General features: G+C 66.8%; 74 protein-coding genes. 36 read left to right on the top strand and 38 right to left on the bottom strand.

Features of this window, described 5'->3' with window-relative positions; translation table 11 throughout:
- Positions 1-1,758, top strand: a 1,758-nt coding sequence (locus TSO352_RS33075; protein WP_247871807.1) for an Ig-like domain-containing protein, incomplete at its 5' end; no start/stop codon positions are given.
- 28 nt (positions 1,759-1,786) lie between these two features.
- Here the strand turns inward: TSO352_RS33075 and TSO352_RS00650 are convergent.
- Positions 1,787-2,686, bottom strand: coding sequence for a hypothetical protein (locus TSO352_RS00650; RefSeq protein ID WP_109105478.1), 900 nt, complete (start codon positions 2,684-2,686; stop codon positions 1,787-1,789).
- 302 nt (positions 2,687-2,988) lie between these two features.
- Here TSO352_RS00650 and TSO352_RS00655 point away from each other — a divergent pair, with 302 nt between their 5' ends.
- Positions 2,989-5,244, top strand: a complete 2,256-nt coding sequence (locus tag TSO352_RS00655; RefSeq protein WP_109105479.1) for a type I secretion system permease/ATPase — start codon at positions 2,989-2,991, stop codon at positions 5,242-5,244.
- Between the two features lie 13 nt (positions 5,245-5,257).
- Positions 5,258-6,766, top strand: a complete 1,509-nt coding sequence (locus TSO352_RS00660; RefSeq protein WP_109105480.1) for an HlyD family type I secretion periplasmic adaptor subunit — start codon at positions 5,258-5,260, stop codon at positions 6,764-6,766.
- A gap of 25 nt (positions 6,767-6,791) precedes the next feature.
- Here TSO352_RS00660 and TSO352_RS00665 read toward each other — a convergent pair whose 3' ends face one another.
- Genes TSO352_RS00665 through TSO352_RS00675 form a run of 3 tightly spaced genes read right to left on the bottom strand, consistent with a single transcriptional unit; the run spans position 6,792 to position 9,115 of the window.
- Positions 6,792-7,718 carry a hypothetical protein gene (locus tag TSO352_RS00665; protein ID WP_109105481.1) on the bottom strand — a complete coding sequence of 309 codons (927 nt, stop codon included), beginning with the start codon at positions 7,716-7,718 and terminating at the stop codon, positions 6,792-6,794.
- The gene (locus TSO352_RS00670; protein WP_109105482.1) at positions 7,718-7,999 is read right to left on the bottom strand and encodes an acyl carrier protein; all 282 of its coding nucleotides are present in this window, start codon (positions 7,997-7,999) and stop codon (positions 7,718-7,720) included. Before TSO352_RS00670 ends, TSO352_RS00665 begins: the two co-directional genes overlap by 1 nt.
- A gap of 3 nt (positions 8,000-8,002) precedes the next feature.
- On the bottom strand, positions 8,003-9,115 hold the full coding sequence (locus TSO352_RS00675) for a hypothetical protein (RefSeq protein WP_199231446.1): 1,113 nt from the start codon (positions 9,113-9,115) through the stop codon (positions 8,003-8,005).
- Between the two features lie 361 nt (positions 9,116-9,476).
- Between TSO352_RS00675 and TSO352_RS00680 the strand changes: the two genes are divergently transcribed.
- Positions 9,477-10,490, top strand: a complete 1,014-nt coding sequence (locus tag TSO352_RS00680) for a YheC/YheD family protein (protein ID WP_247871808.1) — start codon at positions 9,477-9,479, stop codon at positions 10,488-10,490.
- Here TSO352_RS00680 and TSO352_RS00685 read toward each other — a convergent pair.
- From TSO352_RS00685 to TSO352_RS00695, 3 genes are all read right to left on the bottom strand, one after another.
- Positions 10,445-11,656 (bottom strand): glycosyltransferase, encoded by a 1,212-nt coding sequence (locus tag TSO352_RS00685; protein WP_247871809.1) that lies wholly within the window; start codon positions 11,654-11,656, stop codon positions 10,445-10,447. The genes TSO352_RS00680 and TSO352_RS00685 overlap by 46 nt on opposite strands.
- A gap of 97 nt (positions 11,657-11,753) precedes the next feature.
- Entirely contained in the window at positions 11,754-12,464 is a 711-nt protein-coding gene (locus TSO352_RS00690; RefSeq protein WP_247871810.1) for a hypothetical protein, read from the bottom strand.
- 151 nt (positions 12,465-12,615) lie between these two features.
- Positions 12,616-14,037 (bottom strand): carbohydrate-binding domain-containing protein, encoded by a 1,422-nt coding sequence (locus tag TSO352_RS00695; RefSeq protein WP_247871811.1) that lies wholly within the window; start codon positions 14,035-14,037, stop codon positions 12,616-12,618.
- Between the two features lie 173 nt (positions 14,038-14,210).
- On the opposite strand from TSO352_RS00695, the gene TSO352_RS00700 reads away from it, so the two are divergent.
- From TSO352_RS00700 to TSO352_RS00725, 6 genes are all read left to right on the top strand, one after another.
- Complete coding sequence (locus TSO352_RS00700) at positions 14,211-15,467, top strand: FAD-dependent oxidoreductase (RefSeq protein WP_247871812.1); 1,257 nt, start codon at positions 14,211-14,213, stop codon at positions 15,465-15,467.
- 4 nt (positions 15,468-15,471) lie between these two features.
- Positions 15,472-16,899 carry a glycosyltransferase family 2 protein gene (locus tag TSO352_RS34185; RefSeq protein ID WP_109105486.1) on the top strand — a complete coding sequence of 476 codons (1,428 nt, stop codon included), beginning with the start codon at positions 15,472-15,474 and terminating at the stop codon, positions 16,897-16,899.
- 68 nt (positions 16,900-16,967) lie between these two features.
- Complete coding sequence (locus TSO352_RS00710; protein ID WP_109105487.1) at positions 16,968-18,029, top strand: M23 family metallopeptidase; 1,062 nt, start codon at positions 16,968-16,970, stop codon at positions 18,027-18,029.
- A gap of 213 nt (positions 18,030-18,242) precedes the next feature.
- On the top strand, positions 18,243-21,098 hold the full coding sequence (locus tag TSO352_RS00715) for a right-handed parallel beta-helix repeat-containing protein (protein WP_109105488.1): 2,856 nt from the start codon (positions 18,243-18,245) through the stop codon (positions 21,096-21,098).
- A 113-nt stretch (positions 21,099-21,211) separates the two neighbouring features.
- The gene (locus TSO352_RS00720; RefSeq protein WP_247871813.1) at positions 21,212-22,288 is read left to right on the top strand and encodes a lysylphosphatidylglycerol synthase transmembrane domain-containing protein; all 1,077 of its coding nucleotides are present in this window, start codon (positions 21,212-21,214) and stop codon (positions 22,286-22,288) included.
- Positions 22,285-23,808 carry a bifunctional class I SAM-dependent methyltransferase/glycosyltransferase family 2 protein gene (locus TSO352_RS00725; protein ID WP_109105490.1) on the top strand — a complete coding sequence of 508 codons (1,524 nt, stop codon included), beginning with the start codon at positions 22,285-22,287 and terminating at the stop codon, positions 23,806-23,808. Before TSO352_RS00720 ends, TSO352_RS00725 begins: the two co-directional genes overlap by 4 nt.
- Positions 23,809-23,854: 46 nt before the next feature.
- On the opposite strand, the gene TSO352_RS00730 is transcribed toward TSO352_RS00725, so the two are convergent.
- From TSO352_RS00730 to TSO352_RS00765, 8 genes are all read right to left on the bottom strand, one after another.
- Complete coding sequence (locus tag TSO352_RS00730) at positions 23,855-24,391, bottom strand: RNA-guided endonuclease TnpB family protein (RefSeq protein WP_109105491.1); 537 nt, start codon at positions 24,389-24,391, stop codon at positions 23,855-23,857.
- A complete protein-coding gene (locus TSO352_RS00735) occupies positions 24,381-24,800 on the bottom strand; it encodes a hypothetical protein (RefSeq protein ID WP_109105492.1) in 420 nt (139 codons plus the stop codon). Before TSO352_RS00735 ends, TSO352_RS00730 begins: the two co-directional genes overlap by 11 nt.
- A 93-nt stretch (positions 24,801-24,893) precedes the next feature.
- On the bottom strand, positions 24,894-25,061 hold the full coding sequence (locus TSO352_RS00740; protein ID WP_109105493.1) for a helix-turn-helix domain-containing protein: 168 nt from the start codon (positions 25,059-25,061) through the stop codon (positions 24,894-24,896).
- A gap of 115 nt (positions 25,062-25,176) precedes the next feature.
- Entirely contained in the window at positions 25,177-25,419 is a 243-nt protein-coding gene (locus TSO352_RS00745) for a hypothetical protein (protein ID WP_109105494.1), read from the bottom strand.
- A 56-nt stretch (positions 25,420-25,475) separates the two neighbouring features.
- Positions 25,476-25,706: a hypothetical protein gene (locus TSO352_RS00750; protein WP_109105495.1), complete on the bottom strand. Its 231-nt coding sequence runs from the start codon at positions 25,704-25,706 to the stop codon at positions 25,476-25,478.
- Between the two features lie 261 nt (positions 25,707-25,967).
- On the bottom strand, positions 25,968-27,896 hold the full coding sequence (locus TSO352_RS00755) for an alkaline phosphatase PhoX (protein WP_109105496.1): 1,929 nt from the start codon (positions 27,894-27,896) through the stop codon (positions 25,968-25,970).
- Between the two features lie 159 nt (positions 27,897-28,055).
- Positions 28,056-28,352 carry a hypothetical protein gene (locus tag TSO352_RS00760; RefSeq protein ID WP_109105497.1) on the bottom strand — a complete coding sequence of 99 codons (297 nt, stop codon included), beginning with the start codon at positions 28,350-28,352 and terminating at the stop codon, positions 28,056-28,058.
- A complete protein-coding gene (locus TSO352_RS00765; RefSeq protein WP_109105498.1) occupies positions 28,349-28,975 on the bottom strand; it encodes an NUDIX hydrolase in 627 nt (208 codons plus the stop codon). Before TSO352_RS00765 ends, TSO352_RS00760 begins: the two co-directional genes overlap by 4 nt.
- Before the next feature lie 534 nt (positions 28,976-29,509).
- Between TSO352_RS00765 and TSO352_RS00770 the strand changes: the two genes are divergently transcribed.
- Complete coding sequence (locus TSO352_RS00770) at positions 29,510-31,978, top strand: glycosyltransferase (protein ID WP_247871814.1); 2,469 nt, start codon at positions 29,510-29,512, stop codon at positions 31,976-31,978.
- 161 nt (positions 31,979-32,139) lie between these two features.
- Entirely contained in the window at positions 32,140-33,036 is an 897-nt protein-coding gene (locus TSO352_RS00775; RefSeq protein ID WP_247871815.1) for a glycosyltransferase family 2 protein, read from the top strand.
- 135 nt (positions 33,037-33,171) lie between these two features.
- Here the strand turns inward: TSO352_RS00775 and TSO352_RS00780 are convergent, their stop codons facing one another.
- Positions 33,172-34,149 carry a hypothetical protein gene (locus TSO352_RS00780; RefSeq protein ID WP_109105499.1) on the bottom strand — a complete coding sequence of 326 codons (978 nt, stop codon included), beginning with the start codon at positions 34,147-34,149 and terminating at the stop codon, positions 33,172-33,174.
- Positions 34,150-34,318: 169 nt separating this feature from the next.
- On the opposite strand from TSO352_RS00780, the gene TSO352_RS00785 reads away from it, so the two are divergent.
- Both TSO352_RS00785 and TSO352_RS00790 read left to right on the top strand, forming a co-directional pair.
- Entirely contained in the window at positions 34,319-35,509 is a 1,191-nt protein-coding gene (locus tag TSO352_RS00785; RefSeq protein WP_109105500.1) for a sialidase family protein, read from the top strand.
- Between the two features lie 77 nt (positions 35,510-35,586).
- The gene (locus TSO352_RS00790) at positions 35,587-36,717 is read left to right on the top strand and encodes an SRPBCC family protein (RefSeq protein ID WP_109105501.1); all 1,131 of its coding nucleotides are present in this window, start codon (positions 35,587-35,589) and stop codon (positions 36,715-36,717) included.
- 61 nt (positions 36,718-36,778) lie between these two features.
- On the opposite strand, the gene TSO352_RS00795 is transcribed toward TSO352_RS00790, so the two are convergent.
- Positions 36,779-37,345, bottom strand: coding sequence for a GNAT family N-acetyltransferase (locus TSO352_RS00795; RefSeq protein WP_109105502.1), 567 nt, complete (start codon positions 37,343-37,345; stop codon positions 36,779-36,781).
- Positions 37,342-38,331, bottom strand: coding sequence for an RHO alpha subunit C-terminal catalytic domain-containing protein (locus TSO352_RS00800; RefSeq protein ID WP_109105503.1), 990 nt, complete (start codon positions 38,329-38,331; stop codon positions 37,342-37,344). Before TSO352_RS00800 ends, TSO352_RS00795 begins: the two co-directional genes overlap by 4 nt.
- Before the next feature lie 98 nt (positions 38,332-38,429).
- Here TSO352_RS00800 and TSO352_RS00805 point away from each other — a divergent pair, with 98 nt between their 5' ends.
- On the top strand, positions 38,430-39,635 hold the full coding sequence (locus TSO352_RS00805; protein WP_247871816.1) for a transposase: 1,206 nt from the start codon (positions 38,430-38,432) through the stop codon (positions 39,633-39,635).
- A 14-nt stretch (positions 39,636-39,649) separates the two neighbouring features.
- Here TSO352_RS00805 and TSO352_RS00810 read toward each other — a convergent pair whose 3' ends face one another.
- The gene (locus TSO352_RS00810; protein WP_109105505.1) at positions 39,650-40,288 is read right to left on the bottom strand and encodes a Rieske (2Fe-2S) protein; all 639 of its coding nucleotides are present in this window, start codon (positions 40,286-40,288) and stop codon (positions 39,650-39,652) included.
- A 38-nt stretch (positions 40,289-40,326) separates the two neighbouring features.
- Entirely contained in the window at positions 40,327-41,091 is a 765-nt protein-coding gene (locus TSO352_RS00815; RefSeq protein WP_109105506.1) for an SDR family oxidoreductase, read from the bottom strand.
- A gap of 189 nt (positions 41,092-41,280) precedes the next feature.
- Here TSO352_RS00815 and TSO352_RS00820 point away from each other — a divergent pair, with 189 nt between their 5' ends.
- On the top strand, positions 41,281-41,859 hold the full coding sequence (locus TSO352_RS00820) for an HAD family hydrolase (protein WP_109105507.1): 579 nt from the start codon (positions 41,281-41,283) through the stop codon (positions 41,857-41,859).
- Positions 41,860-41,953: 94 nt separating this feature from the next.
- Here TSO352_RS00820 and TSO352_RS00825 read toward each other — a convergent pair whose 3' ends face one another.
- Entirely contained in the window at positions 41,954-43,045 is a 1,092-nt protein-coding gene (locus TSO352_RS00825) for a class I SAM-dependent methyltransferase (protein ID WP_109105508.1), read from the bottom strand.
- 1,198 nt (positions 43,046-44,243) lie between these two features.
- On the opposite strand from TSO352_RS00825, the gene TSO352_RS00830 reads away from it, so the two are divergent.
- Positions 44,244-45,338, top strand: coding sequence for a ketoacyl-ACP synthase III (locus TSO352_RS00830; RefSeq protein ID WP_109105509.1), 1,095 nt, complete (start codon positions 44,244-44,246; stop codon positions 45,336-45,338).
- A gap of 10 nt (positions 45,339-45,348) precedes the next feature.
- On the opposite strand, the gene TSO352_RS00835 is transcribed toward TSO352_RS00830, so the two are convergent.
- The 3 genes from TSO352_RS00835 to TSO352_RS00845 all read right to left on the bottom strand — a co-directional run bounded on the left by TSO352_RS00835 (position 45,349) and on the right by TSO352_RS00845 (position 51,917).
- The gene (locus TSO352_RS00835; protein WP_146210677.1) at positions 45,349-47,460 is read right to left on the bottom strand and encodes a hypothetical protein; all 2,112 of its coding nucleotides are present in this window, start codon (positions 47,458-47,460) and stop codon (positions 45,349-45,351) included.
- Positions 47,461-47,496: 36 nt separating this feature from the next.
- Positions 47,497-49,989, bottom strand: coding sequence for a radical SAM protein (locus tag TSO352_RS00840; RefSeq protein ID WP_109105511.1), 2,493 nt, complete (start codon positions 49,987-49,989; stop codon positions 47,497-47,499).
- A 254-nt stretch (positions 49,990-50,243) separates the two neighbouring features.
- Entirely contained in the window at positions 50,244-51,917 is a 1,674-nt protein-coding gene (locus TSO352_RS00845) for a hypothetical protein (RefSeq protein ID WP_109105512.1), read from the bottom strand.
- 242 nt (positions 51,918-52,159) lie between these two features.
- Between TSO352_RS00845 and TSO352_RS00850 the strand changes: the two genes are divergently transcribed.
- The 6 genes from TSO352_RS00850 (at position 52,160) to TSO352_RS00875 (ending at position 60,660) form a co-directional block, all read left to right on the top strand.
- The gene (locus tag TSO352_RS00850) at positions 52,160-53,866 is read left to right on the top strand and encodes a carbamoyltransferase C-terminal domain-containing protein (protein ID WP_158284493.1); all 1,707 of its coding nucleotides are present in this window, start codon (positions 52,160-52,162) and stop codon (positions 53,864-53,866) included.
- A 9-nt stretch (positions 53,867-53,875) separates the two neighbouring features.
- Entirely contained in the window at positions 53,876-54,946 is a 1,071-nt protein-coding gene (locus TSO352_RS00855; RefSeq protein WP_109105514.1) for a GNAT family N-acetyltransferase, read from the top strand.
- Positions 54,943-56,505 (top strand): glycosyltransferase family 4 protein, encoded by a 1,563-nt coding sequence (locus TSO352_RS00860; protein WP_146210678.1) that lies wholly within the window; start codon positions 54,943-54,945, stop codon positions 56,503-56,505. Before TSO352_RS00855 ends, TSO352_RS00860 begins: the two co-directional genes overlap by 4 nt.
- Before the next feature lie 157 nt (positions 56,506-56,662).
- Complete coding sequence (locus TSO352_RS00865) at positions 56,663-58,723, top strand: radical SAM protein (RefSeq protein WP_109105516.1); 2,061 nt, start codon at positions 56,663-56,665, stop codon at positions 58,721-58,723.
- Positions 58,724-58,808: 85 nt separating this feature from the next.
- The gene (locus TSO352_RS00870) at positions 58,809-59,870 is read left to right on the top strand and encodes a radical SAM protein (RefSeq protein ID WP_158284494.1); all 1,062 of its coding nucleotides are present in this window, start codon (positions 58,809-58,811) and stop codon (positions 59,868-59,870) included.
- A gap of 46 nt (positions 59,871-59,916) precedes the next feature.
- Positions 59,917-60,660, top strand: coding sequence for a hypothetical protein (locus TSO352_RS00875; RefSeq protein ID WP_146210679.1), 744 nt, complete (start codon positions 59,917-59,919; stop codon positions 60,658-60,660).
- A 14-nt stretch (positions 60,661-60,674) separates the two neighbouring features.
- Here the strand turns inward: TSO352_RS00875 and TSO352_RS00880 are convergent, their stop codons facing one another.
- From TSO352_RS00880 to TSO352_RS00910, 7 genes are all read right to left on the bottom strand, one after another.
- On the bottom strand, positions 60,675-62,063 hold the full coding sequence (locus tag TSO352_RS00880) for a class I SAM-dependent methyltransferase (RefSeq protein WP_146210680.1): 1,389 nt from the start codon (positions 62,061-62,063) through the stop codon (positions 60,675-60,677).
- A gap of 272 nt (positions 62,064-62,335) precedes the next feature.
- Positions 62,336-63,517 carry a radical SAM protein gene (locus TSO352_RS00885; RefSeq protein WP_158284495.1) on the bottom strand — a complete coding sequence of 394 codons (1,182 nt, stop codon included), beginning with the start codon at positions 63,515-63,517 and terminating at the stop codon, positions 62,336-62,338.
- Positions 63,518-63,605: 88 nt separating this feature from the next.
- Entirely contained in the window at positions 63,606-64,922 is a 1,317-nt protein-coding gene (locus TSO352_RS00890) for a tetratricopeptide repeat protein (RefSeq protein WP_109105521.1), read from the bottom strand.
- Between the two features lie 216 nt (positions 64,923-65,138).
- On the bottom strand, positions 65,139-65,336 hold the full coding sequence (locus TSO352_RS00895) for a hypothetical protein (protein ID WP_109105522.1): 198 nt from the start codon (positions 65,334-65,336) through the stop codon (positions 65,139-65,141).
- Positions 65,333-66,682, bottom strand: a complete 1,350-nt coding sequence (locus TSO352_RS00900) for an SGNH/GDSL hydrolase family protein (protein ID WP_109105523.1) — start codon at positions 66,680-66,682, stop codon at positions 65,333-65,335. The genes TSO352_RS00895 and TSO352_RS00900 overlap by 4 nt, the downstream gene beginning before the upstream one ends.
- 17 nt (positions 66,683-66,699) lie before the next feature.
- Positions 66,700-68,466, bottom strand: coding sequence for a carbamoyltransferase N-terminal domain-containing protein (locus TSO352_RS00905; RefSeq protein WP_109105524.1), 1,767 nt, complete (start codon positions 68,464-68,466; stop codon positions 66,700-66,702).
- Positions 68,467-68,621: 155 nt separating this feature from the next.
- Positions 68,622-69,407 carry a class I SAM-dependent methyltransferase gene (locus TSO352_RS00910; protein WP_158284496.1) on the bottom strand — a complete coding sequence of 262 codons (786 nt, stop codon included), beginning with the start codon at positions 69,405-69,407 and terminating at the stop codon, positions 68,622-68,624.
- Between the two features lie 449 nt (positions 69,408-69,856).
- Between TSO352_RS00910 and TSO352_RS00915 the strand changes: the two genes are divergently transcribed.
- The 12 genes from TSO352_RS00915 to TSO352_RS00970 all read left to right on the top strand — a co-directional run bounded on the left by TSO352_RS00915 (position 69,857) and on the right by TSO352_RS00970 (position 82,205).
- Positions 69,857-70,900 (top strand): NAD-dependent epimerase/dehydratase family protein, encoded by a 1,044-nt coding sequence (locus TSO352_RS00915; protein WP_109105526.1) that lies wholly within the window; start codon positions 69,857-69,859, stop codon positions 70,898-70,900.
- 5 nt (positions 70,901-70,905) lie between these two features.
- Positions 70,906-71,907, top strand: a complete 1,002-nt coding sequence (locus TSO352_RS00920) for an SDR family oxidoreductase (protein WP_109105544.1) — start codon at positions 70,906-70,908, stop codon at positions 71,905-71,907.
- A 9-nt stretch (positions 71,908-71,916) separates the two neighbouring features.
- Positions 71,917-73,452, top strand: a complete 1,536-nt coding sequence (locus TSO352_RS00925; RefSeq protein WP_109105527.1) for a PfkB family carbohydrate kinase — start codon at positions 71,917-71,919, stop codon at positions 73,450-73,452.
- An 11-nt stretch (positions 73,453-73,463) separates the two neighbouring features.
- Entirely contained in the window at positions 73,464-74,087 is a 624-nt protein-coding gene (locus tag TSO352_RS00930; protein ID WP_109105528.1) for an SIS domain-containing protein, read from the top strand.
- Positions 74,027-75,085, top strand: coding sequence for an SDR family oxidoreductase (locus tag TSO352_RS00935; RefSeq protein ID WP_247871817.1), 1,059 nt, complete (start codon positions 74,027-74,029; stop codon positions 75,083-75,085). The genes TSO352_RS00930 and TSO352_RS00935 overlap by 61 nt, the downstream gene beginning before the upstream one ends.
- Positions 75,086-75,154: 69 nt before the next feature.
- Positions 75,155-76,081: a thiamine pyrophosphate-dependent dehydrogenase E1 component subunit alpha gene (locus TSO352_RS00940; RefSeq protein WP_199231447.1), complete on the top strand. Its 927-nt coding sequence runs from the start codon at positions 75,155-75,157 to the stop codon at positions 76,079-76,081.
- Positions 76,074-77,156 carry a transketolase C-terminal domain-containing protein gene (locus tag TSO352_RS00945; RefSeq protein ID WP_109105531.1) on the top strand — a complete coding sequence of 361 codons (1,083 nt, stop codon included), beginning with the start codon at positions 76,074-76,076 and terminating at the stop codon, positions 77,154-77,156. The genes TSO352_RS00940 and TSO352_RS00945 overlap by 8 nt, the downstream gene beginning before the upstream one ends.
- Positions 77,157-77,171: 15 nt before the next feature.
- The gene (locus TSO352_RS00950; protein ID WP_109105532.1) at positions 77,172-78,275 is read left to right on the top strand and encodes a DegT/DnrJ/EryC1/StrS family aminotransferase; all 1,104 of its coding nucleotides are present in this window, start codon (positions 77,172-77,174) and stop codon (positions 78,273-78,275) included.
- On the top strand, positions 78,262-79,395 hold the full coding sequence (locus tag TSO352_RS00955; protein WP_109105533.1) for a DegT/DnrJ/EryC1/StrS family aminotransferase: 1,134 nt from the start codon (positions 78,262-78,264) through the stop codon (positions 79,393-79,395). Before TSO352_RS00950 ends, TSO352_RS00955 begins: the two co-directional genes overlap by 14 nt.
- Before the next feature lie 4 nt (positions 79,396-79,399).
- Positions 79,400-80,479 carry a hypothetical protein gene (locus TSO352_RS00960; RefSeq protein ID WP_109105534.1) on the top strand — a complete coding sequence of 360 codons (1,080 nt, stop codon included), beginning with the start codon at positions 79,400-79,402 and terminating at the stop codon, positions 80,477-80,479.
- Positions 80,480-80,503: 24 nt separating this feature from the next.
- Positions 80,504-81,628, top strand: a complete 1,125-nt coding sequence (locus TSO352_RS00965) for a radical SAM protein (RefSeq protein WP_199231448.1) — start codon at positions 80,504-80,506, stop codon at positions 81,626-81,628.
- Positions 81,629-81,641: 13 nt separating this feature from the next.
- The gene (locus TSO352_RS00970) at positions 81,642-82,205 is read left to right on the top strand and encodes an NUDIX domain-containing protein (RefSeq protein WP_109105535.1); all 564 of its coding nucleotides are present in this window, start codon (positions 81,642-81,644) and stop codon (positions 82,203-82,205) included.
- On the opposite strand, the gene TSO352_RS00975 is transcribed toward TSO352_RS00970, so the two are convergent.
- The 7 genes from TSO352_RS00975 to TSO352_RS33740 form a co-directional block, all read right to left on the bottom strand.
- Positions 82,195-82,686, bottom strand: a complete 492-nt coding sequence (locus tag TSO352_RS00975) for an RT0821/Lpp0805 family surface protein (protein ID WP_109105536.1) — start codon at positions 82,684-82,686, stop codon at positions 82,195-82,197. The two genes, TSO352_RS00970 and TSO352_RS00975, sit on opposite strands and share 11 nt — an antisense overlap.
- Positions 82,687-82,757: 71 nt before the next feature.
- Complete coding sequence (locus TSO352_RS00980; RefSeq protein WP_109105537.1) at positions 82,758-83,423, bottom strand: hypothetical protein; 666 nt, start codon at positions 83,421-83,423, stop codon at positions 82,758-82,760.
- 43 nt (positions 83,424-83,466) lie between these two features.
- Complete coding sequence (locus TSO352_RS00985) at positions 83,467-84,234, bottom strand: 2OG-Fe(II) oxygenase (protein ID WP_109105538.1); 768 nt, start codon at positions 84,232-84,234, stop codon at positions 83,467-83,469.
- A gap of 24 nt (positions 84,235-84,258) precedes the next feature.
- Positions 84,259-84,867, bottom strand: coding sequence for a GNAT family N-acetyltransferase (locus TSO352_RS00990; protein ID WP_199231449.1), 609 nt, complete (start codon positions 84,865-84,867; stop codon positions 84,259-84,261).
- A gap of 82 nt (positions 84,868-84,949) precedes the next feature.
- Positions 84,950-85,273: a hypothetical protein gene (locus tag TSO352_RS00995; RefSeq protein ID WP_109105539.1), complete on the bottom strand. Its 324-nt coding sequence runs from the start codon at positions 85,271-85,273 to the stop codon at positions 84,950-84,952.
- Positions 85,273-85,995, bottom strand: coding sequence for a tail fiber protein (locus tag TSO352_RS01000; protein ID WP_247871818.1), 723 nt, complete (start codon positions 85,993-85,995; stop codon positions 85,273-85,275). Before TSO352_RS01000 ends, TSO352_RS00995 begins: the two co-directional genes overlap by 1 nt.
- 948 nt (positions 85,996-86,943) lie before the next feature.
- Entirely contained in the window at positions 86,944-87,513 is a 570-nt protein-coding gene (locus TSO352_RS33740) for a hypothetical protein (protein WP_247871819.1), read from the bottom strand.
- 912 nt (positions 87,514-88,425) lie between these two features.
- Between TSO352_RS33740 and TSO352_RS01010 the strand changes: the two genes are divergently transcribed.
- Positions 88,426-92,224 (top strand): autotransporter-associated beta strand repeat-containing protein (locus tag TSO352_RS01010; RefSeq protein WP_247871820.1); only part of this gene is annotated, 3,799 nt, incomplete at its 3' end.

Consider the following 92,224-nt stretch of genomic DNA (forward strand, 5'->3'; position numbering starts at 1 on the left):
GACGCGCTGAGCGTGACGGTGACCGGCCTGCCGGCCGGCGGCGTCATCCGGCTGGCCGACGGCAGCGCGGTGATCGCCGACCAGAGCCTGATGCTCGGCCAGCTCACCGGCCTGACCTTCACCCCGGCGGCCGGCACGGTCGGCGACGCCGGGGCCTTCGCCTACCGGGTCGAGGACGGCCATGGCGGCGCCGACACCCAGACCGTCGCCCTGCGGGTCGAGGCCGCGCCGGTCGTCTCGCCGCCCCCTCCCCCGCCGCCGCCGCCGGTCACCTCCCCGGATCCGGTCCCGGATCCGGCCCCCGACCCGGTCGTGGAGCCCGCCGGCAACAGCGCCCCGGTGGTTCAGGCCGACAAGACGGTGACGGCCCAGGACCGCGCCGCGGTGTCGCTCGGCATCGCGGCCCCGACCGATCCCGACGGCGACGCGCTGACGGTGACCGTCACCGGCCTGCCCGGCGGCGGCACCGTGCGGCTGGCCGACGGCACGGCGGTGGCGGTGAACCAGAGCCTGTCGGCCGGCGACCTGCCCGCCCTGACCTTCCTCGCCGCCGACGGCACCGTCGGCAGCGCCGGCGCCTTCGCCTACCGCGTCGCCGACGGCCATGGCGGCGTCGCCGCCCAGACCGTGGCGGTGCAGGTGGTGCCGTCGGCGGACCCGGCCTCCACCCCGACCCCGGCGGTTCCGACGGCGACCCCGGCCGCCGCCTTCGACGCGCTCGCCTACATCGCCTCCTACCCCGACCTGATGGCGGCCTTCGGCACCGACACCGGGGCGGCGACCCGGCATTACCAGGAGCACGGGCAGGCCGAAGGGCGGACGGTCAGCTTCAACGCGCTCGCCTACATCGCCTCCTATCCGGACCTGATCGCGGCCTTCGGCACCGACACCGACGCGGCGACCCGGCACTACATCGAGCATGGCCGGGCCGAGGGGCGGACGGTGACCTTCGACCCGCTGTCCTACACCGCCTCCTACCCCGATCTGGTGGCGGCCTTCGGCACCGACGCCGACGCGGCGGCGCGGCATTACATCCAGTCCGGCCGGGCCGAGGGGCGGAGCCCCAACTTCAACGGGCTCGCCTACCTCGCGTCCTATCCGGATCTGGCGGCGGCCTTCGGCACCGACGCCGCCGCCGGGACGCGCCACTACATCGAGCATGGCCAGGCGGAGGGGCGCAGCGTCAGCTTCGACGGCTACAACTATCTGGCGGCGAACCGCGACCTGGCTGTGGCCTTCGGCACCGACGCGAACGCCGCGGCCCGGCACTACATCCAGTTCGGCCAAGCGGAGGGCCGGCCGGCCCAGGGCTTCGACACGCTGCGCTACATCGCCAGCAACCCGGACCTGATCCAGTCCTTCGGCCCCGACGTCCAGGCGGCCGAGATCCACTATGTCCAGTTCGGCTACAACGAGGGCCGGTCGCTGACCGCCTTCGATCCCGCCGCCTATCTGGCCGCCCATCCCGAGATCGGGGCGGAGTTCGGCACCAGCGCCGCGGCGGTCGAGCTGGCCTACATCAAGCGCAGCACCTCGTCGGAAACGGTCGCCGCTGGTTTTGCCGCTGCGGGCTTTGCCGACGCCGGCGCGGCTCCGGTCGCGATCGCCATGATGGCGGCCGGGATGACCGGTTCGGCCGGGCTGGGCCTGGATGGCGGGCTTGGCGGCGGCGCCTACGACCCGGCCGGGGCCGGCATGGCGCTGGGGTCGCTCGCGACGGGCGACGGCGGCCTGCGGAAGGCGGAGCTGCCCGCCTGAGGGCGACGACCGGCCGGGGCGGCGGCCGTCAGCGGCCCTTGCCCTTGTCGGCAAGCGCCACGTCGATCAGCAGCCGGTGGCCGCGGTCCTTGTCGGGGGGCAGGGTGGAGACGCCGATCAGGCGGACGGCCCCGGACCCTGCCCCGGACCCGCTCTCGTCGGTGCCCAGCAGCAGGCGGCTGCCGGTGCCGTCCCGCTCGACGCTGTAGCCGAGCGTCGTCGGCGGCAGGCGTCCGGCGGCGGCGGCCTGCCACAGCGTGCCGGGCAGCGCCACCTCCAGCCGGCCGTCGGGCCGCCGCACCGGCGTCTCGAACCGCGGCGCCCGGTCGAGGTCGAGCACGACGCGCACCCCGGCCTCGCTGTTGGCGGTGCGGATCCGCTCGACCGTCGGCCGCTCTCCGGCCGCGGGCTTGGCCGGAAGGGTGGTGACGGCGCCGTTGGTGATGGGGCCATTGGTGATGGGGCCATTGGCGATAGGCTTGACCGCCGGCCGCACCGGGTCGGCCGCCGGTTGCGCGGGGGGCTCCACCAGGATGGGTTTTGGCGGCGGGGCTGGAACCGGGACCGGCGGTGGTGCCGCGGGAGGGGCCTCCGCCTTCACCAACTCCGCCTTCTTCACCGCCGGCGTTTCCCGGAAGCCGCCGAGGCGGCCCTCGGCGCGGCCGTGCTGGACGTAATGGGCGTAGCCGCTGGAGATCACCCCGTCGCGGACGGCGGCGGCGACGTCGGGGTTGGCGGCCAGATAGGCCCGCTCCCGCCAGCCCGAGGGCGGCGCCAGCGTCGTGTCGGCGTCGGGGGCGGCGCGCCGCAGGCCGGACAGCATCGACGGCATCGTCAGGTGCAGGCCGAGCGCGTCGACCGCCAGCGACAGCCACAGCGGCATCAGCAGCACGAGCAGGAGGCGCAGGAGCTGGGGGATCAGCGACAAGGGCGGGTCCGGCAAAGGGGGACGGGAACGGACGGCGCCGGCCCGCCGAAGGCATGCGGTCCCACCCGGTCCGGCGCTGTGTCGCATGCCTACTCCCAAGCGCGCCGTCCGGTCCAGGAAAAGCCACCGCCCCGCCTTTCCCCCTCTGGTCCTCACCCTATGCCTTACGCCCTCCGGTCACGCCCCGACGCTGTGGCGGAGTACCCCATCGTTCGGGTGGTCCCGGGCCGGACCGATGCGCACCTTCGGTTGGGTGCAGCCGTTCGGCGCCTCGCTGATACGTTTCGGAACCGGGAAGCCTCATGGAACAGACGCAAGACGGGTCGCCGCCCGATCCGGCGCGGGAACCCCCCGCCCAAGCCGAATCCCCGGCGGGGGGGCCCCCTTCCGGACCACGCCCCGGCCCCCCGCTCGACCCCGGCATCGCCGGGCTGGTGGCGGCGTTGCGGATCCTGGGCATTCCGGCCGACCATGACTCCATCCGCCACGCCTGCGGCGGCGAGCCGCCAGACCTGACCGGGCTGGTCCGCCAGGCCCACCGGCTGGGCGCCAAGGCCCGCGTGGTCAAGACCAAATGGGAAAGGCTGGAGCGCACCCCGCTGCCGGCGCTGGTCCCCGGCCCCGACGGCGGCTTTCTGGTGCTGGCCAAGGCCGGCGGCGACCGCGTGCTGGTGCACGACGCGGCATCCGGCCAGACCCGCGTCCTCGACCGCGCCGCCTTCGAGCCGCTGTGGAGCGGCCGGTTGCTCTGCCTCGGCCGCAAGGGCACGCTGGGCATGGGCCAGCCGCGCTTCGACGCCCGCTGGTTCGGGGCGGTCGCCTGGAAATACCGCGGCATCCTGGGCGAGGTGCTGGCCGCCTCGCTGTTCATCCAGCTCTTCGCGCTGGTGACGCCGCTGTTCTTCCAGGTGGTGGTCGACAAGGTGGTGGTGCACCGCAGCCTGGGCACGCTCGACGTGCTGATGGCCGGCATGCTGGCGGTCATCCTGTTCGAGGCGGTGCTGGGCGGCCTGCGCACCTACACCTTCGCCCACACCGCCAACCGGCTGGACGTGGAGCTGGGGGCCAAGCTGTACCAGCGGCTGCTGTCGCTCCCCATGGCCTATTTCGCCGCGCGCCGGGTCGGCGACAGCGTCGCCCGCGTGCGCGAGCTGGAGACGATCCGCAACTTCATGACCAGCTCCACCATCACGCTGGTGCTGGACTTGCTGTTCACCGTGGTCTTCCTGGGCGTGATGATGCTGTACAGCCCGATGCTGACCGCCATCGTCGCCGCCTCCTTCCCGGTCTACATCGCCATCAGCCTGGTCGCGACGCCGATCCTGCGCCGCCGGCTGGACGAGAAGTTCGCCCGCGGCGCCGAGAACCACAGCTTCCTGGTCGAGACGGTGTCGAGCATCGAGACGGTCAAGGCGATGGCGGTCGAGCCGCGGATGCAGCGCCGCTGGGAGGACCAGCTCTCCGGCTATGTCCGCGCCGGCTTCCGCGCCGGCAACCTCAACAACGTCGCCAGCCAGTCGGTGCAGTTCGTCTCCAAGCTCTCCACCATGCTGGTGCTGTGGCTGGGGGCGCGGCTGGTGATCGAGGGCGGGTTGACGGTGGGCGAGCTGGTCGCCTTCAACATGTTCGCCGGCCGCGTCGTCCAGCCGGTGCTGCGCATCGCCCAGCTCTGGCAGGATTTCCAGCAGGTGCGGCTGTCGATGCACCGCATCGGCGACATCCTGAACACCGCGCCCGAGCCACTGCAGAGCGCCGGCCGCGCCGCCATGCCGGCGATCAAGGGCGACGTCAGCTTCGACCACGTCACCTTCCGTTACCGCCACGACGGGCCGGAGACGCTGAGCGACGTGTCGCTGCACATCCCGGCCGGCCAGGTGGTCGGCATCGTCGGCACGTCCGGTTCGGGCAAGAGCACGCTGGCCAAGCTGCTCCAGCGCTTCCACGTGCCGGAGCGCGGGCGGGTGATGGTGGACGGCACCGACCTCTCCACCGCCGACGCGGTGTGGCTGCGCCGGCAGATCGGCGTGGTGCTGCAGGACAACGTGCTGTTCTCCGGCTCGATCCGCGAGAACATCGCGCTCAGCGACCCGACCATGGAGATGGCCCGCGTCGTCGCCGCGGCGAAGCTGGCCGGCGCCCACGACTTCGTCGTCGAGCTGCCCGACGGCTACGACACCGTGGTGGGGGAGCGCGGCGCCAGCCTGTCGGGCGGGCAGCGGCAGCGCATCGCCATCGCCCGCGCGCTGGTCACCAACCCGCGCATCCTGATCTTCGACGAGGCGACCAGCGCGCTCGACCATGAATCCGAACGGATCATCCAGGCCAACATGCGCCGCATCTGCGCCGGCCGCACCGTGCTGATCATCGCCCACCGGCTGTCCACCGTCGCCATCGCCGACCGCATCGTCACGGTGGAGCGCGGCCGCATCGTCGAGGACGGCGCGCCCGACGAGCTGCTGCGCCGCGGCGGCCGCTACGCCACGCTGTTTCGGGGCCAGATGGGGCATTTGCCCGGAGCCGAGCCGGGCACCGGCATGATCGAACGCGCGGCCGGTTGAGGGAGACGCCAGCATGACCAAAGCGACCGCCGCGGTGGTGACCGCTCCCACCCACAACCCGTCCGCCGCCCCCGCCCCGGCCAACGCCCCCGGCACGCCGCCGGGACCGGCACCGGGCCGCCGTCCCGCCCGTCCGCCGCGTCCGCCGAGCCACCGGCGCGACGAGATCGATTTCCTGCCCGACGCGCTGGAGATCATGGAGCGGCCGCCCTCGCCCACCGTGCGGACCTTCAGCGCGGTCATCATGCTGGCCTTCGCCACCGCCTGCGCCTGGGCGTGGTTCGGCCACATCGACGTGGTGGCGGTCGCCCAGGGCCGCGTCGTGCCGAGCGGCCGGACCAAGACCATCCAGCCGATGGAGGCCGGTGTCGTCCACGCCATCCGGGTCGAGGACGGCCAGCTGGTCAAGGCCGGCCAGACGCTGGTCGAGCTGGACCAGACCGGCTCCGTCGCCGACCGCGACCGCACCGCGTCCGACCTGTCGGCCGCCCGCGCCGAGGCGGCGCGGCTGCGCGCCGCCCTCGCCGTGGTCAACGACGGGACCGACCCCGACCGCGCCTTCGTCGCCCCCGCCGGGCTGGCGCCCGACCTGGAGCGGATGCAGCGGCAACTGCTGGCCAGCCAGATCGCCGAGCAGCGCGCCAAGCTGGCGGCGCTCGACCGCGAGCAGGCCCGGCGCGAGGCCGACCACGCCACCGTGGTGCAGACCATCACCAAGCTGAACGCCACCCTGCCGCTGATCCGCGAACGGGCCGAGGCGCTGTTCGACCTGTCGAAGCGCGGCACCTCGTCCCGCTTCCAGTATCTCCAGCTCCAGCAGGATCTGGTCGGGCAGGAGCAGGAATTGCTGGTCCAGAAGATCAAGCTGACCGAGGCCGACGCCTCCATCGCCGCCAACGCCGAGCAGCGCCGCCAGACCGAGGCGGAGTTCCGCCGCCAGCTCTACACCAGCCTCGCCGAGGCCGAGCGCAAGGCCGCCTCGCTGGAGCAGGACCTCGCCAAGGCGGAACAGCGCGTCGGGCTGCAACGGCTGACCGCGCCGGTCGACGGCTATGTCCAGCAGCTCGCCATCCACACCGTCGGCGGCGTGGTGACCGCCGCCCAGCCGCTGATGGTCATCGTGCCCGAGGACAGCCGGCTGGAGATCGAGGCCTTCATCCCCAACAAGGACATCGGCTTCGTCCAGGCCGGACAGGTGGCGGAGGTCAAGGTGGAGGCCTTCTCCTTCACCAAATACGGCCTGATCCCCGGCCGTGTCGTCTCGCTGTCGGGCGACGCCGTGCAGCCGCCGACGACCGACAAGGGCCAGGACAAGAGCGCCGCGAAGTCGCCCGAGCCCGGCTCGGTCTACGCCGCGCGCGTCGCGCTGGACCGCGACACGCTGGACGTCGACGGCAAGGAAACGCGGCTTCAGCCGGGCATGACGGTCACCGCCGAGATCAAGACCGGCCGCCGCCGCATCGCCGACTACCTGCTCTCCCCGCTGTCGCGCAGCGCCCAGGAGGCCATGCACGAGCGGTGAGAGCGGACGGCCGCGCCGGCGGCCGTCACCGGCGCAGGAAATCGCCGAGCATCGGCCGCAGGGCGCCGGTCCGCAGCAGGGTGGTGATGACCGCATGGTCGCCGACGCCGGGCAGGACGCGGTGGTCGATGCCGGGAAGGTCCGACAGCTCGGCGGCCGAGCGCAGGTCGGCCGCGTTGTCGCCGCCGCAGACGATCGTGGCGGGCGGCACCCGCGGCCGGCTGCGGTAGAGCCGGCGCAGGTCGACCTCCTCCTCGCCGACCGGCCGGCCGAGCGCCTGGGCGATCCGCGCCAGCGGCCGGGGCCGCCGGGCCTGCCAGATCATCGGGGAGAAGGCGAGGACGGCGCGGGCGTCGAGCTCCAGCCCATAGCGCAGCGCCCCATAGCCGCCGGTCGACTGGCCGAGGCAGTAGAGCCGCTGGGTGCCGAAGCCCTCGCACAGTCGGCGCAGCAGGTCCAGCGTGGCGTCCAGCCCGGTCCAGCGCCCGCCGATCCCGCCGACGTAGAAGCTGTCGGCCGGATCGAACAGGTAGATGACGTTGACGCCGAGCGGCTCCAGGATCCGCTGCATCAGATAGACCGACACCGACAGCCGCTTGGCCCGTCCGGTGAAGGCGATCAGGGTGGTCGGCGAATTGGCCGGCGCCATCCAGTAATTTCCGGCCTCGGCATCCCGGGCCAGCGTCGCCGGGATGGCGCCGGCGCCGGTCAGGTCGCAGTCCCACAGGGCGCGGCACAGGATGGCCAGCTGGTCGGCGCGCCCGGCGGCCTCCGGAACGCCGCGCAGGGCCTCCACATGCGGCAGGGTCCAGCGCACGACGCCGCTCTGGATCAGGATCTGGCAGGCTTGCAGGCGCTGTTCGGCGCCGGCCGCCGGGTCCGCCAGGGCGGCCAGCGACCAGGAGGGCGGTTGGTTGAGCGCGTGGATCCAGCCGGGGATGTCCGTCGCCATCACACCCGCGGCGGACGGGAGCCGGGACGCGTGCCCGCCACGTGATCGGCGATGGCGGCGACCGAGGTGGCGGTGTCCAGGAAGGTTTCCGGATGCAGGGCGATGCCGAACGCCTTTTCCAGCTCCAGCGCCATTTCGACCGCGTCGACGGAATCGAGGTCGTAGACGGCCAAGGCCTGTGCGGGGTCCATGCGGTCGGCGGCAAGCCCGCAGATCGTCGCCAGATAGGCCATCATCCAGCGTTGCAGGCCATCGCGGTCCAGGTCGGCGGTTGCGCTCATCGGTCACTCAATCGGCGGTCGTTGCGGACAAACGGACATCGGGGGAGGCGGGGGGGAGGCGGGAGCCGGTCCGAAACCCTGCTCCAGCGCGTCCAGGATCGCCCCGGACACGTCCTGCGCCCCGCCCCGCCAGGGAAAATGATACGGCGTCAGGCCGGGATTCCGGTTCATTTCCAGGATCCAGTGGTTGCCGTGCCGTGCCGGCGCCGCCGGATCCCGGATCATCACGTCGACGGCGGTCAGGTTCAGGCCGGGCACCGCGTTGCAGGCCGCCGCGAGCACGTCCAGGTAGGACGGGTGGAGGTCCGCCCGGCAATCGAGGCTGTCGGCGCCGGTCGCGCCGTTGGAGGTGCCGCGCAGGAAGACCCGTTCCGCCGCCGCCGGGACGTCGTCCAGGCCGCGGCCGGTCATCGCCAGGAAATCGCGAAGGTCGTCGTCGACCGCGATGTTGGAATGGCCGGGCACCGCCCGCCGGTCGCGCCGGGCGTTCTTGAGGTCGATCAGGCGGGCGATGGTGGCGCTGCCGTCGCCGACGACGCTGGCCGGCCGGCTCAGCTTGACCGCCACCACCCGCGGCCGCACGAAGAAGAAGCGGATCAGTTGCCCGGTCACGCTCTCTTCCACCAGGATCTTCTGGTGCCGGGCGGCGACCCGCCGGACCGCGCGCTCGTAGCGGGCGCGGTCGGCGATCGCCGGGAAGACCAGCTCCCCCTTGGTGCCCTGGTTGGGCTTGACGCAGACCGGCCCGGCAAAGCTCCCGAAGGCGTCGAGCGCCGCGGACAGGTCGTTGCGGCGGAAGACCCGCCCGGCCGGCGTGCCGAACCCCCGCGCGTCGAGAAAGCTCTTCGCCCGCTGCTTGTCGCGGATGATGAGGGTGGCCTCCTCGTTGATGTGCAGGCCAAGGCCGCGCCAGGGATCGCCCCCCTTCACCAGAAGCATGCCGGAGGCGAACAGATACGCCCGCCCGCCGACGGTGAGATCGAGCCAGCGGGAGGGAAAGGGATGGAAGCGGCTGTAGACCCCATGGACGTACCGGGTTGCGATCCCGCGGGCGCGGGCGGCGGTCCCCAGGCAGATCGCGTGATAATCGTCCGGTGAGTCGGTCTGGTCGTCCATGGTCCACCCGTCATCGAGGCGCCGGGGCCGCTCGCCTCGGCCTTGTCGGGCCCGCCGTTCCGGCAGCGCGGCTCCCCGCCGCCGGGTCGCGCCAAATGGCGCCGGGCCACACCCAAAGAAACAATTTCTTTCATCTCGTCACAATTGGCGAAATGCAACAGTATTTCATGGAATCGTTTTTTCTTCTCAAATGTCCGATAGCATAAGGATACAATCCGGTCAACGCGATGATCGCCATTGATAGAGGCACCGTCGGCCAGAAATGCTTCAGATCGGCTTCATATCTTACAACCGTCCGTCCACGGACCTGTTTCCTCCATCACGTATGCGTGCAATGCTTGCGGAGGCGGCCCTTCAGGGTGTGTCTCTGGTTTTTCTCGACGGCGCCTCCTGGGATCGGGAGCGCGGCCTGATCGCCGGGGAACGCTGGACCCCCGCCGGCTGGACCGCCGGCCGGTTCCCGCTGCCCGACCTGGTGGTGATCAAGACGGCGGCCGGCGACCAATGGGGCGCGTTGGACGGCTGGATCCGCCGGAACCGCCCGGTCATCGCCGATTCCGGCCTGGACAAGCTGGCCTTCCACGCGCTTCTGTCCGGCAGCCCGCTGATGCGCCACGCCATCCCGACCGTCGCCATCCCCGCCGACGCGGTCGACGCCACGCTGGCCGCCGTCTTCCGGGAGCACCGGAACGCCGTCGTGAAACCCGCCGACGGGCGCCGCGGCTTCGGCATCCAGTTCATACACAATGAACCGGGGGCCCCTGGCCTGGACGGGCCGCAGGATGGGGTGTGGCGGGTCCAGCACGGCCAGGGCCTGTTCCGCGGCGCGCTGGACGACGCCGTCGCCCATGTCCGGTCGCGGATCGCCGGGCGCCTGCGGTATCGCCGCTATCTGGTGCAGCGCTTCATCCGCTCGGTGGCGGGCGACGGCCGGCCGGCCGACATCCGGGTGCATGTCCAGCGCCGGGCCGATGGCGCCTGGGGCGTCACCCGCGCCTACGTCCGGCTGGCCGAGGCGGGAACCTTCCTGACCAACACCAGCCAGGGCGGCTATCAGGGGCCGCTCGACGGCTTTCTGCTGGGGCGGCGGGTGTCCGGGGCGGCGGACCTGCGGGACCGGATCCCCGCCCTGGCGCTGGAGGTCGCGCGGCTGGTCGACGCGACCAAGCCCCTGCCGCTGTCGGAGCTGGGAATCGATCTGGCGGTGGACGACGACGACCGGCTCTGGGTGATCGAGGCCAACGCGTTGCCGCAATCCAGCCTGCACGAACAGGCCCGCGCCGAGCACGCCATCGGCTACGCCATCGCGGTCGCCCGCGGGCAGGCGGGTCATGCGCGGCCGGTCGGCGATGGGGGGCAAGGGGGCGGGGCCTGAAGGGACGAGGCCTGGGGCGACAGGGACTGGTATGACAGGGGCTGGGGCGACAGCGCCCGATAGGTCCGGGCGGCGACCGCGGTCCAGTCGAACCGGGCGGCGTAGCGGCGGGCGGTTTCCGGATCGCCGCGCGGCCGGTCGAGCGCCCGCAGCATGGCGGCGGCAAGCGCCGCTTCGGACGACAGGTCGCCCGGCAGAATCCAGCCGTCGCAGTGGAATTCGGCCAGGCCCGCCCGGTTGCTGCTCAGCACCGGGGTGCCGCAGGCGAGCGCCTCGATGACCGGCAGGCCGAAGCCCTCGGCGGCGGACGGGCAGACCAGAAGCGCCGCGTCGCGGTAGAGCCGCCGCAAGGCCGCGTCGGACACCGCGATGTGGAAGCGGACACGGTCGCCAAGACCCAGCGCCCGGCAATGGGCCTGCGTCTGGTCGATCAGCGCGTCCGACGCCATGACGATCTCCAGCCCCGTCGCGGCGTGGCGGGTCGACGCGGCCAGACCCAGGAAGTGCCGGAACGCCGTCAGCGTGAAGCCCAGGTTCTTGCGCCGGTCCGCCGGGTTCGAGACCATCAGCATGAAGGGGCCGCCGGTGGCCGGGGCGCCCTCCTCGACCGGGGCGGCGGGGTCGAGAAAGACCGGATCCACCCCTTCGCCCGTGACGCACCGCACCAGCCCGGGGCGTGGCCGGGTGAGGCGGCGGAACTCCTCGGCGGTCGCGTGCGACGGAAAGAGCACGACGTCGGCCGCCTCCGCCAGATGGGTGAGCCGCCGCATGTACTCCGCCTTCGCCGGCTCCGGCCATGTCTCGAAATAGGCCGCCCGGTAGGTCAGCGGCACCAGATCGTGGATCATCGCCGCGTGCCGCAGCCGCCTGGGCGTGAAGAAGCTCTTGTAGAGGGCGAACGGGTTGGGATCGAAATAGACGGTCGCCCCCAACCGGATCAGATCCTGTTCCAGCCGGTCGGGCGTCCGGGTGCGGCTGGCGGACAGGGGGGCGCCCGGAAGCAGCGGCTGGAACAGATGGGCCTGCACGTCGTGCGCGACGGCGTCCGCCAGCCGCGCCGCATGCTCCAGCCGCCCCACCGTGGCCAGGAGCCGGACGCCCTGTTCGGCGTGGATCCGCGCCAGACCGCGCGTCATGTTCCGGACGTAGCGGCCGATCCCGGTCATGGCCTCCGGGCCATGGAAGGTGGTTCCCTCGATGGCGACGACCGTCACCGGTCCGGAGGGGAGCGAGGGAAGGCCCGCGGCGGAGGCCGTCGGCCGGTCACGCCGCATAGCCGAACCGCTCCATATAGGGCGCCAGCCGCGTGGCGACGGCCGTCTGGCGGTCCCGGTCGAGGAGCCGCGCGTGTTTGCCGACCTGGCGGTCGCCGATATGGCCGGGATGCCATTGCGTCAGCGGATCGGCGGTTTCGCCGGGCGGCAGCCCCTTGGGAAAGCGGTCCAGCCGTTCGGCTTCGGCGATGGCGGCCCGCACCGCGTCGGGCTGCAGCCTGCCGAACAGCGCCTCGACCTGCTCGTCGCCGGGCTGAAGGCCCAGATGGCCGGCGATCCGGCGGACGGTCGCGGCCTGGTCCATGAACCCGTTCTCGTAACGCAGCAGCAGGCTGTCCGGCCGCAGGGCCGCGCCGACGATCCCCGCAGCCCCGTGCGCCGCATAGGCCAAGGCGTGGCCGAAGTCGTAGCCGAAGCGCTGCATCAGCGACACCACGGCGTCGCGCGGATCGCGGACGGTGACGATGCAGCGCGTCTCGGGATGACGGGCCAGGAACGCCGCCGGATCGCCCCAGCCGTGCGTCTTGAGCACCAGCACCGTCCCGGCCGGCGGCAGCGGCAAGCGGGTGTCCGCATCCAGGCTCGCGGCGAAGGCGACATGACAGGGCATCGTCAGGCGGACAAGGTCGACGGCCGCGTTGAAGGCCCAGGTCGAGGCGCTGCTGAACATGCCGCAGACGAGAACAACGGGAAACGTCATCTCCAATCCGGATCTCACACCCTGTTCAGCTCCTGAGACGGGCGGCCGCGGCGGTTCCTGCGGCTGCGGCCGCCATTCTCATGCACATCGGAGTGTGGATCAACGCCCGGCTCGTCGCGCGCCGGCGGATTGGACCGGGCCGCGGCCGCGGTTACGCCGCCAGCCCGTGCGCCGCATCGTGGGCGTGGTCGAACCAGGCGTGCAGGGCGTGGGCGTCGCCGTTCTCGACCGTCGTCGTCAGCTCCGGCGACCATGCGGTCGACGGGTCGGCGACGGCCGCGGTGCTGGCGGTGACGGCGTGGTTCCACACGCTGGTGTCGGCCTCCGCCACCTGCGCCTGGCCGGAGAACAGGCTCTTGTCGGCGGCGACCACCAGCGTGCCGTTCCACCACATCCCGCTCTGGCCCTTGACCACGTCGTGCCCGTCGAGCGCGCCCTTGTCGTAGGTGACGGCCGCGTCGGTCGCGGCGTAGCCGTGGCCGTTGACGGTGACGGTGTTGACCATCAGGTTGCGGTCCTGGCCGCCGGCGAAGCCGTCGTTGTCGTACTGGATCTGCACCGCGTGGGCGGTGCCGGCGGTCACCGTGGTGGCGAAGGCGTAGCTCTTGGCCGCGGTGCCGACGGTGGCGCCGCCGACCGCGTGGCCGTCGACCAGCAGCGTGAAGTGGGCGTTGATGCCGGCCGCCGCGGTGCCCTTGGCGTTGACCTGGATGTCGGCGGCGACGGTGGCCGGGGCGCCCGTCCCCGGTGCCGGCGCGCCGTAGATCTGGCCGATCTTGGTCAGCAGCGCCTGGGTGTTCAAATCGGTGTAGCCGGTGCCGGCGATCGGCGTGCCGGTCTGGTGCGCCAGCGACAGGAACTCGTCCTGGGTCAGGGCGCTGCCGCGCAGCGCGGTCGCCTCCTGCTGGGCGAGCGCCACCGCGGCGGTCACCGTCGGCGTCGAGAAGGAGGAGCCGTTGACCGTCACCGCCCGTCCCGACAGGTCGGTCAGCGCGATGTCGGTGCCGTCGGCGCACAGGTCGGTGATGCCCGGGTTGCGCTGGGCCCAGCCCGGCAGCGCCCCGTCGCCGGTGGAGGCGGTGACGCAGATCGTGTTGTGGTCGGCGGCGAAATAGGACACGTCGGTCGCCGTGCCGTTCTGGCCGGCGTTGCCGGCGGCGGCCGAGACCAGCACGCGCTGGGCGGCGAGGCTCGCCAGCTCGTCGGACAGGATGGTGGTCGTCTCCGCCCCGGCCGACCCGCCGGCCAGCGACAGGTTGACGCCGACGACGTGGTAGTCGGCGGCGTGGGCGACGACCCATTGCAGCGCCTGCTCGATCGCGGTGCCCGACGCGGTGGTGGTGCCGTCCGGCATCACCTTCAGCGCGATGATCCCGACGTCCGGCGCCTGCGACAGGATGCGGGAGGTCACCAGGGCGCCGTGGGTGTCGGCGTTGGGGTTGCGGGCGTCGCCGTCGTTGTTGGCGAAGTCGTGCTGGTAGACCACGCGCGCGGCGTTCTCCCAGGTCGCCGACCAGCCGCTGTCGATGACGACGACCGTCTCGCCGGCCCCGGTGTAAGTGCTGTTCGCCATGCTGTCCGTCCCCAGTCCCGCTTCGATGCCACGATGTGCGGGATGGAGTATGGGTGAAGGGGGTGTGGCCTTCGGATGATAAGGAAAGGGCGGATGATGGGCGGTGCATTGCCTTTGCCCCGGCAAGGGGCGATATGGCGTCTTCCCGTTTCCCGACGAGCCGTCCTCACGGAATGATCGCGCCCACACCGAAGCCTTCCCGACCCCGGATCGCGGTGCTTGGCGCCGGCTTCCAAGGCGTGTGCGTCGCTTTGGAACTGGCCCGTCGCGGTTGCCATGTGGATCTCTACGACGCCGCCGACCGGCCGATCACCCGGGCCGGGCTGGTCAATGAAGGGAAGATCCACCTCGGCTTCGTCTATGCCAACGACGACAGCCGGCGCACCGCCGACCGCATGATCGAAGGCGCCCTGGCGTTCGGCGACCTGATCACCCGGTGGTGCGGCGCGGACGCGCTGGACGATGCCCTGTCCAGCCCCTTTCTCTACGGTGTCCATCGCGACACCATGGTGGATGCGGCCGGGGTGGAGCGCCATTTCGCCCATGTGGCCGACCGTGTCCGCGGCCGCCGGTATCTCGGCGGCATCCTCGACGCGCCGTACCGGCGCCTGGGCGCACGGGAAACGGCGGCGGCGTTCGAGGGCGGAGCGGTCACCGACGCCTTCCGGACCGGCGAGCGCTCGGTCCATGTCGGCCGGTTGGCGGAGCGTCTGCGCGCGGCGCTGGAGGCCGAACCCCGGATCGCCGTCCTGCCGGGAAGCCGGATCCTGGCGGCCGAGGCGGATGGCCGTGGGGTCGCGCTGTCGATCCGGGCATCGGGGAATGGAGCGGAGGATGGAGCGGGGCCTGTGCGCCGGGAACGCTACCCGCAGGTGGTCAATTGCCTGTGGGAGGATCGCCGGCGGATCGACCGCAGCGTTGGCCTGCCGGCGGAAGCTCCCTGCCTGTACCGCTTCAAGATCGGCGTGACGCTCGACCTCGCCCGGCCGCTGCCGGATCTGCCCTCGGCCACCCTGATGCTCGGCCGTTTCGGCGACAGCGTCAGCTTCGGTGGCACCAGCCTGTTCCTGTCCTGGTATCCCGCCTGCATGATCGGCCGCTCGCGGGATCTGGCGCCGCCGGACTGGGAGGCGGCGCTGGACGACGCCACCCGCGAGCGCGTGGCCGCCGCCACGCTGGATGCGCTGGGCGGGCTGCTGCCGGCGTTGCGGGCCCTCGACCCGCGGGACATCCGCCACCGGCGGGTGGCCGGCGGGGTGATCGTGGCGCAGGGCGACACCGACATCGACGATCCGGACAGTGGGCTGCACCGCCGCTTCGAGATCGGCGTCCGGTCCCAGGGCGGCTACCACACGGTCGAGACCGGCAAATACACCACGGCGCCGCTGTTCGCGGTCCAGGCGGCCGACCGCGTGACGGGCGGGGGCTGAGCGTATGGCGCCGCGCATCACCGTGTGCGTGCCGGTCTATCAGGGCGCCCGTTTCGTGGCGGACACCCTGGCGGCGATCCGAGGCCAGACCATCGCCGACATCCGGGTGCTGGTGGCGATCGACCGCGGGACCGACGGCTCCGTCGACGCCTGCCGCCCCTTCCTGGCCGACCCGCGCTTCACCATCCTCGTCCACCGCGACCGGCAGGGCTGGGTCGGCAACGCCAATGCCCTGATGGCGCGGGTCGAAACCGAGTTCTTCTGCCTCCTGCCGCACGACGACCTGATCGCGCCGGACTATCTGGAAGCGCTGCTGGGCTGCCTGGACCGCCATCCGGCGGCGGTCGCCGCCTATTGCGACCTGGAAGGCTTCGAGGATGCCTCCTATTCCCTGCAGCAGCCCGAACTGCGCGGCGGGCGGTTCGAACGGCTGCGCAACGGCTTGGCCTTTCATTTCGATGCGATCCCCTACCGCGGCCTGATCCGCCGCTCCGCCTTGGGTGGCGGCCTGCCGCTGTCGGGAAACCGGTGCGGTGACTTCGCGGCCGACACGGTGTGGATGCTCCGGCTGGCCGGTCTGGGCGAACTGCGGCGGGTGCCGCGCCCGCTGTACCGCAAGCGGGTGCACCGGCTGGCCGAAACGCAGCGCTGGTACGGTTGGGACGACGCGGTGGCGCTGGACGCCTGGGTCGAGCATTGCGCCCAGTGCTGGGGTCTGGTCGATGAGGCGGGCTTCGCACCGGACGAGCGCGCCGCCCTGTGGTTCACCGTCCTCGCCCGCCTGCTCCAGCGGACGGCGCCGCTCTGGACCCGTCTGGACGGCGGCACCCGGCCGGCTGTGTCGATGGTGGCGCCGGTGGCGGCGGAGCGCAGGACCCGGGTCGCCGCGCTGATGGCGCGGCTGGCGGCTCTTGGGATGGGCGCGCCGCCGGAGCAGGACTTGGCGGCGGTCGCGCTGTCGCCGCGGCTGGCCCCGGTCCTGGGCGCCATTCTCACCCGCGAGGCCGGCGACCTGCCGGACGACGCGCCGCCCGGCCGTCGCGTCGCCGCGCTCCGGCGGGCCATCGCCGCCGCCCCCGACCGGGGCGAGCCTTACCGCCGCCTCAGCAACGTCGCGCTCGGCCTGGACTGCGGCCTTGCGCCGGTGATGGTGCTGCTCCGCGGCATACGGGCCGAACCTCTCGCCGGTCAGCGGCCGTCCCTGCCGCCCCTGGCCCTGTCGCTCGCGCAACTGCGGGAGCGGAACGGCGCGGGCGGTCGCGCCCAGGCGGTGCTGCGCCAGGCCCTGGCGGTCGAGCCGGGTTCGGCGCCGCTGATGCGGGCGCTCGCCCGGTTTGCCGCCGGGGGCCCCGCCGCCCGCCTGCTGGCCTGGGCGGTGGCGCTGGAGGCTGCGCCTGCCCGTTATGCGACGACGCATAAAGGGGATGCATAACGGGTAGTTTGCCATTCTTTGCGTTCATCGGTTGGGCAAGGGGGAGCAACAGCGTGCGACGGTTCCGGATGGCGGTGTCTTTCCTGTTTCGCTGGGGGGCGGCGGCGCTGCCCGCCCTGTCCGTGCCGGCCGTTGCCCCGCCGGCGCCCGCCCGGGCCGAGGCGCCGGCCGGCGCGCCGGTATTGGAGGTGCCGGTGCGCTGCCGGATCGGGGCGGAGTGCTTCGTCCAGAACTACGTCGACGCGGATCCGGGGCCGGGGGCGCAGGATTTCGCCTGCGGCCGGCTGACCTACGACGGGCACAAGGGGACCGACTTCCGGCTGACCAACCTGGAGGCGATGCGGCGCGGCGTGGCGGTGGTGGCCGCGGCCCCCGGCACCGTGACGCGCGTGCGCGACGGGATGGAGGACGTCAGCATCCGCCAGAGCGGCGGCGCCCCGGCCGGGCGCGAGGCCGGCAACGCGGTGGTGGTCGACCATGGCCAGGGCTGGGAAACCCAGTACAGCCACCTGAGGCGCGGCAGCGTCGCGGTCAAGCCGGGCGACCGGGTCGAGGCGGGCACGCCGCTGGCCGAGATCGGCCTGTCCGGCAACACCGAGTTCCCGCACGTCGATTTCGGCATCCGCCACGACGGCCGCACCATCGACCCCTACCGCGGTACGGAAGCCGGCAGCGGCCCGGCGCCGGCCTGCGCCACCGACGGGGGGAGCGCGCCCGTCCCGCCGGGCACGCTGTGGAGCCCGCAGGCCCGCCAGACCCTGGCCTACCGGCCGAGCGCCCTGCTCGGCGCCGGGCTGGCGCCCGGGACGCCCAAGGCGGAGGTCGCGCGCGACGGCGGTTACGACCGCGACCGTCTGCCGGCGGCGACGCCGACGCTCGGCGTCTGGGCGGAGCTGATGGGCGGGCGGCAGGGCGACCGCGTGACGTTGGAGGTGACCGGCCCCGACGGGCGCCGCCTGACCCGCAGCGAAGGGGCGGTGCCGCGCCCGCTGGTCGCGGTGTTTTTCGGCACCGAGGTGAAGAAGCCCGACCCCGGTCCCTGGGCCCCCGGCCCGTACCGGGTGACGGTGACGCTGCGCCACGGCGACGACACGGTGGTGCGGGAGGAGCGGCGGGTCGAGCTGCGCTGATCCGGTCGTCGATTGTGTCCGCCCAGTTGCTCTGGCGGGGTGCGAAGACAACGCCCGGGACGCCGCAAGTGACAAATGCCTCGGTTCAAGCGGTTGTCACCAAAAGGCCACGGAGGAGCCTGCGACAAAGGGTACCTCCGAAAGGATTCGGCTACCTCTTTATTAAGTAATTCCGCCGTGTGATCGGCCTTGTATGGGCAAGGCGATCCGGCAATGACAGACAGCGCACAACAGGCGTTCTACGTCGCGACCAACGGCAACGATGGCTGGTCGGGGCGTCTGGCCGCACCCAACGCCGACGGCACCGACGGCCCCTTCGCCACGCTGGAGCGCGCGCAGGGCGCGATGCGGGCGACCGGGGTGCGCGACACCTATGTCCGCGGCGGCACCTACAGCCTGTCGCGGACGGTCACCCTGACCGGGGCGGACAACGGCGTCCGCATCATGGCCTATCCGGGCGAGACGCCGGTCTTCAGCGGCGGCGAGCGGGTCGGCGGCTTCACCGCCATCGGCGGTGGGCTCTACGCCGCGGCGACCGCGGCGACCGGGCTCGACGTCAGCGTCGGCGGCGTCCGCCAGAAGGTGGCGCAGAGCGGCGACTGGACCGCCGGCGACGCCAAATCCGGCTGGTCGATCCTGGAGGCGGCGGCCGGCGGTGCCAGCAAGACCAGCCTGCGTTACGGCGCCGGCGACGGGGCGATGGCGGCGGTGCTGGCCGCCGGCATCCAGCCCGGCACCATGATCCAGGCCTTCGACACCGAACGGCTGTCGGATAATATCGTCGGGGTGGCCGGGGTCGATGCCGCCAGCCGGACCATCGGCTTCACCCAGGCGGTGAAGTACGCCCTGCGCAGCGGCGGCACCTACCGGCTGCTGAACGACGACGCCTTCATCCGCGACGCCGGCGAGTTCGCCTGGAGCGCCGAGACCGGCCGGCTGGTGGTCAAGCCGCAGGACCCGGCGACGCTGCTGGGCCAGGGCGCCGTGGTGGCGCGGCTGGGCACGCTGCTGGCGCTGAACGGGGCGAGCGGCGTCACCCTGCAGGGGCTGACCTTCGCCGACACAACCTGGGACGGCTCGGCCCTGACGCTGACCAACGCGTCGGGCAACGCCATCGCCGGCAACCGCTTCGTCGATGTCGGCACCGCGGTGACGCTGACCGGGTCGTCCGGCAACACCATCGAGGCCAACCGGCTGGAGCATCTGGGCGCCAGCGGCATCAAGCTCACCTACGGCAGCAACGGCAACCGGGTCGACGCCAACAGCATCACCGACATCGGCGAGGTGCTGAAGGACGTCGCCGGCATCCAGCTCTACGGCGCCAACGACACCCTGATTTCGGGCAACGACATCCGCAACAGCCCGCGCTACGGCGTCTCGATCAAGAACTGGGACGGCGCCACCGTCAACACCGGCACGGTGGTGGAGTACAACCGCATCTACAACACGATGACGGAAACCGCCGACGGCGGCGCCATCGAGATGCTGGGCCGCTCCAACCTCGACACCCGGACGGTCATCCGCGGCAACGACATCCGCACCGTCGGCGGGGTGGCGACCGACGGGTCGGGCTGGCTCGACCGCTACAAGAGCTTCGGCGTCTACCTGGACGACATGGCCAACGGCGTCACCGTCCAGGACAACTTCATCCAGAACACCGGCTGGGCCAGCGTCTTCATTCATGGCGGCGATTCCAACAGCGTCACCAACAACTTTGCCACCCTGTCCAACCCGCGCGAACGCTTCATCCGGCTGGAGTGGGTACCCAGCGCCGGCAGCATCGGGCTGCTGAGCAACAACAGCGTCACCGGCAACGTCGTCGCCTCCACCACCGGGGTGGATTACTGGGAGTTCTGGACCCCCGGCTCCTACACCGTCAGCGGCAACCTGCTGCAGGGCACCCGCGGGCTGAACGGCGGCGACACCGCCGGAGCCGGGCTGTTCGTCAACCCGTCGGCCGGCGACTACCGGCTGGGCTCCGCCACGGCGGCGGCGCTGGGCATCCACGACCTGGACTGGGCGCGGATGGGCGTCGCCACCCTGACGGTGCCGGGGGTGCCGACGCCGACCTCGGGCACGGGCTCCACCCCGGCCACCACGCCGACCATCGCCCCGACCCTCGCCGCCTCCAGCACGTCGGGCGTGCCGGCCGGCTTCGCGCCGCTGGCCTACATCGCCTCCTACGGCGACCTGTCGGCCGCCTTCGGCGCCAACGCCGCGGCCGGGACGGCGCACTACCTGTCCAGCGGCCGGGCGGAGGGGCGGACGGTGAGCTTCGATCCGCTGGCCTACATCGCGTCCTATGGCGACCTGTCGGCGGCCTTCGGCGCCAACGGCGACGCCGGTGCCGCCCACTACATCACCTCCGGCCGGGCGGAGGGGCGTTCGGTGAGCTTCAACCCGCTGGCCTACACCGCGTCCTACGGCGACCTCGCCGCCGCCTTCGGCACCGACCGCACCCAGGCCGAGCGGCACTACATCACCAGCGGCCGGGCGGAGGGGCGCAGCGTGACCTTCGACCCCCTGGCCTACATCGCCTCCTACGGCGACCTGTCGGCGGCCTTCGGCACCAACGGCGACGCCGGCGCCGCCCACTACATCGCCAGCGGCCGGGCGGAGGGCCGCAGCGTGACCTTCGACCCGCTGGCCTACGCCGCCTCCTACGGCGACCTCGCCGCCGCCTTCGGCACCGACCGCGCCGGCGCGGAGCGGCACTACATCGCCAGCGGCCGGGCGGAGGGGCGGACGGTGACCTTCAACCCGCTGGCCTATCTGGCGGCCAACCGCGACCTCGCCGCCGCCTTCGGCACCGACACCACGAGCGCCGAGCTGCATTACCTGACCTTCGGCCGGCGGGAGGGGCGGTCGACCAGCTTCGACGCGGCGGCTTATCTGGCGGCCAACCCGGACGTGGCGGCCGCCACCGGCGGCGACCTGTCGGCGGCGATGCGGCACTACGCCAGCTTCGGCCGGCTGGAGGGGCGGGCGCTGAGCGTCGCCGGTGCCACCGCCCGTGCGGCGGCGCTGCTGCCCGCCGACGGCACGCTGGCCGCCGCCGGTCTGGCCTGAAGGCTATAGCCGGCGCGTGCATGCCCTGACCGGATGACAAGCCGGGCGCAAGCCGCTACAACGGCGCGTTCGGCGCCGCGGTTCCGCGGTCGCCCGGCTTTCATGCGGGGATGATGTCTCAGGCCCTTCTCGACGCCGCCTTCGCCCGGCCCGGCCCCGGCAAGAGTGATCCGGGCAAGGGCGATCCGGGCAAGACGGCTGGCCGGCGATGGCCGGTGCTGGTCAAGCTGGCGGTGACGGTGGTCATCCTGGGCGCGCTCGCCGCCGGGGCCGACTGGGCCGGCATAGCCGCGCGCCTGTCCGCCGCCGACCCCTGGCTGTTCGCCGCCGGCTTCGCCGCCAAGGCGCTGACCCTGCCGTTGGCCTCCCAGCGGTGGCGGGCGGTCGGCCGCGCCGCCGGCTTCACCCTGTCGCGCTGGACCGCCTTCCGCCTGCAGATGGCCAGCAGCTTCCTCGGCCAGATCCTGCCGGGCTCGGTCGGGGCCGACCTGCTGCGCGGCTGGTTCACCTGGCGGCTCGGCCACGCCGCCGGGCCGGTGATGCTGGCGCTGCTGGTCGACCGGCTGATGGCGCTGCTGGGGGTGGTGCTGATCGGGCTGATCGGCCTGCCGCATCTGGCCGCCGTGGCGCCGCCGGCGGTCGCCGCCACCGTGCTGGGCGGCGCCGTGGTGCTGGGCGTCGCCATGGTCCTGCTGCTGCTGGCCGGCCGCATCCCGCGCGAGCGGCTGCCGATCCCCAAGCGCCTGCGCGACGGCGCGCTCGGCCGCGCCGCCTGGGGCGCGGTGGCGCAGCTGCGCGCCATGACCGGCAACCGCGCCGCCTGGGCGGCGCTGGGCCACAGCGTCGGCGTCCATCTCGCCACCATCACCGCGACCATCCTGTTCGCCCGCTCGGTCGGCCTGCCGCTCGGCTGGCTGGATGGGCTGGCCATCGTGCCGGCCGCCATCGTCGCCGCCGCCCTGCCCGTCTCGCTCGGTGGCTGGGGCGTGCGCGAGGGGGCGATGGTCGCCGGTTTCGCGCTGCTCGGCTTCGACGCCGACGCGGCCCTTCTGGTCTCGCTGCTGATCGGGCTGTCGATCGCCACCCTGTCGCTGCCCGGCGGCCTGTTCTGGCTGCTGCTGCGCAGCGAGACCGCCTCCCCGCCGGAGACCTCCCGGCCCGACGCCTTCCCGACGGATCCGTCCCGATGACCGACCAGACCTTGTCGCCCGCCGTTCCGCCCGCCACGGCGCCCGTCCCGCCGGCGCCCGCCGAAGCCGCCCCGCCGCCGCTCTCGGCGCGCCAGCAGCGCATCCGCGGCCTGTTCGACGCGATGGCCCCGTTGCGCGACCGCTGGGCGGAGCGCAACCGCGCCTTCCACGAGGCCGACCGCGCCTATCTGCGCTTCCTGATCCCGGAAGGGGCGACGGTGCTGGAGATCGGCTGCGGCGTCGGCGACACGCTGGCGGATCTGAAGCCGGCGCGCGGCGTCGGCATCGACCTCAGCCCGGCGACCATCGCCGTGGCCAGGGCCCGCCATCCGGAGCTGGAGCTGATCACCGCCAATGCCGAGGATCCGGCGACGCTGGACGGCGTCGAGGGGCCGTTCAGCCACATCCTGCTGTCGGGCACCATCGGCTTCCTGGATGACATCGAGGAGACGCTGCGCCTGCTGCGCCGCGTCGCCGACTCCAGGACGCGCATCGTCGTCAGCTATCACTCGCGCGGCTGGGAGCCGGTCCTGTGGGCGGCGGAAAAGCTGGGCATGCGCATGCCGCAGGGGCCGCAGAACTGGCTGTCGACCAGCGACATCGTCAACCTGCTGGAGCTGGCGGGCTGGGAGCCGGTGCGCCGCGAGTGGCGCCAGCTGATTCCGAAGCGGCTGCTGGGGCTGGGGCCGCTGATCAACCGCACCATCGCGCCGCTGCCCGGCATCCGCCGGCTGTGCGTGCGCAACTACGTCGTCGCCCGGCCGCAGCCGGAGGGCGGCGTGGTGACGGTGGACGGGGCGCCGCCGTCGGTCACCATCCTGATCCCCTGCCGCAACGAGCGCGGCAACATCGAGAACGCCATCCGCCGCCTGCCTCGCTTCGCCCCCGACATCGAGGTGATCTACGTCGAGGGCAACAGCCAGGACAACACCTACGAGGAATGCCTGCGCGTCCGCGACGCCTATCCCGACTGGGACATCAAGGTGATGAAGCAGCCCGGCAAGGGCAAGGGCGACGCGGTGCGCGCCGGCTTCAACGCGGCGCGCGGCGACATCCTGATCATCCTGGACGCCGACCTGACGGTGCCGCCGGAAACCATGGGCAAGTTCTATCAGGCGATGGCGTCGGGCAAGGGCGAGTTCGTCAACGGCACCCGGCTGGTCTACCCGATGGCGCCGGAGGCGATGCGCTTCCTGAACTTCCTGGCCAACCGGGCCTTCGCGCGCATCTTCTCGTTCCTGCTGAACACCCGCTTCACCGACACGCTGTGCGGCACCAAGGTGCTGTGGCGCCGGGATTACCAGGAGATCGTCGCCAACCGCCATTACTTCGGCGACTTCGACCCCTTCGGCGATTTCGACCTGATCTTCGGCGCGGCGAAGCTGAACCTGAAGATCGTCGAGGTGCCGGTGCGCTACGCCGACCGCAGCTATGGCGAGACCCAGATCTCCCGCTTCACCCACGGCTGGCTTTTGGCCCGCATGGTGGTCTTCGCCTGGAAGAAGCTGAAGGGTTTTTAAAATCCTCCCCATGGCTGAGAGCCATGAGGATGTCCGAGGGCGGCTTTCAGGCCGCCCTCTTCGGTTCGCGCGTCACCGGCCGCCCAGCGGCGGCCCTCGGCGCCGGCTGTTTTCCAGCCTTCAGGATGGTGATGGCCGCGTTGTGATCGGCGTTCATCGTGTGACCACAGCGGACGCATCGGAAAACCGCTTGGCTCTCGCGGCTTGCCTGGTCGATGGCTCCACAACAGGAGCAGGTCTGTGAGGTGCAGCGGGGATCAACCATGACCAGAGTTCCGCCTGCGGCGGCCAGCTTGTCGCCAAGGACGATCTCGAACTGGTGCCAGCCGGCGCTCAGGATCGCGCGGTTGAGCCCGGCCTTGGCCCGGACGTTGCGACCAGGGCACGCGGCTGTGCCTTTGGCACTGGCGGTCATGGCTTTGGTGTTGAGGGCCTCCAGCGCGACAAAGCCGAAGCGGGTCGCGATCGCGCGTGACCGCTCGTGGTTCCAGTGCCGGCGGAGGCGGGCACTCTTGGCCTTGGTCCGGGCGAGAAGCCGCTTGGCCGCTGCCCGGCGGTTGGAGCCCTTCTGCTTAAAGGGCAAGGGCTTTGGCTTGCTGTCGGGCCCGGCGTTCCAGGACGTTCAGGCGCTCCTTGGGCCGGTCGTGGAAGGTGCCGTCGGACAGCGCCAGCGTGCGCGTCACACCGCGGTCGATGCCGACGGCGGGCTTGTCACTCGGCTGGACCGGCTGCTCGATCTCGGTGGTGAAGACGACGTGCCAGCCAAGGGCATCGCGCACCACCGTCACCACCTTGATGGTCCCTGGGATCCCACGCGTCAGCCGGAACCTGACCTCGCCGACCTTCGGGATCAGCACGACCGCCCATTTGGCGTTGAGCTTGCGCCAGCGGGAGCGGGCGAAGGGGAAGCGGACGGCCTCCCGCTCGCCGCGTTTGCGGGGCTGGGGATACCCGGCACGGCCGGCGAAGAAATTCGAGAAGGCGCGCTCCACATCGCGAAGCGCGTACTGCAGGCAATCGACCGGTGCGGCGGCGATCCAGTCGACCGCGGCCCGCAGAGCCGTCAGCTCGCGGTTTTGCGAGGCCTAGGACAGCGGCCGGCCGGTGGTTGCCTTGAAGGGCCGCCACCAGTCACGCCGCTGTTCCAGCGCAAGATTGTACACGAAGCGGCAAACTCCGGCGAAGCGGGCGACCTGTGCCCGCTGGGCGTCATCGGCGTAGAGCCGGAATTTGTAGCCGCGTGACACGATCATGCCGTCAGCTTAAGGCCACCGCAAAGGAACGCAACGGGAACGACGGTATAATCCTTTGAGCGGTCACTCCTCTCCATCGCTCAAGCAAGAGGGGCGCGCGCCCGGACGCCGCCGTTCAGACGCCGATGGCTTCCGCCGGGATCACGGCGAAGGCCTGGTAGCCGTCGCGCTGCTCGGTCAGGCTGACCAGCAGGTCGGACAGGCTGTCGCGGGCGAAGGCGTCGGTGGTCTCCGTCATCTTGCGGCGCACCACGGCGATGAACTCCTCCAGCACCTCCAGATGCAGGGCGGCGGCGGCGAGGACGTCGGACGCGACGGGGGCGTTGGCGTTGGCGGGGGCGGCGGCGGGCGTGGTCATGATGACGGTTCCTTCGGGGGACGCTGGCGGGCGGTCAGGGGGCGGGCGGTCAGGTGTCAGGCGGCGAGCGCGGGGGTGGACAGCGGGTGGGCGGTGGCGGCCAGCACGGCGCGGTAGGTCTCGCGCTGCTCGGTCAGGCCGGCCAGCAGGTCGTTCAGGCTGTCGCGGGCGAAATCGCTGGTGGTGGCGGCCAACTTCGCCTGGGTGATGGCGATGAACTCGTCCACCACATCCAGGTGCAGGGCGGAGGAAGCAAAGATCTCGGCGGAGAAATCACTCTTCGTCATGGTGGTGACCCCTGTTCTGGCCTGTATCGGCGGTGAGGGCTGGTGCCCGTTCTCGATGACCTTATTGAGACATCCGCCCAGTTAACGAGGTGTTAAGATCACCGATTGGTCCTAGGTCGATTGGAGATTACCACTTCCAAGAAAAACCCAATGGCATGACTTGTCGGAAGTGTTAATCCTTTTGATGGGACTGCAAGGTGGGCATGAAAAAACGCGGCCGGTTGCCCGGCCGCGTCCTTTTCGCCAGCGTTGCCGACAGGCTCAGACCGCCTGGGGCAGGCCGTGGATGTAGCCGACGCCGCCGCTGCGGCGGTTGCGGTAGGCGTCGTCGATCAGGGTGGCGAGGCTGGCCTTGACCTTGTCGTGCAGGCCCTTCTCCCAGTCGCCGGGGTGCTGGAAGTTGCTCATGATGTAGGAGAAGCCGTTGACGTCGTCGACCGCCTGCAGGCCGGTCGATTCCGCGCCCGCCGGGCAGGACAGGATGCGGGCGAGCTGCTTGGTGTCGGCGTTGTAGGCCCACAGGAAGTTGTTGACGTGGGCGCCGCTGTCCTCGCCGATGAACAGGGTGCGCAGCTTCTCGGAGAACTTCAGGTTGTCCGGGTTGGCGATCCGGTCGGCGTCGGCGGTGTTGCCGATCGCGTCGGGGGTGGCGAGGTCACGGCCGACCAGGGCCGGGACGGCGCTGAAATGCACCGGCACCCAGTCGCTGGCGATCGCCGCACCGGCGGCGTCGCTCTGGCCGCCGGTCATCGGCAGCTGGTAGACGGCGCCGGCGTTGATGGCGTCGACCTTGATGCCGCTCTTGCCGTCGCTCATCGACTTGTACATGTAGGACACCGCCATGTAGGCGGTCTTGTCCTTGGCGTTGACGGTGACGCCCTCCAGCTTGGTCAGGGCCAGGGTGGCGCCGACGGTGGGGGCGTAGCGGTGGGTCTCCAGGAAGGCGGCGGCCTTCTCCATGCCCGGCTTGAACTTCACCCACTGGGTCTTGCCGCTGAAGGGGATGGCGGTGAAGGACGGGTCCTTCGGATCCTCTTTCTTCACCTCGACGATGTCGGCGGCCTTCAGCGTGTCGGCGAGCGCCTTGATCTCGTCGCTGGTGGCGTGGCCCAGCTTGACCCAGGTGAGCGCGAAGGCGCCGCCCTTGTCGATGTCCTTGCCGGCCTCCTGCGTCATCTTCGCGGCGTAGAGGGTGCCGGCGGACAGGTCCTTCGGGTGATCGGCGATGAACATGAACAGGCCGCCGTTGGTGGCGTCGTCGCCCATCAGCACGGTGCGCTGGTCGGGCATCACCTGCACCAGCTCGTGCGAGATGCGGCCCAGGCAATAGTGCTTCTTGATGCTGCCGGTGCCGTCGGGGTTGACCGTCACTTCCGGCAGGTGGCCGTAGTGATAGGGGTTGGCCTTGGTCGCGTCGCCGAACAGGTTCTTGCTGTAGGCGCGGAACTGGTCGTCGATGGCGGTCGCGTCCGGCTCGTACTCCTCGCTCGACAGGTGGGTGTTCCAGGGCGACAGGCTGGCGCCGCAGGTGATCCACAGGCCGTGCACCGGGCTGGTGTCGACGTTGTGGTACTGCACCAGCTTGAGCGCGCCGGTCTCCTTGTTCTGGTCCAGCGTCAGGACGGCGATCGGCGACGGCAGCTTGCCGTACATCGAGGCGTCCTTGGAATCGCGGGTGGTGTATTCGAACTGGACCACGGCGAACAGGGTGTTGCCGGTGACGCCGGCCACCGTGGCGCCGGGGATCGGGGCCAGCAGGTTGCAGCCGTCCGGGCAGTCGGAGAAGAACGGCGCCGGCGTCGCCAGCGAGGCGTCGAGGATCGGCTTGCCGTTGATGTCGACATAGCCGCCGGCCAGGATCGTGCCGCCCTTGCCGTCCGGAACCATATCGCCGGTGATGAACAGCGGCTGGTAGCCGAGCGCGAAGCTCTGCTTGGAGCCGTCGGCCCAGGTCACGACCATGCTGGACTCGACCGTGGTCTTGGCCTGCGCCGCGGCGGTGGTGGGGGCGGCCATGCCGACGAACTCGACGGCGACCGGCGCGCCCTTGGCGGCGGCGGCCTCGGCGCCCGAGGCGAACAGCAGCTCGCCGGCGCCGATGCCGGCGACCGGCAGCAGCGGCAGGCCGGCAAGGGCGCGGAGCACGGAGCGGCGCGATGTTTCAGACAGGTGGACGGATGCGTTGGTCATGACTGGTCTCTCCCGAACCCTGCTCAGGGCAAGCGGCTGGCGTGCCGCGCGCTTGGAACGCGCGGCTTCGTTTTGGCGAGCGGGCGGGAGGCTAGCGCGGTGATGTTACAGTTTGACGGTCGCTCCCCATTCGTTTGGGAGGTCGGCCGTTCAAGACGGTCAGCGCGCGCTGAGCATGCAGGTGCGGTCGGCCGGCATCGGCAGGACCACCGGCTTGCCGTCGGGCCCGGTGCCGCGGACCTCGCGCCCGCCGCCCGGCTTGCCCCCCGGTTTCTCCCCTGGCTTCTCGACGATCTCCGGGTCGCTCAGCTGGCCGGTCACCGCCCATTGCCGGGTCGCGGGGTCCTGGCAGCGCAGCTCGTAGCGGCCCTTCATCGGCTCGGCGGCGGCCCCGGAGGCCAGGGGGCCGGCGAGCAGGGGAGCGGCCAGGGCGAGGATCAGCGTGCGGCGGGTCATGGCGTGGTATCCTCTGGTGGAAGCTTGGCCGGCTGAGGATTCGAGAGCGCGCGGGCGATGTCGCCCTGCCAGACCATGCTGACCAGCGCGATCTGGGTCAGCAGGTGCATCTCGCCGCGGCCGATGGCGGCCAGCAGCTCCGCACGGGTCAGGAACAGGATCTCGGTGTCCTCCAGGTCGTCGGACACCGGGGCGGACACGAGGTCGGCGACGCGACGGCAGCCGGTGGCGTGGAACATGTGCGACCACGCCCCGCCCTGGTTGGCGTTGACCATGTAGGCGCCGAGGTCGGTCCAGCGCTCCGCCTCCATCCCGGTCTCCTCCAGCAGCTCGCGCTTCGCGGCGTCCAGCGGCTCTTCGCCGGGCGACAGGTGGCCGCCGGGAAAGACCAGCCCGACCTTGCGCGGGCCGTGGCGGTACTGGCGGTAGGTGACGATGCGGCCGTCCGCGGTCTCGGCGAAGATGCAGGCGAAGGACGGTTGATCGAACTGGTAGTAATCGTCGATCCGCCGCCCGTCGGGCAGCTCCACCGTCTCCACCCGCACCTTCAGGAACGGATCGGCGTCGAGCAGGTCGCGGCTGTCGACCACGCTCCAGGGGCGGTGGGGATGGTGATCGGGCATGCGTGTCCTTGTCGTGCTGGGCGGGCGCCGGCAGGCCGCTTGGCGGGAGCCAGCGGCAGGTTGTAATTCATCGCCGTCGTCGCCAACAAATGGTCAAAGGAGGCAAGGGTCGGTCAAGCCGTCACGCGCCCGCCGCTTTGATCCGTTCGGGCAGGGTGGTCTTGGCTGTGCGAATGGTGACGTGCGGCCTGCGATTCCTCCGTCTCTCCACGCCACGGTCATGATCCGGGTGGGGTTCGTCACGTTGGCTGAGACAGCGACCGAAGACAGACCCCCTGTCGAGGCACCATGCGGGGAAGCCGTCGTTTCAAGGCGTGTCTGAAACGATCGAACAAATCGATGATTGAAGTTTCGCTGAAGCATCGCCAACACAACAGGAAGGACTCCCACCATTCCGGACCTTTCGCACACAAGGCCAAGCTTGATGCCGGGCTGATGCGAAATGAAACAAATTGTGTCTTCATTCCACGGTCCCGATATTCCGATTGAGCCGTCCCGGCAAAGTGCCTATCGATTCGGGACCGCGATATCCGTATGCCGTCCCGAGCTTCCGCCGGGACCTTCTTCCGCCACGCCGCCCAACCGATCGTCCCATCCATCGCCATGCCCACGGGTCCGATTCCGCGCCTGATCCACCAGACCTGGAAGAACGACGAGGTTCCGCCGGAATTCCGTCCCCTGCAGCGGAGCTGGATCGAGCGGAATCCGGGCTTCGCCTACCGGTTCTGGACCGACGACGACATCGCCCGCTTCATCGCGAGCGAGCATCCGGCGCTGCTGCCGGTCTTCCAGGGCTACGCCGATCCCATCGCGCGGATCGATCTGGCGCGCTACCTGATCCTGCGGCGTTTCGGCGGGGTGTACGCCGACCTCGACTGCGAATGCCTGCGCCCGCTCGACGGGCTTCTCGATGGGCATGGCTTCGTCGTCGGGGTGGAGCCGGAGGCGCATGGCGCCCTGGAGAAGGCGGTGCAGCGCGGCCTGTCCCGCATCCTCTGCCCGTCCTTCCTCGCCTCGGTCCCCGGCCATCCCTTCTGGGACCATCTGCTCGCCCGGCTGGTCGAGGCCCGGCATTGCCCGGACGTGCTGGACGCCACCGGGCCGTTCCTGCTGACCCGCGCCCACGCCAGCTATGCGGCCGGGCAGGAGGCGGGGGCGGCGGTGACCGTGGTGGCGCCGGAGCTGCTCTACCCGGTCACCAAGGACGATTGCTGGAGCGGGCGGCTGTTCGACCTCGCCTTCTGGGAACAGGCGACGCGCCAGGCCTACGCCGTCCACTACTGGGAGGGCACCTGGTTCCGCACCGACAGCGATCGCGGCCTCCGCCTGCCGCGGCAGATCACGGGGACGGTGACCGACGCCCGGCCGCAAGGGACCGAGGCCGGGGCCGAGGCGGCCCCATCAGCCGCTGCGGGCGGTCCGCCGCTGATTTCCTGCCTGATGGTCACCAAGCTGCGGAGCGGGCTGGTGGAGCTGGCCATCGACAGCTTCGTCCGCCAGACCTACGCCAACCGGGAACTGGTCATCGTCTGCGACGCGCCGGTGCCGGGCGAAGACGCCGGGGGGGACGCGCTCGACCGCGTCGCCCGGGCGGTGGCCGGCCGGACGAACATCCGGCTGATCCGGGTGGAGGGGCCGGGCCGGACGCTGGGCGAACTGCGCAACATCGCCGTCGACCACGCCGCCGGCCGCTATGTCTGCCAGTGGGACGACGACGACCTCTACGATCCATGCCGGCTGGAATACCAGCATCTGATGCTGTCCCGCGCCGGCGCCCAGGCCTGCCTGCTGGGGCGCTGGATGATCTGGTGGCCGGCGGAGGACCCGGACGCGGAGCGGCTGGCCGTGTCGTGCGAGCGGGACTGGGAAGGCTCGCTGCTGTGCGAGCGGGCGGTGATGCCGCGCTATCCCCATCTGCGCCGTGGCGAGGACACGCCGGTGATCGAGCAGCTCCGCCGCAGCGTCCGGGTGGTCCGCATGGATCTGCCGCGGCTCTACACCTACGTCGCCCATGGCGCCAACACCTTCGGCGCCGGCCACTTCGACGCCCATTGGCCGCTCGCCACCGCCCGTTTCAGCGGCGAGCGCTGCCGCGCCGTGCTGGAGGAGATGGCGAAGCGCCTGCCGGTGGAGGCCTACCGCCACGCCCTCGCCGCCCCTCTTCCCGCCGCCCCGTCTTCTCCCGCCTCCGCCTCCGCCTCCGCGGCCCCGGTGGCGATGGGGACCGTGCCCAAGGTGCTGGTGCTGACCCCGGTGAAGGACGCCCGGCCGCACCTGCCCCGCTATCTGGAGCTGCTCGCCCGGCTCGACCACGACCCCGCCCGGCTGTCGCTGGGCTTCCTGGACAGCGACAGCCGGGACGGCACCCACGACTGGCTGGCCGCCCGCCTGCCGGAGCTGCGGGACCGCTACCGCCGGGTGACGCTGCTGCGGCACGACTACGGCTTCCTCCCCGACGGCCCGCGCTGGGCGCCGGCGATCCAGCGGCGGCGGCGCGAGATCCTGGCGCGGTCGCGCAACCGGCTGCTGGCCGGCACGCTGGAGGACGAGGCGTGGGTGCTGTGGCTCGACGCCGACTTGGTCGATTACCCGCCGGACCTGCTGACGCGGCTGCTGGCCGCCGGGCGCGACATCGTCGTCCCCCATTGCGTCCTGCCGGACGGGCGGACCTTCGACCTCAACAGCTTCCGCCTGGATCCGGACGGCGAGGAGGACCCCCGCCACCGCGTCGACGGCATCTTCCAGCCGCCCCGTGGCGTCGGGCGGCGCTACCTCGACGACTTCCCGGTCACAGGCGGGCCGGACCAGGACATCGTGCCGGTCGACGGGGTCGGCGGGGCGGCCCTGCTGGTGCGCGCCGACCTGCACCGCGAGGGGCTGTGCTTCCCGCCCTTCAGCCACCGCGGCTACATCGAAACCGAAGGGCTGGCGATGATGGCCCGGGACATGGGCGTGACGTCCTGGGCCCTGCCGGGGCTGCGCATCGTCCATGCCGACCGATAGGGGCGGCCTGTTGATGGCCGAGCGGCGCGCTCCCCTGTTGATGGGGGATCGGGGTCGCGCCCGGCCCGCTCCTTCGTCCTGCCCGCAACGGGAAACGCGCCATGTCCGTCACCATGCCCCCGCCCCCGTCCGTGTCCGCCGCGCCGCCTGATCCCCGGCCCGTGGCGAGCGTCGTCGTCTGCACCCACCGGCGTCCGGAGCTGCTCGACGCCTGCCTGGGCAGTCTGGTGGGTCAGCGCGCGTCCGGCGGCGCCCATGAGATCCTGGTGGTCGACAATTCCCCCGGGATGGAGGCGCGCCCGGTGGTCGAACGGTGGCAGCCGGCGTTCGCGATGCGGGGCGTGCCGTTGCGCTACAGGCTGGAGGAGCGGTCCGGTGTCGCCTTTGCCCGCAACCGCGGCGTGGCCGAGGCGGCGGGGGCACTGATCGCCTTCATCGACGACGACGAGCGGGCCTGCGAGAACTGGCTGGAGCGGTTGCTGGAGCCCTTCGAGCGCCTGGGCGATGCCGTCGATCTGGTCGCCGGCGAGGTCGAGCCGGATTTCGGCGACCAGCCCCGGCCCGACTGGCTGGGCGACGACCTGCTGCATTTCTTCTCCTGCCGCTGGGGTTGGGACAGCGCCTCCCGTTTCCTGCAGGATCACGAGTGGTTCGGCGAGGGCAATTGCGCCTTTCGCAAGCGGCTGCTGGCCGATCGCGGCTTTCCGACCGACTTCGGCCGCAAGGGCGATGGCCTGATGTCGAACGAGGGGGTGGTCTTCCTCGAGCTGCGTGCGGCGGGGGCGGCGACCTATTATGTCCCCGAAGCCATGGTGTTCCACCGGATCCACCCCGACCGGTTGAGCCGGCGCTGGCTGATGCGGCGGATGTTTTACCAGGGCGCCTCCGACCGCCTTGCCCAACGGCGCCACGGGATCGCGGAGCAGCGCTGGGACTTCAACGTCAACCTCGCCAAGCTGGCCGACCTGGACGTCGAGAGCCTGGAGGGGGAGAGCCTGCGGGCGGTGATCCGGCTGTATTTCCAGTTCGGCTACGCGGCGGCGCCCGGCATGTACTGAGACCGGGTCCGGGATGTCTTGCCTCCTGACCCCGGTATTCGGTCGCGACGGCGGCCGCGGCCCGACAGGGCCGAAGCCTGCGTGGCGTATGAACGCAGCGGTCAGGAAATCCTGACCGCTTATGACCCCCCGCCGTCAGGGCGCGACGTAGATCTGGTTGACGAAGGGATCGAGGCCCGGCGGCAGTTGGGGGGCGTCGCGGTCCAGCGGCGGGGTCCGCGGGCCGTGCGGGGTGCGGTTGACGTTGTACTGGGCCGACAGCAGCAGGCGCCGGCCGCGCCGCGGCAGGGCGCCCTTGTGGACGCCGTAGGTGTCGCCGAGGAACCAGCTGCCCGCCGGGCCGGTCATCGCCACGGTGCCCGAAGTGCCGAAGGCCGCCTCGACCGCCTCGTCGGTCAGGGCGCGGCCGGTGGACAGCGCCCGGCTGCGGTGGCTGCCCTTGACGTACATGTGGGGGCCGCCGTCGGCGTCGACGTCGGTCAGGTAGAAGAAGATCTTGAAGCCGCGCAGGCTGTCCAGGTCGCGGTGGTGGCGCTGGGTGCCGCGGGGCCCCTGCCGCCCGCCGAAGCTCTCGCCGCCGTAGGACCACCAGCAGCCGATGTTGTCGAGGATCGGCTTGCAGCCGAGATACAGCTCCGCCGTTTCCAGCACCCGCGGGTCGTTGAAGAGACCCATCGCGTGCGGCGCCCGCAGGATCTGGTCGATGCCGTGGTAGCCCATGTTGGACTCCAGGCTGGGCGGGCTGTCGGGGCGGAACCAGCCCAGATGCGGGCGGAACGGGTCGTGGCAGGGCGTCTGCTCGAAATAGGCCCGCAGGTCGGCGACGATGGCCGGGTCGATCGGCGGCAGCAGCGGCGTGACGCCGTCCCGCTCCAGCGTCCGGCACCAGTCCCGCGCCACCAGCGACGGGTGGAAACCCGGCGTGCGCGGCCGCCGCCCGGCGATCAGCCCGGCCAGCCGGTCGCGCGTCGCCGGGTCGGTGACGATGGGCAGGATGTCGTAGATGGCGTAGCGCCGGTCGGCCCGCGCCTTGCGCAGATAGGCCCGCGGCGAGGCGATGCGCGTCCGCAGCTTGTCGAGGAAGTCGTCGAACGGACGGGGCAGGGCTGGCATGGAGGGCGGCACCGCGCGGCAGGTTGAGACGATGATGACGGGAACTCTTCCCGATTGCACCGGCCTTTTCAAGGCGCGTCCCCTCCGCCGCCCGGCTATGCTGCTGAGGCACGACGTCGCGGGTTATAGAAGCCGACGGTCTTTTCCAAGAGGGGGCACAAGGACACCGATGGCCATCGACGGACGAGAGCACCGCGTGCTGTACCGCGACCCGCGCTTCTACGCCTCCTTCCCCTCGCTGACGGTGCCGGCGGCCGGAAGGGATGCGGACGGGGCGGCGGTGCTGGTCGCCTTCCGGCGGGCGCGCGACCATCGCTGGCTGCGCGGGGCGGCCTACCAGGAGAGCGCGGCCGGCTTCAACCATGTCGACCATCTCGATTCCCGCTCGCAGACCATGCTGCTGCGGCTCGGCCCCGACGCCGAGCCCCTGGGGGAGGTGCAGGGGGGGGGGCCGGGAGAGCCGGTGATGCTGCCGCCCGACCCCCAGGCGGCCGACCAGGACGCCAGCCTGCTGACCTTGCGCGACGGGCGCATCCTGCTGGCCGGCTTCCGCTGGTACCCGGTGCCGGCGGTCGAGGGCGAGGCGCTGCGCGCCCAGGGGATCGGGCTGACCGGCAGCCCGCTGAAGACCGGCGACCTCTACCTGTTCTGGGGCGGCTACAGCCGGCACAGCGACGACGGCGGCCGGAGCTGGACAGCGCACCGCGACCTGCCCGCCCTGCCCGGCCACCCCGACATCCTGCCCGGCCAGCGGCCCTTCCACGGCGGCGCCGTGCGCGGCCGCGCGGTGGAGACGCCGGACGGCACCATCCTGCAGACCGGCTACACCCACCACCCCACCACCGGCACCTACGCCAGCCACCTGTTCGCCTCCGCCGACCGCGGGGAGAGCTGGGTCCACCGGGCGATCATCGCGCTGGATGCGGAGGCCAAGGCCGGCTTCTGCGAGACGGCGCTGCATCTGGACGCCGACGGCGTGCTGCACGCCTTCCACCGCACCACCGGGCTGGGCGACCATCTGGCGACCTCGCGCTCGACCGACCTGGGCCACAGCTGGGAGCCGTGGCGGCGCCACGCGGTGGTCGGCCATCCCTACGACGCCTGCCCGTTGCCCGACGGCCGGCTGCTGCTGGCCGGCGGCTACCGCCACGCCCCCTACGGCATCCGCGCCCGCGTCTACGACCCGCGCACCCAGGACCCCGGCGACGCGCCGGAGATCGTGCTGCGCGACGACGGCCCGGCGCCCGACCTGGGATACCCCTGGGCGGCGGTGCTGCCGGATGGGCGGGCGATGGTCGCCTACTACATCTGCGACCCGGCCGGCCGGCGCGGCATCGAGGCGACGCTGTTCCGGCCGTGACGGCGGGGTGATGCGGGGGCCCTGCGACCCGCTGTGCCCTGGACCGGCCGGCCGGGCGCGGGCTACCCTCTGCCACCATGGAACAGCCCGTCTTCACGCCCGCCAAAGCCGTCCCCGGCATCCCCCCCGCCGCCTACCACGACCTGGAGATTTTCCGGGCGGAGGAGGAGCGGGTCTTCCGCCACGCCTGGGTCTTCGCCGGCTTCACCGACGACCTCGCCCGGCCCAACGACTATCTGACCCGGCGGATCGGCGGGCTGGACGTGCTGGTGCAGAATTTCGACGGCGAACTGCGGGGCTTCCGCAACGTCTGCACCCACCGTTTCGCGATGATCCACCGGGCGCCGCGCGGCAACGGGCTGCTGCGCTGCGGCTATCACGGCTGGACCTTCGACCGCGACGGCGTGCCCTACGGCATCCCCGGCAACGAGGCGAATTTCGGGCTGGACGCCGCCGGCCGCTGCGGCCGCGGCCTGACTCCGGTGGCGGTCGGCGTCTGCGGCCGCTTCGTCTTCCTGCGCATCGCGGCGGAGGGGCCGGATCTCGACGCGTGGCTGGGCCCCTACGCCGACACCCTGCGCCATGCCTCGGCGATCTTCGTCCGCCCCTTTGACGAGCGGTCGATGGAGTGGGCGGCCAACTGGAAGATGGGGGTGGAGAGCGTGCTGGAGGTCTACCACGCCGACCTCACCCACCCGACCACCTTTCGCAAGCTGGTGAAGGGCGACTGGCGCTGCGGCTATGGCGGCGCCCACTCCCACGGCGTCACCGGTGTCTCGGACAAGAGCGCGCGCTGGTGGGACGGCGTGTCGGAGCGGCTGGGCTTCCGCCCCAGCCCGACCTTGCGCGAGTACGACCACCTGCACCTCTTCCCCAACCTGGAGATCGGCTTCACCCGCGGCGCGGTGATGAGCGTCCAGACCTACGACCCGCTCGGCCCCGACCGCTGCGCGCTGACCCTGCGCCTGTTCCTGGCCGACCCTGATGGCGCCCCCGGCGGCGATGCCGGCAAGGGCGGCCCCGCCGCCCGCCGCCTGGTCGAGGATGGCGCCCGCGACCTCAACATCGCCCTGCTGCGCGAGGACCAGGAGGCGTCGGAACTGGCCTTCCGCGGCTGCCGCCAGACCGCCCGCCCCGCCCTGCTCGGCCTGAACGAGGAACGCATCCAGCAGTTCCACGCGGTGTGGCGCGGGATGATGGGCGGCTGAAACGGGGCGGCGCGGCGGCACCGAACGCATCAGGTCCGAGAGCCGATCCCGTCCAGGACGATCAACCGTGCCACTCCCGCCCGTCCATGTCCTGGTACACCCCGAAACGGCCGCGCACCGCCAGCCAGTCCTCGGCCAGCATCTCGAAGATGTGGAGGTCGATCTCCCGGCCGTCCTTCACCACCTGGCGCGTCAGCACGCCGACCGGGCGGTAGCCGATCAGCGGCTGGCCTTTCAGCAGGCGGGGGCTGTTGGTGCCCAGGATGTGGTTCACCACCTTGCGCAGCCCCAGCGTGAAGAAGACGTGGTTCAGCATGTAGGCGAAGTTCAGCGGCGCCGCGCCGATGCGCCCCGCCCGTTCGCCCATCAGCACGCCGATGGTGGCGATCCTCCAGGCCGGCTCGGTGATGGTGATCGAGACGTGGCCGGCCGGCACCCCGTCGACGCACAGGATGCGGTGGACGTAGTCGTCGCGCTCTTTGCTGCGGCGCAGCCACGCCTTCTGCCGCTCCACGTCGTCGGGCACCCGGGTCAGCATCTGGTCGGCGATGTCGGGCCGGGTGCGCCAGTCGAGCAGCAGCCGGGCGTGCTCCTCCGTCGGCTCGATGAAGCTCAGGGCGCCGCTCATGCCGGTTCTCCCAACTGGCGCAGCATCGCCTGGTGGAAGTCGAGGATGCGCTGTTCGCGCCGGCCGTAGACGCCGTTCACCCCCGGAACGTCGGCGATGCCGGGACGGCCCTGCTGCACCGCCTCGCAGACCGGGCGGTCCTCGTCGATCACCGTGCCGGCCGAGGCGATCAGGTAGGCGGCGGTGGAGCGGTGGAAGGCCCGCTCGCGCGGTGTCTCCAGCCGGGTGGTCGGCAGGAACAGCTGCCACCGCAGCACCGCGGCGTCCGGCGCCACCGGGTCGACCCGGTGCGGGATCACCGTCGCCCCGTAGAAGGTCGCCAGATAGAAATTCGGGAAGATGAAGGTGTGGCGGTAGAACGGCTCTTCGGCGAAGCGGCGCATGCGCAGCTTGGCGTCGAGCTTCGCCCACCAGCCGGCGGTGCCGTCGGCGAGCCGCCAGCGGGAATCGCTGTTGGCGCCGTGGCGCTCGGTCACCAGATGGCTCCGCCAGTCGGGGTGGACCGCCGGGTGGATGGTGTCGGGATGGACGGTGGAGCCGTGGAAATCGTCCATCGTGTTCTCGACCAGTGCCTTCCAGTTGGCCTGGAACGCGATGCCGACCGGCGGCTCCGGGTTGATGCCGTTGGCCGACATGACGGCCAGCCGCTCGGCGTAGGGCGCCAGATGCTCGGCCAGCGTTGGGCCATTGTCTTGAGCCACGCGGGCGAAGACCAGCGCGCCGCAGCGGTCGACCTGCAGGGGGCGCACCCGGTCGCCGTCGCGGCACACCCCCTCCATCACGGTGCCGCTGCGCCGGACCTCGAAACGCAGCCCGGCCATCTCGGCCGACAGCGCGTCGCCGGCGTCGAACACCCCGATGTAGAGCCAGCAGCGGCCGAAGACCCGCTCGCGCTCCTGCACGAACGCCGCGTCGCTCCAGAAATGCTCGTGCGGCAGGACGGCGCCGGTGTCGGGGAAGACGGCGTGGGCTTGGGGGGCGGTCATCCAAATCTCCGCGAGAAAGCCCTGCCTTTGGATATAGGGCGGGAGAGCGGTTCCACGCCAGCAGAACGAAAATTGAACATTGCCACAAGTCCCTCTACATGAAAGGAATGTTGAAACCCGTCGAGGCCGCCTATCGGTTCCGTATCTACCCGACGCCGGAGCAGGAAAACCTGCTGAACCGAACGTTCGGATGCGTGCGCGTGGTCTACAACCGTGCCCGTGCTCTGCGGGAGGCGGCGTGGACGGAGCGCAAGGAGCGGTGCGGCTTCACCCAGACGAACGCCATGTTGACGGCGTTGAAGAAGCAACCCGAGTTCGTGTGGCTGAACGACGTGTCGAGCGTTCCGCTTCAGCAGGCGCTTCGCCACCTTGACGTGGCCTATCGCAACTTCTTCCAGCGGCGGGCGCGCTATCCGAAATTCCGTCGCAAGGACGGGCCGCAGTCGGCGGAGTTCACCAAATCCGGCTTCAACCACCGAGATGGCCGGTTGACGCTGGCTAAAATGGCCGAGCCGCTGGACGTGGTGTGGTCGCGTGATCTCCCCAGCGAGCCGACCACGGTGACGGTGACGCGCGAGGCGGATGGGCGCTGGTACGTCTCCTGCCGCGTCATCGCCACTGTCGAGACGCTGTCCGGCGGCGACGTCGTCGGCATCGACCTCGGGCTGAAGGACTTCGCCGTTCTCAGCACGGGCGAGACGATCGCCAACCCGCGCCACCTCGCCAAGCGCCAGAAACGGCTTGCCCGGCTTCAACGCCGGCTGGCGAAGAAGGTGAAGGGGTCGAAGAACCGGGAAAAGGCTAAGCTGAAGGCAGCCCGCGCCCATGCCTCCGTGCGTCATGCGCGGAACGACTTCCTGCATCAACTCAGCACTCGACTGATCCGTGAAAACCAAACGATCTGCGTCGAGACCCTGTCGGTGACAGGCATGCTGCGGGCAAAGCTCCACAGCCGGTCCATTGCCGATGCAGGCTGGAGTGAGTTCGGCTGCATGCTCGCCTGCAAGGCGGCGTGGTACGGGCGGAAGCTGGTCAAGATCGATCGCTTTTACCCTTCCACCAAAACTTGCAGCGAGTGCGGTGCCACAGGGCATGCGTTGACGCTGGCGGATCGTGAATGGACGTGTCCAAATTGCGGGGCCTTCCATGATCGTGACATCAACGCAGCGCGCAACATACTGGCCGCCGGACTGGCGGTGTCTGCCTGCGGAGCGGGTGTCAGTCTTGGGGTGCCTCGGCATTCTGAGCCGTCCGCTGTGAAACAGGAACCTGTACTGCGAAGTTCAGGAATCCCCCGGCTTTAGCCGTGGGGAGGAGGTCAAGCCGGCAGCTCCGCGTCGGCCGTGGCGGGCAGGAAGATGGCGGTGCGGGTGAAGCGCTCCCCCGCGCCGGGCGGCGCCGCGCTGTGCAGCCGCAGGGCGTGCCCCGGGCGCCAGGCGACGTCCAGGTTGGCGACGGTGAGGCGCTCCCACCCTTCCGTGTCTGGATCGGCCTCCACCGCCCCGCCCCGCCGCGGGAAGGCGGCCGACAGGGCGGCCAGCCGGGCGAAGGCGTCCGACCCCAGTTCCTCCTCCAGCGACGGCCCGTCGGCCGCTACCCGGACGAAGACCAGCCGACCGCAGCGCGCCAGCGAGGCCGGGTGCAGCGCCAGCCGCTTCCGCCCCTCGGCGTCGAGCTGGAAGTCGGTCGGGTTGAAGGGCAGCCCGACCGGCACGCCGTCGGCGTCGAAGCTCCAGCCATGGTAGGGGCAGCGCAACGGGCCGCAGCCCGACGCCTCGCCATGGATGACGGCGAAGCGGTGGGTGCAGACGTTGCGGAAGGCGACCACCCGCCCCTTGAGGTTCTGCGCCACCAGCGGCACCGCCCCCACCCGCGTGGTGACGAAGGCGTTGGCGGTGGCGAGCTCGTCCTCGGCGCAGAGGTGGAACCAGCGGTGTTCGGGGCTGTCGGCGGGCATCGGGGCTCTCAGGGGGGCTCTTCTCAAGAGGGCGGCTCTCAGGCGGTGCGGCCGCCGTCCACGGTGACGATCGACCCGGTCATCCAGCGGCTGGTGTCGGCGAGCAGGTAGGCGATCATGTGGGCGATGTCGTCGGGATGGCCGAAGCCCAGCGGCTGCAGCGTGCGCAGATGCTCGTACTGCTCGGCGGTCAGCTTCTGCTTGCCGCGCTCGATCAGCTCGGTCTCGACGATGGAGGGGACGACGCAGTTGACGCGGATGCCGTCGCTCAGCAGCTCCACCGCCAGCCCCTTGGTGGCGGCGATGATGCCGCCCTTGCTGGCGGCGTAGACGACGTTGCCGGGCGAGGCCGCGGTGGCGGCGGTGGAGGAGATCAGCGCCATCGCCGCCCGCTCGGCGTGGCAGCCCTTCTGCCGCAGCCCGCGGGCGAGCGCGAGCGCGCTGCCCAGGTTGGCCCGCATCACGTCGTCGAAGAAGCCGGAGGAGAAGATGCGGATCGGCCGCAGCGTCTGGATGCCGGCGCAATGGGCGACGCCGTCCAGCGGCCCGGCGTCGGCGCACAGCCCCTTCATCCAGCCCGGCACCATCTCCAGGTCCGACAGGTCGAAGGGGGCGACCGCGTGCCCGTCGCCCGCCAGCCGCTCGGCGGTCTCGGCCAGCCGTCCGGTGTCGCGGCCGTTCAGGATCACCCGCGCGCCCAGCCGCGACAGCATCACCGCCGTCGCCCGGCCGATCCCGGCCGACGCACCGGTCACCAGCATCAGGCGGCCGGACAGATCCATGGGGTTGTAGACGGCGGTCATGGCGAGGCGGAACCCGGTGTCGTGGCGTGATGCCCGACCATAGCACAGTCCGCCGCGGCGCCAGCGGGCCGGCGCTGCGGCGTTTTCGATCGGAGGCCGTCCCGTCCCCGGCTGGCGGCCTTCCGGCCGATGCCCTATGGTGGCGCCGCTGTCTTTTTCCCCTCCTCAACGACCCGCGAACGCCTGGCCATGCCCTCCCCCGCTCCCGCCGCCCCGGCCGCCATCAAGAGCCGTCGCCCGGCCGCCTTTCTCGACCGCGACGGGGTGCTGAACATCGACCGTGGCTATGTCGGACGGCCGGCCGATTTCGTCTGGGTGGAGGGGGCGATCGACGCTGTCCGGCTGCTGAACGACCGCGGCTACCACGTCTTCCTCATCACCAACCAGTCGGGCGTCGCCCGCGGCTATTACGGCGAGGAGGAGGTGCGGGCGCTGCACCGCTGGATGGCGGAGGAACTGGCCCGTCACGGCGCCCGGCTCGACGACATCCGCTACTGCCCCTTCCACCCCGATGGCACGGTCGCCGCCTACCGCCGGCTGTCGGACTGGCGCAAGCCGGCGCCGGGCATGCTGCTGGACCTGATGGCGCACTGGCCGGTCGAGCCGGCCGGCAGCTTCGTCATCGGCGACAACCCGACCGACCTGGAGGCCGCCGCCGCCGCCGGGCTGCCCGGCCACCTCTTCGAAGGCGGCAACCTGCTGGAGCGGGTCCGCGGCATCCTGGCCGCGGCGGACGGGAATGGCGCAAGCCCCCCGCCCCTGTCATGACCGCCGGCGGCTGAGCGGGTCCGTTCCCATCCCCGCCGTCAACCCTGGCCCTGGCGAGCCACCGCCGGACGGCGCGATGTCCGATGGGGCGACGTCACGTTTCGAACGGACCGAGCATCTGGTGGATGAAGACTGTTTCCCCCAACCGGTATCCATGATCCATCAGCACCGACACCGCGTCGATGTAGGAGGGGCCGCGGGTGTAGTCGTAGGCGATGACGACCTGATCGTGGCCGACGGCCTCCTCCGGCGTTGCCTTTAGGGAAGCTTTCCCCAATCCGAGCCGCCGTGCCATCGTCCGCCCGCGCCAATCGCGGCCGACCACCGCGACCGTCGCGCCGGGCCGGATACCGCCCAGTCGACAGGTCGCGGCCCCTTTGACCGCCTTCAGGGACAACGACGTCGGGTAGAGTTCAGCCAGCCCCAAACCGGCGGACGCCATCGCTTCGATGTAGTCCCCATAGGATCGGGAGATGTCGTAATTGGGAACGCTGAAATATTCGCGGCACTGATCGAAAACTCCGCGGAACGATTTCTGGAAACTGAATGGGAAATGCCGATGATACCAGTGTCGCGGCGCTCCGAAAGGCAGACCGTAGGCGGCCTTCTGCAACAGGGTCTGGCCCAGTGCGGCCGCCGATGTCAGGGCCGGACGTCCCACGGTGTGACGACGCAGATCCTGCGATAGCCGCAGGCGGTCGCCGTTGAAGAAGGCGTTGATCATCACCACCCCTTCGGGGCGAAGGAAATGGGCGATGGCCTCGAAGGATCGCCGCAACGATTCATCCAGATGGGGCATGACGCCCAAGCAGAGGATGGTGTCGAACGACTCCGCCTGGAGCCTTTCCCGCAGACCTTCGAGCGGACTCCGCACCAATGTCGCGCGCCCCGGCGGCAAGGCTTCGGCGATGCGGTCAATCGCCGATGTCGGCTCGACGACGACGTATTCCGTCGCGCGTGCCAACATGCCGTGCTCCTCGAGCAGGAGCGTCACCCGCCCCCGCCCGGCCCCGATTTCGAGAACCTTGCGTCCGGTGAAAAGGGTGGGATCATCGAGGCCCAGCCCGCGAAGATAGGCGTGTCCGGAATATACGGAGGTCCGCCCTGGGGACAGGAAGGTTTCGCTCTTGAAGAAGCGCTCGTAAAAGCCGACGCCATCCGCCGCGCGAGACATCATCGCTCCCATATGCTGGAGATCGGAGAATCGGGCGCGCCGCCTTTGAATGGAGCCGGTCGGCGAAGCCCTTGCGGGCGCCCGTGCCGTCCCCGTCAATCGGGTCCGGTGTCATAGGTCATATACTATCCCGTGCTCGATGTCCCCCTGATGGCTCCAGTGAACCAGATGCCGCGCCCAGCCGGGACGAACAGCGGATACGGCAGAACGACATTGGTCACATTGCCGTTGACGAGGTGAATGCGCTGGGCCGCTTGGTGGTGTCCAGGGGGATGACGGGGCGCCGGTATCGGCGTACAGCGCACTGGCGCCACCTGTATTTATATACAGGTACGGGGTCTTGCCCGAATCCCCGCCGTGTTCGATGCTGGCGCGACGATCTGATATGTCGTGGAACTGGAATACTGGTTTACCGAAAACAGGCGTCCTATCGTGACCATTGCCTTATTCTCCTCATCCAGTCGAAGGCGTGCACCGCACCAACACGTTTACATGTCGAACGGATGCATCCTTTTTCAATATTCACTCTATGAAGAATGGCCTTAAAGAATGACTAATTCCACGTTCTGACATCGCTATGGTGGTGTCGTCATGCACCCGAACAACAGGACTGCCAGTCGCTCGTCGATTCTATGGGTTCGGATGAACACCGACGATTTCTGGAGAGCATTACATTCATTTTGAAGCGTAGCGGATTGCCCGAAGCATCGACGACAACACGGACCCTGGTGGTCATTCCGCCGCGCGATCACCCGAGTTTCAGGCCCCCATTCCTGGACCGCAGGGAAAAGCGAACGACCGCGCTGCTCCAGTTACCGAAGACGCCAGCCAGATCGCACCATGGCATTCCCCGTTCTGGCCCGCCAGAACAGAACACGACTCCCCGAAAAGGCGATTGTCCGTGCCGGTCCGCCCGGGATCGCTGCGCTTGTCCGGCAAATGCGGCTCCATCCGATCCCATTGATGAGCTTTCAGGATCCTACGAAAGCCGCTCATTCATGCCTGCTTCCAGAAAAGGTAGGGTGAAGCAGACTTTCGGATTCCTGGAATCCTGAATGCCAACGCTCTCCAACACCTGTCGCGCTCTCCTCTATTGTCTGAAATCAAGGATCTGGAAACCAATCCGGCGCCACTCTGCGCTATGGTGCTGGCCACCGGTTTCCAAAAAGGCCCCCACCGGGCCGCGAACATGCGAAGGACAGGACAAGCCATGAAAGCCATCATCGACGGCATCCGGATCGCCGGTCTGCGCGCGGTGGTGCCGCCCCAGCGCCATTCCTTCGTCGAGGACCCCGGCATCTTCACCGTGGAGGAGACGAAGAAGCTGGCCGCCACCATCGGTGTCCAGGAGCGTCGCGTGCTGCCGCCGCCCTATTGCGCGTCCGACCTTTGCGTCGCCGCGGCGGAAGGGCTGATGAAGCAGCTGGACTGGGACCCGGCGACGGTGGAGGTGCTGGTCTTCGTCTCGCAGGACGCCGATTACGTGCTGCCGGCCACCGCCTGCATCATGCAGCACCGGCTGGGGTTGCCGACCAGCGCGGCGGCCTTCGACGTGCCGCTGGGCTGCTCGGGCTATGTCTACGGCCTGTGGATCGCGGCGAAGCTGCTGGGCGGGTCGACGGCCAGACGGGCGCTGGTGCTGTGCGGCGACAACGCCACCCGCCACCTGCACCCGGAGGACCGAGCCACCCTGCCGCTGTTCGGCGACGCCGGCTCCGCCACCGCGCTGGAGGTCGATGCGGCGGCGCCGTCCATCCCGTTGGTGATCGGCACCGACGGCGCCGGCGCCCCGCACATCTTCGTCAAGGCCGGCGGCAAGCGGCATTGCCTGATCCCGCCGGTCGGCACCGCCGGCCGGATCGCCGACGAGGAGGCCGCTGCTCAGTTGGAGCGCGATTCCCGCCTGACGCTGAACGGGGCGGAGGTGTTCTCCTTCACGCTGCGCGCCGTGCCGCCGCTGCTGCGCGAGGCGATGGAGCACGCCGGCACCGACGTCGACGGTATCGACCGCTTCGTCCTGCACCAGGCCAACGCCTTCATGCTGGAGCATCTGCGCAAGCGCATCAAGGCGCCGACGGAGAAGTTCGTCATCGACATGCAGGGCTTCGGCAACACCAGCTCCGCCTCCATTCCACTGGCGATCTGCCACAGCCTGGGCGCCCAACTGGCGGCCGGGCCGGTGAAGACGCTGATGGCCGGGTTCGGCGTCGGCTGGTCCTGGGGGGCGATGGTGGCCGAGCTGGGGCCGATGCCGGAGCCGCAGGTGGTGGATTTGCCGGAGGGCTGGCCGGTGCTGGCGGTGTGATGTCCGGCGGTCAGGGGTGTCTCTTGTTGCCGTTCCTCTCCGTTGGTGCGGCGAGTCCGGCGATATCATCCAGTACGGTCCGATTATGCTCGATCATCGCGCTCCGCAGACGCTTGGCACCGGCCACCAGCGCTGTGTGATCGGCGGTGGTTATGATGTCGGCAAGCCGGTTTCGATCCGCATGCGAGACGACGAGGCCCGCGCCGTAGCGTCGGACCAGATCGGCCATGCTTTCCCAGCCCTCATCCAGGATCTGTGGTAAGCCGGCGAAGACATAGCCGGTGAAACGCTGACCGACGATGATGCGGGCGTCCGGATTGTCCTCCTGCGTGGCATCGCGGTAAAGCCAGCCATAATCGAATTGACCGGTCAGTTCGATCAACGCCTCATAGGCGACGCAGCGATGATAGCGCAGAGCGGGGCTGGAAAAGCGTTCCATATAGCCACGGAACAGATGGTCCATCGCGCTCCCCTCATGAAGATAGTTGTAGAGCGCAATCTCGAAGCGGCCGGTCGCCGCGAGCGCTTCCAGCAGGGGAAGGAAGTTGTAGTCGCAGAGGCTGACGTCCAAAAGCTCCGGCCTCGGCAGAATGCCGGCATAGAGTATGCGGATGGGACGTCCCGGCGAAGGGGGGAGCCGTGATGGTGGCTGGGGTGCTTGGCCGGCATAGAAGATGCGGTATGGCGCGGTGAACCGCTCAAGAAACGGCTGCCAGGACGGACCGGCACGCTTGGAAACGATCAGGTCGCTGTGATGCATGCTGTGCTGTTCGGCTGCTCTGCATGCGGCGATCGCTTCCGGCGACCGCTCCATCCAGCCGAAAAGCATCTGGTCGCTCAGCAGGCTGGCGAAATCGTACAACTCATGGATCAGGCGGGCTTGCGGAGCCATGCGGCGGATGACGTAGCCCAGCAGGTTGCTTCCGACGTGGGTCCGCAGATAGATGGTCGCCGGGCGGACATGTCGGATCACGGCGTCCAGCAAGCCATAGGAATGCCGAAGGTCGACGGTGCGGTAGGTCCGGCTGGCGACGAAGGGGTCGGTGGGGTCGAAATGCAGCTTGGCTGTTTGGCCGGGGGGAAGCGCTTCGGCCAGTTCGGCGTCCGAAACGATGCCCCATTTCGCCGATCCGATGACCAGATTGCGGACCCCGCCATCCAGTGCGGCAAGCGCGGTGTCGATGGACGGGGCGAGCACCTGGGCGAGATAGGCGGGGCTGGAATAGACCTGGAATAGCCGATCCAATGGCACGCCGTGGCGCAGCAATGCCTCGACCATGTCCATTTCCCAGACCGGATGGGCAACGACGACATGGTCCACATCGGCCTGCAGCGCTGAGCGGGGGGGCTGCAGCGGGTGGCGGCAGAACGTTCCCGTGCCGGAAGCGTTGCGGTCGAGCACGGCCAGGATCGTGATGTCGACCCGGCTGGCGAGGACATCGAGCAAGCGCGCCGTGTGGGTGCCGGCTCCATAGATCATGATCCGGCCGGCCGGAAGATGGTCCTGCACGAAGCGCAGGGCTGCCTGTTCGTCGCGTGGCGCCCATTGAGCGGTCACGGTTTGATGGACATGGGCGTCCAGGCCGATCAGATCCTCGCCGGCTTCCGATGCTCCCTGCGCCCCGCTTTCGTATTTCAGACGGGTGACTGTCGGGCGTGGCGGCGTGCGCCGGATCCCGCCATTCCCGTCCCTGTAGACGATGCCCATGACGCCTGCTGGGCTCTGGTTCTGGACCAAGGCGTCGCAGACCTCGACAATGGCCTCCTCACCCACGCCGACGATCTTGATGTCCGCCCCGTCAGGGTCCGGAGCGCCTGTCCGGACGTCGTCGGAGCAAGCGATGCCAACGATGTCGGGCCTGACCTGCCGAGCCGCCCGGAAGACTGTCCGGGTGAGAAACGGCGGCAGCCGGGCGGCGATGGCGCAGACGTCGGGCATCGTGGCGCGGACCGTCCGCGCCACCATCTCCGAAGCGTCGGCCTCATGCCCAAGGTCGAGACAGAAAACCCGGTGCCCGGCCCCCTTCAGGGCGCAGGCCAGAAGCCCGATGTTCGAGTGGGTTGCGTGGAACGGCCCTCCTGAACCCTCCCCGACTTCTGCTGTTACGATCAGGACCCGCATCGCCGTCTGGGCTTCGTCATGTCTCCTTGTCACGGGTCAGGCTGAAAGCCTTTCCTTGGCCTTGCTGGTGTAGGCGGCGAAATCGGGATTGGAATAGACGGAGAACAGCTTTTCTGTCGCCATTCCATGGCTGAGCAGGACTTCGATCATGTCCATTTCCCAAAGCGGGTGAGCCACGACGATCCAATCCGCCTCGCCGGTCACGGCCCAATTGGGCGGACGCAGGGCGCAGCCCCGGAATTCGCCGGTGAGGGAGGCGTTCCGGTCGAGCACCGTGGTTACGGAGACGTCGGGCCTCTGCTGTGCCAAGGCATCCATCAACCGCGCCGTGTGCGTTCCCGCGCCATACACCATGATGCGGCCGGCGGGAAGGCTGGTGCAGACGAAGTCGATGGCGGAGGCCTCGTCGTGCTGTGCGGCCTTGGGATGGGACAGATGCCCGCCGGGATAACGGTGAACCGTATAGTCGCCGTTCTCATGCCTTTTCTGCAGAGCCTTCACCTCCAGCGCGGCGATGTCCGGGAACTCGGTCTCTCCCTTGCGCTTGCCGCCACACCCGCTGACCTCGTTCTCCAGACGGCGTGGCGGCGGAGTTTCTGAGTAGGAGGTGCAATAGGTGGCGTATTCCTTCTCGGTCCAACCCTCGGCTTCCAGCGCGGCAAGCTTGCGCGCGGCTTCGGCATTTTCCGGGTCGAGCAGAAGCGCTTGCCGATAGTGCAGCAGGGCCAGACCGATCGACCGTTCCTGAACCATCAGGTCGGCGAAGAGCACATGGCATTGCGGTTCGTAGGGGTTCTCCTGAACGGCCGCTCCGTAATGGCGGACCGCCATCGGGCGGTCGCCGGCCGCAGCGTAATGGCGCCCCAGCTCGGTCTGGGCCGGCCAGTACCAGGAGCCGCGCGTGATGATCTGCTGCAGGGCCGCCACGGCCGCCTTCTGGTCCCCGGCATCAATGAGGGATTTCGCCTGGGCGAAGAGCCCGTCGAGTTCGGCGAGCACGTAATGATCTTCGAACTTGACGCGATTTGCGTTCTCGATGTCGAAACGGCTCAGGCAACCGCGGCAGGTCAGGCGCAAGGAATTCTTGAACTCGGACGCGTTGAGCAGGACGCCCCGATAATCGTTGTGATGCTGGCATCGCGGGCAGTCCCAAGCAATGCGATGCAACTCCTTGCGAATCGGATCGGGTTCCGGTTCCTTCTCGAAGATGGTGGCCTTGACAAGGTTGAGGAGCGAGGATTGCGCGGTCCATATCTTCGTCGACAGGATGCTGAGATCCTCGTCGTTCATCTTCGAGATGTTCAGATCGACGAACTGGCTCTCAATATATCCAACGCGGTTGGTGATCAGGCCGTCGCGCACCGCTTCGATGTAATCGGGGCTTCCAGGATAGACCTGGAGGCGGTTGATGTTGACCATGTAATGCCGATTGTTTGCCCACCAATCGAGAGATTCATTGGCGGTTTCCAGCGTTTCGTTGGTGTCGCCAAAAATAAGGTTCCCCTGGATTCCGATCTTCTTATTGTAGGTGGACTCCATCACCAGGGAAATTCGCTCCTTTTTCGACTTCTTCTTCATGCTTATGAGGATGTCTTGGCTCATGCTCTCGATGCCGTAGCTGATATACGTGCAGCCGGCATCCTTCATCGCATCGAGAATATAATTGTCTGCGACATTCACATGGAGCTGGACCATCCATTGCAGCTTGTAGGGCTTGATCCGTTCACAGAATTCCAGAAGTCGTTGACGCTTGAGCGAGAACAGCTCGTCGATCACCGCGACCATGTTGATGCGGTATCGGGCCACCAGATGATCAAGTTCCGCGAAGAAGTCGTCGAGGGGACGCTCCCGGTAAACCTTGCCGGTGGGGTGGAAGCAAAAGGTGCAGCGGTAAGGGCAGGAACGGCTGGTGATCATGTCCACGGAGCGTGGACGGTCCATGGTGTGGAAGAAGTAATTGTCCGTGGGGCGTTGAAGGTCGATGATCTCGCCGAAGCCGAAGCCTTCGTAATCCGGCCAAGCCACGCTTCCCAGATCCATGATTGCCGGGCGCGGGATGGTGCGGCGGGCGGTGCCTTGCGCGTCCTTATAGACGATTCCCATGACGCCGGACAGATCCCGTCCGGTTTCCAGGGCGTCGCACAGATCAACGATGGTCTCCTCGCCTTCGCCGATGACGCCGGCATCGATGTCCATCACCATCGGGCCGGCTTCGGGGTCGCTGCTCAGGCAACCGCCGCCGGCGATGTTGATGATGGTGGGCTTCGCGCGGCGGGCGGCGGCAAAGATGTCCCGGACCTTTGGCAGGAAAGGCGACAGGCCGCCGGTGGCGCAGACGTCGGGGTTGATGGCGCGGACCGTCTGCTCGACCAGCATCACCGGATCCTCACGGAACTGGTTGCAATTCAAGCAATGAACCTCATGACCCGCCCGCTTCAAGGCCGAGGAAATGTAGCCGAGGCCGAGAGGGAATTGATAGAAGTCTCCGGGAGACTCCGTGAACTTCGGCGCAACGATTAGTACCCTCATGGTCTTGAAGCCTCCTAGCGTTGACGCCCATCGCACCTTCGACGATGTTCGCGTCCCACCTCTTCCGCCAACAGATATAACATTCTTACAATGATTCGGTTGTTGCCTGCTGCAGGACCACACCAAAATCTTTGCAAAAGCGACTCGAATGATCGGAATTTTTTAACACGTGCTCTATCTCATGTCCAGAACCAGCGCCAAGCTTTGCGATGCGTACTCGGGACATCGTGAGTGAACCGCATAAGACCTATCAATTATAGGGTCATTTCTCTTGAAGGATTGTTGCCCGCTTTGTCGACAAGCTGGCAAAGCAACTCTTTGGTCATCTCATTGTGTCGCCACATATGTTCGCGCAGCCGCACGGTTCCACGCAGCAGAGCTTGGTAGTCGCACTCCCGGATGGCGCGCAGCACCTTGTCGGGATCGGCGTCCTCCACCACCAAGCCGGCCCCGTACTCCGCGACCAGATCGGCGATGAAATGCCATTCGGCATCGACGATCGTTGGCAACCCTCCATAGACATAGGCGCTGAAGCGGTTGCAGATCACCACCTGCTGATCGGCCAAATCCTGCTCGCGCGGAGGAAGGCAGAGCCAGCCGAAGTGGTATTTCTGCATCCGGTGGATCAAATTGTCGAATGGAATGCGCCGATGGTAGGTCATCGGCGGGCTGGGATAGCGCTCCATATAGTTGCGGAAGGTGGGATCATTTATCTCGTAGGCATGGCTTGAATTGAAAATATCGATGGTGACATTTGACTTCTGGGTTATTTCTTCCATGAGAGGAAGGAAATTGTAATCCGACCGCATATAAATATGGAAATGAGGCGGGACTTGAGCCCCGGCATAGAGGATGTGGACCGGGCCATCTCCAGGGCTTTCGCGCGTCGATTCATCCCAATCCACGCTTCCTTTGGACCCGATCCCCGGATAAACGAACAGATAGGGGGAGTAGAAGCTCTCGCATGCCCTGTTCCATTCGCGTCCGGCGCGCTTGGAGACGATCATCTGAGAATACCGGCAGCTGAAGTAATTGGACAGCCGCATCAACTCGATCAGCCTGTCGCTGGCGTTGATTCCCAGTTTGATCCAGTCTTCCGGAATCAGCGGGAAGAAGTCATAAATCTCGTGGATCAGCTGTGTGTCCGGGACGGCGCGACGAATCGGAAAATAGAAGAGCTCGAATTCCTGGGCGGTGCTCAGATAGACGGTCTTGGGGCGCAACGCCTTTACGATGCGGGCGGCCAAGGCCGCGCATCCCTGAGCGTCGATGGTCCAGAACGGACTGATGGCGACCGTCGATTTGGCCGGGCCAATGTGGATGACCAACGTGGTTTCAGGAGGAAACAATTCAACCAGCACCGAGTCCGGGACGACCTCGTGAATGCCTGAACGCACGATGACGTGATCAAATCGCCGGCCATCGAGACGCCTTTCGATTCTGGAGAACTGTTCAGCGACGGCCGTGGCTATGAAACCGGGATCGGAGTAGATCGTATGGATTTTGGCGGCCGGCACGCCCAACTGCCGCAACCGGTCGACCATCGTGGCTTCGATCCGCTGGTAGGAAATCAGGACATAGTCGAAATCCAGCTCCACGATCCGCTCAGGCGCGAGAACCTCATAGCCGTGGAACGTCTTCAGCCGGTCGGCGTCGCGATCGAGGAAGCCCAGGACTTCCAGGTCATCGCGGTGGGTCAGGATGTCGACGATGTTTTCCGAGTGCAGCCCGGCGCCGTAGACGTAGATGCGGCCGGGCGGCAGGTGGTTTCGGATAAACTGCCGGGCGATGCCTATGTCGCGCGGACCGCCAAAATACTCCTCCACCTCATCGGCCAGTTCCAGTGTCTGGCGCGCGTGGTCGGAGCTGAGCAACGGCCTGACCACGCTCCAGAAGTCATCCGGGAAAGACAAGGTGTCAAGCTCCATCTTGAGTTGATCCGACAGGCAAGCAACGTCCGCAACAGGGGGATCCTGGCGGCGAAAGGCTAAGCAATTCCTAATGCCAAGTCTCCGTTCCGGCGCCGGCCCGCTCCTTCGGGCCGGGGGCGTGCCGGCGTCGCCGCGTGAATTAAGAATCCTTGAACACTTGCGCGCGAAGGTCGGATAACGTTTCGCCACGGCCCTTCCCCGGCACGGCGCCTGGACTGGGACGGCACGAGGAGAAAGCGTTGATCGTCATTGGCATTCACAACACCGGAATATTGAGTTCGGCCGCGTTGGTGGTCGATGGAAAGCTCGCTTTCGGGTGTGCCGAGGAGCGCCTCGATCGACGCAAGCACTCCAAGTATTTTCCTCATCAGGCGATCGGGAAGGCATTGGACTGGCAGGGATTGACGCTGGCTGATGTCGATGTCTTCGCCATAGGCTGGAATCCGGCGATCAACGTGGCGGGGCGCTATCGTGCCGGCTTCTCCGAATGGCCTGCCTATCCGGGGGAACGGTTTTCCGCCAACCCCAATCATCTGCTGCCGCGGTTGGGTGGGGCGCCCCATGTCGCCACCGATCAGATCTTCCATCGCGAAGATGGCAAACCGGTTCAACTGACATACGTCTCCCATCATCTGGCCCACATGACGGGCGCCTATTGCCTTTCGGGGTTCGAGGAATCGGCGCTGTTCTCGTGCGACGGCTATGGTGAGCGGGACACGACCGTATGGGCCGTGGGACGCGGCACCGACATCCGCATCCTCAAGAGGATCGAATTTCCTCATTCGGTGGGCGGCTTCTATTCGGCGATCACGGAGTTCCTCGGATTCCGGCCGGACCTGGACGAATGGAAGGTGATGGGGGCGGCGGCCTATGGCGACCCGGAGCCTTACCGCACGGCGATGGAAAGCATGATCCGGTTGGTCCCGGATGGAGGATTCCACCTCGATCTGGACTATTTCGATCACTTCAACTTTGACACGCCCGGATATCTGACACCGGCGGCGCACCGGCTTCTGGGGCGGCCCCGGCACAGCGGCGAGGCGATGGAACAGCGCCATTTCGACATCGCCGCCGCCGCCCAGGCCCGGCTGGAGGAGGTTCTGCGCTGGGCGTTGGACTGGTTGCGCAAGGAGACCGGCTGTCCCCGGCTTTGCCTGTCCGGCGGCGTCGCCATGAATTCCCTGTTCAATGGCCGCCTGTCGCTGGACGGACCGTTCGACGACGTTTTCGTGCCCTTTTCACCGGATGACAGCGGGAACAGCATCGGAGCGGCGTTGTGGGCCGCCCAACGCGCGGGCGACCCGGTTCGCAACCAGACGCTCACGCCGTTTCTTGGCGGTTCCTACGATGATGAGGCGATCGCCGGTGCCATCGAGCGCTGCGGCTTGGCGGCGACCCGGATCGACGACCCTGCCGCGACCGCCGCGGATCTGCTGGCGGCCGGAAAAATCGTCGGATGGTTTCAGGGCCGAATGGAGTTCGGGCAGCGCGCACTGGGCGGGCGATCGATCCTGGCCTCCCCGCGCGACCCGGACATGAAGGACAGGCTCAATTCCGCCGTGAAATTCCGCGAAGGGTTTCGCCCGTTCGCGCCGGCGGTACGGGCGGAGGATGTTGGCCGGTTCTTCGAGGCGCCGGCCGGAGCCCGTGTTCCCTTCATGGAAAAGGTGCTGCCGATCAGGGCCGAGCGGCGGCAGGACATTCCGGCTGTTGTCCATGCCGATGGAAGCGGGCGTGTGCAGACGGTCGAACGGAGCGTCCAACCCCTTTTCCATGACCTGATTTCGGCTTTCGGTGCATTGACCGGGGTTCCGGTCCTCGTCAACACCTCATTCAACCTGAATGGGGAACCGATCGTCGAATCGCCGGCCGATGCCATCCGAACCTATGCGACGTCGGGAATGGATGCGCTCATGCTCGGCCGTCATCTGTTGTCGAAGCGCTAGGGGACGGCGATGGAGCGGGTGAGCATCCATACGCTGGACGATACGGCCGCGTGGTCGGCCGGCCTTGAACGGATACCCAACAAGGATTTGACGCATTACCCCCGGTTCAGCCGCATCTACCAGGAAAAAGGGGACGGTTTGGCCGAGTGTTTCCAGTATCAGGCGAATGACCTGATCGTGCTCTATCCATACATCCGGCGGCCTCTGGCCGAGTTGTCCTTTCTCGGGGAGTCCTGGGCCGGCCGCTATGATCTGGTGACGCCCTACTGTTATGGCGGCTATGTCCATAATGCCGGGGATGAGCGTGCGCCCGGCCTGATCCGGGATTTCCGTGCCGCCTTCTCCAGCCATTGCCGCGAAACCGGCGTGGTGTCCGAATTCATCCGTTTCCATCCCATGCTGCAGAACCACCGGCATGGGGAGGGGTGCTTCGACCGGCTGTATCTGCACCAGAACAATGTTCTGATGGACCTCCGCGTTGACGAGGCGGAGCGGGTGCAGGGTTACCGGGAAAGCTACATCCACTGCATTCGCAAGGCCTCGGCGGCTGGACTGCGCCTGGAACTCGACCGTGAGCACAATCTGGTCGATGTCTTTGCGGAACTCTACCGCCGCACGATGGAGCGGCATAACCAGACCGGCTATCTGAACCTGCCGCACTCTTATTTCCTCAGGCTTTTCGAAAACCTGCGGGATGATATTCTTCTGTTTGTCGTGCGCGATGGCGATGACATTGCCGCGGCATCGATTTTCCTCCGCCACGGCGATGTGCTCGATTATTTCCTGAGCGCGTCGGATCTGCGGTCGCTGGGCAAGCATCCCAACCATTTCATGATCCACGAAGTGGCGTCCTGGGCTCATGACCAGGGATACCGGCACCTGCATCTGGGTGGCGGCCGGGCCTCGCTGGTGTTTTTCAAACAGGGTTTTTCCAAAGGGACCTGTCCCTATCACATCGTCCACCATGTGCATGACCAGGAAGCCTACCGGCGTGCCACGGAAGCCCGTAGAACCGCGCTTCCTCCGGTTGCGGAGGGCGGAACGGGCTTTTTCCCAACCTATCGAGAGGGGCTTGCATGACCGGATTGTGGACGGATCGCCCGGGAGCCTGGACGGTCGAGGTCGATGAAGCCTATCGGACGATGTTCGGGTTGCCTCGTCCGACGGTGGGGCCGGCTGGTGCTGAGGTTTCCGTGAATGCGCCGGCGCTGGTGACGGTTGCCGACGATCTTGCCCAGCTTCTTTCTCCCGACGATGCGCAAGCCCTGCGCCGGCGGGTCGAGGATCTGGTCGCCGGCCCGTGGGATGCCGAAGCCGTATCGCGCGAACTGGAGAGCTTCCGCAGGATCGCCGAGGAGCGGGGACTGCTGGAAAGCTTTTTCCGGATGGATCCCCGATCCCCACGACGGGATTTCGGCGACTTCATCGATGCGGCGAACAACCGCGCGGATGGGGCACGCACGGTCGTCTTCATGGCGACCACGCCCTATTTCGTCATCTCGCGGGAATCGCTGTATCTGCGGCGGAACGGCTTCCGCACCTATCTGATCTGCGCCGCCCACCTGCCGCCGGCGATCAAGGCGTTCTTCGAAGACGTCTTCGACGGGGTGGCCGACGGCTGCAACAGCGGCCGCATCATGCGCGGGCTCGTGCGCCAATTGCGGCCCACCCTCTTCCATGTGCAATGCTGGATGCTCAGCTATGCCCTGGGCGGCCTAGTCCTCCGCAATCGAGGGCAGACGCCGGTCGTTTGCGAATTCTATGACGTGACTTCGATCTATGGCAGCCGTGAGGTCCTCGCCGAATTGTGGGGAGAGGCGCGCATCGATCTGGATCTGGCCATGGAGGCCCTGATCCTGGACGAAGCCGATGGCCTCGTGCACCGCTTCCCCCCGCGAGAAGTGAAGGCGTGGGGCGGACGGCGGGGCGATTTGCCGCTCAACATCGAAATGCACAGCTATGTCTGCCCGGAGTATGTCCGCTACCGCGACGACAAGCCGTCAAAGCGCGACGGGGTGATCCGGCTGGTCTATGCGGGAGGGCTGGTGCCCCAGACGGCCGACCATCCGCGGACGATTTATGCTGAAGCCAACCAGCCCCAGACCTTCAGGATGCTGCTGGAGCAGGGATTCGCGCTGGAAGTCCGGCACAGCCCCTACCGCCCGATCGCCGAGGGCGACCCGACCTATCAGACCTTTGTCGAGTTGGAGAGGGAGTACGCCTCCTATCGTCTGCACGACGGCGTTTTGCCCGATCGTTTGCCGGGCGTCATCGCGGGCTATGATTTTGGCCTGATCCTGTGCGACATGGACCTTTCCATCCTGCGTCTGAACCCCGGCCAGATGCGCGGGGGATTCGGTACCAAGTTCTTCACCTATCTCGAGGCCGGCCTGCCCGTCATCGTCAATGCCGAGTACGATGAAATGGCACGCCTGGTCAACGAATGGGGGGTCGGGCTTTCGATCCCATCGTCGGAAATCCCCAATCTCGCAGAGCGTCTGAAAAGCTTCGATTATGACAGCGCTGTTGCCAATATCCGGCGCCTCAATCGCGAATTCGGGATGGACACGCAGATCCATCGGCTGATCGGACTCTATGAGCAGGCGGTTGCAAAACATGGCGCCAAGGCTTCCGGCTGATTTCCGACACGGACGCGGGGCCGGTCCGGCGTCCGGACTGCGGGGGAAGTTTTCGGGTGTCCGCAACGCTTTTCCCGCTGCCTGGAAACAGGTGTTTGTTGCCGCAGCACGCCATGCCATTGTGCGTAACCAGGACGATAAGCAGGGTTGGTGAGATATGTCGATCAAGATAAGTTTTGCCGATCTGACGCACACAGGACAGGTGATTGCAGCCAACACCTTTCCTTACGGCATTTCCTTGGTCGCCGCCTATGCCAAGCAGAAATTTGGCGATGAGATCGATGTCGAGATCTTCAAATACCCGGACGATTTTTCTGGATATTTGAAGAGGGGAGTGCCGCAAATCGCGTGCTTCTCCAACTATCTCTGGAACACGCGGTTGTCCTATGGCTATGCGGAGCGCATCAAGAAGAAAAACCCCGAAGCCGTGATCGTCTTTGGCGGGCCGACCTATCCTGGCGACGAATCAGAGCAGCGCCGTTGGTTGGAAGCCCACCCTGCCGTGGATTTTTACGTCTGGCTGGAAGGGGAAAGGGCGTTCTCCCTGTTGCTGGAGCGGTTGATCGCTGCCGACTTCAATGTCGCGGCGATAAAGGAGGCGCGGGAGCCCATCGGCAGCGTCCATTATATCGCAGGCGACACCGTGGTCCGTGGCGAGGCGCTTGAGCGGATCAGTGAGCTTGACGAAATTCCGTCTCCTTATCTTCTGGGCCTGCTTGAAAAATTTTTCGATCCCGTGCTTATTCCAATGATCGAAATGGCTCGCGGCTGTCCATTTCAATGCACTTTTTGCGAAATAGGTCGCACTTACTTCAACAAGGTGCGCAGACATAGCTTTGAGAGACTTCATGAGGAGCTGTATTATATAGCCGATCGGGCGAAGACTCCCGATCTTTTGTTCAGTGACTCCAATTTTGGAATGTATCGGGAAGATCTGGATATTTGCCGAATACTGGCTGACCTTCGGCAGGAGAGAAAGTGGCCGAAGTATGTCGCCAACTCTTCCGGCAAGAACCAGAAGGAACGGGTTCTGGAGGCCGCGCGCATCCTGGATGGTGCCATGGTTCTGACCGTGTCCATTCAGACAGCCGATGAAAAGATTCTGGAGAACGTCAAGAGAAAGAACATCTCGCTCGATCAGATCGTCGCCGTCGGCAAGAGTGCCGAGGAAACTGGCGCCAACAGCTATTGCGAGATCATCCTCGGTTTGCCGGGAGATAGCCGGGAAGCGCATTTCCGCAGCGTCGCCAGCATGGTCGATGCCAACATCAACGACGTGATGATGTATCAGGCGATGATGTTGCCGGGATCCGAGATCTCCGATGCCGCCTATCGCGAACGCTTCGGCCTGGTCGGCCGCTTCCGGGTTCTGCCGCGCTGCTTCGGCTTTTATGACATGCTCGGCGAGCAGGTGGGCGTCGTCGAGATGGAGGAGATCTGCGTTTCGCAAAACAGCCTGTCCTATGAAGACTATCTTGTCTGCCGGGCGCTCGACCTGTCCGTTGAACTCTTCCACAATGGCGGTGTCTTCAGGGAACTGTGCAACTTCCTCAATCTGCATGGCGTTCCGACATCGCAGTTCCTTGTGCAGACGCATGCCGCCGCCTTTGCCCCCGACAGCGGTCTGGCGGCGATCTATGACGGATACATGCGCGAGAACGATGAGAAGCTCTGGAAGAGGCAGGAGGAGTTGGAGCGCTTCGTCGCCCAGCCCGATATCATCGCCCGCTACATTTCTGGGGAACTGGGCAGCAGCGAACTTTACAAATACAAAGCCATCGCATTCTTCCAATATCAGGAAGACCTACATCGCATCGCCTTCGCCACCGGGCGCCGGCTTCTGGAGGATGCCGGCGCTCTGAGCGATCTGGCCGAGAATTACCTTGCCCAGCTCAAGCGTTTCAGCCTGCTGCGCAAGGACGCCCTCCTGGACGGTGCCCTCGATAGCATTGAAACTTTCGACTTCGACTTCGTTGCCTTGATGGGGAGGCGGTTTGAAGCCAACCCCGCGGACCACACCGGCCGGCGGTATCGGATCCGCATCCGCCACACCGACGAACAGCGGCAACTGATCGAAGCCTATATTCGCCAATATGGCACCAGCACCAACGGATTGGGCCGCTTCCTGCTGCGCACGCACGTCAACAAGCTGTATCGTGGGCCTTCTTATCTGAAAGCGGATGTCGACGCAGGGGCGGCGGTCACGGCCGACACATGACGCTGTCTCCTTCGGCGCTGAACAACAGGACGACCCCTTCGGCTGGCGGCAGCTTTTCCCTGCCGATATGCAATGGATACGAACAATGACTGACGAAGAAATGTCCGAAGGCCTCTTGGGCGAGATAAAGCCCTCGACCTTGCCGTTGCATATGGATATCGACTTGAGCAGCAAGTGCAATCTTCGCTGCTCGTTCTGCCATCTCAGCTACTTCGACGTCCCAAGCAGCTCCCAAATCTCCTATGATTATTTTATGGAGAAAATCGACCCCATATTGAAGAACTTGAAATCCGTCACGCTGTTCAGCAAATACGAACCTCTTACGTGCAGAGACTTCGTCAAGATATTCAACAGAATATCCGAATACAATATCGAGACTTATTTCTCGACCAATGCCATTCTCTTCACCGAGGAGTCGATAGAGGCCATCGTCGGTAAGCTGCGGTGGCTGACCGTTTCCGTCACCGGCTTCAACCGCGAAGACTATGCACGCCATATGGGGGCGGACCGCCTGGACAAGGTGACGGCCAATCTGCGCGCCATCAACGAGTTGAAGCGCCAACGCGGTGTCCGCTACCCGATGCTGCGCATCTCCACCGTCGGCATGCTGGACACCCTGGAGGATCTTCCCCGTGCCGTCGATTTCGCCAAGGAGCATCAGGCGGAAGAGGGCGTGCAGGTGACCGCACTGATCGCCTATGGCGAGGAGATGGTCGACCGGATGCCTTTGAAAGACCGGGAGCGCTTCGCTCGCCTGACGAAGGAAGCCCTGCGCTATGCCCGTGAACAGGGCGTACGCATGGCCCTGCAGAGCGGCGGCATGGAGGAGAACCAGGCGGCCACGCGCGACCTCGGACACCGGCCCTGCTTCCTGCCGTGGCGCCGTCTGTCGGTCCAGCCGGATGGCGCGGTCTATCCATGTCCCGTGTCGTACAAGCCGGTCGGGAATCTTGCCGAGTCCTCTCTTGAGGAAATTTGGAACGGCTCCGCACTGGAGGCCTTTCGTGCCGGCGTCAACGATCCGGCACGGATGAACCCGGAATGCCGTGGATGCACCCATTGCCGCCATAAATCGATCATTCGCGAAGACGCCAACGACTATTCCAAGGCCGATGTCTTTTTTGCCGGCATGGTTCGCAAAAGCTGACGCCAGACCGCAGAACGACCTCTGATACAGCCTCGAAAGAAGACAGATGCCTCTTGGCCCCTACGCTTGCGATCTGCTTGCCCGCCTGACAAAGGATCATCGATTGGGAGGGCGAATCGGCTTTCTCGGGCGGCTGTGGCCAAGCGAAGTCACCTTCAGCCAGGTAAAGCGGCTGCTATCAAAACACGGCTCGTTCCCGAATGTCGCCGTCGCGGACTATGCCGATGACAGGATCATCAACGACAAGCGCCTGACTGCCCTGCTGGGCTTCTCCGAGTGTCTGGCCATCGATTTCGACAGATCCGAAGAAGCAGAGATCGAACAGGATCTCAACGTTACGCCACCCTCATCGCACGTCGGATACTTTGATGTTCTGTACAACAACGGAACGATGGAGCATATTTTCCATGTTCCGAATTTTCTGGAAAATGCCTTTCACTATATTAAAAACGATGGAATCGTTATTCATTCATCTCCGATGAACAATGTTCCGGAGCATGGATTCTACCAATTTTCGCCAACTTTCTTTTTTGATTATTACCAGGCGAACGACTTTGAAATATTGGAGTGCTCGGTGGTCGAGCATGATTTCAGCGGTGACCAGCACCGCCACCGGCATTGGAGCTTCAACAGCTACGAACACCAGCCCGATCCGCTTTACGCCAAGCTGGGTGCGCCTGGGAACAGCCATGACGTCATCTTTGTCGCCCGCCGGCGTGGCACATCGACATCCAATGTCGTTCCGACGCAATTCCGCTATCGTCGGAACGCCCTCGGTAGCGAGGGCTGATCCGGCTGGACCGGTCACGCTCCAGGTGCCCTCAATTCTCGGACCGTCGCTCCGCCGTCGATCAAGCGGTATCCGCCCGGTGCCTCGGGATCGATCTCGATCTCCATCAGCGCGAAGGCCTTGATCGGACGCCATGCGCCGTCGAACTCGCCCATCAGCCGTTCGATGCCGGAACGGCGGGTCGGAATGTAAAGACGCGCACCGTTCAACGGCGCATGGTGGACGACCAATCCGATGGCGGTTGGAACATCTCGGAAGGATGCGATGACCACATGCCGCACCTCCCCCTGCCGCAGCGCTTCCGCCAGCATCGGCATCGGACAATAGCTGAGGCCATCCAGGGTGAAGGCAGGTTCCATCGGATAGTGCTTGAGGTCGATGTGCCGGCTCATGGCCTTGGGCGGCCGGCCGCGCCACAGATCGCGGATCAGGTCGCGGGCCCCGATCATGGCCACGTCCGGACGGTCGATCATGTCGAGCGTCGTTTGAGTGATTCCATCAAAACCGTTGAGCAGCATTTGCAAGCGTCCCTCCTGGAGCGCCCGCATGCTTTCAAAGGAAACCGATGAGTCCGCCGCCGCTTGGCGCTTGAAGATGAAGTAACGCCAGCTTCTGCTGTCTGAATAAACGTCAGAAATGACCAGATCCTGCTCCAGAGCAAAGCCGTGACGGGCACAGATGTGACTCAGGCTGAGGGGATTGAAATAATTCCACATCACGTCGCCGCGGAAGATGTCTTCAATCCGGTGATGATGCTCATCGTTGGCGTAATCGTGACATTCCATGAAGTGGCTGCCGATGCGGATCACCAGCAACCCGTCTTCCCGCAACAGTTCGCGTGCACGCGCCAATGCCGCGTTGGGGTCCGGGATGCAATAGAAGCTGTCGTGAAATACGATCCCGTCCAGACGGGGGACCGCCGTGAAGGTTTCGATGACGCCATAATGGATGCGGTCGGCCCGGAACCGCTGTTGGCCGACGGCGACGACCCGGGCGTCGGGCTCGACGGTGTGGAACTGAAAGTCATCGTAGGCCGTCGGGCATCCCGCCGACCCCACATCCAGCCACTGCGGATGGCTCATCGGGGAGGCGATCCGATGCAGGACTTCGTGCAGCCTCTGGTAATGGTGCACCTGGTAATCGATGTGGATGTTCACCGTCTCCGACCAGTCGGCCATTGCGGCGACCCGGTCATAATATGCGCCACCAAAGCGGTTGATCTCGCTCTGGTCGAAGATTTCGACAGGGAACCGCATGATGTTCCCGCAAGTCTGGCAGGAAACAAGGTTGCGGTTTGGCACATAGGTGAATCGTTCGGGAAAATCCTGATCGCGGAACAACTGCGATATGATTCGGTAATTGCTTTGCAGGCAGATGGGGCAGGAGGTGGCGAGACGGGGCATGGATTTACCTTTTAACGATTAAAATCAGAAGATTTTCCCAAGACGAAAGGCAATCAATCACCCTCTAGAGTTCATCATATCTTTGCATAATCACTTGATGAACTCCAAGTTCTGATTTTCTCGCATGGTTCACTCTCCAAGCGATTCTGCCTGAAGCGATCACACTCCAGGACTGGATCAAAAAGTCATATTCTCCGGCTCCTGCCATGCCACTTTGCAGTTCGCCAGGATTGTCTCGTGATTGAGATGGTCCTGGCGACGCGACGCTGAACTCAAACAAAGTTCGGATGGGTTTTTTCCTCTTGAGGATGGAATGCCGTCCACAAGGTCTTGTTCAGGGGATCGAGTTTGCAACCCGACGGACAGGCATGAAGGTCGATCCGCTTCAGACAATCCTTGCGTCTTTCCGACGTCCAGATCTCTTGGAAAGAATTTTCATATATATTTCCCATCGTGAAATTGCGGCCTTTTAGATTCCCGCACATTTCAACGTTTCCATCCTCATCAAGATAAGGAGAAAGCGGAGTCGCCATGCATTTTTTGTAAAAACGCCCATCGTTCGTTTCGTAATCCAGAACTTCGATAAATTGAGTATACTTTGCATACACTTTGAATTTTTCGGTGGAGCATGCCTGCGCCTCCTTCATGAAAGGAAAGGCTGCCCTTGGATCCAGTTCGTTTTCCGGATGTGCCGGATTGAGGGCGTTCTTGTACGCCGGCTTGATCGTCATGTAATCGACCCCGAGATCACGGAAGAATGCCGCGGCACGGGGCAGGTCGCGATAGTTCCAGTGGTTGGTGACGAATTGGACGCCAATGATCGGGTAGGTCGCAGTTCCACGCAAAGCGATCAGATGGCGCAAGTTGGCGATCACGCGCTCGAAGTCGTCGGCGCCATGGGTCAGGCGATGATGTTCCGGACAATCGGCGTCGATCGAACCGCGGACAAAGAAGCAGTGCTTGGCCAGGGCTTCGATCACATCAGGACGGTCGGCGCTGAAATTCGTGAAGATGCCGACATCCAGTCCGAATCCTTTCAGGGCCGTCAGGAATTCCACGAAGCGCTTGTGCAGCGTCGGTTCGCCGTCGCCGACGATGGTCACGGCCTTCAGCCCGATGGCTGCGGCTTCTCCGACCGCTTCGATCAGCCGCCAGTCGGCGTTGATGGCGCGCCGCCCGGCATCCGCCTGCTCACCGCCGGAACGCTCGCTGGCCCGTCCCGCCTGATTCCAATTGATGTAGCACCACGGGCATTTGTGATTGCAGTAATTGGTCAGGCCGATGGTCATGTGAACAGGTCGGGTGTCGCCATCCCGCCACAATTCAAAGACGCGATCCGCATGATGAAAGATTTTGCGCGGGTCCTGGAAGTCTTCCAGGTTGGGGTGAAGCAAATGCTTCTCCCCTTTTTCATCGACCGGTTGCATGTCCATCGGCAAGCCCGTTTCGGTCATTGGCTTAACGCTTTCCATATGTCGGGAGCCTGCATTATCGGCGGCATTCGTCAATGATTGGTCAATTCCAGCCGCAGGGCGCGCGGCATCAAGAAACTCCCAACTCCCGATAGGCCGCAAGCGCGTCTTCCGCCACCCAAGGACACAGCCGCGCTTCATACAGAACCCAGCGGCCGCGCAACTCGACGGCACGCCGGAAATGCGTGGCGGCCTCTTCGGCGCGGCCGGTCCGGCGCAGCATCCATCCCAGGCACAGCCTTGCCCATGCGGAGTCGGGGTTCGCCGCCACTGCGGACCGCAGCGCCGTTTCCGCCTCCTCCCGGCGACCGAGGCCGAACAGCGAATGCCCTTTGCATCCCAATGCCATCGGATCGTTGGGAGTGGCCGCCAGCAGGGGCGCCAAGGCGGACAGGGCCAGATGGGTGTCGCCCTTGCCGATCATGATCATGATGTGCTGTTCGACGGGGTAGCGCTCCTTCGGCACCCTGTTCCGCAACTCGGCATTGACCGCTTCCGCCTCTTCGTGGCGGCCGGAAGCGACCAGCGCCACCCCCAGGTGAAAATGCGACATCGGGTTGGAACCGTCGAGATGAACGCCGTGACGGGCGTGGCTCACCGCATTCTGCAACCGACCGTCCCGCAACGAGAGTTGCGAAAGCATGTCGTAGGGAGGCGAAAAGGCCGGATCGACGGCGATGGCGTTCGCCATCGACGGGGCGGGATTGGAATCGGCCTGCTGGTTGAGCTGCTGCCCCAGCGCGTAATGCGCCCTTGCGAGCAACGGGTTGCCCTCAAGGGCCCGCCGCAAGGCCCCAACCGCCCGGTCGCTTCGCCCGAGACGAAGCAGCGCGTCGCTGAGGGTGACCAGCGTCTCGTCCGTCGGGTTCAACTGGCTGGCTTCCTCAAGGAACGGCAGCGCCTTCTCGTCGGATCCTTGTCCGGCGACCATCACCCCGTGCCACCGCAGCGCATCGCTCAGGTCGCGCTGGACCGTTTCCACGTTCCATCCGTTGCGGATGGCTTCGCGGAACCGTTCGGCAGCGGCGAGATAGTCCCTCTCCTCAACCAGTCTCTTGCCTTCGAGGTGCAGGGCCTCGACCTGATAGTGCGGATTGGCGGCGATCGCTTCCCGATGAACCGCCTCGGCTTCGGCGGCCCGACCGGCATCGCGCAGAATCCCGACCCAATTCCAGTAAGCCAGTGCATGGCCGGGGATTATCGCAATGGCGGCCCGGAACCGTTCGATCGCCGAGGCGCCATCCCCATTCCTCCGCAACGCCACTCCCATCGCCAGATGATAATGGGAGAAGGTGTCTTCCTTAATTCGCCGCCGCCACGCGTCGATGTCGATCGTCGCAGGCACTGTGCATGCAGAGGCAAGATTGTTTGACCGATCGACCGCCATTTGTTTTTCCCAGCCCCTGCGCCGCGGTTGTCAACGACGCAAGGTGCATGATGATCGAGGGAAGGGTCAAGCACCACCCCCGTTCCGGCGCGACGCCGGAACATCGCGCCCGACGAAGTTCGCGCAATGGCCGGCGAACCCTGAGCTTCGGGCCCTGAGTTCAGGGTTTTCCGTACGATTCCCGGTTCGAGCGGAGTCGCTTGAACCGATCTCACGCTAGCGCAACGTATAGACGAAGGGGGAACCCGGCTTGCCCGCCTCTCCCTGGAGGCGCATGCGGACCGCCAGCCGCCATAGAAAGGGATACCCCACGGCGAGGAACAGGAACGTCAATGGCAGGCGCTCCGACCACGCCTGCCGGATCAAACGACGCAGGTGGGCGCGCTCCCGGGCGGAGCAATCGTCGCTGTTCATCGGTTCCTCTCCAAACTGTCCGCTTCCAACATTGGAATGATGCGGGTCGCCATATGTTCGGCGAAGAAATCGGCAACGCGGCCATTGCCTTCCGGAGTCAGGTGGCAGGTGTCCCAGAACAGCCAGTCCTCGGCCCCGAAACGGCGGAACAAGGCGTGGTGGTCAACCATCGCCTCACGATCCGACGCCGTCGCTTCGCGCGACAGGATGTCGAGCATCCGGCGGCAGTTCTCGTGGATGCTTTCCAGGCGATGGTCGGCATGCCGATCGAGATAATTCTTTTCGAACTCCGGCGACGGCGCCGCTTTGCTGGAGACGACGGGCTGGACCCCCCAGACAAAATGCGCGCCCATTCCTTCGGCCATCCGCCGGAACTGGCGGGCGCGCGCGACATAGGCACGCAGCACGGTCATCGGCTGGTTCAGCGCCCGCCAGGGACCGTTCGTCTCCGGCGGGAAAACCCGGGCGCGACCATGGGACTGGTGGAGGATCTGCGCCCAGAGCTCCTGGGTTTCCTGATAGACGATGTCATGGGGACCGACGAGGGAGGGGTCGCACAACTGCCCGTCGAACAGATCGTTGACACCGTCGAAGCTTATCACCACGTCGGGATTCAGGCGGTGGGCGTGCAGGATGTGCGTGAACATCTGGTGCAGAACGACATGGCCCGGCCCGGCGAAGTTCAGCACCGTGAAGCGCAGCGGCGATCCCATGCTCCGGCTGCGTGCGTTCAGCCGCTCCTCCAGAAGCGCCGTCCAGACCTGATGCGGCAGACATTCCCATCCCCAGGCTGCGGAGCCGCCGTAACAGGCGACCACCTTATGGGTGCGCTCGCGTTTTTCGAGGGCAGGCAGATCCGCGGCGATCCGGCGTCCGAAGCCATCGACCGCTCCCCACGATGAATCGCGGTAGAGATACCCCCAGGGGAAATGGATGAACGCCCAGGCATGTTCGTTGTCCCGCGGCCCCAGTCTGGTGAAGACGTGCGCGTTCGTCCCCGGATCCTCCTCCTCCGTGAGGGCGCGGCCATGGGGGCGAATGGCTCCCGTGCGGTCGACCGTGTGGACGGTGGTTTCGGAAGCGATGTGATAGCGCTCCACCGGATATCCCGGATCGAGACGGATAAAGAACAGTTCGGTGAAAGCCGCCGGGCTTTCACGGGTCAGCTGGCTTACGCGCGCGCAGGCGCCCAACACAGGTTGATACGCGTCCGTCAGTTCCGCAGCGCACAGGAACTCGACGTTCTCGAAACGCTCGCCCAAACATGTCCGCACCGCTTCCAAAGGCTGGAGAAGCCAGCGGGGGTCGAAACGGTGGTCGGGCGGCAGGATGACGGCGACGGACATGCAGGCTTCCTCGGCGATCAGAGGGTGAAGCTTTTATGGACGATGCTTCGCCCCATCACGAGCGCGTCGATCCCGCTGAAGGTGAAGGTCTTCAGGGCATCCGCGGGCGTCTCGACCACAGGTTCGCCACGCAGATTGAACGACGTGTTGAGCAGGACCGGCACTCCTGTCCGTTTCCCAAACGCTTGCAGCAAAGCGAAGAAAAGCGGGTTGCTCTGCGCGCTGACGACCTGCACCCGGGCGGTGCCGTCGGCGTGCGACACCGCCGGAATCGCCGTGCGCTGCTCGGCGCGAACCGGATGAACGGCAAGCATGAAATATTCCGGCGCGACCTCCCCGCCGACAGGTGGCATGTCGAAGAAGCGCAGGGCGTCATCCACCGGCGTCGCCGGCGCGAACGGCCGGAAAGGCTCACGAAACTTGATTCGCTCGTTGACGGCGCGCTGCATGTCGGGCCGGGTGGGGTCGGCCAGAATGCTGCGGCATCCCAGCGCCCGCGGCCCCCATTCCGAGCGCCCCTGGAACCAGCCCAGTACCAAGCCGTCGGCCAGAAGCCGGGCGGTGCGGTCAATCAGGGCGTCGTCATCGTCGAAACATTCGACCTGTTCGAAGCCGCTGTCGCGGATCGCAGCCGCGATCTCATCCGGCGTGTAGGCCGGGCCGAGGAAGGCGGAGGTCAGCGGCCGCCGTCCCTTCCCGCCGGAAGCGGAATGGTAATACGACAGCGCGGCGCCGACCGCTCCCCCCGCATCGCCTGCCGCCGGCTGCACGTAAAGCGGCAGGCCCAGCTCGCGGATGATCCGCCCATTGGCAAGGGAATTGAGCGCCACGCCGCCGGCCATGCAGACATTGCGGATGCCGGTGCGTTCGACCGCCCGGCTCACCATGTGCAGGATGACCGTTTCAGTGCATTTCTGCACGCTCGCGGCCAGATTGGCGTAGCGGCGGCAACTCTCAATGGCGGCGGCGTCCAGCCCCTCGCCCTCCGTTGTCGCAAACGGACTTTCCGGGGGACGTGCCGGACCGAGCCATGCGGGAAGCGCCGGAGTGTATGGAAGGTCGTTCGGGGCGGTGAATTCGAAGAAGCGCTGGTCGAGCAGGAAGGTTCCATCGTCCTTCAGCGAAAACAGACTCAGCAGCTCGTCATGACGATCGGGCTGGCCGAAGCCGGCCATGCCCATGACCTTGTATTCCCCCTCGTTCACTTCGAACCCGAGATAGGCGGTGAAGGCGCTGTAGAACAGGCCGAGGGAATGCGGCATCCGGATCGTCGACAGCGTCCGGAGTTCCGAGCCGCGTCCGACGCCGATCGTTGCGGTTTCGTATTCCCCCACCCCGTCGAGCGTGATGACCGTCGCCTCGTCGAAGGGCGAACAGTAGAAAGCCGACGCCGCGTGCGACTCATGGTGGCGGACGCAGACGACCCGCTCCAGAGGCAGGCTCAGGCATTCGGCGATCCGCCGGCGCGGTTCGAACTTGTCGTCCCGCAGCCATGCCGCGACGGTATCCTTCAGGTATGCGAAGCCGGACTTTCCCCGGCGCAGGGATGAACGCAGGATCCGGTCGAACTTCAACAGCGGCTGTTCATAATAGACGACCGTGTCGAGATCGCCGGGGCGCAATCCAGCCTGCTTCAGGCAATAGGCGATGGCCTGTTCCGGCAGGGCCTTGTCATGCTTGCGGCGGCTGAACCTTTCCTCCTGCGCCGCGGCGACGATTGTCCCATTCACCAGAAGAGCCGCAGCGGCATCATGGTAATCGAAGGATAGGCCGAGCACATTCATTCATGGCCACGCTTTTTACGGCGACGTCATGTCGCTTGGAGGTAGGGCGACTGCGATACTAGAGCGGAAAGAAGCGTCCCGGAACTGATTTTGCTGACGCTTCGCGTCTGCGAAGCCTCGGCGGGACGGCGTTCAACTCCGCGTCGCATCGCGCATCAGGAGGCACCCTGCTTCCATCCGGTATCGGCCAGACGCAGGTTCCGCCGGCCGAACGGCGCTTCCGGCTCTCCCGGCTGGACCAGGACGCCCGGCATGTCCTGCGGCCATGTGCGGCAGCCCACGACCAGATACGTGCCGACGATGTGGCGCAGCGTGATGCCGCCGGATCGCGCCAGTTCGTTCAGATAAGGATAGACGCCACGCCGTTCCGGCGGTTCTGCCACATAGTCCGGGAACGTGTAGAAGTCGTGCCAGGTGAAGATCGCGCCGGGGGCCGCCAGTTCCAGGGCGGTCACCGTGTCCGTCCTGACGCCGCCATAGCTGTGATCGCCATCGACGTGAATGTAATCGTAACGACCGCGCAGGGCTGCGATTTCATCCGGAACCTCATCCGGAACCCGGCGGAAGATCTGCCGAACCTTGCCCGCGTGGGGAGAGGAGCGGTAGAAGGCGCCGATCGTCTCGTCGCCACGCAGGCATTTGCGGGTGTAGTCCGTCCACTGCACGATGTCGACGGTATGGACTTCGGCGTCCGCCGGGCTGTTCGCCGCCAGTGCGAAGGTGGTCTGTCCCTGCGCGGTACCGAACTCCAGCAGGTGGCGGGGCGCAGTGAAACGGACGATTCCCGCCAGAACGGCCTGTTCGTAGGGCAGGAACAGGGGCATTTCCGGTGCCCCGAACGAGAACAGCTGGCTGCTGATCTCGATCGGCAGGTTGCGTTCGATCCCTGGGAAGAGAGATGCAAGGGTGGCACTGGGAATGGCATTGGGCAAAGGTGCCATCGGCGATGATCTCCGGTTCGATGAACGGGGCCGTGCCTTGGACAGCCGATCCTGCATGATGCGGCCGACAGTAAAGCTTGTCCCCCACGCCGTGCAACAGGAAGCCCCCGGACCGCCGCAGCTCCGCAAGCCGCGGCCGGGCTTTGCCCGGCGGATCGGCGGGGCCGGCTGGGGGATATTTCCGCCATCGCTGGCAACGATGCCGCCACTGCTACAATTAAGTTTTTGTTTACCCATTCCGCACTAGCTTTGGCAAAGCTATTGTCAAGCAATTTCAAGCGAAAGAACGATCATTGGTCCGGAGAGCGTGTTTTGCCTCTTTGGCTTTGAAATTCTCTGAATCAATATTATAAATTTCCATGAAATAATAAGGCGACGATGATGGTGGTGGGTGCCGAATCAATCAACGGTCGAGAAGGCCGATCCCCGTCCACAAAGGGTGCTGGGCAATGAACGTATTGATCATCGGCGGGACCGTCTTCCTGGGACGCCACCTGACCGATGCCATGGTCCGGCGCGGGCACACGGTCACCCATTTCAACCGCGGCCAGAGCGCTCCCGATGCCTTTCCCGGGATCGAGCGTCTGCAAGGCCATCGTGAAAGGGATCTGGGCCTGTTGGCGGGCCGGCGGTGGGACGCCGTGATCGATACCTGCGCCTATTATCCGCGGCAGACGGCGGCCAGTGCCGCCGCGCTGCGCAACAGCGCGGGATGCTATGTCCTAATTTCCACCATCAACCAGTACAGCGCCTTTCCGGTCCGCGGCATCACCGAAGACGATCCTTCGGAACCGGAACCGGCCGACGAGCCCCGCCTCGACGCCGTCACCTACGGGCCGCTCAAGGCTGGGACCGAGCGGACGGTGCGCGACGTCTTCGGCGACCGGGCACTGGTGGTCAGGCCCGGCTATCTGGTCGGCCCATACGACCGGAGCGTCCGTTTCGCCTACTGGACCCGGCGCCTTGCCGCCGGCGGGCGGGTCCTGGTGCCGGGACGGCCGGAGGCGGCATGGCAGGTGCTGGACGTGCGGGATCTGGCGGATTGGATCGGTCTGATGCTGGAAACCGGACGGGCCGGAACCTTCAACGCCGTCGGTCCCGCCGGAGACTCTTCCGCGGGATCCCTTTTGACGGAGATGGCGGGCGCCCTGGCCGGCGACCCCCACCTCGACTGGGTCGATGCGGAGTATCTGAAAGGCCATCCAAACGGCCGCCGGTGGCTTGATCTGGCCGACTGGTCGTGCCTGCCGGAAAAGTTTCGGTGGCTTTACGCCGCCTCCAACCGGAAAGCGGTCGAAGCCGGCCTGACTTTCCGCCCGGTCGGGGAGACGGCGCGCGACATGGCGGCTTGGCTTTCTCAGAAAATGCCCTTAGACGGAAGCGACAGGCTCGACCCGGAAGGCGAGCGCGGAATTCTGGAAGACTGGGACCGCGCGCGGGCGGGAGTGCAAGGCGGGATCGATGCGGCTGCGGGGCGGGAGGGGAGCGCGTGACGGATTTGGCGTTTGACGGCAAGCTTGCGGTCGTGACGGGTGCCGCCGGTTTCATCGGCAGCCACCTGACCGACCGGCTGATCGCCGGGGGCTGCACGGTTGTCGGCTTGGACAACCTGTCCAACGGCCGCAGAGCCAATCTGGAGGCGGCGGAGCGAAGCGGACGCTTTACGTTCCATGAGGTCGACGTCGCCGACATCGACACGATATCCCCGCTTTTCGCCGGTGCCGATTGGGTTTTCCATCTGGCGGCCCTGGCCGACATCGTCCCATCCATCGAACGCCCGCTGCACTACCATCACAGCAATGTGAACGGCACGGTCAGCGTGTTGGAGGCGGCCCGACGGGCTGGCGTCAAGCGGCTGGTCTACGCCGCGTCATCCTCCTGCTATGGGCTGGCCACCCAGTTCCCCACCCCCGAGACGGCGCCGATCGCGCCGGCTTATCCCTATGCGCTGACCAAATGGATCGGCGAGTGCAGCGTGCTGCATTGGGGCAAGGTGTACGGGCTGCCGGTGGTTTCACTCCGCCTTTTCAATGTTTATGGGCCGCGGGCACGGACCAGCGGAACCTATGGCGCCGTCTTCGGCGTGTTTCTGGCGCAGAAGCTGGCCGGCAAGCCGTTCACGGTGGTCGGCGACGGCCGCCAGACCCGTGACTTCACCTTTGTCGGCGACGTGGTCGAAGCCTTCGTGGCCGCGGCCGATTCGCAGGCGAACGGCGATGTGTTCAATGTCGGATCCGGCGGAACATACCCCATCAACCGTCTCGTCGAGCTGCTGGGCGGACCGGTCACCTATGTGCCCAAGCGTCCGGGAGAACCGGACTGCACCTTCGCCGACACCTCGCGCATCAGGGAGGGGCTCGGCTGGGCGCCGCGCGTCTCCTTCGAAGCGGGCGTGCAGGTCATGCTCGATCACATCGAGGATTGGCGCGAGGCGCCGGTGTGGGACAAGGCGGGCATCGCCGACGCCACCCAGGCCTGGTTCCGGTATCTGAAGGACTGAGAAGACAGCATGGGAAACGATCCGACCTCGAAAATCCGCAGCATCGATGCGTTGGGCGACATCGCCAAGTCGGCGCGGGCGCAAGGCAAGACCGTTGTGCTTGCCCATGGCACGTTCGACCTGATGCATTTCGGCCATGTGCGCCATCTGCAGGCGGCGCGGAATGAGGGCGACGTCCTGATCGTGACGGTTACGGCCGACGGCTTCGTGAACAAGGGGCCAGGCCGGCCCGTGTTCGCCCACGGCATCCGCGCCGAAATGCTGGCCTCGTTGGAATCGGTGGACTATGTCGGCATCAACGAGGAGCCGACGTCGGAGAGCGTTCTCCGGATTGTCCGCCCCGACGTCTATGTCAAGGGAAGCGACTACGCCAATGCCGAGGACGACGTCACCGGAAAAATCAACGACGAGCAGGCGGTCGTCAAAAGCTATGGCGGACGGACCGTTTTCACGGACGAGGTCACCTTCAGCTCGTCATCCCTGATCAACCGGCACCTGGACATCTACGACCCGCCGTTGCGTGAGTTCCTGAACCGGCTGAGGGAGTCCGATGGGCTCACGGCGATGTCTGAATTGCTGGAGCGTGTTCGCGACTTCAAGATCCTGATGGTTGGCGACACCATCGTCGACGAATACCAGTACGTCATTCCGATGGGCCGCTCGCCCAAGGAAAATATGATCGCGACCCTGTTCCAGAACCGCGAGCTGTTCGCCGGCGGTGTGGTCGCCGCCGCCAATCACGCTGCCAGCTTCTGCCGGGAGGTCGAAGTCCTGACAGCGTTGGGAAGCGTGGATGGACATCGTGACCTGGTAACCGAGAGCCTAAAACCCAACGTCTCCCTATGCTCCATTGAGCGGGACGGCATGCCGACCACCCGGAAATGCCGCTTCGTCGACCAGAGCTATCTGCGCAAGCTGTTCGAAGTCTACCACATGGACGACGCCCCGCTGCGGAGCGACGAGGAGACGCGGTTCATCGCCGCCCTGCGCGAGCGCGCGGCGACCGCCGATGTGGTGATCGTCACCGACTTCGGCCATGGGCTGATCACACCGCGTGTCATCCAGGCCCTCTCGGAGTGCTCGCCTTTTCTTGCGGTCAATGCACAGTCCAACAGCGCCAACACCGGCTTCAACCTGATCACCCGTTACCCGCGCGCCGACTACATTTGCATCGACGCCCCCGAGGCGCGATTGGCGGTCGCCGACAAATACGCTGACGTCAGCCACATCATCTCGGAACTTCTGCCCGCCCGCGTCGATTGCGACCGGACCATCATCACCAACGGGCGCCACGGCTGCGTCACCCGCGGCCCGGGTGAACCGCTGATCCATATCCCGGCCTTTACCAGAACCGTGGTGGACACGGTGGGAGCCGGCGATGCCTTTTTCGCCATCACGGCGCCGCTGGTGGCCGCCGGAGCGTCGCTGGCGCATGCCGGATTCATCGGCAACGTTGCCGGCGCGCTGAAGGTGAACATCGTGGGACACCGCAAGTCAGTGGAAAAGTCGGCTGTGCTCAAATATCTTCAGACGCTGTTGAAATAGGCGGTACAGGCATGGAACGGGACATTTCGGCCTATTTTAGCACCCTGGCTCGGTTAGGCGAACAAGCCGAGGCGACTGACAAAGCCGCACACCCTCTGGGGTTGGCCGCCGCTTTCGCCTGGGTGCAGCGCACGGCGCGTGCGGCCCACGACAGCGGGCACAAGCTGATGTTCGTGGGGAACGGCGGCAGCGCCGGCATCGCCAGCCATTGCGCCATTGATTACTCCAAGAACGGCGATCTGCGATCCCTGGCCTTCAACGACGGGGCGGCGCTGACATGCCTCAGCAACGATCTGGGATACGACAACGTCTTCGCCCGGCAGGTGGAGATGCATGGCCGATCGGGGGATTTGCTGATGGCGATTTCCAGTTCCGGCAACTCTCCCAACATCCATAAAGCGGTGTCGGCTGCGCGCGGGATCGGCTGTGCGGTGGCGACGTTCAGCGGCTTCAAGGCCGACAACCCCCTGCGCACCATGGGCGACGTCAATTTCTATGTCGCTTCGGATGCCTACGGCTTCGTCGAAATCCTGCATCTTAGCCTGTGCCACGCGATCCTCGATCTGACGATGGGATGGCGGGCGACGGACATGTCGATCAGGAACGGCGATTTGAAAGCGGAGAGCTTGGTATGATCCAGAAAACTTGGCGCGTGCTTGTGACTGGCGGTGCCGGGTATGTCGGCGCCGTTCTCGTTCCGAAGCTGCTGGAAGCCGGCCACGCCGTGACGGTTCTGGACCTCTATCTGTATGGCGACGACGTCCTGGAGGCCAGCCGCGGCAATCCCCTGCTTCGCGAGATCAAGGGCGACCTGCGCGATCCCGACACCGTTGCCGACGCGCTGACCGGATGCGACGCGGTGATCCATCTGGCGTGCATTTCCAACGATCCGTCCTTTGAACTCGATCCGGGACTGGGCAAGTCGATCAATTTCGATGCCTTCCGGCCCCTGGTGCGGCTGTCCAAGGCGGCGGGCGTCAAGCGGTTCATCTACGCTTCGTCCTCCTCGGTCTACGGCATCAAGGAAGGGGTAGAGGTCACCGAGGATCTGCCGCTGGAGCCTCTGACCGACTATTCGAAGTTCAAGGCCATGTGCGAAGAGGTGCTGGCGCAGGAACGCGAGCCGGGCTTCGTCACCCTGACCATCCGTCCGGCGACGGTCTGCGGCTATTCCCCGCGCCAGCGGCTGGACGTCATCGTCAACATCCTGACCAACCACGCGGTCAATACCGGCCGGATCAAGGTCATGGGCGGCGCCCAACTGCGTCCGAACATCCACATCGACGACATCTGCGACCTCTATCTGCTGTCGCTGCAGCTGCCCGACGAACAGATCGACGGCAAAATCTTCAATGCCGGAGAAAAGAACCATTCGGTGGTCGATCTCGCCACCATGGTGCGCGACATCGTCGGCGACCATGTCCAGATGGACTTCCTGCCGACCAACGATCCGCGTTCCTACCATGTGTCGTCGGAAAAAATCCGGGAGGAACTGGGGTTCGCGCCCAAGCGCACCATCGCCGACGCCGTGCGCGATCTGGTGACGGCCTTTCGGAAGGGCAAACTGCCCAATGCCATGGAAGATCCCCGCTATCACAACATCAGAACAATGCAGGCGATTGATCTGAAATGACCGGAAAGCGGGGGCGTGCCAATGACCACATCTCGGGCTAGTGCCGATCTTCCGGAACTGTACCGCGCCATGCGGCGCATCCGCATGATCGAGGAAGCGGTGGCCGTGCGCTACGCCGAGCAGGAGATGCGCTGCCCCGTCCATCTGTCGATCGGACAGGAGGCCGTCGCCGTCGGCGTCTGCGCCGAAATGCGTCCGGACGACCAGCTGGTCAGCACCCATCGCTGCCATGCCCATTACCTTGCCAAGAACGGCGACCTCAAGGCGATGATGGCGGAGATCTATGGGAAAGCGGCGGGATGCTGCGGCGGTCGCGGCGGCTCCATGCATCTAACCGATTCCGCCGCCGGCGTCCTGCTGAGCCTGCCGATCGTCGCCAGCTCCATTCCGATTGCGGTCGGGGCCGGGCTGGCGATCCGCCAGGAAGGCCGTGATGCGGTCGCCGCCACCTTCATGGGCGACGGGTCGATCGAGGAAGGGGTTTTTCACGAGAGCATGAATTTCGCCGCGTTGATGCGGCTGCCGGTCTTGTTCATCCTCGAGAACAACCTGTACTCGTGCTACACCGGCCTCAAGGATCGTCAGCCCCAACGCCCCCTCACCGATCTGGCCCGCGCCTATGGCATGCCGGCCGACGCGGCGGATGGCAATGACGTGGAGGCCGTGCGCAAGGCTGTCCAGCGCGCGATCACTCGTGCACGTGCCGGAGACGGTCCCACCCTGCTGGTGTTCGACACCTACCGTTGGCGTGAGCATTGCGGCCCCAACTACGACAACGACATCGGCTATCGCACGGAGGCGGAGTTCCTGGGCTGGAAGGAGCGCTGCCCCGTTGAGCAGGCGCGCCGTCGCCTTGTCGCGGCGGGCCGGCACGATGATGCCACGGAAGCCGCCATGATCACGACCATCCAGGTCGAAATCGACGAAGCGTTCGCCTTCGCCAAGATGGCGCCCTTCCCGTCCCCCGAGACCGCGAGGAGCCATGTCTATGGCTGAGGCACGAATCCTCACTGTCGCCGAGGCGATCCGCGAGGCGACGGACATCGCCATGGAGCATGACCCCCGGATCTTCGTGATGGGCGAGGGGGTGAGCGACCCCAAGGCGATCTTCGGCACGACGGCCGGGCTGGCCGAGCGGTATGGAGCCGCCCGGGTCATGGAAATGCCCATCGCCGAGAACGGCTTCACCGGAATTGCCATCGGCGCCGCGATCATGGGACGCCGGCCGCTGATCGTGCATCAACGGGTCGACTTCGCGCTGTTGTCGCTGGAGCAGCTTTTCAACAACGCCGCCAAGACCTGCTACGTCACCGGAGGCCATCATACGGTGCCGCTGGTCGTGCGGATGATCGTCGGGCGCGGCTGGGGACAGGGGCCGGCCCATTCGCAGAGCCTCGAGGCTTTGTTCGCCATGGTCCCGGGCCTGAAGGTGGTTATGCCGACGACGGCACGCGAGGCCAAAGGCCAGCTCATCGCCGCGCTGGAGGATCCGAATCCGGTCATCATGATCGAGCATCGCTGGGTCCATTACGCAACCGGCCATGTTCCCGAAGGCCATTACACGGTTCCGCTCGACGGCCCGCGCCGTGTGCGCGAGGGGGGCGACGTGACCATCGTTGCAACGTCCTACATGCTGCTGGAGGCCCTGCGCGCCGCCGAGACGCTAAACAAGGCGGGTATCGGTGCTGATGTCATCGACTTGGCGGTGCTGCGGCCGTTCGAACCGGATCTGATCATCGAATCGGTGCGGCGTACCGGGCGGCTTCTGTTCATCGACACCGGTTTCCGTCAGTTCGGCATCGGTGCCGAGGTGGTCGCCACCGTCGTCGAGCAGGCATTCGGATCCCTGGTCAGACCGCCGGTGCGGCTTGGTCTGCCGGAGCATCCGACCCCCAGTTCCCGCGCCCTGCTGGCCGATTTCTACCCGACCGCGCTCAGCATCATCGACGCCGCCGCCGCGCTCACCGAGGTCGAACCTGAGCGCATCGCCGTTCCGCGCGCCGCGTTGGCGGCGGAACTCGCCAAACTGCCGGTGGATGTCCCGCATCCGACCTTCCGCGGACCTTTTTAAGGTGGGAATTCATTGATGAAGGTTCGCTACTCCTACTTGCCCCAGCAATTCGCCGAGATCGACGACCTCCTGGCAGAGATCAAGCGTTTCGTCGCCACCGGCGACTTCACGCTGGGTGAACCCCTGATCCGTTTCGAGAGCCGCTTCGCCGAGCTGATCGGCAGCCGGCACGCCATCGGCGTGGGGTCCGGGACGGACGCCATCAAACTGCCGCTGAAGGCGGTCGGCGTCGGACATGGCGACGAGGTCATCACCACGGCCAACACCTTTATCGCCACCGTGGGCGCCATCAATGAAATCGGCGCCCGACCGGTGTTCGTGGATTGCGACGACACGTTCTGCATGAACGTCGACCAGTTGGAGGCGGCGATCACGCCGCGCACCAAGGCGATCGTGCCTGTGCATTTCACAGGCTATATGACCGACATGACCAAGCTCATGCCGATCGCGGAACGGCACGGCCTGCCAGTGGTCGAAGACGCCTGTCAGGGCATCCTGGCCAACATCGGCGGCAGAAATTCCGGAACCTGGGGCAATGCCGGCGCCTTCTCGCTGCACCCGCTGAAGAATCTCAATGTCTGGGGGGACGCGGGCGTGGTCGTCACCGACGACGACGACATGGCCCGTAAGCTGCGGCTGCTTCGCAATCATGGAATGCGCAGCCGCGATGAGATCGAGGTTCTCGGGTACAATTCCAGGCTGGATTCCCTGCAGGCTGTCGTCGGCAACTGGCTGATCGGCGAAGCCAAGTCGATTTCCGAACGCCGCATTGCCAACGCCGAATATTACGATGCGCAGCTTTCGACCATTCCGCAAATCCGCATTCCGCCGCGGGTCGCCGGCATGCGTCTGGTCTATCATCTCTACATCGTTTTCGCCGAGGACCGCGACGGCCTGCTGCGCTATCTGATCGACAGGGGCGTCGAAGCCAAGATCCATTATCCGATCCCTCTGTACCTGCAGGACGGCCTGAAGTTCCTGGGCTACAAGCCCGGCGATTTCCCGGTCACCGATCGGCACACGGGCACGATCATCACGTTCCCCACCGATCAACACATCACGCGGGAAGAGCAGGATTATGTAATCGATGCGGTGCGGAGCTATTATGCCGGACGCTGACCGGCCGGTGGATCCGGCCCCCATTCCTTACGTCAACCTTTCCGCTCAGTTCGAAGAGGAAAAGGACGAACTGCTGGCTGTCGTAACCGAGGCCCTGCAGCGCGGGGATTTCATCGGCGGCGCCGCCGTGCACGCGCTTGAGCGCGCCTTGGCCGAGATGCATTCCGTGGAGGAGGCCGTCTGCCTGAATTCGGGCACCGACGCGCTGGTCCTGGCCATGCGCGCGCTCGGCATTGGACAGGGCGACGACGTCATCACTCCAGCCAATTCCTTCGTCGCCTCCACCTCCAGCATCGTCCATGTCGGCGCTCGGCCGGTCCTGGTCGATGTCCTGCCCGACCAGAACATTGACCCCGACGCGGTTGCCCGCGCCATCACCCCGCGGACCAAGGCGATCATGCCGGTCCACCTGACCGGCCGCATCGCCGACATGGATGTGATCCTGGCACTGGCCGAGAAACATGGCCTGATGGTGATCGAAGACGCGGCCCAGGCGATCGGTTCGCTTCACCGCGGCCGGCTGGCCGGCACCATCGGCGATGTCGGTTGTTTCTCGGCACATCCGTTGAAGAACCTGAACGCCTGTGGCGACGCCGGTTTCCTCGTGACCCGCCGTTCCGACATCGCGCAGCGCATCCGCCTGGTCCGCAACCACGGGCTGGCCGACCGGAATACGGTGGCGGAGTTTGGCATCGTGTCGCGCCTGGACAGCCTGCAGGCGTCGATCCTGCTGATGCGGCTGAAGCGGTTGCCCCAGGTCACCGAGCGTCGCCGGCGCAACGCGGCGCTGTACCAGAGCCTGCTCGCCCCCGAACACGTCTTCATGCCCCCCTGCCTGGAGCATGAGTTCAACACCTTCCACACCTTCGTGGTGCAGGTCGACCAGCGGGACGCGCTGCAGGCTTGGCTCGGCGAGCATGGAATCGGCACCGCCGTGCATTATCCGATCCCAATCCATCTGCAGCCAGCCGCCCGCAGCCTGGGTTACAAGCCCGGCGATTTCCCGGTCACCGAGGCGCAGGCGAAGCGCATCCTGACCCTTCCGGTCAACCAGTATCTGTCGGAGGCGGACGTGCGCCGCATCGCCGCGACGGTCAACGCCTTCTACGATCGGACGTGACATCATGGACATCAGTCCGATCCAATACGAGACGCTCGTCGCCGAGTTCGAAAGCGGCCTGTTGAACGCCTTGCGTGGACATGGGGTGGGTTTCGATCACCTGGAAATCTGGGTGCCGGACGAGGACCCGGTCAAGGGCATCCTCAATATGGCGGAATCGGCCGAGGCTCTGGCCACGCCCGACATCGCCGTCGCGGTGCGCCGCAGCACGCTCCCAGCCGCCCGCGATGGCGAGCTTCTGGCTCTGCTGTCGCAACTGGGCAGTGCGTCCATCACCCCGGCCGGGGACGGCGTGGTGGTCGTGGTGCGCGGCCTGGGCATGGCATCGGCTCTGCGCAACGTGCACCATGGTTTGCGTGACGGGATGTTGCGCAGGCTCGCCGCCCTCAAGCATGAGGGCCGGTTGGAACCGCAGGACGGCCTCGTTCGCATTGCCGTCGATGAGGGACCTGCGCAACTGTGCGTGCTTGTCGACCCGGACGCTGGCCACATCGTCCGTGCCGCCTCCCATGCAGGCGCACGCAACCCCGTGGAACGGGCCATACTGGATGCGCTGTGTTCGGCCATTCTCGACACGCCCGTCGACGAGGCTGCCGACCATGGCGCGATCCGGGCGCTTGCATCTTTGCGCCCCCCCGAAACGACGCGCCCGGTTGCCGGCGTGCTGCATCCCGTCAACGCAGATCCCGCGTTCGTGCCGGCGGTGCGGATGGCCCACGCGATCCGCAACGATTACTGGGCGCGCATGAACCTGCCGCCGCGCTACAACGAGTTCGATCGACTGCCATCGACATCATGGCTGGCGCTGGATGGCGCCGAACGGATGGACCGGGTTTCGGCCGTGATCGCGGCGTTCCTGGCGGAAGCCGGTCAGGCAGAAGGGGCAATCCGATTGCTGCGCATCGACGACGACCTGCACGGCCAACCGGTGCGTGTCCTGGTCACCTTCGGCGATGGCATCGCCCCCAATGAAAAACCTTCCGCGATGCGGGCGCTCGAACGGGCGTTGAAGCTCGGCGTCGAACAGACCCTGCAGCTCTACCATGAACAGCTCAAGGATCAGAACGCCATCCGGCGCCTCTGATCCGTGATGTGAGGAGTCTCGACCATGAGCAGCATCATGTCTGATCACACGCAGCTCATCCTGGATGGGACGAAGATCGCTTGGCATGAGGATCGCGTGCGGGCCTGGGAGCGTGGCGAACGCATCGCCCCCATCACGATCGATATGGCATTGACCCGAGCCTGCAATTACGGCTGCCATTTTTGCTACGCGATGCTGCAGGAGAACGACCGCGGCGTAATCAACCAGAAGGTCATGTACGACTTCCTGGAAGATTGTGCGGAAATCGGCGTCAAGGGCATCAGCCTCGTGTCGGACGGCGAAAGCACCATCTCGCCGGTGTTCGTCGATAGCGTCGTGCGCGGCAGCGAACTTGGCCTGTCCATGGCCTGCGGAACCAACGGCTTCGTGCTGAACCGGCGCAAGCTGGAGGAAATTCTTCCGCACATGACCTACCTCCGCGTCAACATCTCGGCCGGAGAGCGCCAGCGTTACGCCGAGATCATGGGGGTCAAGGAGCATTGGTTCGACCGGGTGTGCGAGAACATCCGGGATATGGTGGAGATCAAGAAGCGCTTGGGACTGTCGGTGACCATCGGCCTTCAAATGGTCCTGATGCCTCAATATGCCGATCAGATCCTGCCGCTGGCCCGGTTGGGCAAGGAGTTGCGACCCGATTACTTGGTCATCAAGCATTGTTCAGATGACGAAGACGGTTCACTGGGAGTGGACTATGGGGGATACGAGGCGATCTACGACCTGCTTCATCAGGCCGAAGAGATGTCGGACGAGGAATACAAGGTTGTTGTCAAGTGGTCGAAGATACAGGACGGCCACCGCCGCAGCTATCAACGCTGCTATGGCCCCCCTTTCATGATCCAGCTCTCAGGTTCGGGATTGGTCGCCCCCTGCGGCATGCTGTTCAATGAACGCTACAAGAAATTCCACATCGGCAACATTTGCGAAACTCGCTTCAAGGACATATGGGCGAGTGATCGCTACTGGGATGTGATGAACTATCTCGCCGGTCCGGACTTCAATGCCCAGACCATGTGTGGCACGCTGTGCCTTCAGCACAAAGTGAACGAGGTGCTGGACGCGCATCTAAAGGGTCACATCACACTGGAGAAACCGATCGGCTCCCCACCGCAACATCTCAGCTTCATCTGATCCGCTGCGCTCAATGGCTTCCAAACCTCCTGGGAGTGATCCGTGTGAAGAGGCCGATGGCGATGGTGGCCTGCTGCCCGGCGGACCGGGCTGGCTGCTGCGGGATGTCGCGGTGCTGCTGACGACGTTCGACGGTCGCTATCTGATGCAGCTTCGAGACAATGTTCCTTGGTTGCGGGTGCCCGGCCACTGGGCATTGTTCGGTGGCCGGGTCGAGGATGGCGAGACGCCACGCCAAGCCGCGATGCGCGAGTTGATGGAGGAGTTGGAGTTCCAGCCCGGTCAGATGCATTGGTTCACCGAAACCGGATTCGTCATGCCGCAGCTCAATGTCGGCCCGAGCAGGAAGGTCTTTTTCGAGGCGCGGGTCACAGCGGAGGATATCGGGCGCATGGTGCTGCACGAAGGGGCCGCCATGCGGCTGTTCACGCTGCAGGAGCTGTTGGATGAACCACGCATCGTTCCATGGGATATCGGCGCGGTGATCCTGCATGCCCGGCAGGATCAGATCTTCCGCAAACCCGTGCCCGGTCCGGTCGGTGCAAGCCCGAACGATGGGCGTCCCCTTACCCCATGATCTTCCACGACCCGTCGGGCTGGCGGCAGGCGGTGCCGAAGGCCTGTTCGCTGCGGCCGCCGACGACGATGGTCTGCTGGAACTCGCGGCAGTAGGAGCCGCTGCCGTCATAGCCGTCGCGCACCGGGACGATGACGCCCTGGTTGCCGGACTGCGGGTTGTTCCAGCTGATCCGCTGGCCGATCGGGGCGCTGTAGGCCTGATAGGCGGCGCGGTCGGCGTATTGCTGGTCGGCGCGGTCCAGCGAGGAGCCGATCTCCCGCCCGGCGAAGGCGCCCAGCAGCGTGCCGATGCCGACCGCCACCAGCTTGCCCGAGCCGCCGCCGAAGCGCGAGCCGATCAGGCCGCCGGCCACGGCGCCGCCGACGGTGCCGAACCCCTCCTTGGTGCCCATCGAGCCGGTCTGGCAGCCGGCGAGCGCGGTGGACAGCAGCAGCATGGCGACGGCGGCGAGGCGGGTGGAACGGGTCGGGGCACGCATCGGGGAAACTCTCTTTTTCGAGGATCGCTGCCCTGGTTATAGCGCAAGCGCGGCCGCTTGTGCAGCCGCCCTCACGCCCTGTCCAGCGCCTCTCTCTCCCGCACCCGGTAATGGGCGAGCAGGCGCGGGCACAGCCCCTCCAGCCGGGCCTCCAGCGCCGGGTCGCGCGGCTTGTCGCGGAAGCGTTCCGACACCGCCCGGCCCTGCACGTTGCCGAAGGCGACCTCCATGCGGTCCATCAGGTCCGGCACATGCCGCCACAGCGCGCCGATCAGCTCGTCGTGGCGCCGACGGTAGTCGTGGAAGCCATCCTCCACCGGCCAGCCCAGCCGGTTCAGCGTCTCGGACAGCCGGGGGTCGCGGGCGACGAAATCCTCGTAATGGAGGACGGCGTCGAAGCGGTCGCGTTCGGCGAAGACCTGGTCGATGAGGATGAACTTCTCGTCGATCAGGCCGGAGTGGTTGCGGTAGGGCTTGGTGGCGAGGCTCTGGTAATTGTCCCGCGGGTCGCGCAGCAGCAGCAGGATCCGGTCGGGGCGGAAGCGTTCGACATGGACGGCCAGCGGGTAGGCGGTGGTCACCACCGTCTTGACGACCATGTCCAGGTCGGTGTCCACCCGCGGGGCGGCGTAGTTGTTCAGGGTGTCGACCAGGGCCAGGCAGTCGGGCCGCTGCGCCAGGAACAGGGTGAAGGCGGTCGCGCCGCTCGATTGCATGCCGTAGACCAGAAGGCGCATCGGGGGTCCCGCGGTCGTGAAGGGGGGCGTCGTGGATGGGGGCTCAGCCGACGCCCAGCCAGTCGGTGGCGATCTCGGCGCTGATGAAGACGTATTGGCGGATGTGCGGGGTCGGGTGGCGGACGCTGACGCCGTGCAGGGCGTCGATGCCCTGCGGGAAGATCACCAGCTGGTTGCTGCGGTAGGGGATGGTCGCCACCACCTCCACCGCGTCGGCCGGCACCTCGTAGCCGTCGATGCCCACCGGCCCGTTCTTCCAGCGGAACAGCTCCAGGTCGCCGCCCACCGCGTCGTCGTCCGGCCGGCGCAGGTAGTACAGGCAGGTGAACAGGCGGTTCGGCGTGTCGAGATGGGGCCCGCGCGACGAGGACGGGCCGGCGGTGACCGGCGTGTTGACCTCGGCGCGGGCGTCCTGGAGGATGCGCGCCCGGTCATAGCCGTCGCACAGCAGCCGTCCCATCGGATGGCCCAGCAGGTCGCCGTCCAGCGCCCGCAGCAGCGCGTCCGGCCAGTGGCCGCGGAACAGCGCCACCACCTCGGCGAACCAGTCGGGCGCGCTGTGCCGGCGGACGAACTCCTTCCAGACCGGCGACATCTCGCTGTGGTTCATGATCAGCCAGGCGGAGAGCTGGTAGCGCCGGTTGCTGCCCGGCTTGCGGTTCGGGTCGGCCCAGCCGACCTGGGCGAAGCTGGGGAACCCCTCGTTCAGCGCGCGGTGGGTCTCGTCGTCGTAGACGTCGCTCAGCACGACGTGGGGGAACGGGTCGAGCCGGATGTCGGCGGCGGTGACGCCGGAGAGCAGGGAACGCATGGGAACGGGGGTCTCCGTCGGGCCTCAGGCCCGGGGCTGCGCCGGCGGCAGGGTCGCCAGGAACCGGAAGGCGGCGGCCATCTGGACCGCGGCGTGGTCGGCGATCTGGGTCGCCAGGGCGGCGTCGGGATGGCCGGCGGGCAGCCAGGCCATGTGGAAATGGGGCGGATCGAAGTTCATCACCCGGAAGCCCAGCCGTTCATAGACCTGCCGCCCGTGCGACCCGAAGAGCGGGGTGGAGAGCGTGATCGGCATCATCGTGCTGCCGGCCGCCATCTGCAGGCCGCGCAGGATGTCCGACCCGATGCCCGTGCCGCGGGCCTTGGTCAGGACCTGGAGTTCCGACACGCGCCAGTCGGCGGTGCCCAGATCGACCACCAGCCGGCCGACGCGGTCGCCCGCCTTCTCGATCAGCAGGTCGATGTGTTCGGGATAGATGGCCTCCTGCCCGGCGCGCATCGTCCTGTACTGCTGTTCGTACAGCGTGCGCAGGAAGTCGGCGTTGCCGTCCGCCCAGGCCAGCCAGGGCCGCGCCTCGATGAACAGGGTCAGCAGGAAGGGCTCGTCGGACGGGGTGGTGAAGCGCACCGTCAGGTTGCCCGGGAACGTGAAGGAACCGGCGAAACCGGTCATGGAGCGATGATCTCCGGCATAAGGTTCCCAACCCTCCCGCCGCCGTCCCGGAAGACGGGGCGGCGGCGGGACGGTGGGCGCGTCAGTTGAAGACGATCTGGAACAGCGCCGCGTCGGGCCCGGCATCGGCCGGCATCACCCGCTCCACATGGAGCGGACCGAAGGTTCCGGCCGACGGGTGGGTGATGGTGAACGAGGCGCCGTTGAAGAAGGGCAACCCGTCCGCCGGGCACTGCAGCAGAAGATCGAAGGTCGTCCGCGGACTCCCGTTCATGGTGTTGCGCGGGTGTTCCCGGCAAGCGACCAGCGTCGCCGCGATCTCCACACCCTCTTCCGACGTCATGGTGAAGACGCTGTTCAGGTGCGGGGTGAAGACGGCGGCCGACAGAAGGCTGATGTCGGTCATCAGTTGCGCTGCGGGTAGAGGCCGTTGACGGCGATGATGAAGTTCATCGCCAGATACGGCTGCATGTTGCTGAAGGCCTGCCCGGAGCCGGTGGGGTTGACCGTCACGGTGCCGCCGGCGATGGACGAGATCGTGGTGGTCGTGGCGGCGGTGCCGGCGCTGCCGGCGACCAGAACGTCGACCGGCAGGTTCGCGGCGGCGCCCGACGCCGGGGCGGCGGTGGTGAACGGCCCCTTGAAGGTCACCGGATTGGTGCCCAGGCCATTCGGAACCGTGGCGCTGACACCGGTCAGATAGCCCGGCTGTCCGTTCGCCAGGGCGGAGATCGTGGCGCCGGTCGCCGGCGGGGTGGTGCCGACCGGCAGGCTGGCGCTGATGTTCAGGCTGCTCGTGGTGGCCGGAATGGTGACCGTCTGCGAGCTGAGAACCGGGGTGAAGGACGCCGTATGGTTGTGCGCCGGGAGGTTGCCGATCGTCAGGGCCGACACTTCCGTCCCGCCGGTCGCGGCCATGGTGTAGGCCGCGCCGCTCGCCGGGCTGACGCCGGTGCCGACCGGAACGCGCCCCTGCAGGTTCGGCAGCGCGAAGGTGGTGCTGCCGTTGCCGCCGAACCGGGTTCCCATCAGGGAGTACAGGGCCGCGTACTGCTGGAGGTTCAGCGTCTGGCCCGCGCATCGCTGATAGTCCAGGGGGGCCCAGTCCCACGGAATCATGAACACCATTCCGAGCATTGGATCCATAAAAATCTTCCTTTTCTGAATATTTTTGTGCTCTGCACAAACCCTGGCGAAGACCGCAAGGGTTTTATCCCTACGGGTTGTTCGGCTATACCAAAACAATCCGCATGAGTCGATATCCTGTAGAAATTTCTCGCAATGTTTGCGTTTCCGTTGCGGACTTTGACGGAAACGCCGCCAGCGATGAGGAAAAACACCGGGATTTCACCCACTCTCCCCTATCGGGAGCAGGGCTCCCCATTTTATGGCGCAAATAAGTTGTAAGATTCGAACATGACATCAGCAATAGAATACAGAGACTCCGCCAGTCTGTCATCCTTCCGCTGAAACGCCGCGTCCATGGCCTGTCGGAGGTCGCAAAAATGTCAGGCCTTGTCCGCAGAACGGGAATGGCCACGGTTGACGCGAAGCCGACGATTCCTGTCATCGACCGTCATTCCCGCGGAGGCGGGAATGCAGCCATTTCGCCCCCTCTCCGACCCGGAGGCCCGCCTCCCCGCCGCTGTTCCGCAGAGTTTGGTCGTTTCAAGCCCAACTCCGCCGGAATTGCGGAGGTCCAAAACAGCAGAGCCCGTGCTTTCGGCGGAAATCCGCCCGTAAATCCGTGGGAATCCGTCAATTTTCGAAGGCGCCACACGCAGGAGTATGCAGGTCCCGCCGCCACCCCGTCCAGGTACGGTGGCACGATGGTTGGTTCACCACCACAGCGACGGGCGCGCACAATGTTTTGTTAACCAGCCATCCGCATGATTGATCAAGCGCGCACGGTCGCAGGGCCGTTCCACCCGGTGGAGGTCATACCCGCCTCCCTTCCGGTCGAGCGGTTCGATACGCTACATTCTCGTTAAAAAGTTGTGCTCTTTCAGCAAACTCCCTTAACAGGGTGCTACATTTCGGCACATGTTCGTACGTTGCGGGCGGGTAATTTCTTTCCTACAAATCAACGATTGGTTTGAATCCCCGATCTTCGGGCTTCTGGCGGGTGTGGCGATGAAATCCAGGTTCACGCGGGTGAAGGGTTCGGCGAAGAGCGGTTCGGCGACGAAGGACGCGGCAGGCGGCACGGCGCGGACGGCGGGCCGCCGGCCGCCGCTGGCCTTCGCGCTGGAACCGCGCTTCATGTTCGACGCCGCCGGGGCCGCCACCGCCGACCCCGCGGCGGCGACGGACCACGGCGCCGACCCCGCCGCCGCCAGCCACGACAGCGATCACGCGACCGACCACAGCGCCGACCAGTGGCAGGCCCAGGCGGTCGCCGCCCCGGCCTCGACCGCGCCGGTGACCGCCCCGGTCGAGGTCCGCGCAGCCGACCCGGCGCAGAACGACGGCAAGAAGGAGGTCGTCTTCGTCGAAAACAACGTCGCCGATTACCAGACGCTGGTCGACGGGGTGAAGGCGGGCGTCGAGGTTGTGCTGCTCGATTCGACCAAGGATGGCCTGGCGCAGATGGCGCAGTGGGCGCAGACCCATTCCGGGTATGACGCCATCCACATCATCAGCCATGGGTCGGAGGGCAATGTCTATCTTGGGACCGCCTCCCTTAACGACGGCGACCTTTCCGCTCGCGGTGCGGATCTCGCCACCATTGGCAATGCGCTGACCACCGACGGCGATCTGTTGCTGTATGGCTGCGATGTGGCGAAGGGTATCGACGGGCTGACGTTCATCAGTGATTTGGCGTCTGTCACCGGGGCCGATGTGGCCGCCTCAACCGATTGGACCGGTTCCGCGTTGCGCAGCGGAAACTGGGACTTGGAAGCGAGCACGGGCGTTGTCGATGCGGGGAGGATTATTGGAGATACTGCCCGAGATAATTACCGGCAGCTTCTCACTTCCACTGTCGAAAATTTTGACGCTGGGGTCAGCGTTAGCCAAGGTTCATACACACTCAGCGGGTTCACGTATTCTGTTCATACGGGAGGCGCAAACTCCAATTATGTTACGGACGTGAGCGATAGCGACTTCGTGAGTATCGGGGGGTACAGCTCCGGATATTTATCTGACAAATACGTTACAACGAGTTCTTCCAGCAACCGTATGCTGATATTTGGCACCGCCAGCAACGGTGGCGTCATGACAAGCAACGGTGTTTTACCTGGGGCCGCGGATTTCCGCATAACGAATACCACAGCATTCAAAATTTCATCCATGACGGCTGATCTTGGTGTTCATGCCGGTGATTACCCAGAATTATTCGTTACAACGATGACAGTTACCGGCTATCTGAATGGAGTTCAGGTTGCGCAGGACACAGTCGATTTTACCACAAGCGATTCCACAGGCTCAATTTCCTACACAAAGACGACCGGCGCAAACGGCGGAGCACTGTCGTTCAGTTCCAGCTGGCAAAATATCGATGAGATCCGTTTCACAGGATCTGACAGCACCCACTACGCGGTTCTTGCAATCGACAACATGACGTCGGATGCGGCTGTCGTCGGTCCGGTCAACAACGCCCCAACCCTCGACAACACCAAGACCCCGGTTCTGACCGGCGAGAATCAGTCCGTCGCCGTCAACACTCCCACCGGCGCCGTCGGCACCCTGGTGTCTTCGCTCGTCAACATCGGCGGGGCGCTCAGCAACGTCACGGACAGCGACAGCAGCCCATCGACCGGCATCGCGCTGACCGCCACCAACACCGCCAACGGCAGCTGGTACTACACCACCGACGGCGGCAGCAACTGGACCGCCGTCGGAAGCGTTGCCGGCAACAGCGCGCTTCTGCTGAAGGCCGACGCCAATACCCGGCTGTTCTTCAAGGCGAACAGCGGCTATTCCGGCACCGTCAGCAGCGCCGTCACCTTCCGCGCCTGGGACCAGACCAGCGGCACGGCGGGCAGCAAAGTCGACGCCTCCACCAACGGCGGCAGCACCGCCTTCTCGACCGCGACCGACACCGCGGACATCACCATTACCGACAACGTCGCCCCGACGGTGAGCAGCGTCTCCTCTTCGACCAGCAACGGCACCTATGGCATTGGCAGCAGCATCTCGATCCAGGTCACCTTCTCCGAGGCCGTGACCGTCACCGGCACGCCGCAGTTGATGCTGGAAACCGGGACGACCGACCGTACCATCAACTATGTCAGCGGGACGGGCACCAGCACGCTGACCTTCACCTATACGGTCCAGGCTGGCGACACGTCGGCCGATCTCGACTACCTGTCCACCACGGCACTTGTTCTCAACAGCGGGACGATCAAGGACGCGGCCGGCAACGACGCAACGCTGACCCTGCCGGCAACCGGCAGCGGATCGTCGCTGGGCGGGTCCAAGGCCATCGTCATCGACACCGCCCCCACCATCACGTCCGCCACCTACAACGCCAGCACCAACACGCTGGTGGTGACCGGCACCAACATCAGCGACGGCGCCACCATCGACGTGACCAAGCTGACCCTGACCGGCCAGGGCGGCAGCACCTACACGCTGACCTCCGATTCCTCGGTCACCTCCGCCCCCAGCTCCAACAGCTTCACCATCACGCTGGGGTCGACCGACCAGGCCTATGTGGAAGGGCTGCTGAACAAGAACGGCACCACCGCCCAGGGCGGCACCACCTACAACCTGGCCGGGGCCGTGAACTGGGACAGCACGCAGTCGGCGGCGGCCGACAGCACCGGCAACCTCGTCACCGTGTCCAACACCCAGAAGCCGACCATCAGCGCCGTCACCTACAACGCCTCGACCGGCGTGCTGACGGTGACCGGCACCAACCTGGTGCACCAGTCGGGCGCCGGCAACGACATCGACCTGACGAAGCTGACCATCACCGGCCAGGGCAGCGGCACCGCCGCGCTGACCGGCGCGGTCGAGATCACCAGCGCCACCAGCTTCTCCGTCACGCTGAGCGGGGGGACGAAGACCAGCGTCGACGCCCTGCTGAACAAGGACGGCACCCTCTCCCTGGGCGGCACCACCTACAAGATCACCTCGGCCGACGACTGGAACGGCCCGATCTATGGCGACATCTCCGATTCCACCGGCGTCGGCATCACCGTCTCGGGCAACAACTCCGCCCCGGTCATCAACAACCTGAACAACGACAGCGTCGCCTGGGCCGGTGTCGGCAGCACGGTGACGCTGGACGCCGGCACCGCCGCCGCCGTGTCCGACACCGAGAACGACGGCGCCACCACCTGGAACGGCGCCAGCCTGACCGTGCAGCGATCGGCCACCAGCGGCACCGCCAGCGGCGCGTGGTCGGCCGACGTCTTCGGCCTGGGCAGCAGCTACACCGTCACCGGCACGACGTCGGGCACCATCTCCGACGGCTCCACGCAGTTCGCGACCTACACCAACACCGGCGGCGTGCTGACCGTCACCTTCGATGCCAACGCCACCGCGACGCGCATCGGCACGCTGATGCGCGGCATCAGCTATCGCAACGACACGCCGGCCGGCGACGCGACGATCCGCTTCACCCTGAACGACGGCCACAGCGCCAGCACCACCGCCGACGTGAAGGTGGCGACCAACACCATCTACGTCACCGGCACCGGCGACGGCAGCACCGTCGACGTGACCGACGGCGTCGGCCTGCGCGAGGCGGTCGCCATCGCCGCCGGGCAGACCGGCACCCAGACCATCGTGTTCGGCAGCGGGCTGGTCGGCGGCACCATCACGCTGGGCTCCAGCCTGGCGATCGGCGAGAGCATCACCTTCGACAGCGACGCGGCCAGCGGCCTGACCATCTCCGGCAGCGCCATCACCGTCGCGTCCGGCACCACCCTGACGCTGACCAACGGCGCCGGCGACACGCTGACCATTGCGTCCAAGCTGACCGGCAGCGGCGGCGTCGCCAAGACCGGCGCCGGCACCCTGACCCTGACCGGCGGCAACGACTACAGCGGCGCCACCGACGTCAGCGGCGGCACGCTGACGGCCAGCGGCGGCATCGGCGACAGCAGCGCCGTGACGGTGGCGTCGGGCGCCACGCTGAACCTGTCCGGCGACGAGACCGTCGGCTCGCTGGCCGGTGCCGGCGGCGTCACGCTGGGCAGCTCCACGCTGAGCGTGGGCGGGGCGAACACCAGCACGACCTTCGACGGCATCATCAGCGGCACCGGCAGCCTGACCAAGGCGGGCACCGGCACCCTGACCCTGACCGGCACCAACAGCTACACCGGCGCCACCAGCATCAGCGCCGGCACCCTGGCGCTGAACAGCAGCGGCGGCACCGCGCTGTCCGACAGCAGCGCCGTTTCGGTGGCGTCGGGCGCCACGCTGAGCCTCACCTCGGCAAGCGAGACCATCGGCCCGCTGAGCGGGGTCAGTGGCGGCACGCTGGCGCTGGGCGGCAACGCGCTGACCATCAGCCAGACGAGCAGCCAGACCTTCAGCGGCGCCATCACCGGCACCTCGTCGGCCAGCCTGACGCTGAACGCCAATGCCGGCGCCACCACCCTGACGCTGGACGGCACCACCAACAGCACCGGTTTCGCCGGCGGCATCACCGTCACCGCCGGCACGCTGCTGGTGACGTCCGACAACAACCTGGGCGCCGGCACCCTGACGCTGAACGGCGGCCTCCTGCGGATGAGCGGCAGCGTCGGCACCATCGACAACACCGTCGCCATCGGCAGCGGCGGCGGCACGATCAGCATCGCCTCCAGCGGCAGCGCCACCCTGTCCGGCGCCATCAGCGGGTCGGGCAGCCTGACCAAGGCCGCCGCCGGCGACCTGACCCTGTCGGGCAACAACAGCGGCTTCACCGGCGCCTTCGCCATCAACGCCGGCACGGTGACGATCAGCCACGCCAACGCCCTGGGCAGCACCGCCGGCGGCACCACGGTGGCCGACGGCGCCGCGCTCGCCCTGTCGGGCGGCATCACCGTCACCGAGAACCTGACCCTGTCGGGCTCCGGCGTTTCGTCGGGCGGCGCGCTGATCAGCGCCAGCGGCACCAACACGGTCAGCGGCACCGTCACCCTGAACGCCGACGCCACCGTCACCACCACCAGCGGCCTGACCCTGTCGGGCGTGGTCAGCGGCAGCAGCGCCCTGACCAAGGCGGGCACGGGCGCCCTGACCCTGTCGGGCGACAACACCTACACCGGCGCCACCACCGTCAGTGCCGGCACCCTGATCGCCGGCCACGCCAACGCGCTGGGCACCGCCGCCGCCGGCACCACGGTGGCGAGCGGCGCCACCCTGGCGGTCGGCAGCGGCATCACCCTGGCGGAAAACCTGACCGTCTCCGGCACCGGCG

It is taken from the genome of Azospirillum sp. TSO35-2 (assembly GCF_003116095.1).
Classification (GTDB): Bacteria; Pseudomonadota; Alphaproteobacteria; order Azospirillales; family Azospirillaceae; genus Azospirillum.

What these genes read in the sequence shown, in the direction of transcription:
- TSO352_RS00655 (WP_109105479.1), top strand. Translation starts at nt 2,989, where the DNA reads ATGGAACAGACGCAAGACGGGTCGCCGCCCGATCCGGCGCGGGAACCC.
- TSO352_RS00660 (WP_109105480.1), top strand. Translation starts at nt 5,258, where the DNA reads ATGACCAAAGCGACCGCCGCGGTGGTGACCGCTCCCACCCACAACCCG.
- TSO352_RS00665 (WP_109105481.1), bottom strand. Translation starts at nt 7,718, where the DNA reads ATGGCGACGGACATCCCCGGCTGGATCCACGCGCTCAACCAACCGCCC.
- TSO352_RS00670 (WP_109105482.1), bottom strand. Translation starts at nt 7,999, where the DNA reads ATGAGCGCAACCGCCGACCTGGACCGCGATGGCCTGCAACGCTGGATG.
- TSO352_RS00675 (WP_199231446.1), bottom strand. Translation starts at nt 9,115, where the DNA reads ATGGACGACCAGACCGACTCACCGGACGATTATCACGCGATCTGCCTG.
- TSO352_RS00685 (WP_247871809.1), bottom strand. Translation starts at nt 11,656, where the DNA reads ATGACCGGGATCGGCCGCTACGTCCGGAACATGACGCGCGGTCTGGCG.
- TSO352_RS00690 (WP_247871810.1), bottom strand. Translation starts at nt 12,464, where the DNA reads ATGACGTTTCCCGTTGTTCTCGTCTGCGGCATGTTCAGCAGCGCCTCG.
- TSO352_RS00695 (WP_247871811.1), bottom strand. Translation starts at nt 14,037, where the DNA reads ATGGCGAACAGCACTTACACCGGGGCCGGCGAGACGGTCGTCGTCATC.
- TSO352_RS00700 (WP_247871812.1), top strand. Translation starts at nt 14,211, where the DNA reads ATGATCGCGCCCACACCGAAGCCTTCCCGACCCCGGATCGCGGTGCTT.
- TSO352_RS34185 (WP_109105486.1), top strand. Translation starts at nt 15,472, where the DNA reads ATGGCGCCGCGCATCACCGTGTGCGTGCCGGTCTATCAGGGCGCCCGT.
- TSO352_RS00710 (WP_109105487.1), top strand. Translation starts at nt 16,968, where the DNA reads ATGGCGGTGTCTTTCCTGTTTCGCTGGGGGGCGGCGGCGCTGCCCGCC.
- TSO352_RS00715 (WP_109105488.1), top strand. Translation starts at nt 18,243, where the DNA reads ATGACAGACAGCGCACAACAGGCGTTCTACGTCGCGACCAACGGCAAC.
- TSO352_RS00720 (WP_247871813.1), top strand. Translation starts at nt 21,212, where the DNA reads ATGTCTCAGGCCCTTCTCGACGCCGCCTTCGCCCGGCCCGGCCCCGGC.
- TSO352_RS00725 (WP_109105490.1), top strand. Translation starts at nt 22,285, where the DNA reads ATGACCGACCAGACCTTGTCGCCCGCCGTTCCGCCCGCCACGGCGCCC.
- TSO352_RS00740 (WP_109105493.1), bottom strand. Translation starts at nt 25,061, where the DNA reads ATGATCGTGTCACGCGGCTACAAATTCCGGCTCTACGCCGATGACGCC.
- TSO352_RS00745 (WP_109105494.1), bottom strand. Translation starts at nt 25,419, where the DNA reads ATGACCACGCCCGCCGCCGCCCCCGCCAACGCCAACGCCCCCGTCGCG.
- TSO352_RS00750 (WP_109105495.1), bottom strand. Translation starts at nt 25,706, where the DNA reads ATGACGAAGAGTGATTTCTCCGCCGAGATCTTTGCTTCCTCCGCCCTG.
- TSO352_RS00755 (WP_109105496.1), bottom strand. Translation starts at nt 27,896, where the DNA reads ATGACCAACGCATCCGTCCACCTGTCTGAAACATCGCGCCGCTCCGTG.
- TSO352_RS00760 (WP_109105497.1), bottom strand. Translation starts at nt 28,352, where the DNA reads ATGACCCGCCGCACGCTGATCCTCGCCCTGGCCGCTCCCCTGCTCGCC.
- TSO352_RS00765 (WP_109105498.1), bottom strand. Translation starts at nt 28,975, where the DNA reads ATGCCCGATCACCATCCCCACCGCCCCTGGAGCGTGGTCGACAGCCGC.
- TSO352_RS00770 (WP_247871814.1), top strand. Translation starts at nt 29,510, where the DNA reads ATGCCGTCCCGAGCTTCCGCCGGGACCTTCTTCCGCCACGCCGCCCAA.
- TSO352_RS00780 (WP_109105499.1), bottom strand. Translation starts at nt 34,149, where the DNA reads ATGCCAGCCCTGCCCCGTCCGTTCGACGACTTCCTCGACAAGCTGCGG.
- TSO352_RS00785 (WP_109105500.1), top strand. Translation starts at nt 34,319, where the DNA reads ATGGCCATCGACGGACGAGAGCACCGCGTGCTGTACCGCGACCCGCGC.
- TSO352_RS00790 (WP_109105501.1), top strand. Translation starts at nt 35,587, where the DNA reads ATGGAACAGCCCGTCTTCACGCCCGCCAAAGCCGTCCCCGGCATCCCC.
- TSO352_RS00795 (WP_109105502.1), bottom strand. Translation starts at nt 37,345, where the DNA reads ATGAGCGGCGCCCTGAGCTTCATCGAGCCGACGGAGGAGCACGCCCGG.
- TSO352_RS00800 (WP_109105503.1), bottom strand. Translation starts at nt 38,331, where the DNA reads ATGACCGCCCCCCAAGCCCACGCCGTCTTCCCCGACACCGGCGCCGTC.
- TSO352_RS00805 (WP_247871816.1), top strand. Translation starts at nt 38,430, where the DNA reads ATGAAAGGAATGTTGAAACCCGTCGAGGCCGCCTATCGGTTCCGTATC.
- TSO352_RS00810 (WP_109105505.1), bottom strand. Translation starts at nt 40,288, where the DNA reads ATGCCCGCCGACAGCCCCGAACACCGCTGGTTCCACCTCTGCGCCGAG.
- TSO352_RS00815 (WP_109105506.1), bottom strand. Translation starts at nt 41,091, where the DNA reads ATGACCGCCGTCTACAACCCCATGGATCTGTCCGGCCGCCTGATGCTG.
- TSO352_RS00820 (WP_109105507.1), top strand. Translation starts at nt 41,281, where the DNA reads ATGCCCTCCCCCGCTCCCGCCGCCCCGGCCGCCATCAAGAGCCGTCGC.
- TSO352_RS00825 (WP_109105508.1), bottom strand. Translation starts at nt 43,045, where the DNA reads ATGGGAGCGATGATGTCTCGCGCGGCGGATGGCGTCGGCTTTTACGAG.
- TSO352_RS00830 (WP_109105509.1), top strand. Translation starts at nt 44,244, where the DNA reads ATGAAAGCCATCATCGACGGCATCCGGATCGCCGGTCTGCGCGCGGTG.
- TSO352_RS00835 (WP_146210677.1), bottom strand. Translation starts at nt 47,460, where the DNA reads ATGCGGGTCCTGATCGTAACAGCAGAAGTCGGGGAGGGTTCAGGAGGG.
- TSO352_RS00840 (WP_109105511.1), bottom strand. Translation starts at nt 49,989, where the DNA reads ATGAGGGTACTAATCGTTGCGCCGAAGTTCACGGAGTCTCCCGGAGAC.
- TSO352_RS00845 (WP_109105512.1), bottom strand. Translation starts at nt 51,917, where the DNA reads ATGGAGCTTGACACCTTGTCTTTCCCGGATGACTTCTGGAGCGTGGTC.
- TSO352_RS00855 (WP_109105514.1), top strand. Translation starts at nt 53,876, where the DNA reads ATGGAGCGGGTGAGCATCCATACGCTGGACGATACGGCCGCGTGGTCG.
- TSO352_RS00860 (WP_146210678.1), top strand. Translation starts at nt 54,943, where the DNA reads ATGACCGGATTGTGGACGGATCGCCCGGGAGCCTGGACGGTCGAGGTC.
- TSO352_RS00865 (WP_109105516.1), top strand. Translation starts at nt 56,663, where the DNA reads ATGTCGATCAAGATAAGTTTTGCCGATCTGACGCACACAGGACAGGTG.
- TSO352_RS00870 (WP_158284494.1), top strand. Translation starts at nt 58,809, where the DNA reads ATGACTGACGAAGAAATGTCCGAAGGCCTCTTGGGCGAGATAAAGCCC.
- TSO352_RS00875 (WP_146210679.1), top strand. Translation starts at nt 59,917, where the DNA reads ATGCCTCTTGGCCCCTACGCTTGCGATCTGCTTGCCCGCCTGACAAAG.
- TSO352_RS00880 (WP_146210680.1), bottom strand. Translation starts at nt 62,063, where the DNA reads ATGCCCCGTCTCGCCACCTCCTGCCCCATCTGCCTGCAAAGCAATTAC.
- TSO352_RS00885 (WP_158284495.1), bottom strand. Translation starts at nt 63,517, where the DNA reads ATGACCGAAACGGGCTTGCCGATGGACATGCAACCGGTCGATGAAAAA.
- TSO352_RS00890 (WP_109105521.1), bottom strand. Translation starts at nt 64,922, where the DNA reads ATGGCGGTCGATCGGTCAAACAATCTTGCCTCTGCATGCACAGTGCCT.
- TSO352_RS00895 (WP_109105522.1), bottom strand. Translation starts at nt 65,336, where the DNA reads ATGAACAGCGACGATTGCTCCGCCCGGGAGCGCGCCCACCTGCGTCGT.
- TSO352_RS00900 (WP_109105523.1), bottom strand. Translation starts at nt 66,682, where the DNA reads ATGTCCGTCGCCGTCATCCTGCCGCCCGACCACCGTTTCGACCCCCGC.
- TSO352_RS00905 (WP_109105524.1), bottom strand. Translation starts at nt 68,466, where the DNA reads ATGAATGTGCTCGGCCTATCCTTCGATTACCATGATGCCGCTGCGGCT.
- TSO352_RS00910 (WP_158284496.1), bottom strand. Translation starts at nt 69,407, where the DNA reads ATGGCACCTTTGCCCAATGCCATTCCCAGTGCCACCCTTGCATCTCTC.
- TSO352_RS00915 (WP_109105526.1), top strand. Translation starts at nt 69,857, where the DNA reads ATGAACGTATTGATCATCGGCGGGACCGTCTTCCTGGGACGCCACCTG.
- TSO352_RS00925 (WP_109105527.1), top strand. Translation starts at nt 71,917, where the DNA reads ATGGGAAACGATCCGACCTCGAAAATCCGCAGCATCGATGCGTTGGGC.
- TSO352_RS00930 (WP_109105528.1), top strand. Translation starts at nt 73,464, where the DNA reads ATGGAACGGGACATTTCGGCCTATTTTAGCACCCTGGCTCGGTTAGGC.
- TSO352_RS00935 (WP_247871817.1), top strand. Translation starts at nt 74,027, where the DNA reads ATGGCGGGCGACGGACATGTCGATCAGGAACGGCGATTTGAAAGCGGA.
- TSO352_RS00940 (WP_199231447.1), top strand. Translation starts at nt 75,155, where the DNA reads ATGCGGCGCATCCGCATGATCGAGGAAGCGGTGGCCGTGCGCTACGCC.
- TSO352_RS00945 (WP_109105531.1), top strand. Translation starts at nt 76,074, where the DNA reads ATGGCTGAGGCACGAATCCTCACTGTCGCCGAGGCGATCCGCGAGGCG.
- TSO352_RS00950 (WP_109105532.1), top strand. Translation starts at nt 77,172, where the DNA reads ATGAAGGTTCGCTACTCCTACTTGCCCCAGCAATTCGCCGAGATCGAC.
- TSO352_RS00955 (WP_109105533.1), top strand. Translation starts at nt 78,262, where the DNA reads ATGCCGGACGCTGACCGGCCGGTGGATCCGGCCCCCATTCCTTACGTC.
- TSO352_RS00960 (WP_109105534.1), top strand. Translation starts at nt 79,400, where the DNA reads ATGGACATCAGTCCGATCCAATACGAGACGCTCGTCGCCGAGTTCGAA.
- TSO352_RS00965 (WP_199231448.1), top strand. Translation starts at nt 80,504, where the DNA reads ATGAGCAGCATCATGTCTGATCACACGCAGCTCATCCTGGATGGGACG.
- TSO352_RS00970 (WP_109105535.1), top strand. Translation starts at nt 81,642, where the DNA reads ATGGCTTCCAAACCTCCTGGGAGTGATCCGTGTGAAGAGGCCGATGGC.
- TSO352_RS00975 (WP_109105536.1), bottom strand. Translation starts at nt 82,686, where the DNA reads ATGCGTGCCCCGACCCGTTCCACCCGCCTCGCCGCCGTCGCCATGCTG.
- TSO352_RS00980 (WP_109105537.1), bottom strand. Translation starts at nt 83,423, where the DNA reads ATGCGCCTTCTGGTCTACGGCATGCAATCGAGCGGCGCGACCGCCTTC.
- TSO352_RS00985 (WP_109105538.1), bottom strand. Translation starts at nt 84,234, where the DNA reads ATGCGTTCCCTGCTCTCCGGCGTCACCGCCGCCGACATCCGGCTCGAC.
- TSO352_RS00990 (WP_199231449.1), bottom strand. Translation starts at nt 84,867, where the DNA reads ATGACCGGTTTCGCCGGTTCCTTCACGTTCCCGGGCAACCTGACGGTG.
- TSO352_RS00995 (WP_109105539.1), bottom strand. Translation starts at nt 85,273, where the DNA reads ATGACCGACATCAGCCTTCTGTCGGCCGCCGTCTTCACCCCGCACCTG.
- TSO352_RS01000 (WP_247871818.1), bottom strand. Translation starts at nt 85,995, where the DNA reads ATGGTGTTCATGATTCCGTGGGACTGGGCCCCCCTGGACTATCAGCGA.
- TSO352_RS33740 (WP_247871819.1), bottom strand. Translation starts at nt 87,513, where the DNA reads ATGGCTGATGATGTGGATGGCGTCATACCCGGAATGGGTCTGCGCCCA.